The sequence below is a fragment of the Mesorhizobium sp. C416B genome, assembly GCF_030323165.1.
Taxonomy (GTDB): Bacteria; Pseudomonadota; Alphaproteobacteria; order Rhizobiales; family Rhizobiaceae; genus Mesorhizobium.
In genome coordinates this window covers 2,900,058-3,014,286 of sequence record NZ_CP100471.1, presented here as the reverse complement: position 1 = coordinate 3,014,286, position 114,229 = coordinate 2,900,058, and the positions used below count along the sequence as shown (strand labels likewise).

General features: G+C 62.7%; 102 protein-coding genes, 1 tRNA gene, 1 pseudogene and 1 riboswitch (2 of these 105 only partly in view). Of the genes and pseudogenes, 59 read left to right on the top strand and 45 right to left on the bottom strand.

Features of this window, described 5'->3' with window-relative positions:
* The 3 genes from NLY43_RS14715 to NLY43_RS14705 form a co-directional block, all read left to right on the top strand.
* Positions 1–427, top strand: partial view of a leucyl aminopeptidase family protein gene (locus NLY43_RS14715; RefSeq protein ID WP_023711424.1) — the end only. The gene continues 935 nt to the left of window position 1, outside the view; only the last 427 of its 1,362 coding nucleotides appear in the window; its start codon lies beyond the left edge, outside the window; the stop codon is at positions 425–427.
* Positions 428–489: 62 nt separating this feature from the next.
* A complete protein-coding gene (locus NLY43_RS14710; RefSeq protein ID WP_023669596.1) occupies positions 490–840 on the top strand; it encodes a MarR family winged helix-turn-helix transcriptional regulator in 351 nt (116 codons plus the stop codon).
* Positions 841–869: 29 nt separating this feature from the next.
* A complete protein-coding gene (locus NLY43_RS14705; protein ID WP_023711423.1) occupies positions 870–1,730 on the top strand; it encodes a C40 family peptidase in 861 nt (286 codons plus the stop codon).
* 140 nt (positions 1,731–1,870) lie between these two features.
* On the opposite strand, the gene NLY43_RS14700 is transcribed toward NLY43_RS14705, so the two are convergent.
* Positions 1,871–2,029 (bottom strand): hypothetical protein, encoded by a 159-nt coding sequence (locus tag NLY43_RS14700; RefSeq protein WP_286461061.1) that lies wholly within the window; start codon positions 2,027–2,029, stop codon positions 1,871–1,873.
* Between NLY43_RS14700 and NLY43_RS14695 the strand changes: the two genes are divergently transcribed.
* Together NLY43_RS14695 and pdeM are read left to right on the top strand one after the other, a co-directional pair.
* Positions 1,973–4,462: a ligase-associated DNA damage response DEXH box helicase gene (locus tag NLY43_RS14695; protein ID WP_286461037.1), complete on the top strand. Its 2,490-nt coding sequence runs from the start codon at positions 1,973–1,975 to the stop codon at positions 4,460–4,462. The two genes, NLY43_RS14700 and NLY43_RS14695, sit on opposite strands and share 57 nt — an antisense overlap.
* Positions 4,459–5,175, top strand: coding sequence for a ligase-associated DNA damage response endonuclease PdeM (gene pdeM, locus NLY43_RS14690; RefSeq protein WP_023711422.1), 717 nt, complete (start codon positions 4,459–4,461; stop codon positions 5,173–5,175). The genes NLY43_RS14695 and pdeM overlap by 4 nt, the downstream gene beginning before the upstream one ends.
* A 4-nt stretch (positions 5,176–5,179) precedes the next feature.
* Here pdeM and NLY43_RS14685 read toward each other — a convergent pair whose 3' ends face one another.
* Positions 5,180–6,151 (bottom strand): quinone oxidoreductase family protein, encoded by a 972-nt coding sequence (locus NLY43_RS14685; protein ID WP_023688710.1) that lies wholly within the window; start codon positions 6,149–6,151, stop codon positions 5,180–5,182.
* A 95-nt stretch (positions 6,152–6,246) separates the two neighbouring features.
* On the opposite strand from NLY43_RS14685, the gene NLY43_RS14680 reads away from it, so the two are divergent.
* Positions 6,247–7,125, top strand: a complete 879-nt coding sequence (locus NLY43_RS14680) for a LysR substrate-binding domain-containing protein (protein WP_023711421.1) — start codon at positions 6,247–6,249, stop codon at positions 7,123–7,125.
* A gap of 12 nt (positions 7,126–7,137) precedes the next feature.
* Here the strand turns inward: NLY43_RS14680 and NLY43_RS14675 are convergent, their stop codons facing one another.
* Genes NLY43_RS14675 through NLY43_RS14665 form a run of 3 tightly spaced genes read right to left on the bottom strand, consistent with a single transcriptional unit; the run spans position 7,138 to position 11,735 of the window.
* On the bottom strand, positions 7,138–8,076 hold the full coding sequence (locus NLY43_RS14675; RefSeq protein ID WP_023688708.1) for a dimethyl sulfoxide reductase anchor subunit family protein: 939 nt from the start codon (positions 8,074–8,076) through the stop codon (positions 7,138–7,140).
* A gap of 3 nt (positions 8,077–8,079) precedes the next feature.
* The gene (locus NLY43_RS14670) at positions 8,080–8,808 is read right to left on the bottom strand and encodes a 4Fe-4S dicluster domain-containing protein (protein ID WP_023711420.1); all 729 of its coding nucleotides are present in this window, start codon (positions 8,806–8,808) and stop codon (positions 8,080–8,082) included.
* Positions 8,805–11,735 (bottom strand): molybdopterin oxidoreductase family protein, encoded by a 2,931-nt coding sequence (locus NLY43_RS14665; protein WP_023711419.1) that lies wholly within the window; start codon positions 11,733–11,735, stop codon positions 8,805–8,807. The genes NLY43_RS14670 and NLY43_RS14665 overlap by 4 nt, the downstream gene beginning before the upstream one ends.
* A 278-nt stretch (positions 11,736–12,013) precedes the next feature.
* On the opposite strand from NLY43_RS14665, the gene NLY43_RS14660 reads away from it, so the two are divergent.
* Positions 12,014–12,913 (top strand): LysR substrate-binding domain-containing protein, encoded by a 900-nt coding sequence (locus tag NLY43_RS14660; RefSeq protein ID WP_023711418.1) that lies wholly within the window; start codon positions 12,014–12,016, stop codon positions 12,911–12,913.
* Positions 12,914–12,917: 4 nt separating this feature from the next.
* Here the strand turns inward: NLY43_RS14660 and NLY43_RS14655 are convergent, their stop codons facing one another.
* From NLY43_RS14655 to NLY43_RS14640, 4 genes are all read right to left on the bottom strand, one after another.
* Entirely contained in the window at positions 12,918–14,174 is a 1,257-nt protein-coding gene (locus NLY43_RS14655) for an Hsp70 family protein (protein WP_023713464.1), read from the bottom strand.
* A gap of 175 nt (positions 14,175–14,349) precedes the next feature.
* On the bottom strand, positions 14,350–15,141 hold the full coding sequence (locus tag NLY43_RS14650; protein WP_023711417.1) for a TIGR02186 family protein: 792 nt from the start codon (positions 15,139–15,141) through the stop codon (positions 14,350–14,352).
* Positions 15,141–16,064: a sulfite exporter TauE/SafE family protein gene (locus NLY43_RS14645; protein ID WP_023669608.1), complete on the bottom strand. Its 924-nt coding sequence runs from the start codon at positions 16,062–16,064 to the stop codon at positions 15,141–15,143. Before NLY43_RS14645 ends, NLY43_RS14650 begins: the two co-directional genes overlap by 1 nt.
* A gap of 193 nt (positions 16,065–16,257) precedes the next feature.
* Complete coding sequence (locus NLY43_RS14640; protein WP_023711416.1) at positions 16,258–20,247, bottom strand: SEL1-like repeat protein; 3,990 nt, start codon at positions 20,245–20,247, stop codon at positions 16,258–16,260.
* Between the two features lie 479 nt (positions 20,248–20,726).
* Between NLY43_RS14640 and NLY43_RS14635 the strand changes: the two genes are divergently transcribed.
* From NLY43_RS14635 to NLY43_RS14605, 7 genes are all read left to right on the top strand, one after another.
* Positions 20,727–21,185, top strand: coding sequence for a MerR family transcriptional regulator (locus NLY43_RS14635; protein WP_023669610.1), 459 nt, complete (start codon positions 20,727–20,729; stop codon positions 21,183–21,185).
* Positions 21,186–21,456: 271 nt separating this feature from the next.
* Positions 21,457–23,265, top strand: a complete 1,809-nt coding sequence (locus tag NLY43_RS14630; protein ID WP_023681963.1) for an acyl-CoA dehydrogenase — start codon at positions 21,457–21,459, stop codon at positions 23,263–23,265.
* 232 nt (positions 23,266–23,497) lie between these two features.
* Positions 23,498–24,667, top strand: a complete 1,170-nt coding sequence (locus NLY43_RS14625; protein ID WP_023713462.1) for an acyl-CoA dehydrogenase family protein — start codon at positions 23,498–23,500, stop codon at positions 24,665–24,667.
* A gap of 31 nt (positions 24,668–24,698) precedes the next feature.
* Positions 24,699–25,907: an acetyl-CoA C-acetyltransferase gene (locus tag NLY43_RS14620; RefSeq protein WP_023711414.1), complete on the top strand. Its 1,209-nt coding sequence runs from the start codon at positions 24,699–24,701 to the stop codon at positions 25,905–25,907.
* 23 nt (positions 25,908–25,930) lie between these two features.
* Entirely contained in the window at positions 25,931–28,150 is a 2,220-nt protein-coding gene (locus tag NLY43_RS14615) for a 3-hydroxyacyl-CoA dehydrogenase NAD-binding domain-containing protein (RefSeq protein ID WP_023711413.1), read from the top strand.
* A gap of 476 nt (positions 28,151–28,626) precedes the next feature.
* Complete coding sequence (locus NLY43_RS14610; RefSeq protein WP_023681959.1) at positions 28,627–29,277, top strand: S24 family peptidase; 651 nt, start codon at positions 28,627–28,629, stop codon at positions 29,275–29,277.
* An 8-nt stretch (positions 29,278–29,285) separates the two neighbouring features.
* Positions 29,286–30,158: a thermonuclease family protein gene (locus NLY43_RS14605; protein WP_023711411.1), complete on the top strand. Its 873-nt coding sequence runs from the start codon at positions 29,286–29,288 to the stop codon at positions 30,156–30,158.
* Here NLY43_RS14605 and NLY43_RS14600 read toward each other — a convergent pair.
* Positions 30,121–31,770 carry a lysine--tRNA ligase gene (locus tag NLY43_RS14600; RefSeq protein ID WP_023711410.1) on the bottom strand — a complete coding sequence of 550 codons (1,650 nt, stop codon included), beginning with the start codon at positions 31,768–31,770 and terminating at the stop codon, positions 30,121–30,123. The genes NLY43_RS14605 and NLY43_RS14600 overlap by 38 nt on opposite strands.
* Before the next feature lie 156 nt (positions 31,771–31,926).
* Here NLY43_RS14600 and NLY43_RS14595 point away from each other — a divergent pair, with 156 nt between their 5' ends.
* Entirely contained in the window at positions 31,927–32,340 is a 414-nt protein-coding gene (locus NLY43_RS14595) for a tellurite resistance TerB family protein (protein WP_023688697.1), read from the top strand.
* Positions 32,341–32,373: 33 nt separating this feature from the next.
* On the opposite strand, the gene NLY43_RS14590 is transcribed toward NLY43_RS14595, so the two are convergent.
* The gene (locus tag NLY43_RS14590) at positions 32,374–33,183 is read right to left on the bottom strand and encodes an ABC transporter substrate-binding protein (protein ID WP_488505393.1); all 810 of its coding nucleotides are present in this window, start codon (positions 33,181–33,183) and stop codon (positions 32,374–32,376) included.
* A gap of 303 nt (positions 33,184–33,486) precedes the next feature.
* On the opposite strand from NLY43_RS14590, the gene NLY43_RS14585 reads away from it, so the two are divergent.
* Together NLY43_RS14585 and NLY43_RS14580 are read left to right on the top strand one after the other, a co-directional pair.
* Positions 33,487–34,218 carry a helix-turn-helix transcriptional regulator gene (locus NLY43_RS14585; protein WP_023669621.1) on the top strand — a complete coding sequence of 244 codons (732 nt, stop codon included), beginning with the start codon at positions 33,487–33,489 and terminating at the stop codon, positions 34,216–34,218.
* Positions 34,219–34,493: 275 nt separating this feature from the next.
* Positions 34,494–35,132, top strand: coding sequence for an acyl-homoserine-lactone synthase (locus NLY43_RS14580; protein ID WP_023692538.1), 639 nt, complete (start codon positions 34,494–34,496; stop codon positions 35,130–35,132).
* Positions 35,133–35,333: 201 nt separating this feature from the next.
* Here the strand turns inward: NLY43_RS14580 and ppk2 are convergent, their stop codons facing one another.
* Positions 35,334–36,239, bottom strand: coding sequence for a polyphosphate kinase 2 (gene ppk2 / locus NLY43_RS14575; RefSeq protein ID WP_023711408.1), 906 nt, complete (start codon positions 36,237–36,239; stop codon positions 35,334–35,336).
* A 102-nt stretch (positions 36,240–36,341) separates the two neighbouring features.
* Here ppk2 and NLY43_RS14570 point away from each other — a divergent pair, with 102 nt between their 5' ends.
* From NLY43_RS14570 to NLY43_RS14560, 3 genes are all read left to right on the top strand, one after another.
* Positions 36,342–37,607: an ATP-binding protein gene (locus tag NLY43_RS14570; RefSeq protein ID WP_023703441.1), complete on the top strand. Its 1,266-nt coding sequence runs from the start codon at positions 36,342–36,344 to the stop codon at positions 37,605–37,607.
* A 115-nt stretch (positions 37,608–37,722) separates the two neighbouring features.
* The gene (gene phoU, locus NLY43_RS14565) at positions 37,723–38,445 is read left to right on the top strand and encodes a phosphate signaling complex protein PhoU (RefSeq protein ID WP_023681951.1); all 723 of its coding nucleotides are present in this window, start codon (positions 37,723–37,725) and stop codon (positions 38,443–38,445) included.
* 95 nt (positions 38,446–38,540) lie between these two features.
* Entirely contained in the window at positions 38,541–39,548 is a 1,008-nt protein-coding gene (locus NLY43_RS14560; RefSeq protein ID WP_023692534.1) for a magnesium and cobalt transport protein CorA, read from the top strand.
* 160 nt (positions 39,549–39,708) lie between these two features.
* Here the strand turns inward: NLY43_RS14560 and NLY43_RS14555 are convergent, their stop codons facing one another.
* Positions 39,709–40,227 carry a GcrA family cell cycle regulator gene (locus NLY43_RS14555; protein ID WP_023692533.1) on the bottom strand — a complete coding sequence of 173 codons (519 nt, stop codon included), beginning with the start codon at positions 40,225–40,227 and terminating at the stop codon, positions 39,709–39,711.
* Between the two features lie 357 nt (positions 40,228–40,584).
* Here NLY43_RS14555 and NLY43_RS14550 point away from each other — a divergent pair, with 357 nt between their 5' ends.
* The 3 genes from NLY43_RS14550 to NLY43_RS14540 all read left to right on the top strand — a co-directional run bounded on the left by NLY43_RS14550 (position 40,585) and on the right by NLY43_RS14540 (position 43,854).
* A complete protein-coding gene (locus NLY43_RS14550) occupies positions 40,585–41,784 on the top strand; it encodes an aspartate aminotransferase family protein (RefSeq protein WP_023669628.1) in 1,200 nt (399 codons plus the stop codon).
* Between the two features lie 18 nt (positions 41,785–41,802).
* The gene (gene argF / locus NLY43_RS14545) at positions 41,803–42,714 is read left to right on the top strand and encodes an ornithine carbamoyltransferase (protein ID WP_023669629.1); all 912 of its coding nucleotides are present in this window, start codon (positions 41,803–41,805) and stop codon (positions 42,712–42,714) included.
* Between the two features lie 108 nt (positions 42,715–42,822).
* Positions 42,823–43,854, top strand: a complete 1,032-nt coding sequence (locus NLY43_RS14540; RefSeq protein WP_031195623.1) for an Hsp33 family molecular chaperone — start codon at positions 42,823–42,825, stop codon at positions 43,852–43,854.
* Between the two features lie 185 nt (positions 43,855–44,039).
* Here the strand turns inward: NLY43_RS14540 and apaG are convergent, their stop codons facing one another.
* Entirely contained in the window at positions 44,040–44,432 is a 393-nt protein-coding gene (apaG, locus tag NLY43_RS14535) for a Co2+/Mg2+ efflux facilitator ApaG/CorD (protein ID WP_023669631.1), read from the bottom strand.
* Between the two features lie 221 nt (positions 44,433–44,653).
* Here apaG and NLY43_RS14530 point away from each other — a divergent pair, with 221 nt between their 5' ends.
* Entirely contained in the window at positions 44,654–45,805 is a 1,152-nt protein-coding gene (locus NLY43_RS14530) for a ceramide glucosyltransferase (RefSeq protein ID WP_023711406.1), read from the top strand.
* An 11-nt stretch (positions 45,806–45,816) separates the two neighbouring features.
* Here NLY43_RS14530 and NLY43_RS14525 read toward each other — a convergent pair whose 3' ends face one another.
* The gene (locus NLY43_RS14525) at positions 45,817–47,007 is read right to left on the bottom strand and encodes an O-succinylhomoserine sulfhydrylase (RefSeq protein WP_023711405.1); all 1,191 of its coding nucleotides are present in this window, start codon (positions 47,005–47,007) and stop codon (positions 45,817–45,819) included.
* A 57-nt stretch (positions 47,008–47,064) separates the two neighbouring features.
* A riboswitch (SAM riboswitch) is annotated at positions 47,065–47,142 on the bottom strand.
* Positions 47,143–47,282: 140 nt separating this feature from the next.
* Here NLY43_RS14525 and NLY43_RS14520 point away from each other — a divergent pair.
* Together NLY43_RS14520 and NLY43_RS14515 are read left to right on the top strand one after the other, a co-directional pair.
* Positions 47,283–48,377: a 2'-deoxycytidine 5'-triphosphate deaminase gene (locus tag NLY43_RS14520; protein ID WP_023699517.1), complete on the top strand. Its 1,095-nt coding sequence runs from the start codon at positions 47,283–47,285 to the stop codon at positions 48,375–48,377.
* A 101-nt stretch (positions 48,378–48,478) separates the two neighbouring features.
* Positions 48,479–49,249 (top strand): ABC transporter substrate-binding protein, encoded by a 771-nt coding sequence (locus NLY43_RS14515; protein ID WP_023669635.1) that lies wholly within the window; start codon positions 48,479–48,481, stop codon positions 49,247–49,249.
* A gap of 16 nt (positions 49,250–49,265) precedes the next feature.
* Here NLY43_RS14515 and NLY43_RS14510 read toward each other — a convergent pair whose 3' ends face one another.
* The 5 genes from NLY43_RS14510 to chvE all read right to left on the bottom strand — a co-directional run bounded on the left by NLY43_RS14510 (position 49,266) and on the right by chvE (position 54,978).
* Positions 49,266–49,715, bottom strand: a complete 450-nt coding sequence (locus NLY43_RS14510) for a hypothetical protein (RefSeq protein WP_155923575.1) — start codon at positions 49,713–49,715, stop codon at positions 49,266–49,268.
* Between the two features lie 27 nt (positions 49,716–49,742).
* Positions 49,743–50,738 carry an AraD1 family protein gene (araD1, locus tag NLY43_RS14505; RefSeq protein ID WP_023692527.1) on the bottom strand — a complete coding sequence of 332 codons (996 nt, stop codon included), beginning with the start codon at positions 50,736–50,738 and terminating at the stop codon, positions 49,743–49,745.
* Positions 50,739–50,939: 201 nt separating this feature from the next.
* Positions 50,940–52,226, bottom strand: a complete 1,287-nt coding sequence (gene mmsB / locus NLY43_RS14500; protein WP_023669637.1) for a multiple monosaccharide ABC transporter permease — start codon at positions 52,224–52,226, stop codon at positions 50,940–50,942.
* Complete coding sequence (mmsA, locus tag NLY43_RS14495; protein WP_027049369.1) at positions 52,223–53,755, bottom strand: multiple monosaccharide ABC transporter ATP-binding protein; 1,533 nt, start codon at positions 53,753–53,755, stop codon at positions 52,223–52,225. Before mmsA ends, mmsB begins: the two co-directional genes overlap by 4 nt.
* A 152-nt stretch (positions 53,756–53,907) precedes the next feature.
* Entirely contained in the window at positions 53,908–54,978 is a 1,071-nt protein-coding gene (gene chvE, locus NLY43_RS14490) for a multiple monosaccharide ABC transporter substrate-binding protein (protein WP_023681943.1), read from the bottom strand.
* Positions 54,979–55,272: 294 nt separating this feature from the next.
* Between chvE and NLY43_RS14485 the strand changes: the two genes are divergently transcribed.
* Positions 55,273–56,280 carry a LysR family transcriptional regulator gene (locus tag NLY43_RS14485; protein WP_023669640.1) on the top strand — a complete coding sequence of 336 codons (1,008 nt, stop codon included), beginning with the start codon at positions 55,273–55,275 and terminating at the stop codon, positions 56,278–56,280.
* Positions 56,281–56,284: 4 nt separating this feature from the next.
* Here the strand turns inward: NLY43_RS14485 and NLY43_RS14480 are convergent.
* Positions 56,285–56,358 (bottom strand) — tRNA-Gly (locus NLY43_RS14480).
* A 181-nt stretch (positions 56,359–56,539) separates the two neighbouring features.
* Here NLY43_RS14480 and NLY43_RS14475 point away from each other — a divergent pair.
* Complete coding sequence (locus NLY43_RS14475; RefSeq protein ID WP_023681941.1) at positions 56,540–56,803, top strand: DUF6460 domain-containing protein; 264 nt, start codon at positions 56,540–56,542, stop codon at positions 56,801–56,803.
* A 67-nt stretch (positions 56,804–56,870) separates the two neighbouring features.
* On the opposite strand, the gene NLY43_RS14470 is transcribed toward NLY43_RS14475, so the two are convergent.
* Positions 56,871–57,773, bottom strand: a complete 903-nt coding sequence (locus tag NLY43_RS14470) for a histone deacetylase family protein (protein ID WP_023711403.1) — start codon at positions 57,771–57,773, stop codon at positions 56,871–56,873.
* Between the two features lie 217 nt (positions 57,774–57,990).
* On the opposite strand from NLY43_RS14470, the gene NLY43_RS14465 reads away from it, so the two are divergent.
* Positions 57,991–59,328 carry an MATE family efflux transporter gene (locus tag NLY43_RS14465; RefSeq protein ID WP_023696686.1) on the top strand — a complete coding sequence of 446 codons (1,338 nt, stop codon included), beginning with the start codon at positions 57,991–57,993 and terminating at the stop codon, positions 59,326–59,328.
* On the opposite strand, the gene NLY43_RS14460 is transcribed toward NLY43_RS14465, so the two are convergent.
* Together NLY43_RS14460 and NLY43_RS14455 are read right to left on the bottom strand one after the other, a co-directional pair.
* Entirely contained in the window at positions 59,325–60,395 is a 1,071-nt protein-coding gene (locus NLY43_RS14460; protein ID WP_023711402.1) for a quinone-dependent dihydroorotate dehydrogenase, read from the bottom strand. The two genes, NLY43_RS14465 and NLY43_RS14460, sit on opposite strands and share 4 nt — an antisense overlap.
* The gene (locus tag NLY43_RS14455; protein ID WP_023669645.1) at positions 60,392–60,742 is read right to left on the bottom strand and encodes a DUF952 domain-containing protein; all 351 of its coding nucleotides are present in this window, start codon (positions 60,740–60,742) and stop codon (positions 60,392–60,394) included. Before NLY43_RS14455 ends, NLY43_RS14460 begins: the two co-directional genes overlap by 4 nt.
* A 105-nt stretch (positions 60,743–60,847) precedes the next feature.
* On the opposite strand from NLY43_RS14455, the gene NLY43_RS14450 reads away from it, so the two are divergent.
* Both NLY43_RS14450 and NLY43_RS14445 read left to right on the top strand, forming a co-directional pair.
* Positions 60,848–61,282 (top strand): hypothetical protein, encoded by a 435-nt coding sequence (locus NLY43_RS14450; protein WP_023669646.1) that lies wholly within the window; start codon positions 60,848–60,850, stop codon positions 61,280–61,282.
* Positions 61,283–61,398: 116 nt separating this feature from the next.
* Positions 61,399–62,058, top strand: a complete 660-nt coding sequence (locus NLY43_RS14445; RefSeq protein WP_023681935.1) for a response regulator transcription factor — start codon at positions 61,399–61,401, stop codon at positions 62,056–62,058.
* 104 nt (positions 62,059–62,162) lie between these two features.
* On the opposite strand, the gene NLY43_RS14440 is transcribed toward NLY43_RS14445, so the two are convergent.
* Positions 62,163–65,666 carry a PAS domain-containing hybrid sensor histidine kinase/response regulator gene (locus NLY43_RS14440; RefSeq protein ID WP_023711401.1) on the bottom strand — a complete coding sequence of 1,168 codons (3,504 nt, stop codon included), beginning with the start codon at positions 65,664–65,666 and terminating at the stop codon, positions 62,163–62,165.
* A 251-nt stretch (positions 65,667–65,917) separates the two neighbouring features.
* On the opposite strand from NLY43_RS14440, the gene mscL reads away from it, so the two are divergent.
* The gene (gene mscL, locus NLY43_RS14435) at positions 65,918–66,337 is read left to right on the top strand and encodes a large conductance mechanosensitive channel protein MscL (RefSeq protein WP_023681933.1); all 420 of its coding nucleotides are present in this window, start codon (positions 65,918–65,920) and stop codon (positions 66,335–66,337) included.
* A gap of 158 nt (positions 66,338–66,495) precedes the next feature.
* On the top strand, positions 66,496–67,662 hold the full coding sequence (locus tag NLY43_RS14430; RefSeq protein ID WP_023711400.1) for a pyridoxal phosphate-dependent aminotransferase: 1,167 nt from the start codon (positions 66,496–66,498) through the stop codon (positions 67,660–67,662).
* Positions 67,663–67,680: 18 nt separating this feature from the next.
* On the opposite strand, the gene hemA is transcribed toward NLY43_RS14430, so the two are convergent.
* Entirely contained in the window at positions 67,681–68,958 is a 1,278-nt protein-coding gene (gene hemA / locus NLY43_RS14425) for a 5-aminolevulinate synthase (RefSeq protein WP_023711399.1), read from the bottom strand.
* 279 nt (positions 68,959–69,237) lie between these two features.
* Between hemA and galE the strand changes: the two genes are divergently transcribed.
* The 3 genes from galE to NLY43_RS14410 all read left to right on the top strand — a co-directional run bounded on the left by galE (position 69,238) and on the right by NLY43_RS14410 (position 73,412).
* Positions 69,238–70,233, top strand: coding sequence for a UDP-glucose 4-epimerase GalE (gene galE, locus NLY43_RS14420; RefSeq protein WP_023711398.1), 996 nt, complete (start codon positions 69,238–69,240; stop codon positions 70,231–70,233).
* A 98-nt stretch (positions 70,234–70,331) separates the two neighbouring features.
* Complete coding sequence (locus NLY43_RS14415) at positions 70,332–71,582, top strand: D-amino acid dehydrogenase (RefSeq protein WP_023711397.1); 1,251 nt, start codon at positions 70,332–70,334, stop codon at positions 71,580–71,582.
* A gap of 3 nt (positions 71,583–71,585) precedes the next feature.
* Complete coding sequence (locus NLY43_RS14410; protein ID WP_023711396.1) at positions 71,586–73,412, top strand: alanine racemase; 1,827 nt, start codon at positions 71,586–71,588, stop codon at positions 73,410–73,412.
* Here NLY43_RS14410 and NLY43_RS14405 read toward each other — a convergent pair whose 3' ends face one another.
* From NLY43_RS14405 to NLY43_RS14375, 7 genes are all read right to left on the bottom strand, one after another.
* Positions 73,413–74,789: an FGGY-family carbohydrate kinase gene (locus NLY43_RS14405; protein ID WP_023711395.1), complete on the bottom strand. Its 1,377-nt coding sequence runs from the start codon at positions 74,787–74,789 to the stop codon at positions 73,413–73,415. It lies immediately after the preceding gene.
* Positions 74,786–75,103 carry an L-rhamnose mutarotase gene (gene rhaM / locus NLY43_RS14400; protein WP_023681927.1) on the bottom strand — a complete coding sequence of 106 codons (318 nt, stop codon included), beginning with the start codon at positions 75,101–75,103 and terminating at the stop codon, positions 74,786–74,788. Before rhaM ends, NLY43_RS14405 begins: the two co-directional genes overlap by 4 nt.
* Positions 75,103–76,098, bottom strand: coding sequence for an ABC transporter permease (locus NLY43_RS14395; RefSeq protein ID WP_023711394.1), 996 nt, complete (start codon positions 76,096–76,098; stop codon positions 75,103–75,105). The genes rhaM and NLY43_RS14395 overlap by 1 nt, the downstream gene beginning before the upstream one ends.
* Positions 76,095–77,072, bottom strand: coding sequence for an ABC transporter permease (locus NLY43_RS14390; protein ID WP_023711393.1), 978 nt, complete (start codon positions 77,070–77,072; stop codon positions 76,095–76,097). The genes NLY43_RS14395 and NLY43_RS14390 overlap by 4 nt, the downstream gene beginning before the upstream one ends.
* On the bottom strand, positions 77,069–78,610 hold the full coding sequence (locus tag NLY43_RS14385) for a sugar ABC transporter ATP-binding protein (protein WP_023711392.1): 1,542 nt from the start codon (positions 78,608–78,610) through the stop codon (positions 77,069–77,071). Before NLY43_RS14385 ends, NLY43_RS14390 begins: the two co-directional genes overlap by 4 nt.
* An 84-nt stretch (positions 78,611–78,694) precedes the next feature.
* A complete protein-coding gene (gene rhaS, locus NLY43_RS14380; RefSeq protein WP_023711391.1) occupies positions 78,695–79,690 on the bottom strand; it encodes a rhamnose ABC transporter substrate-binding protein in 996 nt (331 codons plus the stop codon).
* A gap of 48 nt (positions 79,691–79,738) precedes the next feature.
* On the bottom strand, positions 79,739–80,542 hold the full coding sequence (locus NLY43_RS14375; RefSeq protein WP_023669662.1) for a DeoR/GlpR family DNA-binding transcription regulator: 804 nt from the start codon (positions 80,540–80,542) through the stop codon (positions 79,739–79,741).
* 183 nt (positions 80,543–80,725) lie between these two features.
* Between NLY43_RS14375 and NLY43_RS14370 the strand changes: the two genes are divergently transcribed.
* The 3 genes from NLY43_RS14370 (at position 80,726) to ggt (ending at position 86,106) form a co-directional block, all read left to right on the top strand.
* The gene (locus tag NLY43_RS14370; RefSeq protein WP_023711390.1) at positions 80,726–82,828 is read left to right on the top strand and encodes a bifunctional rhamnulose-1-phosphate aldolase/short-chain dehydrogenase; all 2,103 of its coding nucleotides are present in this window, start codon (positions 80,726–80,728) and stop codon (positions 82,826–82,828) included.
* 107 nt (positions 82,829–82,935) lie between these two features.
* On the top strand, positions 82,936–84,228 hold the full coding sequence (rhaI, locus tag NLY43_RS14365) for an L-rhamnose catabolism isomerase (protein ID WP_023669664.1): 1,293 nt from the start codon (positions 82,936–82,938) through the stop codon (positions 84,226–84,228).
* 138 nt (positions 84,229–84,366) lie between these two features.
* Positions 84,367–86,106, top strand: a complete 1,740-nt coding sequence (ggt, locus tag NLY43_RS14360; RefSeq protein WP_023711389.1) for a gamma-glutamyltransferase — start codon at positions 84,367–84,369, stop codon at positions 86,104–86,106.
* 17 nt (positions 86,107–86,123) lie between these two features.
* On the opposite strand, the gene NLY43_RS14355 is transcribed toward ggt, so the two are convergent.
* The 3 genes from NLY43_RS14355 to NLY43_RS14345 all read right to left on the bottom strand — a co-directional run bounded on the left by NLY43_RS14355 (position 86,124) and on the right by NLY43_RS14345 (position 89,861).
* Positions 86,124–86,471 (bottom strand): hypothetical protein, encoded by a 348-nt coding sequence (locus tag NLY43_RS14355; RefSeq protein ID WP_032885862.1) that lies wholly within the window; start codon positions 86,469–86,471, stop codon positions 86,124–86,126.
* Between the two features lie 184 nt (positions 86,472–86,655).
* Positions 86,656–88,005 (bottom strand): sigma-54-dependent transcriptional regulator, encoded by a 1,350-nt coding sequence (locus NLY43_RS14350; protein WP_023711388.1) that lies wholly within the window; start codon positions 88,003–88,005, stop codon positions 86,656–86,658.
* Positions 88,002–89,861, bottom strand: a complete 1,860-nt coding sequence (locus tag NLY43_RS14345) for a sensor histidine kinase (protein WP_023711387.1) — start codon at positions 89,859–89,861, stop codon at positions 88,002–88,004. Before NLY43_RS14345 ends, NLY43_RS14350 begins: the two co-directional genes overlap by 4 nt.
* 232 nt (positions 89,862–90,093) lie before the next feature.
* Here NLY43_RS14345 and NLY43_RS14340 point away from each other — a divergent pair, with 232 nt between their 5' ends.
* Together NLY43_RS14340 and NLY43_RS14335 are read left to right on the top strand one after the other, a co-directional pair.
* Positions 90,094–91,428, top strand: coding sequence for a dicarboxylate/amino acid:cation symporter (locus NLY43_RS14340; protein ID WP_023711386.1), 1,335 nt, complete (start codon positions 90,094–90,096; stop codon positions 91,426–91,428).
* Between the two features lie 135 nt (positions 91,429–91,563).
* Positions 91,564–92,145 (top strand): histidine phosphatase family protein, encoded by a 582-nt coding sequence (locus NLY43_RS14335; RefSeq protein WP_023711385.1) that lies wholly within the window; start codon positions 91,564–91,566, stop codon positions 92,143–92,145.
* A 22-nt stretch (positions 92,146–92,167) separates the two neighbouring features.
* On the opposite strand, the gene NLY43_RS14330 is transcribed toward NLY43_RS14335, so the two are convergent.
* A complete protein-coding gene (locus NLY43_RS14330) occupies positions 92,168–92,920 on the bottom strand; it encodes a pseudouridine synthase (RefSeq protein WP_023711384.1) in 753 nt (250 codons plus the stop codon).
* A 148-nt stretch (positions 92,921–93,068) separates the two neighbouring features.
* On the opposite strand from NLY43_RS14330, the gene NLY43_RS14325 reads away from it, so the two are divergent.
* Together NLY43_RS14325 and NLY43_RS14320 are read left to right on the top strand one after the other, a co-directional pair.
* Positions 93,069–93,230: a hypothetical protein gene (locus tag NLY43_RS14325; RefSeq protein WP_023669672.1), complete on the top strand. Its 162-nt coding sequence runs from the start codon at positions 93,069–93,071 to the stop codon at positions 93,228–93,230.
* A 28-nt stretch (positions 93,231–93,258) separates the two neighbouring features.
* A complete protein-coding gene (locus tag NLY43_RS14320; protein ID WP_023711383.1) occupies positions 93,259–93,468 on the top strand; it encodes a DUF768 domain-containing protein in 210 nt (69 codons plus the stop codon).
* A gap of 91 nt (positions 93,469–93,559) precedes the next feature.
* Here NLY43_RS14320 and NLY43_RS14315 read toward each other — a convergent pair whose 3' ends face one another.
* A complete protein-coding gene (locus NLY43_RS14315) occupies positions 93,560–94,018 on the bottom strand; it encodes a hypothetical protein (RefSeq protein WP_023696662.1) in 459 nt (152 codons plus the stop codon).
* A 498-nt stretch (positions 94,019–94,516) separates the two neighbouring features.
* Between NLY43_RS14315 and NLY43_RS14310 the strand changes: the two genes are divergently transcribed.
* The 12 genes and pseudogenes from NLY43_RS14310 (at position 94,517) to NLY43_RS14250 (ending at position 105,104) form a co-directional block, all read left to right on the top strand.
* Complete coding sequence (locus tag NLY43_RS14310; protein WP_023711382.1) at positions 94,517–94,780, top strand: DUF982 domain-containing protein; 264 nt, start codon at positions 94,517–94,519, stop codon at positions 94,778–94,780.
* A gap of 68 nt (positions 94,781–94,848) precedes the next feature.
* Complete coding sequence (locus tag NLY43_RS14305) at positions 94,849–95,448, top strand: SOS response-associated peptidase (RefSeq protein WP_023696660.1); 600 nt, start codon at positions 94,849–94,851, stop codon at positions 95,446–95,448.
* A 167-nt stretch (positions 95,449–95,615) separates the two neighbouring features.
* Complete coding sequence (locus NLY43_RS14300) at positions 95,616–96,803, top strand: helix-turn-helix domain-containing protein (RefSeq protein ID WP_502882170.1); 1,188 nt, start codon at positions 95,616–95,618, stop codon at positions 96,801–96,803.
* 474 nt (positions 96,804–97,277) lie between these two features.
* Complete coding sequence (locus NLY43_RS14295) at positions 97,278–98,042, top strand: hypothetical protein (protein WP_156933220.1); 765 nt, start codon at positions 97,278–97,280, stop codon at positions 98,040–98,042.
* Positions 98,043–98,502: 460 nt separating this feature from the next.
* Positions 98,503–99,120, top strand: coding sequence for a hypothetical protein (locus NLY43_RS14290; protein ID WP_156935613.1), 618 nt, complete (start codon positions 98,503–98,505; stop codon positions 99,118–99,120).
* Positions 99,121–99,344: 224 nt separating this feature from the next.
* Positions 99,345–100,239, top strand: a pseudogene (locus NLY43_RS32590) (DNA cytosine methyltransferase).
* On the top strand, positions 100,139–100,393 hold the full coding sequence (locus NLY43_RS14280; RefSeq protein ID WP_245260267.1) for a DNA cytosine methyltransferase: 255 nt from the start codon (positions 100,139–100,141) through the stop codon (positions 100,391–100,393). The pseudogene NLY43_RS32590 and the gene NLY43_RS14280 overlap by 101 nt, the downstream one beginning before the upstream one ends.
* A 266-nt stretch (positions 100,394–100,659) precedes the next feature.
* Entirely contained in the window at positions 100,660–101,211 is a 552-nt protein-coding gene (locus NLY43_RS14275; RefSeq protein WP_023713140.1) for a hypothetical protein, read from the top strand.
* Between the two features lie 275 nt (positions 101,212–101,486).
* On the top strand, positions 101,487–102,095 hold the full coding sequence (locus tag NLY43_RS14270; RefSeq protein WP_023699342.1) for a hypothetical protein: 609 nt from the start codon (positions 101,487–101,489) through the stop codon (positions 102,093–102,095).
* Positions 102,096–102,407: 312 nt separating this feature from the next.
* Positions 102,408–102,545, top strand: coding sequence for a DUF3768 domain-containing protein (locus NLY43_RS14265; RefSeq protein ID WP_023713139.1), 138 nt, complete (start codon positions 102,408–102,410; stop codon positions 102,543–102,545).
* A gap of 1 nt (position 102,546) precedes the next feature.
* Positions 102,547–103,032 carry a hypothetical protein gene (locus tag NLY43_RS14260; RefSeq protein WP_023713138.1) on the top strand — a complete coding sequence of 162 codons (486 nt, stop codon included), beginning with the start codon at positions 102,547–102,549 and terminating at the stop codon, positions 103,030–103,032.
* A 1,325-nt stretch (positions 103,033–104,357) separates the two neighbouring features.
* Entirely contained in the window at positions 104,358–105,104 is a 747-nt protein-coding gene (locus NLY43_RS14250) for a Crp/Fnr family transcriptional regulator (RefSeq protein WP_023699338.1), read from the top strand.
* Between the two features lie 139 nt (positions 105,105–105,243).
* On the opposite strand, the gene NLY43_RS14245 is transcribed toward NLY43_RS14250, so the two are convergent.
* From NLY43_RS14245 to NLY43_RS14235, 3 genes are all read right to left on the bottom strand, one after another.
* Positions 105,244–106,440: an IS256 family transposase gene (locus tag NLY43_RS14245; protein WP_286456782.1), complete on the bottom strand. Its 1,197-nt coding sequence runs from the start codon at positions 106,438–106,440 to the stop codon at positions 105,244–105,246.
* 427 nt (positions 106,441–106,867) lie between these two features.
* Entirely contained in the window at positions 106,868–107,152 is a 285-nt protein-coding gene (locus tag NLY43_RS14240) for a PilZ domain-containing protein (protein WP_023737203.1), read from the bottom strand.
* 168 nt (positions 107,153–107,320) lie between these two features.
* Positions 107,321–107,563, bottom strand: coding sequence for a DUF982 domain-containing protein (locus tag NLY43_RS14235; RefSeq protein WP_023711235.1), 243 nt, complete (start codon positions 107,561–107,563; stop codon positions 107,321–107,323).
* 352 nt (positions 107,564–107,915) lie between these two features.
* Here NLY43_RS14235 and NLY43_RS14230 point away from each other — a divergent pair, with 352 nt between their 5' ends.
* Positions 107,916–108,272 (top strand): VOC family protein, encoded by a 357-nt coding sequence (locus tag NLY43_RS14230; protein WP_023699336.1) that lies wholly within the window; start codon positions 107,916–107,918, stop codon positions 108,270–108,272.
* Positions 108,273–108,445: 173 nt separating this feature from the next.
* On the opposite strand, the gene NLY43_RS14225 is transcribed toward NLY43_RS14230, so the two are convergent.
* Positions 108,446–109,363: an NADP-dependent oxidoreductase gene (locus tag NLY43_RS14225; RefSeq protein WP_023711237.1), complete on the bottom strand. Its 918-nt coding sequence runs from the start codon at positions 109,361–109,363 to the stop codon at positions 108,446–108,448.
* A gap of 230 nt (positions 109,364–109,593) precedes the next feature.
* Between NLY43_RS14225 and NLY43_RS14220 the strand changes: the two genes are divergently transcribed.
* Complete coding sequence (locus NLY43_RS14220) at positions 109,594–109,815, top strand: DUF3072 domain-containing protein (RefSeq protein WP_023713780.1); 222 nt, start codon at positions 109,594–109,596, stop codon at positions 109,813–109,815.
* Positions 109,816–109,882: 67 nt separating this feature from the next.
* Here the strand turns inward: NLY43_RS14220 and NLY43_RS14215 are convergent, their stop codons facing one another.
* Positions 109,883–110,245, bottom strand: a complete 363-nt coding sequence (locus tag NLY43_RS14215; protein WP_031199251.1) for a nuclear transport factor 2 family protein — start codon at positions 110,243–110,245, stop codon at positions 109,883–109,885.
* 503 nt (positions 110,246–110,748) lie between these two features.
* Complete coding sequence (locus NLY43_RS14210; RefSeq protein WP_156935533.1) at positions 110,749–111,186, bottom strand: hypothetical protein; 438 nt, start codon at positions 111,184–111,186, stop codon at positions 110,749–110,751.
* A 930-nt stretch (positions 111,187–112,116) separates the two neighbouring features.
* Here NLY43_RS14210 and NLY43_RS14205 point away from each other — a divergent pair.
* Complete coding sequence (locus NLY43_RS14205) at positions 112,117–112,362, top strand: hypothetical protein (RefSeq protein ID WP_023711241.1); 246 nt, start codon at positions 112,117–112,119, stop codon at positions 112,360–112,362.
* Between the two features lie 468 nt (positions 112,363–112,830).
* Positions 112,831–113,340 (top strand): M20/M25/M40 family metallo-hydrolase, encoded by a 510-nt coding sequence (locus NLY43_RS14200; RefSeq protein ID WP_023699176.1) that lies wholly within the window; start codon positions 112,831–112,833, stop codon positions 113,338–113,340.
* Positions 113,341–113,642: 302 nt separating this feature from the next.
* On the opposite strand, the gene NLY43_RS14195 is transcribed toward NLY43_RS14200, so the two are convergent.
* A protein-coding gene (locus tag NLY43_RS14195) for an OmpA family protein (RefSeq protein ID WP_023699174.1) crosses the window boundary here: on the bottom strand, positions 113,643–114,229 show its 3' portion. Its footprint extends 190 nt past the window's final position; 587 of the gene's 777 nt are visible here — the last part of the coding sequence; the start codon falls outside the window, past its right edge; its stop codon occupies positions 113,643–113,645.

Sequence of the window (114,229 nt, the reverse complement as noted above, 5' to 3'; positions counted from 1 at the left end):
TGCGCTGGCGCTGGCCGATGACGAGGAGCCGGAACTGCTGATCGACATGGCGACGCTGACCGGGGCAGCGCGTGTCGCGCTCGGTCCCGATCTGCCGCCTTTCTACACTGGCGACGAAGCGCTGGCGTCCGAACTGGCTGCGGCCTCGGTGGCCGTCGAGGATCCGTTGTGGCGCATGCCGTTGTGGCGGCCCTATGACGCCAGGCTGGCGTCGAAGATCGCCGACATCAACAACGTCACCACCGACGGCTTCGCCGGTTCGGTCACCGCGGCGCTTTTCCTCAAGCGCTTTGTCGAACGGACAACGGGCTGGGCGCACTTCGACATCTTCGCCTGGAACCCGTCCGATCGCCCCTACGGACCCGCCGGCGGAGAGGCGCAAGGCATCCGTGCACTGGAGCGGGTCATTTCGAGGCGCTATGCCTGACGCCCTGAGACGGCCACCAAAACTGAAACGGAACCGAAACAATTTGCCGTCATGCTCGGGCGATGTCGATTTCGATGCGTCCGAGCCAGGCGATGCGGCTGTGGCAGCAGGTGATGCTGTCGCAGGTGCGCGCCGGCGCGCCAGATCTCACCATGCGCCAGACGGCGATCCTGTTCACCATCTATCTCGACCCGCCGCCGCACACGGTGCGCGGTCTAGCCGCCCGCCTCAATGTCACCAAGCCGGTTATCACCCGCGCGCTCGACACGATGGGTGCGCTGAAACTGGTGTCACGCCATCGCGACGAGCTCGACAAGCGCAATGTGCTGATCCGGCGCACGGTCGAAGGCGCGCTCTTTGTCGAGCGCTTCGGGGATGGTATCGTTGCCAGGGCTCATGAACTGCCCATCTGATCAATCCATGAATTAGAACGAGTACCGATTTGACTGCCAGGGATGCCCGCCTCCACGCCTTCCGTTCCGACCTCGCCGATGCAAGGCTGAAAGGGAAGGTTTCGGCCGATCGCTTCGTCACCGGCCGTCCGGCTCGGATCACAGCCTCCGTGGCTGACGTGCGCAAGGCACCGCGCCCGGATGCCGGCGTCAACACGCAGGTACTGTTCGGCGACGATGTGCTTGTCTTCGAGGAAGCCGAGGGATGGGCCTGGGTCCAGGCCGAACGCGACGGCTATGTCGGCTACGTCGGCGCCACCATGCTGGGCGGACGCGAGCATGCGCCAACCCACATCGTCACGGCGCCGCGCACCTTCCTCTATCCTGGCCCGGATCTGCGCTTCCCGATCAGCGGCCAATTGTCGATGGGCTCGACGGTGACGGTAACCGGTGCCGCCGAAACGCGCGGCACGCACTATGCGCTGTTGCCCTCCAGCGAGGCGCTGATCGCCGGCCATATTTGCCCGGTCAGTGACATCGCCGCCGACTATGTCTCGGTCGCCGAGATGTTTCTCGGCACGCCCTATCTCTGGGGCGGCACCTCCGGCTTCGGCATCGACTGTTCGGGCCTTGTGCAACTGGCCATGCGCATGGCCGGCCGCAATGTGCTGCGTGATTCCGACATGCAAGCGGCAGGCCTCGGCGAGCCGCTCGATCCGGGATTCGATTATGCCGGACTGAAACGCGGCGACCTGGTGTTCTGGAAGGGCCATGTCGCGATCATGACCGACGCCGAGACAATGATCCACGCCAACGGCCACACCATGCTGGTCTCGCGCGAAGGGCTGAAGGATGCGGTTGATCGGATTGGGTATCTGTATGGCGGGCCGACTGGGTTTCGGCGGCCCTAGCGCCTCTTCCTCGCCCGTTCACGGGGAAAGGTGCCCGAAGACGGATGAGGGGCGACGCCAGCGACTGAAAGGTCGCGCTGCGCCTCACCTGCCTGCCGGCATCCTCTCCCCGTAAACGCGGCGAGGGATAGCTCACCCGATCACCTTTTGTTCCGATTTTCCTTGGCGATCGCGCGCCATCGCGCTACCTCTTTCGCGTGACCGAGCAGCCGCGCCTTGCCAAACAGAATGCCGCCGTCCTTCTGCCCGAACCATTCATCAGATGGTTCGGCGAAAAAGGCTGGTCGCCGCGCGCTCATCAGATCGAGCTGCTGGCGAAGGCTCAAGCGGGGCAATCGATGCTCTTGATCGCGCCGACCGGCGCCGGCAAGACGTTGGCCGGCTTCCTGCCGTCGCTGACCGAACTGGCCAACCGTCCCAGGCGTAAACCCGGTCAGGCGCGGCGCGGCATCCATACGCTCTACATTTCGCCGCTGAAGGCGCTGGCCGTCGACATCGAGCGCAATCTCGGCAAACCGGTCGCGGAGATCGGCCTGCCCGTTACCATCGAGACGCGCACCGGCGACACGCCTTCCCACAAGCGGCAGCGCCAGAAGCTGGCGCCGCCCGATATCCTGCTCACCACGCCCGAGCAATTGGCGCTGCTGATTGCGGCCGGCGATGCCGGGCGCTTCTTCGAGGATTTGCGCTATGTCGTGCTCGACGAGTTGCATTCGCTGGTGACATCGAAACGCGGCCATCTGCTGGCGCTCGGGCTGGCGCGGCTGCGCAGCATCGTGCCCGGCCTGCAGACGATCGGTCTGTCGGCAACGGTGGCCGAGCCCGACGAATTGCGGCGCTGGCTGGTCAGCCAGAATCCACCGGGAGACATGGCTGAACTCATCGTCGTAACCGGCGGCGCGAAGCCCGAAATCTCGATCCTCGATTCGGAAGAGCGCGTGCCATGGGCCGGCCATTCGGCGCGCTATGCGACGCCGGAAATCTATCGCGAGATCAAGCGCCACAAGACCACCCTGCTGTTCGTCAACACTCGCAGCCAGGCCGAGCTGCTGTTTCAGGAATTGTGGCGGGTCAACGAGGATACCTTGCCGATCGCGCTGCATCACGGCTCGCTCGATGTCGCCCAGCGCCGACGCGTCGAGAAGGCGATGGGGGAAAACGCGCTCCGTGCCATCGTCGCCACCTCGACGCTCGACCTTGGCATCGATTGGGGCGATGTCGATCTGGTCGTCCATGTCGGCGCGCCCAAGGGCGCCAGCCGGCTGGCGCAGCGCATCGGCCGCGCCAATCACCGCATGGACGAGCCGTCGAAGGCGATCCTGATCCCGGCCAATCGTTTCGAGGTGCTGGAGTGCCGGGCAGCGCTGGACGCCAACTACCTCGGCGCCCAGGATACGCCGCCGCTGGTCGATGGCGGGCTCGACGTGCTGGCGCAGCATGTGCTGGGCTGCGCCTGCGGGGCGCCGTTTCGCGCCGACGATCTCTACGAGGAAGTGCTGACAGCAGCGCCCTATGCCAGCCTCGACCGGCCGACATTCGACCGCGTCATTGATTTCGTCGCCACCGGCGGCTACGCACTGAAGAACTACGAGCGCTACGCCCGCATCCGCCTCAACAAGGACGGCATGTGGCGGGTCTCCAATCCCCGCGTCGCGCAGCAATATCGGCTGAACGTCGGCACCATCATCGAGGTGCCGGCGCTCAATGTGCGTTACGTCAAGGCCGGCAGCAAAGGTTCGGCTTCGCACGGCGGCCGGGTTCTGGGCAAGATCGAGGAGGCCTTCCTCGAAACGCTGACGCATGGCGACACCTTCATGTTTGCCGGCAAAGTCCTGCGCTTCGAAGGCATCCGCGAGAACGAATGCTTCGTCTCGAATGCGCCGGGAAACGACGCCAAGGTGCCTTATTATGGCGGCGGCAAATTTCCGCTTTCGACTTACCTCGCCGAGCAGGTGCGCGCCATGCTGGACGACCCGCAGCGCTGGAAGAAGCTGCCCGAGCAGGTGTCGGATTGGCTGCGTTACCAGGCCGACAAATCGGTATTGCCCAAACGCGACGACCTCTTGATCGAGACCTTTCCGCGCGGCAACCGTCACTATCTCGTCGCTTATCCTTTCGAGGGCAGGCTGGCGCACCAGACGCTCGGCATGCTGCTCACCCGCCGGCTGGACAGGGCCGGCGCCAGGCCGCTTGGCTTCGTCGCCACCGACTACGCATTGGCCATCTGGTCGCTGGGCGATATGGGCGCGATGTTCAAATCGCGGAAACCTTCGCTTGGCGCTCTGTTCGACCAGGACATGCTGGGCGACGACCTCGAGGCTTGGCTGGCCGACAGCTGGCTGCTCAAGCGCACCTTCCGCAACTGCGCGCTGATTTCAGGCCTGATCGAGAAGCGCCACCCGGGACAGGAGAAAAGCGGCCGCCAGGTCACCGTCTCGACCGATCTGATCTATGACGTGCTGCGCAGCCATGAGCCCGACCACATCCTGCTGCAGGCGACGCGCGCCGACGCGGCGACCGGTCTGCTCGATGTCAGCAGACTTGCCGACATGCTCTCGCGTATCCAGGGTCGAATCGTGCATAAGGCACTCGAACAGATATCGCCGCTGGCCGTGCCGATCATGCTCGAAATCGGCAAGATGCCGGTGAACGGCGAGGCCGACGAAACGCTGCTGATGGATGCCGCGACTTTGGTCGAGGAAGCCATGGGTCCTGGGATGGTTGAGGAATGAATTTTTCGCTGGCGCGGGCATCGCTGATCGCCGAGGCCGACTTTGTCGGCATCGGGGGCGAGCGCGCGATCTGTGATTCGCGCGGCGTGCTCTATTTCCCCGATCTGAGGCTGCTCGCGGTCTCCGACCTGCATCTGGAAAAGGGCTCGTCCTTCGCCAGGCGCGGCGCACTGATCCCGCCCTACGATACCGGCGCCACTCTGCTCCGGCTGCAGGCGGTAATCGCGGACTACCAGCCGGCCATCGTCATCAGCCTGGGCGACTCCTTCCACGACGGCGGCGGCGCCGAGCGCATGCATCAAACCTTCCGCGATCGGCTGGAAGCATTGATGGCCGGCCGCGACTGGTTCTGGGTCGCCGGCAACCATGACCCGGAAGCGCCGGCGGATTTGCCCGGCGAGACGGTGCGCGAACTCGCCATCGGCTCGCTGCTGTTCCGCCACGAGCCGTCGAAGATAAGAACCGAGGGCGAAGTTGCCGGCCATCTTCACCCTTGCGCCCGCATCGTCCAGCAGGGCCGCTCGGTGCGGCGGCGCTGCTTTGCCGGCGATGGCGGCCGCATGATCATGCCGGCCTTCGGCGCTTATACCGGCTCGCTCAACGTGCTCGACCGCGCCTATGCCGGCCTGTTCCGCCGCGAGACGTTGATGGCCTATATGATGGGCGCCGCGCGCATCTTCGCCATTTCCGGTTCGATGCTGCGGCCGGGCTAAGTTTCTACGGTATAAGCACGGTTGCGCCTGTCGTCTGCCGTGCCTCGAGCCGGCGATGCGCCTCCGCCACTTCGGCAAGCGGCATGCTTGTGTGCACCGGGATTTTCACTGCGCCGCTGAGGACGACGCTGAACAGATCCTCGCTCATGGCGACGACGTCCTCACGCCTGGCGAGATGATGGAACAGCAACTGCCAGGTGGCGAACAGCGAACCCTTTTGCATCAAAAGCATGATGTCGAATGGCGGGATCGACCCCGACGCCGTGCCGTAGCTGACGAAGGTGCCGAACGGCCGCAGGCAGTCGAGTGAGGCGGGGAAGGTCGCGTTGCCGACGCCGTCATAGACGACGTGGCAGCCTTCGCCGTTGGTGACCTCTTTCACCCGTGCGGCGAAATTCTCTTTGCTGTAGTCGATGACATGGTCGCAGCCATTGGCGCGCGCAAGTTCGGCCTTTTCGGGTGAACCGACCGTGCCGATGACGGTCGCGCCGAGATGTTTGGCCCATTGCGTCAGGATGAGGCCGACGCCGCCCGCCGCGGCATGCACCAGGATGGTATGGCCCGCCTCGACGCGAAACGTGCGGCGCAGCAGATATTGCGCCGTCAGCCCTTTCAGCATCATCGCCGCACCTGTCTCGAAATCGATGGCGTCGGGCAGATGCACGACGAAATGCGCGGGCACGATGCGTTCTTCGGCATAGGCGCCGAGCGTCTCGACATAGGCGACTCGGTCGCCAGGCGCGAAGCCGCTGACGCCTTCACCGACGGCGACGATTTCGCCGGCGCCTTCATTGCCGGGAATGAATGGCAGAGCGGGCGGCGCGTATTCGCCGGTGCGAAAATAGATGTCGACGAAGTTGAGGCCGACCGCCCGGTTGCGCACGCGCACGTCGCCCGGTCCGGGCTGGCCGATGTCGACATCTTCGTAGGCGAGCATATCTGGCCCGCCATGGCGGTGAACACGGATCGCTTTCATGGTTTTCTTCCCTGCGCTGTTTCTCTTGAGTGTGAGATAGCGCGTGGCGAGATATCATTGTAGACTGATACCTATGACATCAGAGTTCAAACAAAATGATATCTGAGCAGATCGGCCTCGACCTTCTCCGCACCTATGTCGCGGTCTGCCGGCAAGGTAGCCTGAGCAGGGTCGCCGCGCAGACCGGCAAGACCCAATCGGCGATGAGCATGCAGATGCGCCGGCTGGAGGGCCTGCTCCAACGGCACTTGTTCCAGCGCACCGGCCGCGGTGTCGTACCGACTGCGGCGGGAGAGCTCTTTCTGGGATACGCGACCCGCATCCTCGCTCTCGGCGACGAAGCGGTGGCGCGTCTGCAGCAGGCTAGCATTGGCGGCGGCGTGCGTATTGGTCTTGCCGAAGAGGTCACCACGGCCGCGCTTTCGGCCGCGCTTGGGCGGCTGCATCGCACCTATCCCGACATCAGCCTCGACGCGATGGTCGAGCACAGCGTCGCGCTGGGACGGCTGTGGAGCGAGGACGCGTTGGATGTCATGATCGCGCCGACATCCGTCGTCGCGGCCGATGCCGTGACGACATGGAACGTCGAACTGCAGTGGGTCTGCGCCCAGGACTATGTGCTGGACCATGACCGGCCACTCGATCTCGCTGCCTTCGGCGCAACCTGCCCTTGGCGCAGGCGGATGATCGAGGCGCTGGTCGCCGCCGGCCGGGAGCACCGGATCGTCCTGTCGTGCCAGAGCGTCACCGGCCTTCAGGCCGCCATCGAGAACGGACTGGGCGTTGGACTGCTTCCGCCCGAATCCGTGCGCACCGCTTCGATGCGGGTGCTGAAGACGTCAGCCGGCCTGCCCGAGCCGCTCATGGTCCAATACGGCCTTTACGCGCACGACCGCAGGACAGCTGTAATCGATGCCGCGATCGAAATCCTGCTTAAGGATTTGCCGGCGGCGCCACGAGCACGGGCCGCCTGACGGCGGGACGCTCTACCGGCCGTAATAGAGGGTGACGGTGTGCTTGGCCTCGGCGAAGAACAGCCAGCGCTCGACCAGCATGCCGGCGAACTGGACGGTTGCCGCAAGCACCGACAGCACCGCTGCGAATGGCCAGGGCAAAGCGAATAAGACAGAAAGCAGCAGCAGGGCAGGCAAGGCGAAAGCCAGCAACTGCGTGATCAGCCGCAGCTTTGCACCGTGCTTGCGGGCGATGCGAAAGCCCATTTCCTTGAGCAGGTAGTTCTCCTCGGTGTGCGGCCATTCCAGCGAGCGCACCGTCCCTCCGGCGAGGCCTGTCGCCGTGTTAGCGGTGGTCGCGATCTCCAGCGCGTCATTGTATCGCCACGTCGCCAGCTTCCAGCCCCAGCCGAGCAAGGTCAGCAGCAGGGCGGCTACCGCAACGGCGGTCGGGCTGATGGCGAAAGCCTGCAGCAGCGCGTTCAACAGCACGCTGCCGGTCATCGCCGAAAAGATGAGATAGCCCGGCAGCGTATACGGGCTATGCCACTGCGCGATCGGCTTCAGCGAGGCATAGATCATGCCGGTGGTGCAGACGGTGACGATTGCGCCGATAGTTGCGAGAAACCCGGCGATGGCCATCCAGCCTCCGGTGCGGCCAAAAAACACCCAGCCGATGCCGAACAGCCCGGCGGGAATGAAGGTCGCGACCGAGGCCACGCCTTCGCGCGACAGCCAGGAACTGCGCCATTGCGAGAAGGCGCGCCATGCACGTTCGGGGCGGCCGAGATGGCCGGTCGAGGACAATAGGCCGGCGGCGATCAGGCCGAGCGACAGCCCCATGCCGATAAGGCCGAGCCAGAAATGGGCCGGGATAAAACCCAGTCCGCCAAGCACGCCAAGCAGCGCCAGCAGCCCGTAGCCCGCTCCTGTAGCAGTGGTGAAGAAAACGACGGAAAAGGCTGGATGCATTGGTCAGTTCGAAAGCATGCGGTCGATCCAGCCAAGAAAACCGCCTTCGACCGTGACTGGCTCGAGCCTTGGCACCGGCACCGATGCGGCGCGCTGGGCGCGCGGCGGCAGATATTTGTTGGTCGGCTTGTAACCCATCTCCGGCATCAGGTCGACGCCGCCACGCTCCGCCACCAGTTGCGAGACAGCCGACGAGGGATCGCCGAGATCGCCGAAATGCCGGGCGCTGGTCGGGCAGGCGGCAACGCAGGCCGGCACGCGGTCTTCCTCGGCCAGATTGTCATTGTAGATGCGATCGACGCAAAGCGTGCATTTCTTCATCACGCCGACATCGGTGTCGAATTCGCGCGCGCCATAGGGGCACGCCCAGCTGCACAGTTTGCAGCCGATGCATTTGCTTTCGTCGATCAGCACGATGCCGTCCGACGCCCGCTTGTAGGACGCGCCGGTCGGGCAGACAGTGACGCAGGCAGGCGTCTCGCAATGCAGGCAGGAGCGCGGAAAGTTGACCGTGCGCCCGCCCGCCTCGGTCGTGTGCTCGTAGCTGTGCACGCGGTTGAACCAGACGCCGTCGACATGGCCGCCATAGGGGTCGATGTCGGTCAGTGGCGCCATGTGGCCGCCGGTGTTCCACTCCTTGCAGGCGGTGACGCAGGCCTGGCAGCCGACGCAGGTGTCGAGGTCGATGACCAGGCCAAGCTTCTTGTCTGTATGGGCGGGAAGGCAGGTCATTCCACGGCTTCCCTATTGACGCGGAACTCGGCGCCGAAGCGAAGGATGTCGGGCGAAGGCTCGACATTTGGCGGCTGGCTGAAACGCTCGAATTGCGGTTCGGTGAAGCCGGCTTCCTCATCAGAGCATTTGACGATGCGTACTCTGAGGTCGAACCACGCCGCCTGGCCGGTCACCGGATCGGAATTCGAATAGCGTTTGCTTTTCGCGTCAGCCGATGTCTGGTCGCCGATAATGTGGTTGAGCAGGAAGCCGCGATTGCTCTCGGCGGCGTTGTCCTTAAGCCCCCAGCTGCCGCGCCTTTTGCCGATGGCGTTCCATGTCCAGACCGTATCCGCATTGACGCCGTCGACCAGCTTGATCTGCCCCTTAACCCTACCGTTGATGCTCTCGATCCACACCCAGTCGTCGTCGACAAGACTGAGATCTGCCGCGGTCTTGTGGTGCACGAACAGGCGGTTCTGACTGGTGATTTGCCGCAGCCACGCATTCTGCGAGCCCCAGGAATGATACATGTGCATAGGCCGCTGCGTCAGCGCATGCAGCGGGTATTTATGCGGATCGACGGCGGCCTCTTCGAACGGGGTAAACCAGAACGGCAGCGGATCCATATAGGTCTCGATGCGCCGGCGTTCGCTCTCGGGCGGCTGGACGCGACCATGACCGCGCGCGGCGAGGCGAAAGCGCTGCATCGGTTCGCAATAGAGCTGGAACACGATCGGCTCGGCCTTGGGGATGAACCCCATCTGCTCTGCGAAGTCGAGATAGGAGCGGTTGGCCATCTTGTAATAGCGCTGGTCCTCAGCAAAATCCTGGTGCCAGAAGCCGCCATTGCCGATGTAGCGCTGCAACTGGTCGGGATTGACTTCGCCCTTGCCGACGGAAGTGCCGTCCTTGCCGCGCCAGCCGGCCAGCGGGCCGATGCCCGGCGTGCGTTCGTGATTGACGATGTAGTCGGCATAGTCGGCATATCTGGCCGAGCCATCGTCCTCGACGAAGCCGGGCAGGCCAAGCCGAGCGCCAAGTTCGATCAGCACCGATTGGAACGGCCTGACATCTCGGTCCGGTTCGACCACCGGATGGCGGATCGCGTCGCCCGGCCCGTCGGCATGGCTGATCGGCCGGTCGAGCAGGCTGATGCAGTCGTGACGTTCGAGATAGGTGGTGTCGGGCAGCACCAGGTCGGCGAACGGCACCGTCTCGGAATAATAGGCGTCGGAATAGATGATGAAGGGGATCTTGTAGTTACCCGCTTCGTCATGGTCGGTGAGCATGGCAATGGTCTCGACGGTGTTCATCGAGGAATTCCACGCCATGTTCGACATGTACATCATCAGCGTGTCGATTGGGTACGGGTCACCGGCCCACGCATTGCGGATGACCGTATGCATCAGCCCATGCGCGGCGAGCGGCGCATCCCAGGAATAAGCCTTGTCGATGCGCAAAGGCGTGCCGGCCTCGTCGACCAGGAGATCGTCCGGCCCGCAGACGAAGCCGAGCGGCATGCCGTCGAGCGGCGTCATCGGCCTGACCACCTTGCCGGCCGGCTTCGGTCCCGGCGGCGCCGAGCGCGGGTAGGGGGGCTTGAAACGGAAGCCGCCGGGCACGTCCACCGTGCCGAGCAGCACCTGCAGCAGGTGGATGGCACGGCAGGAGTGAAAGCCGTTGGAGTGGGCCGAGATGCCGCGCATGGCATGCATCGACACCGGCCGTCCCTTGATCGTCTCGTGCCGCCGTCCGGCCCAGTCGGTCCACGCAACCGGCAGTTCGATCGTCTGTTCGAAGGCGACGTGGGCGAGTTCGGCGGCGATCCGGCGGATGGTGTCGGCCGGAATGCCGCATCGTGCCGCGACCGCATCTGGTGCGTAGCTGTCGTCCATGTAGCGGTCGGCGATAAGCCGAAACACCGACACGCAGCGGCGACCGGCGAACGTGAAGCTGCCCGTCAGCGCCGGCTTCGCATCCGCATCGGCTGCGTTGACGGTTGTCTTCGCCACTCTGTCCCACGCGAGAAGATTGTTGTCGCTGTCGCGCAGGAACAGCCCGTCATCGGCCGCGCCCGGCTCCTGGATGACCAGCACATGGGCGTTGGTGTAGCGGAGCAGATAATCGAGATCGATGCGGCCTGCCTTGAGCAGTTCGTGGATGAGGGCGAAGACGAAGAGGCCGTCGGTGCCGGGCCGGATCCCGATCCAGTCGTCGGCAATCGCGTTGTAGCCCGTGCGGCACGGGTTGATCGACACCACCTTGGCGCCGCGCGCCTTGAGTTTACCCAAGCCGATCTTGATCGGGTTGGAATCATGGTCCTCGGCGACGCCGAACAGCATGAAGTATTTCGTATTGTCCCAGTCCGGCTCGCCGAACTCCCAGAACGAGCCGCCGATCGTGTAGAGCCCGCCGGCCGCCATGTTGACCGAGCAGAAGCCGCCATGGGCGGCGAAGTTCGGCGTGCCGAACTGGCTCGCCCACCAGCCGGTCAGCGACTGCGACTGGTCGCGCCCGGTGAAGAAGGCGAGCTTTTTCGGATCGGTTCGGCGGATATTCGATAGCCGCCCGGTCGCAATCGAAAGGGCTTCCTCCCATTCGATCTCACGGAATTCGCCCGAGCCGCGCGGGCCGCTGCGCAACAGCGGCTTCTTCAGCCGCGCCGGGCTGTAGTGCTGCACGATGCCGGAGCTGCCCTTGCCGCAGATTACGCCGCGGTTGACCGGATGGTCCTTGTTGCCGTTGATGTAGCGCACCTTGCCGTTCTTGATATGGACGTCGATGCCGCAGCGGCAGGCGCACATATAGCAGGTGGTCTTGGCGATGCTGTCGGAGACATCGGGCGAGGTGTCGACGCCGTCGCCTTCATCCGGCGCGCGCGTGTCGGCAAGCGGCCGTTGCGACGGTGCGGAATTGGCCCCGCGCGGCGCAGCTGGGTTCATGATGCCGGCGTGCTTTTGCTACCTGCGAATTTGGCCCGCGTCTTCGGTCCGGGGCCACGCATATAGTGTTCTTCAGGATGATAGCGGTCGCCGGCCAGCCGCCGCCTGAGGCCACGGGTCCAATGCGCAAACAGGGATCTGAACCGCCCGATCATTTTGTTGGCTGCGATTTGGTGGCGAATTTTTTCTAACTTTGGCAGAAAAAGTAGAATAAACCTATCGATCCGTCTAATTAGTTGTTCTTGTAAATTCGATCGGAATTGGTTCTTAATGCACACATGACGCTGGACCAGTTGCGCATTTTCGTTGCCGTTGCCGAACGCGGCCATATGACCAAGGCGGCGGAGCTTTTGGGCATCTCCCAGTCGGCGGCGTCGGCGGCCATCCGCGCGCTCGAAGAGCAGCATGGCGTTCATCTGTTCAACCGTGTCGGCCGCAACATCGAGCTGGCTCAGACCGGCCACCGTTTCCTGCCCGAGGCCAAGGCGGTGCTGGAACGCGCCGCCGCCGCCCGAAATGTGCTGGAGCATGTCTCGCAGACGGTCGCCGGCAGCCTGTCGATCGCCGCCAGCCTGACCATCGCCAGCTACTGGCTGCCGCGCAGGCTGGCCTCTTTCCACGAGGCCTACCCGGCGGTGCGCTTAAGCGTCAGCATCGGCAACACCAGGCAGGTCGAGGCCAATGTGCTCGACGGCACCGCCGATCTCGGTCTGGTCGAGGGGCGCACCGAGTCAGACATCCTCCGCCGCACCAAGGTCGACGTCGACAGGTTGATGCTGGTCGTCGCCGCCTCGCATCCCGAAATCGCCGAGATCGCGCCGGGCCGCCCGGATATCAGAGGGCTGCGCTGGATCATCCGTGAGGGTGGTTCGGGCACGCGCGAGGTGCTGGAGGACCTGGCCCGCCGCGAGGGGATATCGCTTGGCGACCTGCAGATATTTCTGGTGCTGCCGAGCAACGAGGCGGTTCGCCAGGCGGTCGAGGCCGGCGCCGGTGCCACCATCATCTCGGACCTCGTCGTCGGACGCGCCGTCGCCGAGGGCAGTCTCCGGTCGGTGCCGCTCGAACTGCCGAAGCGCGACTTCGCCATGATCACCCATCGTGACCGCCAGGCAAGCCTGGCCCAGATGGCGCTCAAGGCGCATCTCGGCGCTGGAGCCGTCAGCAATCCGGCGTAAGCGATCAGGCGAACTTCCGCTGCGCATCCAGCGCCAGGCCAAGGCCGACCGAGCCGAACATGTCACCCTCGATAACGGCGGCTTGCGGCACCAGCGACAGGATTTCACGCCGTGCCAGCGGGATCGCGGTCGAACCGCCGGTGAGGAATACGGCGGTGATCGCAGAGGCCGTTATGCCGGCATCGGCAATCGTCTGCCGCACCGTAGCGGACACCCGCTCGATGTCGGCTGCAATCGTTTTCTCCAGGCCAGTGCGCGTGATCTCGGCTGCAAAACGCGCGCCGGGCAGCGCCACCGTCACATCAGCCGAAGCCTGATCCGTCAGCGCGATCTTGGCTCGTTCGACGAGGCCGGCCAGCGCATGGCCGTAACGGTGCTCGACAATATGGATGAAGCGGTCGACTAGGTCGGCGCGGACGGCCTCGAAGCGGACTTGCCTCAGATGCGTCATCGCCTTGGCGGTGTAAACGAGGTTGATGCGTTGCCACGTCGCGAGATCAATGAAATAGCTCGCCGGCAGGTTGCGCTTGCCGTCTTTTGTCGACGTCAGATAGCCGAGCTTGGGCATGACATGGGCAATGCTGAGCAGCCGGTCGAAATCGGTGCCGCCGATATGGATGCCGCGGTTGGCCAGGATATCGTCCTTGCGGTCGCGTGAGCGGGCGCGTTGCGGCGAAACGCGCACGATCGAGAAGTCGGACGTGCCGCCGCCCATGTCGACGATCAACGCCAGTTCCTCGCGCTTCACGTCCTGCTCATAGTCGAGCGCTGCCGCGATCGGTTCGAACTGGAAGGCGATGTGCTTGAAGCCTTGCGCGCGCGCCGCTTTTTCAAGCTCGCTTTGCGCCTTGGCATCGGCTTCCACATCGTCGTCGACGAACTGCACCGGCCGGCCGAGCACAACGTTCTCCACCGGAGCGCCGGCGTCTTCCTCAAGCCGCTTCTTCAAATGGCCGACGAACATGCCGACAATGTCGATGAAACCGATCTGCCGGGCCTTGATCCGCGTCTTCTCATGCGCCAGCGAACTGCCGAGCACGCTCTTCAGTGACCGCATCAGCCTGCCCTCGATGGCGTCGGTATAGTCGGCAATGGCGCGGCGGCCGAAATAGGTGTGACCGTCCTCGAAGTTGAAGAACACCGCACTTGGCAATGTCGGCTGTCCGCCTTCCAGCGCCACCAGCCGTGCCTGGCCGTTGCGGATCACGCCCACCGTGGAATTGGACGTGCCGAAATCGATGCCGCCAAATGCCTGGTGCATTGCAGCCTCCTGTCATTGGGCCGTCGCTGTGGCAGGCGTCGCAAGACGCGCGCCGTCCAGAGGCCGGACCGTTCTGCCGAATGATTGTGCGTGTAACCCGAGGGTTGGGAGGCGGCGGTCTATCGCAAGACTGAGAAAAGGGGAACCCCCTTTCCCCGGAAATGGGTCGTGCGCGTCAATCCCTGCGGAAGATCAGCCTGCCCAGCCAGCCGGTGATCATGGCCAGCGACACGGAGAAGACGCCGTAGAGGAAGGAGTAATCATGCGCGACGCGGAAGATCGACTGTTCGAAACCCGATTTGCGGATTTCGAGCTGGGCCGAGCTTTCCTTGAGGAACAGGCCGCTCTTGAACAGGAACGCGCGGGCTTTATGGGTTCCAACCGGGACGTTGGGCGCCAGCCGCACCGTGGCGCGAAACAGGTTCTGCGACAAGAACTGCACGCCGCCGACATTCTCGCTATAGAGGCCGGTCGCCGCCTTGCGCTCGCGCAGCGCCACGGTGAATTCCTCGATCGTCGCCGGACTGTCGGTTAGCTCGGCCGGCTGCATGTAAAGGTTGGAGGCGCCGAGCGACAGCTGCTTGTAGCTGTTGGGTTCGGTGATGTCCTGCAGCGGCCGCGTCGTGGCGACGGAGTAGGAGACCGGCACGTTCTCGAAGGTCTCGGATTCCAGGTTGACCCAGACGCCGAGCACCCGGTCCTTGCGGCGCACCACAACCGGCCGCGGCGGGCCTTCGAGCACGACGATGACGTCGTAGCGCCCCTGCCGCGCGACCAGCGGGTCGGGGTTTTCCAGCGAACCGAAAATGGTCAGGTCGGCGCCGGAAAAGCCGGCGGTGATCGACACCGCGTCGGTGGAGAGACCGATCTGGATGCCTTCCGGCAAGGGGTTCGGCGATTGCGCTGCCGCCGGCAGAGCGAGGGCGAGAAGCAAAACGGCGGCCGAAAAAATCCCCCACCGCGGCATCAGTTCAGGCCCGCGGCGGTCAGCGAATAGAGGTTTGGCGGCGTGACGAAGAGATCGATGGCAAGCCGGATCGCGACCGCCAGCACCAGCAGCGCCAGCAGTGCCCTGAGCTGTTCGCCGCGCAGCTTCTGTCCTGCCTTGGCGCCATATTGCGCGCCGGCAACGCCGCCCGCCATCAGCAGGAAGGCAAGCATGACGTCGACCGTCTGGTTGGTGGTGGCGTGGACAAGCGTGGTGTAGGCCGAGGTGAAAATGATCTGGAACAGCGAGGTGCCGATGACGACGTTGGTCGGCACCTTCAAGAGATAGATCAGCGCCGGCACCATGATGAAGCCGCCGCCGACACCCATGATCGACGACAGGAAGCCGATGCCGGCGCCGAGCCCCAGCACCGGAATGACGCTGACGAACAGCTTCGAGGCCCTGAAGCGCATCTTCAGCGGCAGCCGGTGGATCCAGTTGTGCTGGCCGGATTTCTTCAAGACCGGCGCCGCACCGCTGCGCGTCGCGCGCAGCGCATTGACGCTCTCGACCAGCATCAGCCCGCCGACGGTGCCAAGCAGCACGACGTAGAGCAGCGAAATGAACAAATCGAGCTGGCCGAGCCGGCGCAGGAAGGCAAAGACAAAGATACCGCCGGTCGAGCCGACGATGCCGCCGGCCAGCAGCACCCCGCCGAGCTTGAAGTCGAGCGTGCCGCGCTTCATGTGCGACAGCGCGCCGGAGAAGGAGGAGGCGATAACCTGGTTGGCGCCAGTGGCAACGGCGATTGCCGGCGGGATGTTGTAGAAGATCAAGAGCGGCGTGATCAGAAAGCCGCCACCGACCCCGAACATGCCCGACAGGAAACCCACCGCCGCGCCCATTGCCAGCAGCACGAAGACGTTGACGGAAATTTCCGCGATCGGGAGATAGATGCCCACCCGTCAGTCTCGATCAGTTTGCCTGTCGGCGATTGCAACCATTCCAGGGCATTGTCGCACCGAAAAGCCAATTCTTTCTTGCACCGCCGGGGCAGTGGGATCAAACCCCGCCGCCCTACCGAAACAAAAAACATCTCAAGCAGTTAACAGGCAAATGTATGGCAAGGGCGTCGCGTTAGCGACGCATCTGCCGTTATTTGTGCGCCAGCAGCGCCTTCACCAGCTTTTCGTCGATTTCGCCGGTCGCCTGCATCTTGTTGTCGGTCTGGAAAGCCATGATTGCGGTCTTGGTCTTGCCGCCCATCACGCCATCGGCGCCGCCGGCATCGTAGCCGTTCTTGTTGAGGATGAGCTGGATGTTCTTGACCGCCTTCTTCATGTCGACGCTGGCGGTGGTCTGCGGCGTGCCTTCCTGCCAGGATTCAGGAATATCGGCCGAGTTGGACGCCGGGTCGAGCGGCTTCGGCTTCCACAGTTCCGTGGCGGCGCGGGCCCGCTCCAGCTGTTCGGGGCGCAGCGCAGTGGCGACTTCGTCGCGCTTGGCAGCCGCATCCTTGTCGCCGGTCTTGGCGACGAGCGCGAACCATTTATAGGATTCCTCCAGGCTCTGCTTCATGCCGACGCCCTTTGCCGCCAGGATGCCGAGATTGAACTGGCTGTCCTTGACGCCGACATCGGCCGCCGCCTGAAACCAGTGCGCGGCCGATTCATTGTCGGTCACGCCGTCGGCGGCCATGGCAAACAGAACGGCCAGGTTGTGCATGGCGCTGGCATTACCCTGCGCGGCGGCGAGCTGGTAGAAGGTCTTTGCCTTCTTGACGTCGCGCGTGACGCCGATGCCCTTCTCGTAGAAATTGCCGATGCGGTATTCCGCCGGTGCGAAGCCGAGCTCGGCCGACTTTTCGTACCATTTGGCCGCTGCCGCCATGTCTTCCTTGACGCCGCGCGATTCAGCATAGCGCGAACCGAGCTCGAACAGCGCCTTGGCGTCACCGCCGGCAGCCGCGTCGCGCAAGGCTTGCGGGCCGGCATCGGCCGGAACGTCTATCTTGGCCACGACAGCTGGTACCGCGGCATCAGCCGGCGGAACGGCGCCGGTAGTATCCGAGGCCGTCGTATCCGAGGCCGAGGGCGCCATGACGGCGGCCGCAGGCTGCGCGTCGGCAGCCGCCGGTCCCGCAGTGGCGGTGGTCGGCAGCATTGCATTTGGCGCGGGGGCCGGATCGGCCAGAGCCATCGGCGCTGGCGCGGGCTCCACCGCCGGCACTTCGGGCCCGGCGACCGAGGCCGCATTCATTGGCGCATCGTTGCCGCCTGCTGGCTCTGAGGGCTCCGCCTGCCTGACGATCCGGGCCGGCGCGTCCTGCATGGTCACCTGCGCATCTGCCTTGGGTTGGCTGGCAGCGTTGACCGAGGCAGTCTCGACCGGCTGCGAGGCGACGATCGGCGCTGTATCGTTGCTTGCGACCTCGACCGGGTCGGCGAAGAAGGCCTTGCCCAACTGGAGGCCGGCAAGCGCCAGCATGATCGCGACCGCTCCCATCAGGATCGGCTTGCGCCGCGCCTTGAGCAGGTCGCCGATACGAAGCGCCTTGACCGGGCCCTTCATGGTAGACTGGCGTTTCAACGCGTCGGCCTCGGCGGCCGCGGCCTGCGCCGCGCGCCTGGCCGCGGCAATGAAGTCGGATTTCGACGCATCGCCGGAGTTTTGGCGCACCGGCGGGCCGCGCTCGTCGCGCACGCGCTTCATGATGGCGTTGAGGTCGGGCGCGCCGGAGCCCGGCTCCAACGGTCGGTTGGCGAGCTTCGGATCGAGCGGCTCGTCGAGATCGACGCTCGGCATGTCGACATTAGGCCCCGAGCCGGCAAGCGGCGGCATGTCAGCCGGCTTCTTGCCCCTGAAGGCGCGCGCCAATCCACCGAACAGCGACTTCTTGGCCGTGCCTTCGCCTTTCTCGGCAATCCTGTCGGAACCGAGCGCTGCCTGGGCAGCGGCCGCGGCAGCCTCGGCTGGCGAGCGCCGCACTGGTTCGCTGCCCATGACCGGGTCGCTACGCGTACCCGGGTCGCTGCGCATATCCGGCTCGCTGCGCATGATGGCGGCGGCGCGGCCGTCCAGGTCGGCCATGTCTCCGGTCAGCGGCAGCGGCTGGTCGATATCCATCGACGGCGCGTCCTGCACCGAAATCTTGGAGGCGCGTGCAGCGCGGGCCCGCCGCGCCGGCTCGGCTTGGGCATCCAGAAGCTCGCTCACCGCCTCGGCCGGTTCGCTGGTCTCCAGCGAGCCCAGACGATCGACGATCTTGAGCAACGTGTCGTGGATAGCCTCGAATGTCCGTGAATTGCGCTCGTCCGAACGGCGCGTCAGCGCTTCCAGCGTCTTCAGATCCTGGGCAAGGCCGGTAACGGCCGCGGTGTTGGCGTTGGAATCTGCCAGCGAGCGCACGGCGCTCTCGGCCGCTTCCCGTGCCGCGCCCATGATGGATTCGCGGGTTCCAGCCAGCGACTTCTCGATTTCGTTGAGGCGCGGGCTGATGTCCTCGAATTCCGGCAGCGGCGTGCCGGGCTTCGACAGATGCGCCGATAGGCTGGAGACCTGCGCCTCAAGGCTGCGGATCAGTGCCGGATCGATGCCGGCGACCTGCGCGGCCGACGATTCCAGCCGGCTTGAAATGTCTTCGAGCCGGCTTTCCAGGCCGCGGATCGCCGCCTCGTTGGCAGGATCGGGAATGCGCGTCTCCATGCGTTGGGCGAGCGCGGTGAAGCGTGCATCGATGGCGTCCATGATGCCGGCGCTGTCAGCCTGCGGCTGGCGCTGGTCCAGCCGGTCGGCAACCTCGTCCAGCCGCCGCTCGAGATCGCGAAACAGCATGTTGCCCTGTTCGATGGCATCGCCCTGCCGACGTTCCATCATGCCCGACAGCACGTCGAAGCGCTGTTCCAGACCCTGGAAGATATAGTCGGCGTCGGGCATGGCCGGGGCGCGGTCGATCTTGTCGGCGATCATCGCGATCTGCTTGCCGAGGCGCTCCATCGCCTGTTCCGGCAGATTGGCGCGGCCGGCAAGCTCGTCGACCCTGTTCGACAGCGTGCTGAGACGGTCGAGAACCTCGCCGCTCGGACGAACCTGCACGACTTCCTCGATCTGCTGCGCCAGCGAGGCGATCCGCTTCTCGATGCGCTCGAACGGTTCGGGGTCGAAGGAATTGGCCTGTGCGGCGACGGTCGAGGCGACGATGGCGCGCGAAATCTCGTCGAGCCGTTCATCGATCAGGCCAAGCGTGTCGCCGCCGCGGTTGCTCTGCTGGCTGACGAAATGATCGACGGCGCCGGCAAGCGTGCGGACCTTTTCTTCCATCGAGCGCAGCGACAGCGATTCCGGCAGATTGTGGACCGCATTGCTGATCTGTTCGAGCCGGTCGGTCAGGGTCGAAAATCCGGGGCCGTCGGCGCGGTTGCGCTGGTCGGCGTCGACACGGTCCTCGAACGCGCTCCAGCGGCGGTCGAAATCGTCCCAGCGGCGGTCGACCTTGAGCACGCTTTCCTCGCGCGCCAATGTGTCGAGCGCCGTCTTTACCTGCTCGAGCTCGAGCCGCAGCATGTTGACGCTTCGGTCGTCGCTCTTCTCGGCCAGCGTCTGGATGGCGCCGGACAGCCGCTCGAATTCGACGCCGAGTTCGGCGCTGCCCTTGCCGGGCAAGCCGCCTGCCTGACCACCCGATTGGTTGCTCGCCTGGAAGGCCCGTTCGATGTCCTTGCGCAACGCGGCGAATTCGCGCTGCAGGCCGGCCGTCATCTGATGGCGCAGTTCCTCGCGCAGGCCACGCAATTCGCCGGCGATCTTGCCGACCACGGCGACGCTGTCTTCCTGGCCGCGCACGCGGTCGATGTCGCGCGCGATCGCCTGATAGTTCTGGTCGAAGCCGGCCGGCCCGGCGCCTTTCGGCCGCGGCGTGGGCTGCGGGTCCTCGTACCAGCGCGGCGGGGCGTAGGGCTGGGCGCTTGCGTAGCGCGGCTCTGCCGGCGGCCGGCGCGGATCGAAGCGCTCGGCGGCGTCCTCGCGCTTGCGCTCCAGCCGCTGCTCCAGCGTTTCCAGCGAGCGGTTCAATTCATCAAGTGTGGTGTTCGGCCTGCGCGGCCTGCCGGCGTTGAGTGTATCGAGATAGGACCGCTTGCTGTTCATCGATGCGTCCGTTTTTCAGAATGGCTGGCTTGCTGCCAGTTTCCCAAGTCCTTGTCGGGAACGAAGGCGGCCGCGCGGCACTGCTGCGGCGGAAGACGAGCTTCCCGGGCCAGGCCCGCTCTCCGAAAAACCGTGAAAAATTCGCTACAGGATAAACACGGGTGACCGACATCCGCACATTTCACCCATCGTGGTAAACAAGGTGTTAACCAAGCTTAAGAAGTTACGGCATTGCTGAAATACAGGCGGTGCCCGTTCGGACCCGGCGCCGGGGGTGCGGCATAAGGTTTCGCAATCCCAGAACGCCCTTGCGTCATGCGGCGGCTATCGATATAGAATTGACGTAAACGTAAGAGGGGCGCCGTTCGTGCCTTTTGCGATGAATTAGTTGAAACCACGACTGGAAGCATGCCCCCGCTTCCACTCAGGCGTTGCAAGGTCCGAGACCGCGATGCCACGACAGGGGAAAGCCAGTGACTATGAAACTTGTTTCGCCCGGCGAAGCCGCGGCCAACACCAACAATATGTCTGCCGAAGCCAGTGAGGAGCTCGTGCGCATCGGCGAGATGGCCAAGAAATACGGCGTGACGCTGCGCACGCTGCGTTTCTATGAAGACAAGGGCCTGCTCAATCCAAAGCGCGATGGGGCGACGCGGCTATACACGCGTCGCGACAAGGCGCGGCTGAAGCTGATCCTGCTCGGCCGCAAGGTCGGGTTCTCGCTACGCGACGTCAAGCAGATGATGGATCTCTACGATCCGACGGGATCCAACACCAAGCAGCTGCGGCTGGCTCTCGACAAGTCGGAGAAGCAGCTTGCCCGCCTGCAGAAGCAGCGCGCGCTGATCGACGACGCCATCAACGAGTTGAGCGGCTCGATGTCGGCCGTGCGCCAGATGCTGTCCGAGCGTTCGGCCCCGGCCAGCGCCGCCAGCTGATTTTGCTCCGCAGCTCCCGGCGAAAGCTTTGAACGGAAGAGCCGCGCGGCCGCCCGCGCGGCTCTTTTTGTTTGACCCCCCTTGCTTTGCGCAAAGCCATGCACCGCTCGTGCGACAGGCTGGCATAAGTAAATTTTGTCGCGGCGACTAAATTGACGTTTACGCAAACGTCAATTTTTGCTATCCCGCTTTCGACATTGGCCGGCGTGCCGCCCCAACCTCATGTTCGGGGCCCGATCTCGCGGCCAAGACCCGCATGGTGGAGGAACACATGCCGATCTACAGGGCGCCGGTCCAGGACACGCTGTTCGTGCTCAACGAGGTGCTGGGTTATCAGCGATATTCCAACCTTCCCGGGTTTGCCGACGCGACGCCCGACGTTGTCGAGGCGATCCTCGCCGAAGGCGCCAAGCTCGCCGAAAACGTTATGCATCCTCTGAACCGCGTCGGTGACATGGAAGGCTGCGTGCGCCATGAGGACGGCTCGGTGACGACGCCGAAGGGCTTCAAGGAAGCCTACGACCAGTATCGCGAAGGCGGCTGGATGGGACTGGCGGCGCCCGTCGAGTTCGGCGGCCAGGGGCTGCCTTATGCCGTGCACACCGCGGTTGCCGAATACATGGTTTCGGCCAACATGGCGCTGATGATGTATCCCGGCCTGACGCAAGGCGCGATCGCTGCGATCATCACACACGGCACCGACGAGCAGAAGGCGACATGGCTGCCAAAGCTGGTCGAGGGGTCCTGGACCGGTACCATGAACCTGACCGAGCCGCATTGCGGCACCGATCTTGGCCTGCTGCGCACCAAGGCGGTGCCGAACGGCAACGGCACCTACAAGATCTCAGGCCAGAAGATCTTCATCTCGGCCGGCGAGCACGACATGTCGGAAAACATCGTCCATCTCGTGTTGGCCCGCATCGAAGGCGCGCCGGCGGGCGTGAAGGGCATCTCGCTATTCATCGTGCCAAAGCTGAAGCTCGATGCCTCGGGCAATCCGGGCGAGAAGAACACGCTCTCCTGCGGGTCGATCGAGGAGAAGATGGGCATACACGGCAATTCGACTTGCGTCATGAATTATGACGAGGCCGAAGGCACGCTGCTCGGTGAGGCCAATGGCGGCCTGAAGGCGATGTTCACGATGATGAACGAAGCCCGGCTCGGCGTCGGCCTGCAGGGCCTGTCGCTGTCCGAGATCGCCTACCAGAACGCGGTCTCCTACGCCAAGGACCGGCTGCAGGGCCGCTCGCTGTCTGGCGCCAAGGCGCCGGACAGACAAGCCGATCCGATCATCGTCCATCCCGACATCCGCCGCTCGCTGATGACCATGAAGGCCTTCAACGAGGCCGGCCGCGCGCTGGCGCTGTGGACGGCGATCAAGTCCGACATCGCCCACCGCTCCGCCGACGACAAGGATCGCCAGGCGGCCGACGACTATACCGGCCTGCTGACGCCGGTGATCAAGGGCGTGCTCACCGACAAGGGTTTTGACCATGCCGTCATGGCGCAGCAGGTGTTCGGCGGCCACGGCTACATCGAAGAGCACGGCATGAGCCAGTTCGTGCGCGATGCCCGCATCGCCATGATCTATGAAGGCGCCAACGGCATCCAGGCGCTCGACCTCGTCGGCCGCAAGCTTGGCCTGAATGGCGGCCGCGCCGTGCAGGCCTTCTTCAAGGACGTCGGCGAGTTCTGCGAGGAGAACCGCGCCGACGAGAAGCTGGCGCCTTTCACGAAGGCGCTGAAGAAGGGCCTCAACGATCTGCAGGCGGCGACCATGTGGCTGGTGCAGAACGGCATGGCCAAGCCCGACAATGCCGGCGCCGCGTCGACCGATTACATGCATCTCTTCGGCCTGGTGGCGCTGGGCTACATGTGGGCGCAGATGGCCAAGGCCGCGCTCGGCAAGACCGGCGCCAATGGCTCCCAATCTGTCCACGAAAATGGGGCTTTTTACGATAACAAGGTGGTGACGGCGCGCTTCTTCATGGAGCGGATCATGCCCGAGACATCGGCACATCTCGCCCGCATTTCCAGTGGTGCGGACACGCTAATGGCGCTGCCTGCGGAAGCGTTCTAGAAATGGCTGGCGTCCCCCTCCCCCTTGAGGGGAGGGTGGCCCGAAGGGCCGGGAGGGGTCCTTGCGTGCAGTGCGCCGGCTGGTTGGCGCTTTGGTAGGAGATGATCGCAATGCCCCAAACCCGCGTCAATTCCGAAGATAAGGTCGAGCACGTCATCGGCGACCCCATCCGACCGCTTCGCGGCCACCCTCCCCTCGAGGGGGAGGGGGACGTTGGCGCGGGAGAAACGGCATGACAAATCCAGCCGAAGTGCTCTCCTTGCCGAAGCCCGCCTGGGCGGCGGACGAGGTCGGCAAGCTCTACGACATGGCGCACCGCTTCATGTCGGAAGAGATCGCGCCGCGCTACGACGAGTTCGAGAAGAACGAGATGGTCGACCGCGAGAGCTGGCGCAAGGCGGGTGCCGCCGGCCTGCTCTGCGCCTCTATGCCGGAGGAATATGGCGGCTCCGGCGGCACCTTCGCGCATGAGAGCGCCATCATCGAGGCGATCGGCCATGTCGGCGTCGACGGTTTCGGCATCGGTCTCCACAACGCGATCGTTGCTCCTTACATCCTTCACTACGGCTCGGAAGAGCAGAAGAAGAAATGGCTGCCGAAACTGGCGACCGGCGAACTGATCGGCGCCATCGCCATGACCGAGCCGGGCGCCGGCTCCGACCTGCAAGGCGTCAAGACGCGCGCCGAGAAGGACGGCAACCAGTACAAGATCAACGGTTCGAAAACCTTCATCACCAATGGCCAACTGGCCAATTTCATCATCGTCGTCACCAAGACCGATCCGGCCAAAGGCGCCAAGGGCACCTCGCTGATCGTCGTCGAGGCCGACGAGGCCGAAGGCTTCGAACGCGGACGCAACCTCGACAAGATCGGCCTGAAGGCCAACGACACGTCGGAGCTGTTCTTCAATGATCTGCGCGTGCCGACCTCGAACCTGCTTGGCCACGAAGAGGGACAGGGCTTCATACAGCTGATGCAGCAATTGCCGCAGGAGCGCCTGCAGATCGGCACCGGCGCCATCGCCATGATCGAACGCGCGCTGGCGCTGACCATCGACTACGTCAAGGGTCGCAAGGCCTTCGGCAAGGCGATCATCGAGTTCCAGAACACCCAGTTCAAGCTCGCCGAACTGAAGACCGAGGCCACCATCGGCCGGGTCTTCTACAATGATTGCGTCACCCGCCACATCAATGGCGGCCTCGATCCGGTGACGGCGTCGATGGCGAAATACTGGCTCTCGGACCTGCAGGGAAAAGTCGTCGACGAATGCCTTCAATTGCATGGCGGCTATGGCTACATGAATGAATATCCGATCGCCCGCATGTTCCGCGACGCCCGCGTCCAGCGCATCTACGGCGGCACCAACGAGATCATGAAATTGCTGATCGGCCGCTCTCTCTGAGAGCGACGTCGGCAAAGCAAGGAGCAAGCAAATGGCCGAAGCTTATGTCTATGACGCCGTGCGCACACCGCGCGGCAAGGGCAAGAAGGATGGCTCGCTGCACGAGGTGCCGGCGGTGCGGCTTGCGGCCAGGACGCTTGAAGCGTTGCGCGACCGCAACGGCCTCGACACTGCAAACGTCGACGACATCATCTTCGGCTGCGTCGATCCGGTCGGCGAAGCCGGCTCCGTCATTCCGCGTGCCGCCGCCTTCGAGGCCGGCTACGACAACAAGGCGCCGGGCATGCAGATCTCGCGCTTCTGCGCCTCAGGCCTCGACGCCATCAATTTCGGCGCCGCCAAGATCGCTCAAGGCGCCGACGAGATCGTCATTGCAGGCGGCGTGGAATCGATGTCGCGCGTCGGCATGGGCGCCTCGGGCGGCGCCTGGTTCATGGACCCGTCCGTCGGCCTGCCCGGCTGGTTCGTGCCGCAAGGCATATCGGCCGATTTGATCGCCACCAAATATGGTTTTTCGCGCGACGACGTCGATGCCTATGCGGTCGAGAGCCAGAAGCGCGCCGGCAAGGCCTGGGCCGATGGCCGTTTCAAGAACTCCGTCATACCGATCAAGGACCAGAACGGCCTCACCATCCTCGATCATGACGAGCATATGCGGCCGTCGACCGACATGCAGTCGCTGGCCTCGCTCAACCCGTCCTTCGTCATGCCTGGCGAAATGGGCGGCTTCGACGCGGTCGCCGTGCAGAAGCACCCTGAGGTGGAAGAGGTCAACCACGTCCACCATGCCGGCAACTCGTCCGGCATCGTCGATGGTGCGGCCGCCGTACTGCTCGGCTCGAAGAAGGCCGGCAAGACGATGGGCCTGAAGCCACGCGCCCGCATCCGCGCCTTTTCCAACATCGGCTCCGAGCCGGTGCTGATGCTTACCGGTCCGGTCGACGTCACCGAGAAGCTTCTGAAGCGCGCCAAGATGAAGCTGTCGGATATCGACCTGTTCGAGCTCAACGAGGCCTTCGCCTCAGTGGTGCTGCGCTACATGCAGGCATTCGAAATCCCGCACGACAAGATCAACGTCAATGGCGGCGCTATCGCCATGGGCCATCCGCTCGGCGCCACCGGCGCGATGATCCTGGGCACGGTGCTGGACGAGCTCGAGCGCCGCGATTTGAACACCGCTCTGGTGACGCTCTGCATCGGCGCCGGCATGGGCACCGCAACGATTATCGAACGCGTCTGATTTTCGGCCGGAAGGAGAGAGACATGACTTATACAAACTTCACGGTCGACACCGACGCAGACGGCATCGCGCTGGTCACCTGGAACATGCCGGACCGCTCGATGAACGTCTTCACCGAAGAGGTGATGAACGAGCTCGAGAAGATCATCGACCAGGTGGTGGCCGACGCCGCCATCAAGGGCGCGGTGATCACCTCGGGAAAGGACAGCTTCTCCGGCGGCGCCGACCTGACCATGCTGCAGAAGATGCTGGCCGTATTTGCCAAGGAGAAGACCAAGGACCCGGAGAAGGCGGCACAGCTTTTGTTCGACAATGCCGGCCGCATGGGTGGCTTGTGGCGCAAGCTCGAAACGTCGGGCAAGCCTTGGGTCTCGGCGATCAACGGCACCTGCATGGGTGGCGCGTTCGAGCTGTCGCTGGCCTGTCATGGCCGCGTTGCCGCTGACTCCGAAAAGGTCAAGATGGCCTTGCCGGAAGTCAAGGTCGGCATCTTCCCCGGCGCCGGTGGCACTCAACGCGTGCCGCGCCTGACCGACCAGCAGCAGGCGTTGCAGATGCTGACCACCGGCCAGACGCTGTCGCCGCAGAAAGCCAAGGCGATGGGGCTGATCCACGAGATCGCCGAACCCGGCAAGCTGATCGAGACCGCCAAGGCGATGATCAGGAACGGCCTGAAAGCCGTCCAGCCCTGGGACGAGAAGGGCTTCAAGCTGCCTGGCGGCCAAATCTATACGCCGGCCGGCTTCAATCTGTGGCCGCCGGCCATCGCCATCCTGCGCCGCGAGACCTACGGCAATTATCCGGCCGCCGCGGCGATCCTGAAATGCGTCTATGAAGGCCTGCTGGTGCCGTTCGACACCGGTCTGCGGATCGAACAGCGCTATTTCACCGAAATCATGCAGTCCAAGGAAGCAGCAGCGATGATCCGCTCGCTGTTCGTCTCGCTGCAGGAGCTCAACAAGGGCGCCCGCCGTCCGGCCGGCGTGCCGGAGACCAAGTTCAAGAAGATCGGTATTCTCGGCGCCGGCTTCATGGGTGCCGGCATCGCCTTTGTCACCGCCAAGGCCGGCATCCCGGTCGTCCTGCTCGACCGCGACATGGCGTCGGCCGAAAAGGGCAAGGCGCATTCCGACAGCCTGATCTCCGATCAGGTCAAGAAGGGCCGCGCCAAGCCCGAGGAGAAGGACAGACTTCTGTCGCTGATCACGCCGACGGCCGACTATGCCGATCTCGCCGGCTGCGATCTGGTGGTCGAGGCGGTGTTCGAGGATTCGGCCGTCAAGAAGACTGCCACCGAGCAGGCCGAAGCCGTGCTGAAATCGTCAGCGGTCTTCGCCTCCAACACCTCGACCATCCCGATCACTGCACTGGCCAAGAATTCGGCGCGGCCGAAGAATTTCGTCGGCATCCACTTCTTCTCGCCGGTCGACAAGATGATGCTGGTCGAGATCATCCTGGGCAAGAAGACCGGCGACAAGGCGCTGGCCACCGCGATCGATTTCGTGCGCGCCATCAAGAAGACGCCGATCGTCGTCAACGACACGCGCGGCTTCTACGTCAACCGCTGCGTGCTGCGCTACATGTCGGAAGCCTACAAGATGCTGATCGAAGGCGTTCCGGCGCCGATGATCGAGAACGCCGCCAAGGCCGCCGGCATGCCGGTCGGCCCGCTGGCGCTGACCGACGAGACGGCGATCGACCTTGCCCAGAAGATCATGAAGCAGACCATCAGGGACCTCGGAGACAAGTCTGTCGACCCCAGGCAGATGGCGCTGATCAACACGCTGGTCGACACCCATGGCCGCTTCGGCCGCAAGAACGGCAAGGGTTTTTACGACTATCCGGCCAAGCCTGCCAAGAAGAAGCTGTGGCCGGGCCTGAAGGATCTCTATCCGCAGCTGGAGGCCGAGGAGGTCGACTATGAGGAACTGCAGCAGCGCCTGCTGGTAACCATTGCGCTGGAAGCGGCCCGGGTGATGGAAGAGGGCATCGTCACCGATCCGCGCGAGGCCGATGTCGGCTCGATCCTCGCCTTCGGTTTCGCGCCATTCACCGGCGGCGCGCTGTCCTATATCGACGGCATCGGCGCCGGGGAGTTCGTCAGAATAGCCAAGGGCCTGCAGAAGAAATACGGCGCCGAGTTCAAGGCGCCCAAGCTGCTACTCGACCTGGCGGAGAAGGGCGAGACCTTCTACCAGCGCTTCGATCCCTATGCGAAAGGCGAAGTGCAGAAGGCCGCTTGAGCTAGCGCCCCATGTACGTCTGAGGGCGCCTTGCGCGCATGGCCACGGCAAGGCGCGCCGTGACCCTTACGCGGTCGGCAGCGAAAGTCGGCTGGCTTTTCGCTGCCTGCCGACATCGACTTCAACCTCCATCTCAACAACGCCCGCTACATGATGCTCGCCGACCTCGCGCATGACCCCGAAAATCGGAATCGATTTTCGGAAAGGATCATGCGCCAAATCAAAATGCTACAGCGTCCTTGGCGCGTCCAACAGTACGCTTGCCCGCTCCGTTCAACCGCGACCGCCGACCGAGGCCGAGCGGGTTTGCATGACCTCCCACCAGGGATTGCGCAGCCTGCCCAAGGCAGTTTGAGGCATCCATGACGACTTCGCCGCACGCAGCTTTTTGAGAGATCGGGCCGCGCGCCGGTGGACAATCGGATAACCGAGCGTTAGAAGGAAAAGGTATTTTTTCCTGTTTTGAGGAGAGCGAATTGCTCTCGCATGACCGAGTTTGGGCAGCCATCGACGCTCTCGCCGAGCGCTATTCGTTGTCGGCCTCCGGCCTGGCCCGGCGAGCCGGTCTGGACTCCACCGCTTTCAACAAGTCGAAGCGGCTGTCCTCGGATGGGCGGCCGCGCTGGCCGTCGACCGAATCGCTGGCCAAGATCATCGAGGCGACCGGCGCCTCGCTCGACGAATTCACCGGGCTGGTCGAAGGCCGTGCCAAGGCCGCTTCGGGCTCGGTAGCCGCGCAGCGTTCGGCGGTGCCTTTGCTCGGCTTTGCCCAGGCCGGCGCCGGCGGCTTCTTCGATGATGCCGGCTATCCCTCCGGCCAGGGCTGGGACCTTGTCGAGCTTCCGGCACGGGCGACCGAAACCTCCTATGCGTTGAAGGTGCAGGGCGATTCCATGCTGCCGCTCTACCGCAATGGCGATGTGCTGATCGTCGAGCCGGGCGCCGCTACCCGCAAGGGCGACCGCGTCGTCGTCAAGACCAATGCCGGCGAAGTCATGGCCAAGGTGCTCGACCGCCAGACGACGAAATCGATCGTGCTGATTTCGCTCAACCCCGACCATCCGGACCGCGACATCGCGATGCGCGATGTCGAATGGGTGGCGCGGATCGTCTGGGCAAGCCAGTAGGTCTCGCGGTGCGTCTGCTTCAAATCCTCATAGCCCTCCTGGCGATCCCGGTGATGGTCGCCATTGTCGTCGCCGGCGGTCGCGCGCTGCATCGCGACGGCCCCGCCATTACTGTCGACCAGATCGACCCGGACACCGAGGCCGTGCCCGAGGAGCCGGCGACGTCGGCGATCCCCGAGGTCCAGCCCGTCAAGCCTCCGATGCACTCGCCTCAGGTGCATTCGAGGGCGATCGATCCCGAGGCCATCGCTCCGCCGCCGCTGCTGGTAGAAGAACTTGAACGGGTTGAGCCACGCGCGCCGCTGAGCGACCTGGCGCTGGCCGGGCCGCCCAAGCCGCGTGGGCGCAGAGCGGTCGACGACTGGGGAGGAACAAAACTGTTCCAGCCGGTCGCGGCCGCCGCCGGCCTGATCGAAGCCAATGGTTATTCCGTGACGGTCTCCGGCATCGACATCGTCAGGCAAGACGAGACCTGCACCGAGGGCGGCAAGTCCTGGGCTTGCGGTATCAGGGCGCGTACCGCGTTCCGGTCTTTCCTGCGCGGCCGGGCCGTTGCCTGCAAGGTGCCGCCGGAGGCCGACCGTGCGCTGATCGCCGCCGAATGCCGCATCGGCAAGCTGGATGTCGGCCAGTGGCTGGTCGAAAACGGCTGGGCGCGCGCCACGGCAGGCGGCCCCTATGTCGAAGCGGGCGACAAGGCGCGCGCCGCCAAGAAGGGCGTCTTCGGCGCCGCGCCCGATCTTGGCGGCCTGCCACCGGCGCCAACGCCTGTTGCGGCACCCACGGCGTCGCAACCGATCCTCGATGCCCCGGCGATAGACACGCCGCCGGCCGGGACGGAAATTACGCCGCCAGCTGACCAGCCAGCGCCCGCTCAATGAGCGCGCGGGTTTCGGGGATGCCGTAGAGGGCTGCGAACGAACCGAAGCGCGGTCCGCGTTCCTGGCCGATCAGCACCTGGTAGATCATCTGGAAGAAAGCGCCCGAGACACCAGGGCCGCCGTCCGGGCTCTTCTTCGAATGGTCCTGATAGCGTTCGATCTTGCGCGCCACGTTGAGCGAAGCGTTCTGGATCGCTTCGCCGTCGGCGCCGGCCGGCAGGCCAGCAAGCGCGTTGCCAAGCGCTTCCAGCGCCACGCGTTCGACATCGTCGGCCGGCCGGAAGGTCTTCGTCGGCTTCACGAAATCGTCGAAGTAGCGGATGGCGAAACCGACCAGCTGGTCGAGTTCGGGATGCGTCGCCGGCGTCACGCCAGATGCATGGCGCGAGATGAAGCCCCACAGCACATCCTTGTTTTGCGCGTTGGAGGCGCTGACCAGGTTGAGCAGCAGCGAGAACGGCACCGGCATGTCGATGGAAGGCGGCTTGCCGTCATGCATGTGCCAGACCGGATTGCCCAGCCGCTCCTTCCAGTCCTGGCGCGGATAGGCGTTGAGGAAGGTGTAGTACTCGTCGACGGCGCGTGGGATGACGTCGAAATAGAGCTTTTTCGCCTGCCTTGGCCGCTGATACATATAGAGGCCGAGGCTTTCGGTCGGCGCGTAGCGCAGCCATTCGTCGATGGTCAGCCCGTTGCCCTTCGACTTCGAGATCTTCTGGCCGTTCTCGTCCAGGAACAGTTCGTAGACGAAATGCTCGGGCGCGCGCCCGCCGAGAATGTTGCAGATGCGGTCGTAGATCACCGCGTTCGTCTGGTGGTCCTTGCCGAACATTTCGAAATCGACGCCGAGCGCTGCCCAGCGCATGCCGAAATCCGGCTTCCACTGCAGCTTGACCTTCCCGCCGGTCACCGAAAGCGTGGTCTCGGTGCCCTCATCGTCGAAGGTGATGTTGCCGGCCTTGGCGTCGACATGCTTCATCGGCACGTAGAGCACGCGCCCGCTCTTCGGCGAGATCGGCAGGAACGGGCTGTAGGTTGCCTGCCGCTCCGGCCCCAGCGTCGGCAGCATCACCGCCATGATCTGCTCATAGCGCTCGGCGGCGCGCACCAGCATCGCATCGAAGCGGCCGGCCTTGTAGTACTGCGTGGCGCTGGCGAATTCGTAGTCGAAGCCGAACGTGTCGAGGAAGCGGCACAGCATCGCGTTGTTGTGGTCGCCAAAGCTCGGATAGTCGCCGCCGAACGGATTGGGCACCGCCGACAGCGGCATATGCAGATAGGGCTCGAGCGCTGCGCGATCCGGCACATTGTCGGGGATTTTGCGCATGCCGTCCATATCGTCGGAGAAGCAGAGCAGCTTGGTCTTGACCTTGTTCCCGGTCAGCACGTGAAAGGCATGGCGCACCATCGAGGTGCGCGCGACCTCGCCGAACGTGCCGATATGCGGCAGGCCCGACGGGCCGTAGCCGGTCTCGAACAGGACGATCTCCGGGAAGTCGCCGCCCTTGTAGCGCTCGATGATCTTTTTGGCTTCCTCGAACGGCCAGGCCTTGCTTTCGGCGGCTGCCGCAAGCATTTCGGGGTTGAGATCGGCGATGTTTGATCCCGTCATGTCAAAGTTCCAGTCATGGCCGGCTTTCGCGGCTGGTAAGATTTTTCAACCGGGTCTCTAGGCGCGACAGGGCGGAGCGTCAACGATATCAGGCGTTTTCGTTGCGACGGCGCCGTAGCGTCCCTACCTTCGACCCTCACTATCAAGGAGTCTTGAATGCCGTTGCCGTCCACCCATGAAGCCCTGATCTACCTGATGGTCATCACCTCGGCTTCCGATCGCGACATGACCGATATCGAACTGGCGCGCATCGGCGACGTCGTCCGCAGCTGGCCGGTGTTCGAGGATTTCAAGCAGGACAGGCTGATCGCCATTGCGCAGGACTGCCAGAAGATGCTGCATGAAAAGGATGGGTTGGAAGGCGTGCTCGAGCGTGTCGCCGAGACTTTGCCCGAACGGCTGCACGACACCGCCTATGCCGCGGCCTTCGAGGTTGCCGCCGTCGATCTAGAAATGCGCATGGAGGAATTGCGGGTGCTGCAGTTGATCCGGCGTGAGCTCGATCTCGACACGCTGACCGCCGCAGCCATCGCGCGCGGGGCGAAGGCCCGCCTGCGCACGCTGACCTGATCCAGCCCCTAGAGGAAGCTGACCGGGACCGGATCAGAAGAAACTGACCGGGAAATAGCGCAGGTAGAATTCGGCGAAGGTGCCTTTCACCGATATCTCCTGCAGCGCGTAGTCCATGGCTGCGGCCAGCGCTGGGTCGCTGGCCCGGGTGGCAATGGTCATGCCGGAGCCCAGATATTCCGGCGCCAGGTAGGGTCCACCGGCGAAGCGGCAGCAACCGGCGGCGTCCGTGCCGCCCAGCCAGAAGGAAAAGCGCATGCCGTCGCCGAAGGCGGCATCGATCTTGGCGCTCTTCAAGTCGCTGTAGAGGTCTTCCGGCCGTTGAAAGCGGATGATCTGCACGGTGCCGAAATAATCGCGCAGCATCTTTTCATGCGCCGAGCCGGCCAGCACGCCGACCCGCTTCGAGCGCAATTTGTCGAGGATCGGCTCCGCGAAGGCCTTGGTCTTCGGCATGATGAAGCGCGCCGGAAACTGTAGATAGGAGCGCGAAAAGCTGTACTTCGCCCGCGTCTCCGGCGTAGCGGCGATGCCGGCGATGATCGCCTCGCCTTCGCCCTTCTGCAACGCGTCGTCGAGTTCGGCCCAGGGCAGCGCCTGGATCTGGCATTTGTCGGCGATGTCGAGTTCGGCGCAAATCGCCCGCGCCAGGTCGATGTGGAAGCCGGACAATCGGCCCGTGCCGTCGAGAAAGTTGAAGGGCGGGAAATCGGTTGTGGTGAGGAACCTGAGCCTCGGCAGCGCCGCAAGGTCCGGTTTCGGCAGCCGCTCCTTGGCATCCCAAAGCACCGGCACCTGCGGTTCCGCTGCCCGCGCAGCGCCGGCAAACGGCTGCACTCCCATCAGCATCGACAGCAAGGCGATGGCTATCCAGCGAGGTGTCACGAAAAAACTCCGCCCGTCTTGACCGTTGGCTTGTGATACGAAAACGGCGCAGGCACAATTGTTTTTGATTTCAACGGGCAAATTTCGGGTTATGCTTTGGCGAGGTTGCAAATAGCCGCACAGAGTCGGCCCGGGGTTGGCGGTCGCTGGCGTTAGAGAAGCTAAGGATGTGGCTTTGCAATCCGGGGTTGATGGCGAAGTGCGGGGCAGGCACGTAGCATCGGTCTCAAGAGCGGTAGGCAACATGGGGTAGATGTTGCGATGGGTTATTTTGACCGGACACTTGAATATATTGACCGGGTGCAGCGTGCCGACACGTCGGCTGCGGTGTGCGAGCAGCTACTTAGTGTCACCTCGAATTTCGGATTGACGGCCCTGATAGCCGCAACGGTGCCGCAGCCCGGTACACCAAGCAGCCAGACGAAGGACCATGTGCTGCTCTGCGATTGGCCTAGCGAATGGCTGGAGCGTTACTTATCGCGCAACTACGTCGACCACGATCCGGTCGTCAGCCATTTGAAGCAGTTTCGGGCGCCATTCCAATGGCGCGATGCCGTTCAAAGCATGCCCGCCGACAAGAGCAGCGCCGAGGTGATGCGCGACGCCCGCCAGTTCAAGCTGCGTGACGGCCTCGCCTTCCCGCTGATCACGCTCGAAGGCCAGATCGCGCTGGTCTCGCTGGGCGGTGAGGCGGTCGAACTGTCCGAAGCCGAATTCGCAATGGTCTCGCTGGCCTCCACCTATGCCATCGGCCGCGCCATGCAGCTTCAAACGACGGCCGGCAAATCTATCGATCACATTGAATTGACGCCGCGCGAGCGCGAATGCCTGCAATGGGCGGCGGTCGGAAAATCCGAGTGGGAAATTTCGCAGATCCTCGGCATCTCGGAGCATACCTCTGAGAAACACCTTCTCAACGCCAAGAGCAAACTAGGCGCCGCCAACCGTGTGCAGGCAGTCGCCGAAGCAGTCAGGCACGGCTATATCAGCTAGGCCGGTTCTGGCGGCCCGAAATTTATGGCCGCATTGTTGGCGTCATATCTTCAGAAAAGACCGGCCCCTGTCGTCCTCTTGAGAGGGCTAATGCTTTCTTAACGCCAAAAGCAGACTCGGCGTCGCCAACAGGGTGCACGCCATCGCGGAGGCGTTTAGACGCAGCTATATTAGCCATGTCGGCTGTGGCAGCCTGGAAATCCTTGCCAACACCTTCGCGCAATTTTTTCGGGAAAGCCCGGCCGTATCTTCCTCTTAAGCCCAGGAGACGGCTAATGCTATTTTCCCTTACCACTCAACAACTGATGGAACGTCCCGACCTATGGGAGGCCGTCCATCGCCTGCGTTACAAGGTCTTCGTCGATGAGATGCGGTGGACCGATCTCGATCGCCCGGACGGCCTCGAAATCGATCAATTCGACCATGATGAGGCCGAACACCACCTGGTCATCCGCAATGGCGAGCTTGCAGGCTATCATCGGATGCTGCCGACCACACGGCCGCATCTCCTTAGCGATGTGATGCCGGAACTCTGCGAGGGAAAGCGCCCTTCGGGACCGAATGTCTGGGAGCTAACCCGTTACGCGGTGGCGCCAGGCTTTCGCGATGGCAAGCGCGGCGTGTCTACGGTCGGCACCGAACTGATCGCCGGCTTCGTCGAATGGGGCCTTGCTCGCAATGTCGATCAGGTCATTATCGAGGTCGAGCCGGTGTGGGTGCTGCGGACGCTGCAGTTGCACTTCCTGGCGACGCCGCTCGGTTACCAGCGCACCTATGGCAACCAGCAGGTCGTCGCCACACTGCTGACCTTCAACGAGCATACGCTGGATGTCGTGCGTTCGCGCCGCAACCATCACGCCCCGGTGTTGGTCAGGGGCACCCCCCACATGCTCGGCATGCGGCAGGCGTCGTGAGACTGTCTTCACCCGACGCGCTTTAATGCATGTCGCTCAAAGTGGCCCCGGTTTTGAGAGAACGACATGCATGAAACAAAGACCTAAAGCGCGTCGCGTGAATCCGTTCAAATGCGATGCGCTTTAGACAATGGCCACAGAGCCCACCTCCGTGTGGGGGTGGGCTCTGTAATTTCAGCCTCTGCCTATCGAGGCCAGTCTCTACTTCTCGAGAAACGACGGCCCTTCGCCGACGATCTTTTTGTCTTCCTTGCCGATGGCGTCGAGATCGCGCCCATCATAGGGCAGTGACAACAGGATGCGCCGCATGACGGCCAGCCGCGAGCGTCGCTTGTCATTGGCCCGCACGATGATCCAGGGCGCGAACTGCTTGTGCGTACGCTCGACCATCTGGTCGCGCGCCTTGGTGTAGTCGTCCCATTTGGTGATGCCGGCAATATCGATCGGCGAGAACTTCCAGTTCTTCAGCGGAGACCAGCGGCGGTCGTGAAACCGTTCGAGCTGGGTTTCGCGGCCGATGTTGAGCCAGAATTTGAAGAAATAGATGCCGTCGTTGGAGATCATCCGCTCGAAATGCGGCGTCTCGTCGAGGAATTTTGCATGCTGTTCCGGTGTGCAGAAGCCCATCACCGGCTCGACGCCGCCGCGGTTGTACCAGGACCGGTCGAAGGTGACGAATTCGCCCGATGTCGGGAAATGGGCGACGTAGCGCTGGTAGTACCATTGCCCGACTTCGGTTGGGGTCGGCTTGGTCAGCGCCACATTGCGCGCGGTTCGAGGATTGAGATACTGGCGCAGCACCGAGATGGTGCCGCCCTTGCCGGCGGCATCGCGCCCCTCGAACAGCGACATCAGTCTGCTGCCGGTCGCCTGCAGCCAGGCCTGCGCCTTGACCAGTTCGATCTGCAGCCGCTCCAGCGTCTCGTCATACTCCTCGGTCTTCATTTTCTTGTCGTAGGGGTAGTCGCCTGCGGTCAGTTTGTGGTCCTCGATCCAGCTGGGAAGCTCGGGGTTTTCGATGTCGAACTCCCGCTCCTTGCCGTCCACCTTGATCTTCAGCGGCCCCTCTGCCGGCTCTGCGGCGGGACTTTCCTTGGCTTTTTTCATCGAGACGAACCTTTCCAGCTTGCGGACTCATGCTATGGGGGGCCTCAAACCCGGTCCAGCGGAAGTTTCGGCGGGACCGGCGCAGAAGCACGGAAAGCACGAATGGCTGACACCGGCGCAGAGCGGACAACCACGGGGCAGGCCGTCGCCGGCCGGCTGTGGAACAGCCGATGGCTGCTTGCCGCCGGTGCGATCGCCATCATGGCCGTTTATGGGTTTGCCGGTATCTCCGCCTATGTCATCCTGGCTGCGTTGACGGTGCTGCTGGCCGCCGCGCTTCTGCCAACCGGTGGCGCCAGCCGGTCTGCTGAGACCATTGCCACGGTCGAGGCGAGCGGGCTACAGCGGCTTTCCGGCGAATATCTTGCGGCTGCCGTTGCCGATCCGCTGATCATCTTCGACCGCACCGCCACCATCGTCCACGCCAATGCCGCCGCCTATGCCGCCTTTGGCGGCATCGCGCCCGGCCTGTCGCTGTCGCTGAAATTCCGCGCCCCGGAAATGCAGGCATTGCTGGACGGCGTACTGTCGGGAGCCGTCGCCTCCGATGCCGTCGACTACACCGAGAAGCTGCCGGTGGAACGCGCCTACCGGGTCAGCGCGTCCTCGGTCGGCCACGCCACCGATCTCTATGTGCTGGTATTCAAGGACCAGAGTGAGACGCGCCGCATCGACCGCATGCGCGCTGACTTCATAGCCAATGCCAGCCACGAGTTGCGCACCCCGCTTGCTTCGATCTCGGGCTTCATCGAGACGTTGCGCGGCCCGGCCCGCAACGATCCGGCGGCGCGCGAGCAGTTCCTGCAGATCATGCAGAACCAGACCGGCCGCATGGCGCGCCTCATCGACGATCTCCTGTCGCTGTCGAGGCTTGAAATGAAGCCTTACCTGAGGCCGGGAACCGAGGTCGATCTGCGCCAGACCATCGACAGCGTCATCGATTCACTGGGCCCGCTCGCCAGCGAGAACGGCGTCGTCATCGAACGCGACTACGCCGAGGGGCCGCTCGACGTGCCCGGAGACCGCGACGAGCTGTTCCAGGTGTTCGAGAATCTCTTGGAAAACGCCTGCAAATACGGCCAGCCTGGCGGACGCGTCACGGTGTCGATCGCGCGGGGCGAGGCCGGCCCGGAACCGGGCATCGATGTCACCATCAGGGACTATGGCCCGGGCATCCCGGAAGAGCACATACCGCGCATTACCGAGCGCTTCTATCGCGTCGACGTGGAGAGCAGCCGCACGCAGAAAGGCACCGGTCTTGGCCTGTCCATCGTCAAGCATATTCTGACGCGCCACAACGCCCGGCTTTCGATCAAGTCGGAAGTTGGCAAGGGCGCGGCGTTCACGGTCCATTTGCCGGCAGGCTGAGGCGGTACTATCTGCTAACTGCCTGTTTCTTCTTTCTGTCATCCGGCTAGCGTATCAGCACAGGGTCGAGGAAAACGACTCAACAGGCCAAAGATTTAAGGAAGGCATTTCGCCCATGCAGTCCGTACACATTGTCAGCGCCTATGACGAAGAGCTGAAATACCTGGCGAAGCGCATCGCTGCGATGGGCGGCCATGCCGAGCGCATGGTCGAGCAGGCGATCCAGGCGCTGGTCAATGCCGATCCCGGCCTCGCCCAGAAGGTCATTCGTGACGACATCGTGCTTGACGATGGCCAGCGCGAAATCGACGACAAAGCCATCGTCATCATCGCCAAGCGCCAGCCCATGGCGACGGATCTGCGCGAGATCGTCGGCGCCATCCGCATTTCGGCCGACCTCGAACGGGTCGGTGACCTCGCCAAGAACGTCGCCAAGCGTGTGGTCAGCGTCATTGACGGCCGCCAGCCGACCAGCCTGTTTCGCGGCCTCGAGGCGCTTGCCGAACTCGCTTTGACCCAGCTCAAGGAAGTGCTCGACGTCTATGCCTCGCGCTCGGTCGAGAAAATAGGCTTCGTTCGCGACCGCGACGACCAGATCGACGCCATGTACACCTCGCTGTTTCGCGAGCTTTTGACCTACATGATGGAAGATCCGCGCAACATCACGCCGTGCACGCATCTGCTGTTTTGCGCCAAGAACATCGAGCGCATCGGCGACCACGCCACCAACATTGCCGAGACGATCTACTACATCGTCACCGGCGAGCAGTTGCCGGCCGAGCGTCCAAAGGGCGACAAGACCGACAAGATTGCCCTTCCGGCGCTGCCGGTGAAGTGATCGCGCACCCCTCGAACGCTTAATCATATTGCGCTAAACTACCCGGATGTTAGCGTCTCGGTTCCTGGCCAAGGCCAGGCGCTCAGGAGGCTGCGATGGAATATGTCCGAGAGTTCAAGCCGGCGCCGGCATCGTCCGGCATCATCGCGTCGAGCGTCTACACCGCCGGCAAGCGCATCGCCGACATTCCGATCGAGGAAGCCGGTGAATGGGCCAAGAAGTCGGGCCATGTCGTCTGGATCGGGCTGCTCGAACCCGACCGCGAGCTTCTGCTGCGCGTCAAGGCGCAATTCCATTTGCATGAGCTGGCGATTGAAGACGCCGAACATCCGCACCAGCGGCCGAAGATCGAGCAATATGGCGATGCGCTGTTCATCGTTGCCCGCACTGCACAGCTGATCGACGGACGCGTCACCTTCGGCGAGACGCATCTGTTCGTCGGCTCGGGCTATATCGTCAGCGTCAGGCATGGTCCCTCGACCTCATACGCCGCCGTGCGCCAGCACTGGGAAAGCTGTCCGCACTCACTGGCCAAGGGCGAGGATTTCGTCCTCTACGCCATCCTCGACTTCATCGTCGACAACTACATGCCGGTGCTAGAGCAGATCGAGGACGAGGTCGAGGCGATCGAGGACAGGGTGCTGCTGAAGCCGATGACCGGTCCCGACATCGAGCGGCTCTATATGCTGCGCCGCGATCTGTTGCGCCTGCGCAATGCGGCGCTGCCGCTGGTCGAGGTCTGCCGCCGGCTGACCAGCGCCGAACTGCCGCAGATCCATACCGCAATGCATCCGCTGTTTCGCGATGTCACCGACCATATCCGCACCGTGCAGGAAAAGATCGACAGCCTGCGCGAGGTTCTGGCGTTCGCTTTCGAAGCCAGCCTGCTGGTCGGCCAGAGCCAGGAAACCGCGAACACCAAGAAGCTGGCCTCATGGGCGGCGATCCTGGCGGTGCCGACGGCGCTCGCCGGCATTTACGGCATGAATTTCGACGACATGCCGGAACTGAAGATGCAATACGGCTATCCCGTCGTATTGGTCTCGATCGCGCTGATCTGCTCGTTTTTGTATTGGCGATTTCGGAAGAGTGGGTGGCTGTGATGGTAGGCAGTAGGCAGTAGGCAGTAAGCAGTAAGCAGTAAGCAGTAAGCAGTAAGCAGTAAGCAGTAAGCAGTAAGCAGTAAGCAGTAGGCAGAATAAGGTAGCGCCTCACGAGCGCTACCCCATTCCCTACTGCCCAGTCCCCAATCCCTATTCCTAACTACCGGCTCCTGCGCCGCTCTGAAGCCGGCTGGAACGCCACCCTTGCGTGGTACTTGCAGTAAGGTCCGGTTTCAGCCGCCTCGTTGCCGCAGAAGTTGAAGTCTTCCGACAGCGGATCGCCATTCGGCCATTTGCAGGTGCGCTCGGTGAGATCGGTGAGCTGCAGATGCCGCGAGATCGGCACGACGACGTTTTCGACCGGGCGGATGTAGTGGCGCGCCACTGGCTCGGCGTCGAACTGCGCCTGCAGCGCGTTCGCCCCGATCGAAGTCGTGACATGGCGCTGCGCGGTTGCGGCGCGCGGCACCGATTTCTGGATCGAAGATCCCTGCGTTGTCTTCTTCTGACGCGCCGGCGTCGCGGTCGAGCGTCCGCGGCCCGACAGCTTCAGCCGGTGCACCTTGCCGATGACCGCGTTGCGGCTGACCCCGCCGAGTTGGGCGGCGATCTGGCTTGCGCTCAAGCCCTCCGACCACAGTTTCCTGAGAAGTTCGACCCGCTCGTCAGTCCAGTTCATGAGACCGCGCTCCTGCTAAGTGTGCGGCAGCCGGAATCCGTTCCCGACCCGGCAATCTTTGCCGGGGCAGACACCACATATATTAGGTGATTAGGTCCGCCGCACGAAATCTAGTTATTTCCCGACTACAATTACCTCATGTGTTGACTCGGTGACAAGAGTCCCAGGTGCAACACGAATCGGTTTTTTAGGTTTTCCCCAACTTGCCCGGTCGCTTATGAGCCAGCGTCTCGTCGGAGCTTGCCGCGCGCCTCTGCACGACGTTTTCGTTGACTTCATGGCCGAAAAACACGATAAGCCGCAAAGGCCGCCGCTTTGGCGGCTTTTTTGATTTTTCCGGTACCGGAGACGCATATAATGAGCGGTTCGGCGCTTTACGAGACCTTTGCCCGCGCCCCTTTGGCCTTCGATCATGGCGAAGGCACCTGGCTGGTTACCGACAAGGGCGAGCGATATCTCGATTTCGCTGGCGGCATCGCGGTCAATTCGTTGGGCCACAGCCATCCGCATCTGGTCTCGGCCCTGACCGAACAGGCGGCCAAGCTCTGGCACGTCTCCAATCTCTACGAGATCCCGGGGCAGACCCGGCTCGGCGAGCGGCTGGCTGACGCCACCTTCGCCGACAAGGTGTTCTTCACCAATTCCGGCGCCGAGGCGCTCGAATGCGCGATCAAGACGGCGCGGCGCTACCAGTTCGTCAAGGGCCATCCCGAGCGCTTCCGGGTCGTCACCTTCGAAGGCGCCTTCCACGGCCGCACGCTGGCGACCATCGCCGCCGGCGGCCAGTACAAATATCTCGAAGGTTTTGGGCCCAAGGTCGAAGGCTTCGACCAGGTCGGCTTCGACGACATCGACGCCGCCGAGAAGGCGATCACACCAGAGACCGCCGCGATCCTGATCGAACCGGTGCAAGGCGAGGGCGGCATCCGCCCGGTGCCGACGCAATCCTTGAAACGGCTGCGGCAGCTCTGCGACCAGCACGGCCTGCTGCTGATCTTCGATGAGGTCCAGTGCGGTATCGGTCGCACCGGAAAGCTGTTCGCGCATGAATGGACCGGCGTGACGCCCGACATCATGGCGATTGCCAAGGGCATTGGCGGCGGCTTCCCGATGGGCGCGTGCCTCGCCACCGACGACGCTGTCGTCGGCATGACGGCAGGCGTGCATGGCACCACTTTCGGCGGCAATCCGCTGGCCATGGCGGTCGGCAACGCTGTGCTCGACGTCGTGCTGGAAGACGGCTTCCTCGAAGACGTCCAGCGCAAGGCATTGCTGATGAAGCAGGGCCTGGCGGCGGTCGCCGACGAATTTCCTGATGTCATCGAAGGCATCAGGGGCAGCGGCCTGATGCTTGGCCTGAAATGCGCCATGCCCAACACCAAGGTCAACATGGCGCTGCGCGACCAGCATCTGCTGGCGGTGCCGGCCGGCGACAACGTCATTCGTCTGCTGCCGCCGCTGACCGTCACCGACGCCGAGATCGGCGAAGCGCTCGATCGCATCCGCGCCGGCGCCAAGGGCCTGACCGACGCCATCGCCGCGGCCGCCGCGAAGTAATCCCGAGAACCATTCCCGATGAGCCTTCGCCATTTCACCGATCTTTCCGCCGTTTCCGAAGGCGATCTGCGCCTGATGCTGGACGATGCGGTGGTGCGCAAGGCGCGCCTCAAGGCCGGCGAACGGACCAAACCGCTCGAAGGCAAGGTGCTGGCCATGATCTTCGACAAGCCGTCGACGCGCACGCGCGTGTCCTTCGACGTCGGCATGCGACAGCTCGGCGGCGAGACCATCATGCTGACCGGCACCGAAATGCAGCTCGGCCGTTCCGAGACCATTGCCGACACCGCCAAGGTGCTGTCGCGCTATGTCGACGCCATCATGATCCGCACCACGTCGCATGAGCGGCTGCTCGAGCTGACCGAGAATGCCACGATTCCGGTCATCAACGGGCTGACCGACGACACCCATCCCTGTCAGCTGATGGCCGACATCATGACCTTCGAGGAGCATCGCGGTCCGGTTGCCGGCAAGACCATCGCCTGGACCGGCGACGGCAACAACGTGCTGCATTCGCTGCTCGAAGCTTCGGCGCGGTTCCGCTTCAACCTGAACGTCGCAGTGCCGGAAGGCAGCGAGCCGGCGCAAAAGCATATCGACTGGTCGAAGAGCAATGGCGGCAAGCTGCACTTCACCCGCTCGCCCGAGGAAGCCGTCGACCAAGCCGACTGCATCGTCACCGACTGCTGGGTGTCGATGGGCCAGGAACACCGCGCCCGCGGCCATAATGTCTTCTCGCCCTATCAGGTCAATGCGGCGCTGATGGCCAGGGCCAAGCCCGACGCCCTGTTCATGCACTGCCTGCCGGCGCATCGCGGCGAGGAAGTCACCGACGAGGTCATCGACGGTCCGCATTCGGTTGTCTTCGACGAAGCCGAGAACCGGCTCCACGCCCAGAAGGCGGTTTTGGCCTGGTGTCTGGGCGCTTGATCTCCAGGCGCTTGATCTCCAAGCGCTTGATCCGGGGCGGCGCGATGCCTATTTGCGCCCCATCACGCAAATCAAGCGCGTTTGGACGCATGCACCCCTCCGGGCCGCATGGCCGCGCCCTGGAGCTTTGTCATGTTGGAAACGCATCAAGTGACTGAACATCACCCCAAACTCGGCGAGTTCGGCTATGCCGGCGACGATCATGTCGTACCCTTCGAGGTCGGCCCGCTCGACGTGCGCGGCCGCACCGTGCAACTCGGGCCGATGCTCGACGCCATCCTCAACCGTCACGACTATCCCGAGCCGGTCGCCCGCCTGCTGGCGGAAGCCTGTGTGCTGACGGTGCTGCTCGGCACCTCGCTCAAATTCGAAGGCAAGTTCATCCTGCAGACCCGCACCGACGGCCCGGTCGACATGCTGGTCGCGGATTTCTCCACGCCTTCGGCATTGCGCGCCTATGCGCGTTTCGACGCCGACCGGCTGGAGGCCCTGGTGGCCGCAGGCCAGACCTCGCAGCAGACGCTGCTGGGCAGCGGCGTTTTGGCGCTGACCATCGACCAGGGCGCGCACACGCAGCGCTATCAGGGCATCGTCCAGCTCGACGGCGAGACGCTGGAGGACGCCGCGCGCACCTATTTCCGCCAGTCGGAGCAGATCCCGACCGACCTCAGGCTGTCGGTGGCCAAGCTTCTGACGCCAGGTCCCGGCGGCGCTCGTGAGCAGTGGCGCGCCGGCGGCATCCTGGCGCAGTTCCTGCCGCAGTCACCCGAGCGCATGCGCGTGCCCGACATTTCGGGCGGCGACGGCGATCCGCGTGACGTGACGCAGGAGCCGGCCGACAATTCGTGGCGCGAGCTGGTGGCGCTGCTCGGCACCATCGAGCCGACCGAGCTGATCGACCCGACCATCGGCGCCGAGCGGCTGCTCTACAGGCTGTTCCACGAACATGGCGTGCGCGTCTTCGGCGGCGTGCCGGTCGCCGACCAATGTTCCTGCTCAAGGGACAAGATACGCGGCATCCTCGAGGGGTTTTCCGCGCAGGAGATCAAGGACAGCACCGAAGATGGCGGCATCCACGTCGCCTGCGAGTTCTGCTCGAAGCAGTACGACTTCGACCCGGCGGAGTTTGCAACTCAGTAGCATCTCTTCCTTCTCCCCGTTCACGGGGAGAAGGTGCCCGAAGGGCGGATGAGGGCAGCGCGAACTTTGGTGAATGGCCGCGCATAGCCTAGGTCATGTGCGTGGAAGATAACCTCATGACTCTGGCGCTGCCCCTCATTGCCCTGCCGGGCATTTCTCCCCGTATAGTGACGGGGAGAAAACCCCTAATTTACCGTCCGTCGGGTCCCCGGCAGATCCAGCGAAAACGCGGGAATAGCGACGTCGAACGTCTCGCCCTTTTTGTTGCGCATGGTGTAGTGGCCGACCATGAAGCCGGAGGGCGTCGAGAGCGGGCAGCCTGACGTGTATTGATAGCTGTCGCCGGGATTGAGCTCAGGCTGGTCGCCGACCACGCCGGCGCCGCGCACTTCCTCGACCCGGCCGCTGCCGTCGGTGATGTGCCAGTAACGCGCCATAAGCTGCACGAAATCGTCCGACTGGTTGTCGATCGTCACCTGGTAGCCCCAGACATAACGGTTCTCCGCCGGGTCCGAGCGGTCCTCCAGGTAGAACGGTCTGACCTGCACTTCGATGTTGCGCGTGACGGCGCGGTACATGGGCTGCTCCGGTTGCGCAGCAGGGAACATTTGTCGCGCCATGCGGTTTGATACGCGCAGAGCGGCATGTCCTGCCAGCCTCAAAGCGCAGTGCCGACAAACAATGTCATTTAAGTGACACATGACAATGTTGGTGTGCGCAAACCTTGCCGGCGACTCAAGGCCCATCTGTCGACTGACAAAGCAGCCGCGAGCGGCCTTTCCGGAGTGACCAGATCTCGATGGAACCAGCTCTCACAGCCGCCTTCGCTTCCTCCGCTTTGCTTCTTTCCAATCTCGCCAGCATCCTGCTTGCTTCGTCGAAACTGCAAGCGCGTCGCCTTATCCCTCCGCCGTCCGGCGAGCAGCCACCGGTCTCGATCGTCGTGCCGTCGCGCGGCGTGGAGCCGTTCACACAAGAGACGCTGCAGCGAGCCTTCTCGCTCGACTGGCCGCGCTACGAACTGATCTTCTGCGTCGCTCACGCCGACGATCCCGTCGTCAAACTGATAAACAGGGCGATCGTCCTGTTTCCCAACGTGCCGGCCCGGCTGCTGATCGGCGACGACCGCGTCAGCAGCAACCCGAAGCTCAACAACTGCGTCAAGGGCTGGGAAGCGGCGCGCTATCATTGGGTTATTCTGGCGGATTCCAACGTGCTGATGCCAAGGGATTACGTCCAGCACCTGATGGCGGCCTGGCGGACCAATACCGGGCTTATCTGCTCGACGCCGATCGGCTCGCGGCCGGATGGCTTCTGGGCCGAGGTCGAATGCGCGTTCCTCAACACGCTGCAGGCGCGCTGGCAATATGCCGGCGAGGCGCTTGGCCTCGGCTTTGCCCAGGGCAAGAGCATGCTGTGGAACAAGCCGATGCTCGATACCAATGGCGGTATCCGCGCGCTGGCCGCCGAGATCGCCGAGGATGCTGCTGCAACCAAGCTGGTCAACGGACTGGGCCTGCACGTCAATCTCGTTGCCTCGCCTTTCGAGCAACCACTGGGGCAGCGCCGACTTGCCGACATCTGGTCGCGCCAGGCGCGCTGGGCGCGGTTGCGCCGCGTCACCTTCCCGCTGTTTTTCGCACCCGAGATCCTGACCGGCGTCGCCGTGCCGTTGGCGTTGGCGCTGGTGGCGGCCGCAAGTGCCGGCATCAGCCTGCCGGCCACGGTGTTGGCCGTGCTGACGGCGGCCTACATTCCCGAATGCGCGCTGGCCGCGGCCAAGGGCTGGCACCTGTCGCTGCGCATGGTCCCGGCGATGATGGTGCGCGACATGATGCTTCCCGCCATCTGGGCGCGCGGCTGGCTGAGCGGCGCCGTCGACTGGCGCGGCAACATCATGACCATCGGCACCAAGACGGCCGAACTGGAAGAGGTTTCGTCGGGAGCGTGACGCCTCGCGGCCTATCCGGCTGCCTTCAGCGCCTGCGCAACGTCCTCCAGCAGATCGTCCGTGTCCTCAAGGCCGACCGACAGCCTGAGCGTTCCCGGCCCGATGCCGAGCTCGGCGCGCGCTTCATCGCTGAGGTTCTTGTGCGTGGTGGTCGCCGGATGGGTGATCAGGCTCTTGGCGTCGCCGAGATTGTTGGAGATCAGCACGATGTCGAGCGCGTTCTGCAAGGCGAAGGCCGCCTGCTTGCCGCCCTTCACGTCGAGGCAGATCAGCGTCGATCCGCCCGTCATCTGCTTCTTGACGATGTCGGCCTGCGGGTGGTCGGCGCGGCCGGGATAGATGACGCGGGCGATTTCCGGCCGTCCTGCCAGGAAATCCGCGATCTTGGCCGCGCTTTCAGTCTGCTGGCGCACCCGAACCGGCAGCGTCTCCAGGCCCTTGAGCAGCGTCCAGGCGTTGAACGGCGACAGGCTCGGGCCGGTGTGGCGGAAATAGTCGTGCAAATTCTCGTCGATCCATTTCTTGTCCGACAGGATGATGCCGCCGAGACAGCGTCCCTGGCCGTCAATGTGCTTGGTCGCGGAGTAGACGACGATATGGGCGCCGAGCTGCAAGGGCTTCTGCTGCAAGGGCGTGGCAAAGACATTGTCGACGATCAGCCTGGCGCCGATCGAGGTGGCGAGCGCCGCCACCGCTGCGATGTCGACCACTTCCAGCGTCGGATTGGTCGGGCTTTCCAGGAAGAACAGTTTCGTGTTCGGCCGCACCGCCTTTTCCCAGTTGACGATGTCGGTGCCGTCGACCAGCGTTGCCTCGATGCCGTATTTCGGCGCCAGCGTCTCGACCACCCAGCGGCAGGAGCCGAACAGCGCGCGCGCCGCAACGATATGGTCGCCGGCCTTGGCGCTGCACAGCAGCGCTGCCGTCACCGCCGCCATGCCCGACGCCGTGGCGCGGGCATCTTCGGCACCCTCCAGCGCGCACATGCGCTTTTCGAACATGTCGACCGTAGGGTTGGCGTAGCGCGAATAGATGAAGCCCGGCTCCTCGCCCTTGAAACGGGCTTCCGCGGCCTGCGCCGTTTCATAGACATAGCCTTGAGTGAGATACATCGCTTCCGACGTCTCGCCGAACTGGGAACGCAGTGTTCCCCCGTGCACGAGTGCGGTCTGAGGCTTCCAGTTACGCTTCTTGGTGCTCATCGCTTTTGTTCCAGACACAAAAAAACCGGCCGCGAAAGTCGCAACCGGTCCATATGGCCTGGCGGCCCGACGGTCCTTTAGCGACTTGTTTAACGTGGCTGCAAGCCGACCGGCCAAATCACCACGGGATAACGACCCTTTAGACCTCACCTGCGCTTGCGTCAATTGCCGGCTTCATTAAGAGGTTTGTACCAGGCAGGTTCCGCAATAATATCCAGCGGTTTTGCGGCAAGAACCTGCCACAAAGAGACCGACCTTGGAGCGGAGCCAGCCTTTTGCGGCAGACAGGCATTCTTCCCGATCAGGACATTTCCGCGCTGTTTCAGTCCGGCGCGCTGAAGTCGCCGCGCGCGCTCGATGTCGACCAGGTGCAGCCGGCGAGCCTCGATCTCAGGCTCGGCGACAAGGCTTTTCGCGTGCGCGCCTCCTTCCTGCCGGGTCCCGATCATCTGGTGGCCGACAAGCTTCACCGGCTGAAATTGCACGAATTCAGTCTCGCCGAGGGCGCGGTGCTGGAAACCGGCTGCGTCTACATCGTGCCGCTGCTCGAAAGCCTGGCGCTGCCCGCAAACGTGTCGGCCTCGGCCAACCCGAAGAGCTCGACCGGCCGGCTCGACATCTTCACCCGGGTGATGACCGATCGCGGCCATGAGTTCGACAAGATCGCCCCCGGCTATCACGGGCCGCTTTATCTCGAAGTCAGTCCACGCACCTTCCCGATCGTCGTACGCGCCGGATCGAGGCTGTCGCAGATCCGCTTTCGCACTGGCAACGCGCTGTTGTCGGAGGCAGAACTGAACGAATTGCACCGCGCCGAGATGCTGGTGGCGACCGAGCCGCCCAACATTTCCGGCGGCGGCATTGCGCTGTCGATCGATCTTGACGGCGACCAGAACGGCCTGGTCGGCTATCGCGGCAAGCATCACACCGGCTTGGTCGATGTCGACAAGCGCGCCGCCCAGGATGCCGTCGATTTCTGGGAGCCGCTCTATAAGAGCGGCGCCGGCGAACTGGTGCTCGACCCGGACGAGTTCTACATCCTGGTCAGCCGCGAAGCCGTGCACGTGCCGCCGCTCTACGCCGCCGAGATGACGCCCTTCGATCCGCTGGTTGGCGAATTCCGTGTTCACTATGCCGGCTTCTTCGATCCGGGCTTCGGCCATTCGGCCTCAGGCGGCACCGGCAGCCGGGCGGTGCTCGAAGTGCGCAGCCACGAAGTGCCGTTCATCCTCGACCACGGCCAGATTGTCGGCCGGCTGGTCTACGAACACATGCTGAAGCGGCCGCAGGCGCTTTACGGCACCGATCTCGGCTCGAATTACCAGGCGCAAGGCCTCAAGCTCTCCAAGCATTTCCGCCCCGCCGGCTGAACCTTCGATCACCGTCAGGCAAAATACTTGCCTGCGCTGCCTCACCATGCTTGGCTGCCTTTCGGTGGCCGGCAAGAGAACGGCGCGCAAGGGGAACCAAAATGCAGATTTCAAGATGGATCATATCGGCAGCGGGCGCTGCCATGCTGGTGATATCGGCCGGCTCGCTGGCTGAGGCGCAGGAGAAATTGAAGATCGGCACCGAGGGCGCCTATCCGCCCTTCAACACCATCACCGCGGACGGCAAGATCGAGGGCTTCGACATCGACATTGCCAATGCGCTGTGTGCGCAGATGAAGGTCGAGTGCGAGATCGTCACCCAGGACTGGGACGGCATCATCCCGGCGCTGCAGGCGAAAAAGTTCGACGCCATCATCGCCTCGATGAGCATCACCGAGGAGCGCAAGAAACAGGTCGCCTTCACCAACAAATACTACACGACGCCGCTGGCGCTGGTGGCGCCGAAGGACAGCGACCTCACTTCCACCGAACCGGCAGCCCTTGCCGGCAAGACGGTGGGCGCGCAGGCCTCGACCACCCAGGCCGACTATGCGCAGGACGCCTATGGCAAGGCCGGCGCCGAGGCGAAACTCTACCCCACCCAGGAAGAGGCGATCACCGACCTGCAGAACGGCCGTCTCGACGCCGTCATCTCCGACAAATTCGTGCTGATGGACTGGCTGAAGAAGGCGAGCGAAGGCTGCTGCAAGCTTGTCGGCGACGTCAAGGGCACCGAGACGCAAGCCGGCATCGCTGTCCGCCTGGAGGACACGGCGCTGCGCGACAAGCTGAATGCGGCGATAGACGCCATCGTCGCCGACGGCACTTACAAGAAGATCCAGGCCAAGTATTTCGATTTCGATATTTATTGAGTCCCGTCCGCCGGCGTCAGCCGCGAAAGAGATACTCTTTCGCGGCGCCAAGGCAGGCATGAAAATGGCCGATAAACAGCAGTTCGCGTGCGGCCAAACGTTTCCTGCCCCAAAAGCCTTCGGTCAGTTTGACCTCGTCGAGCGAAGCGTTTGAGCCGCGCTTCAACGGGAACAACTGCTTGTCGAGGCAACCGAGGACATGGGCCTTGGCGGAGTCGATGCCGCAGACCTTGCCATTGTTGTTCAGCCTGTCGCTGCGAAGCGCTGATGTCATGTGATCCGTGTTGCGCATCAGAAAGCTCACCTGGGCTTTCGAATAGCCGGTTGCCAGAAGACGGCTCGTCATCGCCAAACGGGCTTCACGATAGGACTTCGGGCTGCACTGGCCGGCGCTAAAGGCCACCGACGGTTGGGTCAGGAACAGGGCCACGCCCGTGAACACAATGACAAGCCGCATTCCGTTCATTTCCGGCTCCCAAATTGTGATGCTGCCTCAAAGCGCCTTCACCGCCACCTTAACCGGCTGCTCAATCTCCAGCGGGTTGCGCAGCGGCAGGCCGAAATCCGCGGCCTCGATCTCGAACACGTCGCCGGCCTGAGTCTTGATGCCGTCGGCAAAGGACAGCGTCGCCGTGCCGAACATGTGCACATGCACGTCGCCCGGCTGGCGGAAGGCCGAATATTTGAAGTGATGATGTTCGAGATTGGCGATTGTGTGCGACATGTTCGCTTCGCCCGACAGGAACGGCTTTTCCCACAGCAAATTGCTGTCGCGATAGATTCGCGATGAGCCCCTGACGTCGGCCGGCAGGTCGCCGATCAGGATTTCCGGCCCGAACGAGGCGTTGCGCAGTTTGGAATGTGCCAGGAACAGATAGTTCACCCGCTCGGTAACATGATCGGAAAACTCGTTCGACAGCGTGAAGCCGACGCGGAACGGCGCGCCGTCGTCGCCGATGACATAGATGCCGGCGATTTCCGGCTCCTCGCCGGCGTCCTGCGCGAAGGCCGGCGACATCAATGCGGCGCCCGGCGCCACCGCCATGGTGCCGTTGCCCTTGTAGAACCATTCCGGCTGCACGCCGGTCTGGCCCTTGGCCGGCTTGCCGCCTTCGAGCCCCATGCGGAACATCTTCATGGAATCGGTGAGCTGCTCCTCGCCGCCATCGCTGAGCTTCTTGTGCATGGAATCGCGTGTCGCCGCCGAGCCGAGATGGGTCAGGCCGGTGCCGGTCAGATGCAGATGCGCAGGATCGGGATGGTTGATCGGCGACACCAGCCGGCCCTTCTTGTAGACGGCGTCGAGGTCTATCGCTTCACCGAACCCCTTGCGCTCGATCAGCGCGGCGAGGCCCGTTCCGGTGCGCGCGGCTTCCATGGCCAGCGAATAGACGCTGCGGGCGCCGTTGATGATCCTGGTCTTGCCGCCGCCATTGCGGGCGACGACGCGGATGGTCTCGGCGTCGTCGAGGATCTGGGAGATCAGCATGATGAAATCCTCTCTCATGTGCCTTGGCCGGGTTGCCCCTTGGCAAACCTTGACCTGCGCGGCTCGGACCTCGCCGCGCCACGGGTTGAACTCTTCGTCCGGATTGCGCTCGCGAGCTCCATCCCTCGGGGGACTTCTTATGCCGACAACTTGCCGGCTGCGCCGCGACCGTATGCCTCCTGCTTGCCTCGCTGAAGCTTGTCAGGCCTTGTTCTTGTTGTAGACGTCGAAGATCACGGCGCCGAGCAGCACCAGGCCTTTGACCACCTGCTGCCAGTCGACATTGACGCCCATGATCGACATGCCGTTGTTCATCACGCCCATGATGAAGCCGCCGACGACCGCCCCGATAACCTGGCCGACGCCGCCCATCGCCGAGGCGCCGCCGATGAACACTGCGGCGATGACATCGAGCTCCGAGCCGAGACCCGCCGCCGGCACCGCCTGGCCGAGACGAGCCGCGATGATCAGGCCGCCAAGCGCCGACAGCACGCCCATATTGATGAACACCATCAGCGTCAGCCGCTCGGTGTTGATGCCCGACAGCTGCGCCGCCTTGGGATTGCCGCCCATGGCGTAGATGCGCCTCCCGATGGTCATGCGCTTGGTGACGAAGACGAACAGCGTGATCAGCACGCCCATGACCAGCAGCACCACGGGCAGGCCGCGGTAGCTGGCAAACTCATAGACCAGGAACAGCGCCAGCGCGCTGGCGACCAGCGTCTTGACGACGAACAGGGTGAAGGGCTCGGCCTCATAACCATGGCGTTCTCGTTTGCGCCGGGTGCGGACCCCGAAATAGGCATAGGCGAGCACGGCGATCAGCCCCAGCACGACCGTCGTCATGTGCAGGGTCACGCCGCTGCCCATGATGGTCTTGCCGGCTGCGTTCACGACCGGCGGGACGAGCGTCAGTGGGCCGATCACATCCGGGATGAAGCCGGAGCTGAGCATCTTGAAGTCGTCGGGAAGCGGACCCACCGACGAGCCGCCGCCAAGCAACGCCTGGCAAATGCCGCGGAAGATCAGCATGCCGGCCAGCGTGACAATGAAGCTCGGTATCCGGTGATAGGCGATCCAATACCCTTGCGCGGCGCCGATCAGGCCACCCGCGACCAGGCAGACGATCGAAACCACCAGCGGATTGCTCAGCGGTCCGAGCTGCCAGATAACCATCATGTTTGCCGCCAGCGCGCCGATGAAACCGGCGACCGATCCGACGCTGAGGTCGATATAGCCCGATACGATCACCAGCAGCATGCCGAGCGCCATCACGATGATGAAGGAGTTCTGCTGCACCAGATTACTGAGATTGACCGGCTTGAACAACGTCCCCGACGTGGTGAACTGGAAGAACAGCATGATGACGATCAGGGCTATGATCAGTCCGTATTCGCGTAAATTCGTCGCCAGCGCCGAGACGGCGATGCGCGGGCGCTGTTCGTCGGCGACGTTGCCCTGCGGGGCGGGGGCGCTTTCGGTGCTCATGCTGCTTTTCCTTCTCCCCGGACGATGGCGCGCATTATCTTTTCCTGGCTTGCTTCCGCCGCCGGCATTTCGCCCACCATGCGCCCTTCGTTCATGACGTAGATGCGGTCGGTAATCCCCAGCAATTCCGGCATTTCCGACGAGATGACCACGATCGCCTTACCCTCCGAGGCAAGGCGCGCGATGATCGTGTAGATTTCATATTTGGCGCCGACATCGATGCCGCGTGTCGGCTCGTCGAGGATCAGCACGTCAGGGTCGGCAAACAACCATTTCGACAGCACCACCTTCTGCTGGTTGCCGCCGGAAAGATTGCCGGTCATCTGATAGACGCTTGACGCACGGATATTGGTCTTCTTGCGATAGTCGTTGGCGACCGCAAGCTCGCGCATGTCGTCGATCACGCTGTGGCGCGACACGCCGTCGAGATTGGCCAGCGTAATGTTATGCTTGATATGGTCGATAAGGTTGAGGCCGTAGGTTTTGCGGTCCTCGGTGACATAGGCGATGCCGTGTTGGACCGCCTTGCTTACCGAGGAGACATCGACCGGCTTGCCCTTGAGCAGCACTTCGCCGGTGATGCGGCGGCCATAGGAGCGGCCGAACAGGCTCATGGCGAATTCGGTGCGGCCGGCGCCCATCAGCCCGGCGATGCCGACCACCTCGCCCTTGCGCACATTGATGTCGATGCCCTTGATCACCTGTCGCTCGGCATGGAGCGGGTGATAGACCGACCAGTTCTTCACCTCGAACACGACTTCGCCGATCTTGGGCTCGCGCGGCGGATAGCGGTCGTCTAGCGAACGGCCGACCATCGAGGTGATGATGCGGTCTTCGGAGATATCCTTCTTGGCCAGCGTCTCGATGGTGCGCCCGTCACGGATGACGGTTACCTTGTCGGCGACCCGGTTGATCTCGTTGAGCTTGTGCGAGATCAGGATCGAGGTCATGCCTTGGCGCTTGAATTCGAGCAGAAGATCGAGCAGCGCCTGGCTGTCTTTCTCGCTGAGCGACGCGGTCGGCTCGTCGAGGATCAAAAGCTTGACGTCCTTGCTCAGCGCCTTGGCGATCTCGACCAGCTGCTGCTTGCCGACGCCGATATTGGTGATCAGTGTCTTGGGGTCCTCCTTGAGGCCCACCTTCTTCAACAGGGCAGCGGTGCGCGCCTCGTTGGCATCCCAGTCGATGACGCCGTATCGGGCGTTTTCGTTGCCGAGGAAGATATTTTCGGTGATCGACAGCATCGGCACCAGCGCTAGCTCCTGGTGGATGATGACGATGCCCTTGTGTTCGCTGTCATGGATACCTTTGAACTGGCATTCCTGACCCTGAAAAATGATCTGGCCGTCATAGGTGCCGGCGGGATAGACGCCCGACAGGACCTTCATCAGCGTCGACTTGCCGGCGCCGTTCTCGCCAACCACGGCGTGGATCTCGCCTTCTTCGACGCTGAGGTTGACGTTCGACAGCGCCTTCACGCCGGGGAACGTCTTGGTGATGTCGCGCATCTCCAAAATCGTCGTCATCAGGGCAAGCTCCTCCTGTTGCATGTCGCTCCAAAGTGCTTGCGGTTTGAGACAACGACATGCACGCAAACTAAGTCCGGTAGAAACAATACCGGGGTCGCTTGTGAACGGACAGGGGTCCTGCGTCGGGCAGGACCCCTGTCTTTATAAACGGATTACTTCAGTTCGTCGGCCTTGATGTAGCCGGAGTCGACGACCAGTGCCTGATAGTTCGACTTGTCGACCTCATGCGGCGTCAAAAGGATCGAGGGGACGACCTTGACGTCGTTGTTGTAGGTCTTTTCATCGAGGCCGTCCGGCTTGCCGCCCGAGAGCACCTTGTCGACGAGTTCGACGGTGGCCTTTGCCAGTTCGCGGGTGTCCTTGAACACGGTCGAGTATTGCTCGCCCGTGATGATCAGCTTGACCGAAGCAGTCTCGGCGTCCTGGCCGGTCACGATCGGCCACGGCTGGGCGTCGGTGCCGTAACCCACGGCGCGCAGCGAAGCGGTGATGCCGCGCGACAGGCCGTCATAGGGCGAAAGAACGCCATCGACGCGGCTGCCGTCCGAGTAGTTGGCCGACAGCAGGTTGTCCATGCGCGCCTGGGCGGTGGCGGCGAGCCAGCGCAGCGTGCCGACCTTGTCCATGCCGGTCTGGCCGGACTTGATCTTGATCGAGCCGTCATCGATCAGCGGCTGCAGCACCGAGATTGCGCCGTTGTAGAAGAAGAAGGCGTTGTTGTCGTCCGGCGAGCCGCCGAACAGTTCGACGTTCCACGGCTTGGTGTTCGGGAAGCGCTCCTTGAGGCCCTTGACCAGCGAGTTCGCCTGGATCACGCCGACGCCGAAATTGTCGAAGGTGGTGTAGTAATCGACATTGGCGGTCTTCTTGATCAGGCGGTCATAGGCGACGACGACGACGCCGGCGTCAGCGGCCTTCTGCAGCGCGTCCGACAGGGTCGTGCCGTCGATCGAAGCGATGATCAGCGCCTTCGGGCCCTTGGTGATTTCGTTTTCCAGCTGGCTGAGCTGGTTGGGGATGTCGTCCTGCGCGTACTGCAGGTCGACCGTGTAGCCGAGAGCTTCGAGCTGGGACTTGACGGCATCGCCGTCATTGATCCAGCGCTGCGAGGTCTTGGTCGGCATCAGCACGCCGACAAGACCCTTGTCGGCTGCGTGCGCCGAGTAGGTCATGGCAGCGATGCCAAGGGCCGCGACGGCGGCCAGTGTCTTGATGATTTTCACGTAAAACTCTCCCTGGTTGATGGACGCGACACCTCGGGGCTTCGCGGGCCGCGCAGTCGGGCGGATGCGCCAAAGCGCCGCCGCCGTCATAATCGATCTCCGGTATCCTCCCAATCGGCCCTCAGTCTTGATTTAAATCGATACGATTTTGCTCGTCATCGACCGTCAAGTCTTGAGGACGCGCGAAAGTGTGACCCTTTGCCATAACTGTCAAATGCGATCTTCGGTGGTTGCTATACCAAAACCGGTATATGACTAACCCGGGCTGGAACAGTGGCGGAAGCGGGAAAAGGCATGGCGGCTTTACGAGGTCCTCAGGGAATTTCAAGCGGTTACGATGAATTGCCGGGCGATGGCGAGACACTTCTGCGTAGCGGCTTGAGCCTGCGTCACATGCGCATGATCGCAGCACTCGACGATCACGGTCGGGTGAGTGCTGCCGCCCAGGTGATGAACATCTCGCAGCCGGCGGCCTCGCGCATGATTTCCGAGATGGAAGCGGTGCTCGAGGTGAAGCTCTGCGAAAGGCTGCCGCGCGGCATCACACTCACCCCTTACGGCAAGGCGCTGGCCCGGCGCGCGCGCTCGATCCTGCTCGAAATGCGCGAGGCCGACCGCGAAATATCGGAGCTCAAGGCCGGCAAGGGCGGCTCGGTGTTCCTTGGCGCGGTGACGGCGCCGGCGATCGAACTGGCGGTCCCGGCGATCCGCGAGATACGCCGCCTCTATCCGCGCATCGAAATTACCATGCAGGTCGAGACGTCGAATGTGCTGGCGCGCGAACTGATCGCCACGCGCCATGATTTCATCATAGCCCGTGTTCCCGAAGACCTCAATCCGCGGCTGTTCGAATCCCGTGTCATCGGCGTCGAGAAGGCCTGCCTGATCGTGCGTCGCGGCCACCCGCTGAGCAATGGCCATCCTCTTAACAATGGGAGGGCGGTGCGGCTGGAGGACACCGCCGCCTTCGACTGGGTGTTCCAGTCGGGCGGGTCGCCGCTGCGCCAGGCGATGGAGAGCAATTTCCTGAACCGCAACATCGCCCTGCCGGACCGCATCCTAAACACCTCGTCCCTGCTGCTCACACTGGTCATGGTGGCGCAGTCCGACGCCATCGCCCCGGTGTCGATCCAGGTGGCAAAATTCATCCAGAACCCCGACGGTCTCGCCGGCGCCATCGATGTCGTCCAGACCGAGTTTGACATCGAGGTCCGCCCCTACAGCCTGATCACGGTGAAGAACCGCGTCCTGTCGCCGGCAGCCAAGATGCTGCACGATTTTATCTTGCGGGAGGTGGGATAGGAACTGGAGCGGGTAGAGGGAATCGAACCCTCGCGTTCAGCTTGGGAAGCTGACAAGCTACCATTACATCATACCCGCATTGGCCTCTCGATATCATGACGGGCGTGCTTCGGGCAATCGCCCTTGGACAGCTCTTCGTAAACGGCTGTTGGAAACCCCGACCGATTGCGCCAGTCCGCCTGCCTTGATGTGGGCGCAGCAAGTGCGTATTCGTGGTTTGTACCCCGAATCCGGGCACACCAATCTGGAGGCAGGCCCCTTGTCCACAGTGACGCGCTTTCTCGGTGACTCGCCCGTCAGGGTGATCGTCAAGCTGCTGGTCGTGTCGTTCCTCGTCGGCCTGGTCATGAATGCGTTCGGCTGGACGCCGATGGACGTCTTCTACCGCATCCAGGGCTTCTTCATCGATCTGTGGAATCTTGGCTTCAACGCGGTCTATCGCTTCTTGGGCTATATCCTGCTCGGCGCCGCGATCGTCGTGCCGGTGTTCATCCTGCTCAGGGTCGCGAACTACCGCAAGTGAAGCGGAGCATGATCCCGAAAAGTGGCAACCGGTTTTCGGAAAAGATCATGCTCAAACCAAAGGCCACTCAGGCAAAGTACGACGCCACCTCGAACAGGATGGCGTGGCGCGCGGCGAGCGCTGCGACATCGGTCGAATAGCCGCCGCCGATGACACCGCAGACCGGGATGCCCAGCGCGCGGAAATGACCGATCACCATGGCGTCGCGGGCACGCACGCCGTCATCGCTGAGCGATAGCCGGCCGAGCCGGTCCTCGGCATGCACGTCGACGCCGGCATTGTAGAAGACGATGTCCCAGTGCGCCTTGGCCGAGAGCTCCGGCAGGAGGACACCCAGCCGTTCGAGATAGGCGCCATCGCCGGTGCCGTCCGGCAGGGCAACGTCGAGATCGGAGGCAATCTTGCGCACCGGATAATTGCGCTCGCCATGCATGGAAAAGGTGAACGCGCGTGGCTCGTCTCTCAGTATATCCGCCGTGCCGTCGCCCTGATGCACATCGAGATCGATGATCAGGATGTTTTGCACCGCGCCTTCGGCCAGCAGCACCAGCGAAGCGACGGCAACATCGTTGAAGGTGCAGAAGCCCGCGCCCTGCGCACGCCGCGCATGATGGCTGCCGCCGGCGCTGTTGCAGGCAATGCCGTTGATAAGCGCCAGCCGTGCTGCCAGCACCGTACCGCCGGCGGCGAGTTGCGCCCTGAGCGAAACGCGCGGAACCACGGGAAAGCCGATCTCGCGCTCGATCTTCTCAGGCACCGAACAAGCGATGACCTGGTCGACATAATCAGCCGCATGGGCAAGCTTCAGCCAGGAGGCCGGCGCCGGCTCGGGCATCGCCAGCGCCTCGGCGCGGATCAGGCCCCTGATATGCAAGGCCTGCATCAGCAGCGGATACTTGCTCATCGGAAAGCGATGATTGACCGCGAAGCCGGCATCGTAGTCGGGGTGATGGACGATCTGCAAAGGCATGGCTAAAGCAATTCCAGGAAAAGTGGGCAGCGGTTTTCCCGGGAGAAGCGCGTAGCGCTTCCCCTTGGGAATTGCTTAAAACCAGTACTCGGATCCGGCGGGCTCGCGCCAGAAGAACATTTCGGTTGGCCGTCACGGCAAGAGTGATTGCGCGGTGGCCGGAAAATGGGGCACATCGGCTGTTCGATCAAGCCGCAATCAGCAAGGCAGCAGTCCCCTGGACACGGGTGCAATCCCAGCCGACGCGAGACCCTTCGCCGTCACCAACCGTTCGGTGCTCGCCATCGCCGTGCCGATGACGCTCGCCTATCTGACGACGCCGCTGCTCGGCATCGTCGACACGGCTGTGGTCGGGCAGTTCGGCGATGCCGCCCTGCTCGGCGGCCTGGCGGCCGGGGCGCTGGTCTTCGACGTCGTCTTCAGCACCTTCAATTTCCTGCGCTCCGGCACCACCGGCCTCGTCGCCCAGGCGTTTGGGCGCGGCGACGAACTGGAGGAGCAGGCGGTGTTCTGGCGCGCCGTGCTGATCGCGGTCGCCGCCGGCATCGTGCTTGTCGTCCTTGCGCCGCTGATTGCCATCGCCGGCCAGAAATTCATCGGCGGCGAAGCGCGCGTCGGCGAGGCGATGGGCGTCTATATCCACATCAGAATGCTCGCCGCCCCCTTCACGCTGATCAACTACGCCATCCTCGGCTATGTCCTTGGACGCGGCGAGGGCGGGCTTGGGCTGATGCTGCAGGCGGTGCTCAACGGCATCAACATCGTGCTTTGCATCCTGCTCGGCCTGAAGCTTGGCTGGGGCGTCGCCGGCGTGGCCTGGGCGACCGTCACCGGCGAATGTCTGGCCATGCTGCTGGGTCTCGCCATCGTTGTCTGGCGCTTCCGGGCCGCACCCCGCCTGCCGCGGCATCGCCTGCTCGACATGCCCGCTTTCCTGCGCATGCTGTCGCTCAACCGCGATATCATGATCCGCTCGTTCTCGCTGCTCGCCGCTTTCGCGCTGTTCACCCGCCAGGGCGCGCAGTTCGGCACGCTGACGCTGGCCGCCAATGCCGTGCTGATGAACTTCTTCCTCGTCGCCGGCTATTTTCTCGACGGTTTCGCCACCGCGGCCGAACAGTTGGCGGGACGCGCGATCGGCGCACGTGCCGAGACGGCGTTCCGCCGGGCGGTACGTCTGACCTTATTCTGGGGGTTCGGCCTCGCCGGAACCGCCACGCTGATCTTCTGGCTCGGCGGCGCCGGCCTGATTTCGTTGATCACCACGTCGCCGGATGTTCGTGCTGTTGCCGACATCTATCTGCCGTGGGCGGCACTGACACCGCTGAGCGGCGTGCTGGCCTTCCAGATGGACGGCGTCTTCATCGGCGCTACCTGGTCGCGCGACATGCGCAACATGATGCTGGTGTCGTTCCTGGCCTTCAGCGCCGCATTGTTCAGCTTGGCGCCGTCTCTCGGCAATCACGGCCTGTGGGCGGCGCTGCACGTTTTCCTGCTGGTGCGCGGCTTCAGCCTGCTGGCCATCCTGCGGCTCCGGTTGCGCACGGCGTTTTAGAGCGGCCTGGCAGCCCACTGATCGAGCCGGCTGTCGCGCAGTTCGCGCAATGATTTCAGCCGCTCCTTGTCGGCAAATCGCACCATCCCGGCAAGGATGCGCCCCGGCAGCGCCGGCCCGGCATAGATCATGCCAGTGTAGAGCTGGACGAGATCGGCGCCGGCGCGGATTTTCTCCAGCGCGTTCTCGGCCGAATCGACGCCGCCGACGCCGATAATGGCGCGCTCCGGCCCGAGCAATTTGCGCATCTTGGCCAGCACGATGGTCGAACGCTCGAACAGCGGTTTGCCGGAGAGCCCGCCGGTCTCGCTGGTGGCGCTACGCAATCCGGTTCGCGCCAGCGTCGTGTTGGAGACGATGACGCCGTCAATCTGCTTCTCGCTGACTTCGGCGGCGATGTCTTCAAGCTCGGCCTCGACCAGATCGGGCGCGATCTTGAGGAAGAGGGGCGGCTGCGCCGAAGCTGCTGCACGCACCGACATGACCCGAGACAACAGTTCGCCGAGCTGTTCGCGCGCCTGCATGGTGCGCAGGCCGGGCGTGTTGGGCGACGAGATGTTGACGGTGAGATAGCTGGCGTATTTCGCAAAACGGGAAACGCCCAACTCATAGTCACGGACACGATCGGCGCTGTCCTTGTTGGCGCCGATGTTGACGCCGACAATGCCGCCGCGTCCCTGGCGCGCGGCAAGGCGTTTTTCCGCCGCCTCGTGGCCCTCATTGTTGAAGCCCAGGCGGTTGATCACCGCATCATCCTCAGTCAGCCGGAAAATGCGCGGCTTCGGATTGCCGGCCTGCGGCAGCGGCGTCACGGTGCCGACTTCGGCAAAGCCGAAGCCGAGGCCAAGCAGCGCGTCGGGCACCTCGGCGTTCTTGTCGTAGCCTGCGGCCATGCCGAGCGGATTGGGGAAGGCGATGCCACAGAGGCTGAGCTTCAACCTGTCGTCGCGCACCGTCCGCGCGCCGACCGGCAGACCGCATCGCAGCGCCGCGATCGACATGCCATGCGCCGTTTCCGGATCGAAGGTGAACAGCAGTTTCTGGCCGATGCGATCGAACACGATCATTCGGCCTCCAGCGCCGGGAATTGATGGGCGCCGTCGGCCCCGAGCGGCAGTGGCCGCACCCACAGCACGGCGCTCATATCGAGCACGCCATAGAGATGCGGGAACAGCGCGCCGCCCCGTGAGACCTCGTATTTCAGCGCGTCACCGAGCAGCGCCCCGTCGATGGCGATCAGCAGCAAATCCATCTGGCCGGCGAAATGCTTCGCCGCCGTCTCCCTGACCTGATCAGCGGTGGAGAAATGGATGAAGCCGTCGGCGATATCGATCGGAGCGCCGGTGAAACGGCCGTTTTTCTCGGCCTCGCGCCAAAGCGCTTCGGGCGCGATCTTGTAGATAATCTGAGACATGGTTGCGCTATAATCCGAACCGATCATGCGGGGAAGGGCAACTCGTCCGCATTTACGGCGCAAAGCTGTGATAGGTTGCGCATACTGGCTCGTGGAGGATGGAACATGCGTCTGCAGCACATACTGATCCCCGCCGCACTGGTCTCGCTGGTTGCGGCATCGGCCTGGTCCGAAGAGACCGACCGCTACCGGCTGGAAAAATCGGCCAACGGCTATGTCCGCATGGACACCCGGACCGGCGCCATGTCGATCTGCGAGGAGCGCTCCGGCCAGCTCGTCTGCAAGATCGCGGCCGACGAACGCGCTGCCTTCCAGGACGAGGTCGATCGTTTGCAGTCCTCGATGAAGGCCATGGACGAACGCGTCACCAGGTTGGAGAATTCGCTGTCGGCCCGTCTCGAATCGAAATTGCCGAGCGAAGAGGATTTCGACAAGACGATGAGCTATATGGAGCGCATGCTGCGCGGCTTCATGGGCATCGTCAAGGAGATGGACAAGGATAATGGCGACGGCGCCAAACTCAACTCGCAAAAGACCTGAACTGCCCGGCGGGGAAATGCCCCGTCCGGCCATTGCCGCTTGAAACAAAGCGCTTCGCCGCATAATCGTCCGGTCCCGTAAAAGCCGATAATCGATAAGGGATTTGGGAGGAAGATTTGCCGTCGGGTTACACCTTCGTCATTGCCGACGACCATCCGCTGTTCCGCGGCGCCTTGAAAGAGGCGCTTGCCGGCGTCGGCGATGTCGCCGCCATTCACGAGGCCGGCGATTTCGAAAGCGCCAAGGCCCTGGTCGTGGCCAATGAGGATGTCGACCTGGTGCTGCTCGACCTGTCGATGCCGGGCGCCAGCGGCCTGTCCGGTCTGATCGCGTTGCGCGGCATCCACCCGGCGGTGCCGCTGGTGGTGGTATCGGCCCACGACGACCCGGTGACCATCCGGCGCGCGCTCGATCTCGGCGCATCCGGCTTCATCTCCAAATCGGCCAGCATGGAGGAAATCCGCAGCGCTGTGCAATCGGTGCTGGTAGGCGATATCGCAGCCCCCGTCGGCATCGACCTCGGCGTCGAGCGCGACCCGGAAATATCCGACCTGATCAAGCGGCTGCAGGCGCTGACACCGCAGCAGACGCGTGTCCTCGGCATGCTGGCCGAAGGCCTGCTCAACAAGCAGATCGCCTACGAGCTCAGCGTCTCCGAAGCGACGGTAAAGGCGCATGTTTCGGCCATCCTGCAGAAGCTCGGCGTCGACAGCCGCACCCAGGCGGTGATCCAGCTGTCCAAGATCGGCAGCGATCCGTTGCAGCCAGCAGGCTAAAGCGCATCGCGCTGAACGGATTCATGCGACCCGCTTTAGCTCTTGTTCGATGCATGTCGTGGTCCCAGAACCGGGGCACACTTCTGGGCGACATGCATTGAACCCTACTCGGCCGCCGATGCCAGCGGCCTGACCCTTGCCATCATGGAACGCAGCACGGCCGGCTTCAGCGGCTTGTTGATCACCGGCACGTCCAGGGCGGCGGCAGCGGCACGGACCTCGGTGGAGCGGTCGGCGGTGACCAGCACGGCCGGCAGGTCCGAACCATGGATGTCACGCAGGCGGGCGATGATGTCGAGGCCGCTTCTGCCATCGAGATGATAGTCGGCAAGCACGATGTCGGGACGATCGGCCCTGCCAAAATCCTCCGAACCCGAAAACGTGCCGATGCTGCAGCCCCAGCCCTCGAGCAGAAGCCGCATGCCGTCGAGGATGCGAGCGTCGTTGTCGATGCACATGACGCGCAGGCCGGCCAGCGAATTCGCGGTGCGGGCAGGCGCCTTCGGCTCGACCTCGCGCCGCGGCGCCTCAACCGCCGCAACCGGCAGGATAACGGAAAAGCGCGTACCCTTGCCCGGGTTGGAAAAGATCTGGATCTCGAGCCGCAGCACCCGCGCGATGCGGTCGACGATGGACAGGCCAAGGCCGAGACCTTCGGCCTCGCGCACGCCTTCGTCCAGCCGGGTGAACTCGTTGAAGACCGTGTTCAGCTTGTCGCCGGCAATGCCGATGCCAGTGTCGATCACCTGGATTTCGGCGAGTTCGCCGCGCCGTCGCACGCCGACCAGGATGCTGCCATGGGGGGTGTATTTGATGGCGTTGGAGACCAGATTCTGGATCAGCCGGCGCAGCAGGTTGCGGTCCGTCAACACGCTGAGCGACGAGGCTATGATCGTCAGATCGAGTTTCTTTTCGGCGGCGAGCGGCTGAAAATCATTGCCGATCTGGCGCAGCAGCCCGTCCAGGCGGAAGGCGCTGTCGTCCGGCTTCATTGCGCCGGCGTCGAGGCGCGAAATGTCGAGCACGGCGCCCAGGATCGTCTCGACCGATTCGAGCGAGGATTCGATGTTGACGGCAGCCTTGCCCGCCGGCCCCTTGCCGGCTTTTTCGATCAGCGACGAGCAGTAGAGACGGGCGGCGTTCAAAGGCTGCAGGATGTCGTGGCCGGCGGCGGCGAGGAAGCGCGTCTTGCCCAGATTAGCCTCCTCGGCCAGCATCTGCGCCTGCGCCAGCTCCTCATTGACCCGGGTCAACTCCTCGTTGACTCTAGTCAGTTCGATGGTGCGCGTCTTGACCCGCTGCTCCAACGATTCATTGGCCCGCTTCAGCGCCAAATCCTGTTCGACGCGTCCTGATATGTCGGCATAGGTGGCGACGATTCCGCCGTCCGGCATCGGGTTTGAGCGCAGTTCGAGGATGCGGCCGCTGGTCTTCAACTCCATCTGCCACGGGCTGACGAAACTGGTCAGCCGGTTGAGCATCGCCACGCGCTGGTCGGCCGGAATATCGCCGCGCTCGGCGAGGTGGCGCAGGATGCGGTCGAGCGAGACGCCGACCTGGCCCATCTCGTCGGGCAGGTCGAACAGCGCGCGATATTGTCTGTTCCAGCAGATCAGACGAAAATCGCGGTCGAATACGGTGATGCCCTGCTCCATCTGGTCGAGCGCGATCTGCAGCAGGTCGCGATTGTGCTGCAGCGCTTCGGTGGCGTCGTCGAGCAGGCGAAAGGCGTCCTTGGACTCGCGGTCGTTGCGGCGAAACAGCAGCGACAGGATCAGCCGCGCCGAAGACGAGCCGACCGCGCTCGCCAGCAGCTGCTCGGAAAAGCGGATGACATCCATGCTGGCCTGCTCATTGCCGTGCAGCGAGACGCCATTGCTTTTCTCGAAGGATTGGAAGGAGCGCTCGGTGCGCTCGACGCCGAGGTAGCGCGAGATGGTGTCTTTCAGCACGTTGACGGTGATGGCGGTGCGGAAGCGGCGCAGGCTGGGCATCGGGCCGGATTCGCGCGGCACGAAGATCGACGCCTGGATCCGCTCCAGCGGCACTGACGCGCGCGACAGCGAGCCGAGCACGAAGAACAGCGTGTTGACCGACAGGCTCCAGAGCACGCCGTGGTTCAACGGTTCGGCGACGGTGCCGAACAGAGCCTGCGGCCGCAGCGCCTCGAAACCGAACAACCCCTGCACGACGATGTCCGCGTCGGCTGCCGAGAGCGACGGCAAAAGCAGCGTATAGCCCCAGACGAGGATGCCGGCGACCATGCCAAGGGCCGCGCCGCGGCCATTGGCGCCGCGCCAGATCAGCCCGCCGATCAGCGCCGGCGCGAATTGGGCGATTGCCGCGAACGACATCAGGCCGATCGACGACAGCCGCGCCGAGTTGGTGCTTTCGCGGTAGTAGAGGAAGGCGATGAACAATAGGATGAAGATGGCGCCGCGCCGCACGTTGAGGATCAGCGTCGACCAATCCTCATTCTCAGAGGTCGTGGTCTTGAGCAGGCGGCGCACGAACAGCGGGATGACGAGGTCGTTGGAGATCATGATCGACAGCGCCACGCTTTCGACGATCACCATGGCGGTCGCCGCCGACAGCCCACCGATGAAGGCGGCCATGGCGAGGAAGTCATGGCCGCCGAACAAGGGCAGCGCCAGCACATAGAGGTCACTGGTGGTTTTGGCGCCGACCAGCGCCAGGCCGGCGAAGGCGATCGGCAGCACGAACAGGTTTATCGCCACGAGATAGAGCGGAAACACCCAGGTCGCGGTGCGCAGTTCGGCCTCGCCGCGGTTCTCGACGATGGTGACGTAGAACTGGCGCGGCAGCATGATGATGGCAAAGCCGCTCAGGCAAGTCAGCACCAGCCAGGTGGCGAGCGAGGTGTTGTAGCCCATGGCTTGCCGCACCTGGCTGTTTTCGGCCAGCTTGTCGATCATGTCGCCCGGGCCACCGAAGATCAGGAAGGTGACCATCAGGCCGATCGCCAGGAAGGCGGCGAGCTTGACCACGGTTTCGACCGCCACCGCCAGCACCAGCCCGTCCTGGTGCTCGGTGGCGTCGGCATGGCGGGTGCCGAACAGCACCGCAAACAGCGCCAAGAGCATGGCCACCACCAGCGAGATGTCGCTGACGAAGGGATCGAAGGAGGGCGGCGATCCCGTATAATGCTCGACCATCAGGCCGACCGAACCGGAGATCGCCTTCAATTGCAGTGCGATATAGGGCACCGCGCCGATGGTGGCGATCAGCGTGGCGATCGCCGAGACGGCAAAGCTCTTGCCGTAGCGCGCGCCGAGGAAGTCGGCGATCGAGGTGATCTTCTCGCTCTTGGCCAGCCGCACGATGCGATTGAGCAGCGGAAAGCCGAACACGAACACCAGCACCGGCCCGGTGTAGATGCCCAAAAATTCGAGGCCGCGCTCGGACGACAGGCCGACCGAGCCGAAGAAGGTCCAGGAGGTGCAGTAGATGGCGAGGCTGAGCGCATAGATGAAGGGCCGGGCGCGGCCGGGTCCCAACGCCGTTGAACGCCGGTCGCCGAGGCTGGCGATGACGAACAGCAGCGTTACATAGGCGACCGCAATGATGACGATGAACCAGCCCTGCACGGCCCGAAAATCCTCCTCGGCCAGCTTTCACCCCGGCCTGCCCAGAGGCAATCACAGCTCTAAGGTCAAGTCCATCGCGGCTTTCGGCGCATGGCCGCGACGCCGCCCTGTCGAACCGTGACCTAAGGTAAGGAGAAAGCGGTGTTTTCCAGCTTTTGCTTCTGTTGCAACCGCAGGTTTTTGTTATGGTGCGCACGGGCCGACGCCGGAGGGACGGCGGCAGCGCGGTCCGTCATGACAAGGAGGGTCGAATGCTGAAAGAATTCCAGGAATTCATTTCCAAAGGAAATGTGATGGACCTTGCGGTCGGCGTCATCATCGGCGCGGCCTTCAGCAAGATCGTCGATTCTCTTGTCAATGACATCATCATGCCTTTCATCGGCGCACTTGGTGGCGTCGACTTTTCCAACTACTTCATAGGCCTCTCATCAACAGTGCATTCGACCAATCTTGCCGACGCGCGTAAGGAAGGCGCGGTGTTCGCCTACGGCAATTTTATCACCGTGGCGCTGAATTTCGTCATCCTGGCTTTCATCATCTTCCTGATGGTCAAGGCCGTGAACAACATGCGCAAGCGGCTCGAGCGGGAGAAGCCGGCCGCACCTGCGGCTCCGCCACCGGCCGACGTCGCTTTGCTCACCGAAATTCGCGATCTCCTCGCCAGGAAATAGACAAGGCCAGATTTCTGGACCAAAACCCCGGTCGTTCGCGGCCGGGGTTTTCTGTTGCCGCATCTGCTAAGAGCATCCGCCAATGCATGTCGCCCATAAGTGCGCAGCGGTTCTGGATAATGACATGCATCAAAGCAGACATCAAAACGGACCTGTTCATGACCCTGATCGATAGCTTGCGCGCCGAAGCGGTGGCCGCCCCCGAAAGCGGCATTGTCGCCGTCGTCAATTACGGCCGTACGCGCGAGGGCATGATCCCGCTCTGGGCCGGTGAAGGCGATTTGCCGACGCCTGCCTTCATTTCGGAAGCCGCCGCCAAGGGGCTCGCCAATGGCGAGACCTTCTACACCTGGCAGAAAGGCATTCCGGAGCTGAGGCAAGCGCTTTCCCGCTACTATGCCAGGCATTTCGGCAAGAGCTTCGCCGAAGAGGAATTCATCGCCACCGGTTCCGGCATGCATGCCATTCAGTTGGCATTAGCCGCGGTCGCCGGCAGCGGCGACGAGGTGGTCTATCTCTCCCCGGCCTGGCCGAATTTCGCCGCCGCCGCCGGTATTTCCGGCGCTACCCCGGTTGCGGTCACGCTCGACCAGTCGGGCAATGGCTGGTCCTGCGATGTCGACAAGATTGCGGCTGCGGTGACGCCGCGCACCAAGGCGCTGTTCGTCAACACGCCATCGAACCCCACCGGCTGGACGGCCGATAAGGAAACGCTGCAGGCGATCCTGAATCTCGCCCGCCAAAAGGGCCTGTGGATCATCGCCGACGAGATCTATTCGCTGTTCCACTACGGCCACGGCCGTGCGCCGTCCTTCCTCGACATTTCGACCGCGGAAGACCGCATCCTGTTCGTCAACTCCTTTTCCAAGAACTGGGCGATGACCGGCTGGCGCGTCGGCTGGATCAAGACCCATCCCGAGCTGCAGCAGGTGTTCGAGAACCTGATCCAGTATTCGACCTCAGGCGTCGCCCAGTTCATACAGCGCGGCGCCGTCGCGGCGCTGGACCACGGTGATACCTTCATCCTCGAGCAGGTGGAGCGCGCCAGGAAAGCGCGCGACCTGGTCTGCGATATTCTCGGCGCAACCGGCAAAGCGCGCTTCACCGTGCCGCAAGGCGCGTTCTATTTGTTTTTCACGGTCGACGGCATCACCGATCCGCGCCGGGCTGCTTTCGACATCGTCGACAAGGCCAATGTCGGCCTGGCGCCGGGCACCGCCTTCGGCCCTGGCGGAGAGGCGTTTTTGCGCCTGTGCTTCCACCGCCGCCTCGACCAACTCGAGGAAGCGGCACACCGGCTGGCGGGATGGATGAGGACGGTTTGAGGTGAATGGCCGGCGGCTTCAGCCGCCCGACTTCGGCACAAGCAGCGGCACAATCCGGTCGCTCTTGGCGACAGTGGGCCGTCCGGCGGAGCCGTAGGGAATGCCCAGCGCATCCCATGTCTCGACCAGCGCGTCCTGCAGTCCCGCAATCAGCGCATCGGTATGGAACGGCGTCGGCGTGATGCGCAGCCGCTCGGTGCCGCGCGGCACGGTCGGATAGTTGATCGGCTGGATGTAGATGCCGTGCACGCCGAGCAGACGGTCGCTGGCCATCTTGCAGAGTTCGGGGTCACCGACCAGCACCGGCACGATGTGTGTCGGCGATTCCATCACCGGCAGGCCAGCTGCAGACAGAACCTCCTTGGTCCGCGACGCCTGGCGCTGTTGCGCATCGCGCTCGGCTTGCGACCGCTTGAGGTGGCGGATGGACGTGGTGGCGGCGGCGGCGATGGCCGGCGGCAGCGCCGTGGTGAAGATGAAGCCCGGAGCATAGGAGCGCACCGCGTCGATGACGGCGCTGTTGCCGGCGATATAGCCGCCCAGCGTGCCGAACGCCTTGGCCAGCGTGCCTTCGATGATGTCGATGCGGTCGGCCAGCCCCTCGCGCTCGGTGATGCCGCCGCCGCGCGGTCCGTACATGCCGACGGCATGGACCTCGTCAATATAGGTCATGGCGTTGTAGCGTTCGGCCAGTTCGACGATCTGCTTGATCGGCGCGATGTCGCCATCCATCGAATAGACGCTCTCGAACACGATCAGCTTGGCGCGTTCGCGGCCCGCCACCTGCAACAGGCTTTCGAGATGCGCGACGTCGTTGTGGCGGAAAATCTTCTTTTCGGCGCCCGAGCGCCGTACGCCTTCGATCATCGAGGCATGGTTGAGCTCGTCCGAAATGATCAGGCAATTGGGCAAAAGCCGCGCAATGGTCGAGATCGAGGCCTCGTTGGAGACGAAGCCGGAGGTGAAGACGAGCGCGGCTTCCTTGTCGTGCAGGTCGGCCAGTTCCAGCTCGAGCTCGACGAGCGGGTTCGAGGTGCCGGAAATGTTGCGGGTGCCGCCGGCGCCCGAACCCATCTTGCCGGCTGCATTCTGGAACGCGGCAATGACATCGGGGTTCTGGCCCATGCCGAGATAGTCGTTGGAGCACCAGACGGTGATTTCCTCGGCGCGGCCGTTTGAACGCCAGATGGCGCGCGGAAACTTGCCGACAATGCGCTCGAGATCGGCGAAAACCCGGTAGCGCCGCTCGGCGTGGAGCTGGTCGATCGCTTCCTCGAAGAACCGCTGATAGTTCATGTCGCCTTCCCAGTTTTGCGCGGGATCATAATCGTTGGGCCATTCGTCGTCCACCGGGCCGTTTTGGTCAAAATGCCACGCCCCAAGCCTGTTCCTAACGATGCCAGATCGTGGCCTATTCCCTTGATGTGGATCAATTTTGTTTCCGTACGATGCCACAGGCCGGTGAGACTGTTACGGATTTAACATTCAGGCGTTTCTAATGGCCTTGCCGCAGGCTTTCCAGTAAGGCGGTGATTGAGACAGTTTCCGATAAATCATGGGTAAAAGAGGACGCGGATGACGGTTTTGGTAACGGGCGGCGCCGGCTATATCGGCAGCCACATGGTCTGGGAACTGCTGGATGCCGGCGAGAGCGTCGTCGTTCTCGACCGCCTTTCCACCGGCTTCGAATGGGCGGTAGCGCCGGAAGCCAAGCTTGTCGTCGGCGATGTCGCCGATAAGGAATTGGTCGGCCAGATCATCCGGGATAACGAGGTCGACGCGATCATCCACTTCGCCGGTTCCATCGTGGTGCCGGAGTCGGTTGCCGACCCGCTCGCCTATTACGAGAATAACACCTCCAAGACCCGCACGCTGATCGAAACCGCGGTGCGCGAGGGCGTGCCGCATTTCATCTTCTCCTCGACCGCCGCCGTCTATGGCGGCGCCGGCCTGGAGCCGGTGCGCGAGGATGCCCGCCTGGCGCCGGAATCGCCCTACGGCCTGTCCAAGCTGATGAGCGAATGGATGCTGCGCGACGCAGCGCTTGCGCATCCCTTGCGCTACACGGCCCTGCGCTACTTCAACGTCGCCGGCGCCGATCCCAGGGGCCGGGCGGGTCAGTCGACGCCTGGCGCCACGCATCTGATCAAGGTCGCCTGCGAGACCGCGCTCGGCAAACGCCCCTTCATGCAGGTGTTCGGCACCGATTATCCGACGCCGGACGGCACCTGCATGCGCGATTATATCCATGTCAGCGACCTGGCCGCGGCCCACCGGCTGGCGCTGCAGCGCCTGCGCGCCGGCGGCGGCAGCCTCGTCGCCAATTGCGGCTACAGCCACGGCTATTCGGTGCTCGAGGTCATCGACAGCGTGCGGCGCGCCTTCGGCCGGGATTTCGAGGTCAAGATGGGCGACCGGCGCCCCGGCGACGCCGCCGCCGTGGTTGCCAATTCGGACCTTGCACGCGCCGAACTCGGCTGGACCCCGCAACGCGACGACCTTGACCAGATCGTCGCCGATGCGCTCGCCTGGGAGCGCATCCTCACCGGCAAGAACTCCGCGCGAGGCTGAGCCGGGCACTTCCGAGGGCTCGCAAGGCGCGCGGCGAAGCGCTATTGAAGGCATTGGCGATGCGGCGTGGAGGCGCTGCGCCGCGAAGAGGGGGTGGCATGAAGATAACGGTGCTTGGAGCCGGTGTTGTCGGTACCGCGGCCGCGTATTATCTGGCCGCCGACGGCCATGAGGTCACCGTTATCGAGCGCCATCCGGCGCCGGCGCGCGGCACCAGCCAGTCCAATGCCGGTCTGGTGTCGCCGGGCGACGCCACCGCCTGGGCCTCCCCGGCGGCGCTGAAGACCTTCCTGCGTGCGCTCTGGAACCATGATCTCGGCATCAAGGTCAGGCTGCGCTTCGATCCCTATTTCCTCGCCTGGAGCCTGCGCTTCCTGCGCCAGTGCACGGTGGCGCGCCTGCGCGCCAACAGCCAGGTCAAACTGCGCCTGGCGCTCTATTCGCGCGACTGCATCAACGCGCTCTCCGACGCCACCGGCATCCACTATGACGAGCGCAAGAAGGGCATTCTTTATTTCTTCCGCTCGCAGCACAGTCTCGACACCGGCACCGACAACTACCAGTTTCTGGCGAAGCATGGCCTGCCGATCGAGATCGTCGGCCGCGACCGGCTGGTCGAACTTGAGCCCGGGCTCGCCGGAGTGAAGGAAAAGATCGCCGGCGGCGTTTATTCGCCAATCGACCAGACCGGCGATTCCAGGATATTCGTCGATGGGCTGGCCGCCTATGCCGCCGAAAAGCTCGGCGTCAGATTCCTGTTCGACACCACGGTCGAGGGGCTCGACATAGAAGGCGATCGGGTGCGTGCGGTCATGACATCGGCCGGCCCGGTGACGGGCGACGCCGTCGTCATCGCCATGGGCCCCGAGAGCGGCCTGATCGGCCGCCGCTACGGTATCGACCTGCCCGTCTATCCGGTTAAAGGCTATAGCGCGACCATCCCGCTGGAGGACGAGAGCAAGGGACCGACCATGGGCGGCGCCGACGAGGACCGGCTGGTTGGTTACTCCAGGCTCGGAAACCGCCTGCGCATGTCCTCGACAGCCGAGTTCACCGGCTTCGACCGCAGCTTCAAGCTCAGCGACTTCAAGTCCATGCTGAGCACCGGCAAAGACCTTTTCCCCGGCGCTTTCGACGAGAAGAAGGCGCTGTTGTGGGCAGGTCTGCGACCGATGATGCCCAACTCGGTGCCGGTCATCGGCAAGGCGAAATACAAGAACCTTTACCTCGACACCGGCCACGGCCATGTCGGCTGGACCATGGCCTGCGGCTCGGGCAAGTTCCTGGCCGACCTCGTCGCCGGCCGCAAGCCGGAGATCGACCCCCAGGGGCTGGTCTACGGGAGCTGAGCGATGTCGGGACCGCAAGTCGCTATCGACCTTGGCCGCATCGAGCGCAACGCCCGCACCATCGTCGAACGCTGCGCATTGTCTGATATCAAGGTATTCGGTGTCACCAAGGGCACATGCGGCATGCCGCAGGTGGCGCGGGCCATGCTGCGCGGCGGTGTTGCCGGCATCGCGGAATCGCGTTTTGAGAACATTCGGCGGCTGCGCGACAGCGGCATCAATGCGCCGGTCATGCTGCTGCGCAGCCCGCCCATGGCGCGCGTCGAGGAGGTCGTGCGCACCGTCGACATCAGCCTGCAGTCGGAACTGACCACCATCCGCGAGATATCGCGCATTGCCGAGCGCATGGGCCGCGTCCACGACATCATGCTGATGATCGATCTCGGCGATCTCCGCGAAGGCATCTGGCCAAGCGACCTGATCCCCACCGTCGAGCAGATCCTGGAATTCAAGGGCGTGCGCATCGCCGGCATCGGCACCAATCTCGGCTGCTTCGGCGCCATAATGCCGACCCCGGAGAACCTTGGCCAACTCGTCGCCCATGCCTACAAGACTGAGCGCCTGTCCGGCAAAAGCCTCGACTTCATTTCCGGCGGCGCCTCGTCATCGCTGACGCTGCTGCTCGAAGGCAAGCTGCCGCCCGGCATCAACAATCTGCGCGTGGGCGAGGCGATCCTGCAAGGCGGTGTCGAAACCTTTCGCGACGTGCCGTGGCCCGAACTCGAACCCGATGCCTGCCGGCTGACCAGCGACATCATCGAGGTCAAACTCAAGCCTTCGCGGCCGATCGGCACATCCGGCTACGACGCCTTCGGCAACCAGCCGGTCTTTGCCGACGAGGGCGACCGGCTGCGCGCCATCGCCAATATAGGCCGCGAGGACGTGCTGGTGGAAGGGCTGACGCCGATCGCCAAAGGGGTGAGGGTGCTCGGCGCTTCCAGCGACCATCTGCTGCTCGATGTGCAGGATGCCGATCCGCGACCCACCGTCGGCGACCGCGTCGCCTTCCGCATGAATTATGGCGCCATGCTTCTGGCGATGACCTCGGAATATGTCGAGAAGGCGCCGATGCACGACGTCGCGGATTTCTCCGGCCGCAAGATGGTGTCGATCTCGGCCGAACCGGAAGCCGGCGGGATTATCGCCCGCGAGGGAACCGGCGCGCGGCTGGAGGCAATGAATTTCGACGTGGTCGAACTCGCCGACGTCGAGCGGCCGCCCTCGGGCCTCGTCCGTCTCGCCGCCGGCGCAGATCGCCGTATCGCCCACAAGGCGCTGACCGCAACGGCGCGGGCGACGCATTCCTTTGGCCTGATCTGGATCGATTCCCTCGCCGCCCTGATGCCCGAGGACGAGGAGGCCGAAGACATGCCTGAAGTCTCGGTGCTGGCCCGCGCGCTCGGTCTCGATCACAAGCCCGGCGCGCTGCAGCCGCAGCTGTCGCCGGAAAATGTCGTCATCGTGGGCCTGCGCCATGCCGATCCGGCGGAGGCAAGGGTGCTCAAGGATTCGCGTGTCTCGGCCTTCACCATGACCGACATCGACGCCATGGGCATGCGCGACCTCATGCATGAGGCGATCCGCATCGCGACGTCGGGCACGCAGGGCTTTCACGTCAGCTATTCGCCGACGGCGACCGAATTTACCGGCTGGGCTGCGGGCTCGGGCGGGCTGACGGTGCGCGAGACGCATCAGGCAATGGAGGCGATCTCGCTGTCCGGCGGTCTGCTGTCGATGGATGTTTCCGGGCTGACCGCCGGTCTGGAGCCGCGGATCGGCGCCGACGCCGTCAACTTCGTCATGTCGGCCTTTGGGAAGCGGATTTTGTGATCAGCCTTGCGCGTCGACTGCCGCGCGCCACGCGGTGACATAGGCCGCCCAGACCGGGTCGGTCTGCGGCTCAATTCTTTCGCCCTTGCCGTGCGTCACTGGCTGATCGGATGCGAGCAGTGCCGCGCCGATGCTGGTGCCGGTGGCCGCCTCGGAGGCGATGACGATGCGCGCGGTCGCTGCCGCCAGCATGCCGACAAAGAGCCGGTTGCGAGCAAACGGTCCTTCCACGGTGGTCGGGCCGTCGGCGCCGATCAGCTCGAGGCAGGTCGCCGTCATCAGTGCCAGATAGAAGGAAATGGCGGCGAACCGCTCGCCTTTGCTGATGCCGTCGGCATCAAGCCATTCCGCGGCATGGTGCGGGAACGGTCCCGATCCCTGCTGCGTAGAAGGTAAAAGCAGCATTTTTCCGGTCAGAACGGCCAGCACCTCGCTGCCGCTGCAGTCCTGCGGCTTGTCCTTGGTCAGCTGGGAAAACTCGCGGCCACCCATGAACCGCGCCGAGGGCACGGGAGCGCCAAGCGCGCTGACATTGACCAGCGTGTCGCGCGCAGCATCGAGCGCAATCTCTCTGCCGCCGACCGCCATCGATACCACCCAGGTGCCGGTCGAGACGACCGAGAAGGGCGGCTCGTCGGACAGAAGATGCGGCAATAGGGAGGCGTTGGAATCGTGCAGGCCACAGAATACCGGGGTCTGCGGATCGAGCCCGGTGCGCGCGGCAAGCGCCGGCAGGATCGGGCCGAGCTGGTCCCTGGCCGGCCGCACCGGCGCCATCAGCCTGCGCCAATCCAGCCTGTCGACCATCGAGGAAAAGTCCGCCTCCCAAGGGCTCCACAGATCGGTGTGGCAGCCGAGCGAGGTCACCTCGTTGGCGGCAACGCCGGTCAGGCGCAGCGCCCAGTATTGCGGATACATCAGCATCGCGGCGGCCTTGGCGAATTCGGTGGGGAAACGCTTCTCAAGCCAGAAGAATTGCGCGCCGAGATTGAGACCGACCGGCAGGCGCGGTGTACCGGTTTCGGCGAAGGGCGGACGAACAGCATCATACTCCGCCGCCAACCTGTCGGGGCCATCGAACTCATAGTCTAGGACAGGCAGCACCAGCTCGCCCGAGGCGTCGACCAGCACGCCGGTCGCACCATGCGTGGTGATCGAAATCGCGTCGATACGCTGTTCGCGGTCGAGGCTGGCAAGGCTGTTGAGGATAAACGTCCACAGCGCCTCGACATCGTGATGCGGATAGGGCGCTTGTCGCAGCGGCGCGTTCGCCATGCGGCGCAACCCCACCTCGCTCAGCGTGACGAGATCGACCAGCGCCACCTTGGCGTTGGTCTTGCCGATGTCGATGACGGCGATGTGGCGCAGCGCACTCATGCCATATGGAACATTGTTTCCAGGGGGATGGCCACCGGTTGGTTGTCCGGCCTGGTCTCCATGATGTCGGCCATGTGCGCCCACCAGCGCTGCATCACCGGATGCTTCGGCAGGTCGGCCATGCCATGGTCGTCGCGCCGCCACAGCACGCCGAACAGGATGTTGGTGTCTTCATCGAGATGGATCGAATAATCGGCGACGCCGGCCTCTCTCAGCAGCGCCACCAGCGACGGCCAGATCTCATCGTGGCGCTTTTTGTACTCGGCTTTCATGCCGGGTTTGAGCTGCATCTTGAAGGCGTATTTCTCAGGCATCAGCTGTTACCACGCAGCTGTCGCCAGACGATCGGCAGCGCGATGACGAAGATCAAGAGCAGGCCGATGAAGATCGACATGACGATGCCGGGCACGTTGAGCAGGCCGAGGCCGAAGGTCACCAGCCCCATGATAAAGGCGGCGAGCACGACGCCTAAAATGCTGCCGGAGCCACCCAGAATGCTGACGCCGCCCAGCACCACCATGGTGATGACCTCAAGCTCGTAACCCTGCGCGATGGACGGTCGCGTCGAGCCGAGCCGCGAGGTGATCAGCACCGAGGCGATGCCGGCCATCAGCCCTGTCAGGCAAAACAGGATGAATTTGATGCGGCCGACGCGAACGCCGGAAAACTGTGCCGCGACCGGATTGTTGCCGGTGGCAAAGACACGGCGGCCGAAGCTGGTGCGATGCAGCAGGAACCAGTAGGCGACGGCCGCGATGAGGAAGAGCACCAGTTCGAACGACACCACCCACCAGACATAGCCCTGGCCGAAGAAAGCAAAACTCTCGGGATAGCCCTTGTAGGCCTGGTCACCGAGGATGATGAAGGCAATGCCGCGAAACAGGCTCATCGTGCCGATGGTAACGACGATGGACGGCAGGCCGAGCCTCGTCACCAACAGGCCGTTGAAGGCGCCGCAACCGAGCCCGACGACGATGCCGATAGCCACCAGCACCGGCGTGTCGGCGCCGGCCTGTACCGCCATGCCCATCATGGTCGAGGCGAGCGCGATGATGGCGGCGACCGACAGGTCGATCTCGCCCGAAATGATCAGCAGCGCCATGGCGAAGGCGATCAGGCCTTTCTCGGTGAAATTGAAGGTCAGGTCCGACAGCGAATAGGCATCGAGGAAATAGGGCGATGCGAAGCTGTTGATGGCGAAGATGGCGACCGCCACGACGACCAGCAGCGCTTCCCAGGAAAAGATCGCCGAGGAGAGCGGCTTGTCGAGCCGGTCGGGAATGTGGCGCGGGGCGGGGGTGTCGGTCATGCCGCCTCCGCCTTCCTCAGAATGATCCGCCCCTGCTGACGTTCGCCACGCGCGTTGAGCACGACGGCCAGGATGATGGCGCTGCCTGAAATCGCCATCTGCCAGAAGGGCGAGATGTTGATGACGGGCAGCGCGTTGGAAATGATGCCGAGGAACAGCGCCCCTAACACAGCGCCCCCGACCGAGCCGATGCCGCCGGCAATCGAAATGCCGCCGATGACGCAGGCGGCGATGATGTTGAGTTCATAGCCGTTGGCGACCTCGACCGAGGCGATGACATAACGAGAAATCCAGAGATAACCGGCGAGCCCGCCGATCATGCCGGAAATGCAGAAGACGATGAATTTGGTTCGGCCGACATCGATGCCGGCATAGACCGACGCCGTCGGGTTGACGCCGATGGCATAGATCGAACGGCCAAGCGCGGTTCGCGTCATCACCACGAAGAACAGCGCGATGACCAGTATGGCGATCCAGGACAGAACCGGAATGCCCAGGAAAGCTGCGCGCTGGAAGCCGATGAACTCAGGACTCATCTTGTCGGCATTGACCCATGCGCCGCCGGACAGGACGAAGGTGGCGCCGCGATAGATGGTGAGCGTGCCCAATGTCACCACGATCGAAGGGATGTTCAGCCGCCACACCAGCAGGCCGTTGATGGCGCCGAGCACCAGTCCGACGGCCAGCGCAATGACGATCAGCAGCGGGATCGGGATCGCCGGATGCGCGGCGTTCAGCATCGCCACCACCATGCCGGTGAAGCACAGGTTGGAGGCCATCGACAGGTCGATCGAGCGGGTCAGGATGACGACCATCTGTCCCAGCGCCAGGATCATCAGGATCGAGGTGTCGTTGAACACCTGGGCGAGATTGCCGGGGTCGGCAAAGGCCGGGAAGCGCGTCGAGATCAGAGCAATCAAAACGACGATCGCCGCTGCCAGCCAGATCTCGCGGAATTTCAGGAGAGCCTTCATGCCGCGATCCCCGCTGCCGTCCGGACCAGCGTTTCGGCGTCCAGCCCCTTACTATCGTAGACCGCCGCAACCAGCCCTTCGCGCATGACGACGACGCGGTCGGACATGCCCAGAATCTCCGGCAGTTCCGACGACACCATGATCACCGACAGGCCCTGCGCGACGAGCTCCGCCATGAAGCCGTGCACGGCGGCCTTGGAGCCGATGTCGATGCCCTTGGTCGGCTCGTCCAGGATGATCACCTTGGGCGCTGTCGCCAGCCATTTGGCGATGACGATCTTCTGCTGGTTGCCGCCCGACAGCGTGCCGACATCCTGGCTCAGCGACGAGGCGCGCAGGTCTAGCCGCTCGGTGTAGGAGCGGGCGAGCGCGAATTCGTCCGACAATCGCAGCAGGCCGGATTTGGAGGTGCGCTTGAGCGAGGGAAGCGAGACGTTTTGGAAGATCGGCAGGCCGATCACCACGCCCTGCTTGCCGCGTTCCTCCGGCACGTAGACGATGCCGGCTTCGATGGAATCCGCCGCCGATTTCGGCGTGATCGTCTTGCCTTCCAGCGTGATCGTTCCACCCGATATGCGGGTGATGCCCGATATCGCCTGCATCACCTCTGACCGCCCGGCGCCGACAAGGCCGTAGAAACCGAGGATCTCGCCCTTGTGCAGTTCGAAGCCGATGTCGTTGAATTCGGTCGGGTGCGAAAGGCCAGCGACCGACAGCACCGGCGCGCCGATCTCGGCCTTGCGTTGCGGAAAGATGTGATCGACCGAGCGGCCGACCATCATGCGCACGATCTGGCTCTGGCCGGTATCCTTGATAAGGCCCTCGCCAACCATCTCGCCGTCGCGGAACACGGTGTAGCGATCGGCGATCCGATAGATCTCGTCGAACTTGTGGCTGATGAACAGGATCGCCTTGCCTTCCTCCTTGAGGAATTCGATCAGCAGGAAAAGCTCCTCGATCTCCTTCATCGAAAGGGCTGCGGTCGGCTCATCCATGATGACGATCTGCGCATCGATCGACATCGCGCGAGCAACCGCTACCAGATGCTTGTTGGCGATGCCGAGGTCTTTCAGCCGCGCATCGGCGTTGATATGGCCGGCATGCATGGTGTCGAGCACTTCGCGCGCGTGTTTTCGCATGGTGCGCCAGTCGATGGTGCCTAGCCGCGTGCGCGGCGCATGGCCGAGAAAAATGTTTTCGGCGACGCTCAGATCGTCGAACAGCACGGTTTCCTGATGAATGGCGGTGACGCCGTGGCCGAAGGCGGCATGCGCGCTGGGCAGGGTGACGGCCTGGCCGTCAATGCTGATCGTGCCGGCGTCGGGCTGGTAGATGCCGGTCATGATCTTGACCAGCGTCGACTTGCCGGCACCGTTTTCACCGATCAGCGCCGTAACCTGGCCGGGGTAAAGCGACAGGCTGACATTGTGCAGCGCGCGCACGCCGGGAAAGCTTTTGGAGACGCCGGACAGCGTCAGGCGCGGGGCAGGACCCGTGGGCTCCTCCTTCGCAATGCCGTGCTGGGCTGTCGTGTCCATATCCGTATCAAGCCCTGAAACAAGGTCCGTTTAAAGTCGCGGCGGGATTTTGGTCCCGCCGCGCTTGGTCCGAGACGTCCGAGATCAATAGATCTTGGAGAACTTTTCGATGTTGGACTTGTCGAACTGGAAGGGCGGAGCCATCGCAGCCGAGTTGCTGTCATCGAGCGTGACCTTGCCGACGCGGCCGATCGACAGCGTTGCGCCCGGCTTTGCCTCTTCCTTCTTCACCGCCAGATCATGAGCGAGGTAGACGGCGGAGTAGCCGAGGTCGATCGGATTCCAGAGGGCAACCGCCTGGCTGGAACCGTTGTCGATGAACCTCTTGAACTCCGACGGCAGCGCGAGACCGGTGACATTGACCTTGCCGATCAGGTTCGCGTCGGTGACGACCTGGGCAGCGGCAACGACGCCGACGGTGGTCGGCGCGATGATCGCCTTGAGGTTCGGATAGGATTTCAGCAGGCCCTTGGCTTCGTCGGTGCTCTTGGCCGAATCGTCATCGCCGTAGACGGTGGCGACGAGTTTGATCTTGGGGAATTTTTCCGGCAGGATTTTCTTGGCCGCGTCGATCCAGGCGTTCTGGTTGGTCGCGGTCGACGAAGCCGACAGAATGGCGACTTCGCCGCCTTCCGGCAGATAGTCGGCGGCAAGCTTGATGATGGTCTCGCCGATCAGGCCGGTGTCGGACGGGTTGAGGTGCAGCTGGCGGCCTTCCTTGGCGACGCCCGAATCCCACGAGATGACGGTGATGCCGCGCTCCATCGCCTTCTTCAGCACCGGCACCAGCGCGTCGGCGTCATTGGCCGAAATCGCAATGGCGTTGACCTTCTGCGCGATCAGCGAATTGACCACTTCGATCTGCGCTTCGGCTGTCGCCTTGGTCGGGCCGGTGTAGATGATGTCGACATCGCCGAGTTCCTTGGCCGCCTCTTCGGCACCCTTGTTGGCGGCGTCGAAGAAGCCGTTGCCGAGCGACTTCACCACCAGCGCGATCTTGACGTTCTCGGCATAGGCGGCATTCACGAACATGGCGGCCGAGAACGCGGCCGTCACCATCAATTTCTTCAGAAAGCTCATCGTATTTCCTCCCTTGAGCGTTGCATTCCATCGTCGCTGCGGTTGGCCTCAGGCCTGCAGCGAGGATTCTTCCTTTGCCGACTTGCGGGCGACGATCAGCGTCACACCCGCGGCCTCCAGCATGTTGGCTTCGCGATCCTCGATGCCGTCATCGGTGATGACGGTGGCGATGCGCTTGAGCCCGCACAGGATCAGGCTCGAGCGCTGGCGGAATTTCGATGAGTCGACCAGCACCACCAGTTCGTCGGCCTGGTCGATCAGTTTCTGCTCCGCCTGGATCAGCAGCGGGTCGCCTTCCATCAGGCCAAGCGGCCCGAGCCCTTGAGCGCCCATGAACATGCGGCGCGCGTAGAAATTACGCGTCACGTCATTGTCGAAGGGCGAGAGGATGATGTTCTGCTCGCGGTAGATGGTGCCGCCCGACAGCATGACGGTGTTCTTCGAATGCTTGAGCAGATGCTCGGCGATGGGGAACGAATTGGTGAAGATCGGCATGCGGCGTCCGGTCAGGAAATGCACCATCTGGAAGGTGGTGGTGCCGCCATTGATGATGATCGGCTCGCCGTCCTTGCACAGCTCCACCGCTTCGCGCGCAATCGCGCGCTTCTGCGAAGCATTAAGCGTTTCGTTGACGGAAAAGGGCCGGCCGGCGAGGCCGATGAACTGCGGTGGCGAGATCGCTTCGGCGCCGCCGCGCACGCGGCGCAGGCGCTTTTGCACATGAAGAGCCGCGATATCGCGCCGGATCGTCGCCTCGGAGGAGTCCGTCAGGTCGACCATCTCCTGCACCGTCACCACAGGCTTTTCCTGGACGGCGGACAGAATGATCCTGTGGCGCTCTTTTTCGTGCATGGTTCCTCCCTGCCTGGTCATGAGGCACTAGAAAACAAGCAGTGTCAATCATTTCCGATCATATAATTTCATTGTGCAGTGCAATATGATCGATCTTGATCGTTTATGATTGACAACCGAGATGCTTGCGTAGACATTTCCGGCAAAATGGACCGCGCCTTTTGCGTCCCAGGGAGGATAATCATGCTCGACAAGCGCTCCGGCTCGCGCCTTGCCAACCTTTGGGACGATGCGAAAGCCAAGGGGCTGAGCGAGCCTGAGCTTCTGGTCTATCGCTCCAACACGCTCGGCTCCGACAAGCGTGTCACCAATTATGGCGGCGGCAACACCTCGTCCAAGATCCGGCAGAAGGACCCGCTCTCCGGCGCCGAAGTCGAAGTGCTATGGGTCAAGGGCTCGGGCGGCGACAGCGCCTCGATCAAGCTGGACGGTTTCGCCACGCTCTACATGGACAAACTGCAGGCGCTGAAAGGCCTCTATCGTGGCGTCGCGCATGAGGACGAGATGGTGGGCTATCTTCCCCACTGCACCTTCAACCTCAACCCGCGCGCGGCCTCGATCGACACGCCGCTGCACGCCTATGTGCCGAAGCCGTTCGTCGATCACATGCATCCCGATGCCATTATCGCGATTGCCGCGGCCAAGGATTCCAAGGCGTTGACCAAGGAGATATTCGGTGACGCCATCGGCTGGCTGCCGTGGAAGCGGCCGGGCTTCGAACTTGGCCTCTGGCTGGAGAAATTCTGCGTCGAACACCCCGAGGCCAAGGGCGTCATCCTCGAAAGCCACGGCTTGTTCACCTGGGGCGACATACCCAAGGAGTGCTACGAGACGACGATCTCGGTCATCAACCAGGCGATCGAATGGTTCGAGCGCCGCTCCGAGGGTCTCGCCATCTTCGGCGGCGAAGTCGTCAAATCGCTAGACGCCGCTGAGCGCCGCGCCATCGCGGCGAGACTGATGCCGAGAATCCGCGGCCTGATTTCGGAGAAGAGCCACAAGCTCGGCCATTTCGACGATTCCGCCGCCGTGCTCGAATTCGTCAACTCCAGGGATTTGCGCCCGCTGGCGGCGCTCGGCACCTCATGCCCGGATCATTTCCTGCGCACAAAAATCCGCCCGCTGGTTATCGAGTTCGACCCAGCGAAGCCCGACGTCGAAGCCGTGATTGCGCGCCTCGCCGACGATATTGCTGAGTACCGTGTCGGCTACCAGGCCTATTACGACAGCTGCAAGCATCCGGACTCGCCCCCGATCCGTGACCCCAACGCCGTGGTCTACCTGATGCCCGGCGTCGGCATGTTCACCTTCGCCGGCGACAAGGCCACCGCCCGCATCTCTGGCGAATTCTACGTCAACGCCATCAATGTCATGCGCGGGGCCTCGACCGTTTCGTCCTATGTCGGCCTGCCGGCGCAGGAGGCCTTCGACATCGAATACTGGCTGCTCGAGGATTTGAAGCTGCAGCGCATGCCGAAGCCGAAGTCGCTCGCCGGCCAAATCGCGCTGGTCACCGGCGGCGCCGGCGGCATCGGCCGCGCCACCGCCAATCGCCTGCTGCGCGAAGGCGCCTGCGTCGTGCTGGCCGATATCGACGAGACCGCACTTGCCAACGCCAACGACGAACTGGCGAAAGCCTATGGCAAGGACTTCGTCCGGCCGGTGCTGATCAACGTCACCGCGGAGGAGCAGGTGATTTCCGGCTTCGCCCAGACAGCCGTCGAGTTCGGCGGCATTGATATTCTCGTCTCCAACGCAGGCCTCGCCTCCTCGGCGCCGATCGAGGAGACGACGCTGGCGCTGTGGAACAAGAACATGGACATATTGTCGACCGGCTATTTCCTGGTCTCGCGCGAAGCCTTCCGGCTGTTCCGGGCCCAGAAGATCGGCGGCAATGTCGTCTTCGTCGCCTCCAAGAACGGTCTTGCCGCGTCACCCAATGCCGCCGCCTATTGCACCGCCAAGGCGGCCGAAATCCATCTCGCCCGCTGCCTGGCGCTGGAAGGCGCGGAAGCCCAGATCCGGGTCAACGTCGTCAATCCGGACGCCGTGCTGCGCGGTTCGAAGATCTGGACCGGCGAGTGGAAGGAACAGCGCGCCGCCGCCTACAAGATGTCGACCGACGATCTGGAAGAACACTACCGCTCGCGCTCGATGCTGAAGCGCTCGGTGTTTCCCGAAGACATCGCCGAAGCGATCTATTTCCTGGCGTCCGACATGTCGGCCAAATCCACCGGCAACATCATCAACGTCGACGCCGGCAACGCGCAGAGCTTTACGCGCTGAGTTAAGGGCGGAGCGCTTCTCTTCTCCCCGTCACTATACGGGGAGAAGGTGGCCCGAAGGGCCGGATGAAGGGCAGCGCTGACTGAACGCATTGGGAGGAATAGCACTTGTCCGAAACCATCATCGCCGCCGATCTCGTCTCCAGCCACAACGCCCAGCGCAAACCCGACCTCGAGCGCGACTACGCGTCGCTCGGCGAACGCCTCGACCGCCGCGGCATCGCCATCGATGCCATCCGCGACAAGGTCGAGAAATTCGCCGTCGCCATTCCGTCCTGGGGCGTCGGAACAGGCGGCACGCGGTTTGCCCGCTTTCCCGGCGCCGGCGAGCCGCGCGACATTTTCGACAAGATCGAGGACTGCGCCGTCATCAGCCAACTGACACAGGCGACGCCGACCGTCTCGCTGCATATACCGTGGGACAAGGCCGATCCGAACCGGCTGAAGCAGGCGGCCTCGCGCTTCGGCCTCGGCTTCGACGCCATGAATTCCAACACCTTCTCGGATGCCAGGGACCAAAAACTGTCCTACAAGTTCGGGTCGCTGTCGCATGCCGATGCCGGCACGCGCCGCCAGGCGGTCGAGCACAATCTGGAATGCATCGAGATCGGCAAGACGCTGGGGTCCAGGGCGCTAACAGTGTGGATCGGCGACGGCTCGAATTTCCCCGGCCAGGTCAATTTCGCCAAAGCCTTCGAGCGCTATCTCGACGCGATGAAGGAGATCTATGCCGGACTGCCCGCCGACTGGAAACTGTTCACCGAACACAAAATGTACGAGCCGGCTTTCTACTCCACGGTCGTGCAGGACTGGGGCACCAACTACCTCATATCCAAGGAGCTGGGCGACAAGGCCTACTGCCTGGTCGACCTCGGCCACCATGCGCCCAACGTCAACATCGAGATGATCGTGTCGCGGCTGATCCAGTTCAAGAAACTCGGCGGCTTCCACTTCAACGATTCCAAATATGGCGACGACGATCTCGATGCCGGCTCGATCGATCCCTATCGGCTGTTCCTGGTCTTCAACGAACTGGTCGATGCCGAGCTGTCCGGCGCCGAGGGTTTCGATCCCGCCCACATGCTCGACCAGAGCCACAACGTCACCGATCCGATCGAAAGCCTGATGCTGTCGGCGGTCGAGGTGCAGCGCGCCTATGCGCAGGCGCTGCTGGTCGACCGCAAGGCGCTCGAGGGTTTCCAAGACGGCAATGATGCGCTGATGGCGACGCAGACGCTGAAAGCTGCCTACCGCACCGATGTTGAGCCGATCCTTGCCATGGCGCGGCTGAACACAGGCGGCGCCATCGATCCAGTCGCCGCATATCGCGCGGCGGGCTACCGGGCGAAGGTCGCGGCGGAACGGCCGGCGGTTGTGGGCGGTTCAGGCGGGATTGTTTGAGATTGGCTAATCTCCACCACAGGGGGGAGATCAGCTTGCCTCTGCCGGCAGGCGAACATCAATATGTGTTCGCTCATATTGATGATGGACTCGGCCGCTCCATGTAGCTCTTCTAGGCACCGCACTTGGAGCACCGCCATGCCCTTGACCCGCCGGACGCTGATTGGCGTCACCCTTTCGCTCGCAATTGCGCTCGCGCCATCCGGCGCGCTCCATGCCGCCTCGCCACAACCGGCGAAGGGCGAGCACGGCATGGTCGTCACCGCCCAGCATCTGGCGTCGGAAGCCGGCGTCGAGGTGCTGAAGAAGGGCGGCAATGCCGTCGATGCGGCGGTCGCCGTCGGCTATGCGCTCGCCGTCGTCTACCCTAATGCCGGCAATATCGGCGGTGGCGGGTTCATGACCATCCGCTTCAAGGACGGCAAATCGACCTTCCTCGATTTCCGCGAGCGCGCGCCGCTGGCGGCAACCAAGACCATGTATCTCGACAAGGACGGCAATCCGGTGAAGGGCGCCAGCCTTGATGGCTACCTTGCGGTCGGCGTACCGGGTTCCGTGGCAGGGTTCGAGATGGCTCGTGAAAAATATGGCACGCTGCCACGCCAGGATTTGATGGCGCCGGCAATTGCCTATGCCAAGGATGGCTTCATCCTCGACCAGGGCGACGCTGCTTCATTCGCGAGCAATGCCGCACGGCTGGCGAAGGACCCTGCCGCCGCCGCCATCTTCCTGAAGCCGGACGGCAAACCCTATGGCGCCGGCGAGCGTCTCCTCCAGCCCGATCTTGCAGCCTCGCTCGCCGCCATCTCCGAAAAAGGCGCCGACGCCTTCTACAAAGGCGCCATCGCCGACGCCATCGTCAAGGCGAGCGGCGCCAAGGGCGGCATTCTGGCCAACTCAGACTTCGAGCAATATAAGGTACGCGAGCTGCAACCGGTGAGCTGCACCTATCGGGGCTATGAGATCACGTCCTCGCCGCCGCCAAGCTCCGGCGGCGTCATCATCTGCGAAATCCTCAACGTGCTGGAGGGCTACCCGCTGTCCTATCTCGGCGCCGGCTCGGCCGAGACGGTGCATGTCATGGTCGAGGCGATGCGTTACGCCTATGTGGACCGCAACTCGGCGCTCGGCGATCCAGATTTCGTCGACAATCCGGTCTCGAAACTGCTCGACAAGGGTTACGCCAAGGAGATCCGCGACAAGATCGACCCGTTCCGCGCCGGCGTCTCGCAGGATTTGATGCCGAAGGGCTTCGGCGAGTCGAAGGAAACGACGCACTATTCGATCATCGACGATGACGGCAATGCGGTCGCGGTCACTTATACGCTGAACGGCTCGTTCGGCGCCGGCGTGGTCGCGGACGGCACCGGCATCCTGCTCAACAACGAGATGGATGATTTCACCCAGAAGCCTGGCGTGCCCAACCTCTACGGTCTCGTGCAGGGAGAGGCCAATGCCATCCAGCCGAAGAAGACCCCGCTGTCATCGATGAGCCCGACTATCGTCGCCAAGGACGGCAAGCCGTTCATGGTTATCGGCAGCCCCGGCGGCTCGCGCATCATCACCATCACGCTGGAAGCCATCGTCAACGTCATCGACCACGGCATGAACATCCAGGAGGCGATCGACGCATCGCGCATCCACCATCAATGGCTGCCCGACACGATCTATGTCGAACCCTTCGGCCTGTCGCCCGACACTGAAAAACTGCTGGCCGGCATGGGCTACCACCTCGATCTCGCGGATTCTACCTGGGGGCAGGCGGCCGGCATTCTTGTCGGCGGCAAGAGCCTGGCGGAAATCGAGAAGGGCGGCGGCGCCCGTTACAACGGCGCCATCGACAGCCGCGCCGCATCCGGCGAGGCGATTGGCTACTGATCAAAACAAGAGATTGATCAGAGGACGAGCGTAAGCGTCGACCCGACGAGCATCAGCGCCGCGATCACAACGAACGCCGCGTAGATGCGGGGACGGTCGAGGAGCAGCGCATTGCCCGATATCCAGGCCGCGGTTGCGCCGCCAAGCGCAAACAGGAAGCCGTTCCGGTGACCAAAGGTCATGGAAGCGGCCATCAGCCCGCCAATGATCAGCGCGCCGAAGACGATGATCACGGCAACGGCGTATTTCTCGAAGTCGTTGCCGCCGCCCATGGCCGGGCCGATCGCGTTCAAATTCGTCAGATCGTCCGGATCGAACGGGTTGGTCGATCCATATTCATCTTGACCGACAGGTTCTCGCATCATTCATTCTCCGCTGACCGGCAACAAATCATCAACATCTGCCGAGCGCAACCGGATCGCGCCGTGCCGAAGGCCGCCGATGCGGTCTTCAACACTTTCTGATGCCGACTTGCCACGGTTTTTTTGCGCCGGTTCACAAAATCTACCCTGCTTTCGGGTCCACACGCCTGAATACCTGGAAAATGAATTACCTGGAAAAATCGCTGCGCACGATGCCGTGCCGCTGCAGCTTGTCGTAGAAGGTCTTGCGCGGAATGCCGAGCGCTTCAATCGTGCGCCGGACATCGCCGTAATTGCGGCCAAGTGCCTCGCGGATGACATCGGCCTCATAGCGTTCCAGCCGTTCCGGCAATGAACTGGCGTCATCCGGCTCCGCCGATGCGGAAGGTGGCGCTTGCGCCGCTTCCTCCAGTCCAAGCACGAAACGCTCGGCGAAATGCGCGAGTTCACGCACATTGCCCGGCCAGTCGTGCTGGCTCAGATGGCGATGCACTGAGGCAGGCACGGCTGGCATTTGCCGGCGGAAGCGGGCGGCTGCACGCTCTGCGAAGTAGAAGAAGAGCAGGGCGACGTCGTCGCGGCGTTCGCGCAGCGGCGGGATCGAGATCGTCACCACATTAAGCCGGTAGTAGAGATCCTCGCGGAAGGCGCCGCGCCGGCTGGCATCGCCGAGATCGACCTTGGCGGCGGCGACGACGCGCAGGTCGACCGGCCGGATTTCATTGGTGCCGAGCGGCGTCACCTCGCGCATTTCCAGCACCCGCAGCATCTGCACCTGGGTCGAGGCCGGCATGCTCTCGATCTCGTCGAGGAACAGCGTGCCGCCGCTCGAATGCTCGATCCGGCCGATGCGCTTCTTCTGTGCGCCGGTGAACGCGCCGGCCTCATGGCCGAACAGCTCGCTTTCGATGACCGTGTCCGGCAGCGTGCCGCAATTCAGCGCCACGAAATTGCCCCTGGCGCGGCGGCTCCAGCGATGCAGCAGGCTCGCCACCACCTCCTTGCCGGAGCCGGTCTCGCCGGTCACCAGAACGTCGACATCGGTATCGGCGATTTGCCGCAGCGTCCGGCGCAATCGTTCCATCGCCGGCGTCTGCCCGATCAGCGGCAGGCCGTCCTGCGCCTGTTCGGCGCTTTCGCGCAAGGCGCGGTTCTCCATCACCAGCCGGCGCTTTTCCGCCGCCCGTGCCACACTTTGCGCCAGCCGGTCGGCGGCGAAAGGCTTGGTGATGAAGTCGTAGGCGCCATCCTTGATCGCCTTGACCGCAACCGCGATGTCGCCATGCCCGGTGACCAGGATTACCGGAATGTCGGCATCGAGCTGCAAGACGCGGTCGAAGAGCTGCAGGCCGTCAATGCCGGGCATGCGGATGTCGGACACCACCACGCCGGGAAAATTGGCGTCGAGCCCGGCCAGCGCCTCGTTCGCCACCGCAAAGGCCGAGACGGAAAAACCAGCGAGTTCCAGCGTCTGCCGCGTGGCCCTCAGCAATTCGCTGTCGTCGTCGATCAATACGACCGGTGCGGTGTCCATCATGCTGCCCTGGCGAGGTGAATGGTAAAGCGCGTGCCGGCCTGGTCGCTCGCCACCTCGATGCGTCCGCCATAATCGGCAACGATGTCCTGCGAGATGACGAGGCCGAGCCCGAGGCCTTTTTCCTTCGAGGTGTTGAACGGCGTGAACAATGACTTGAGGATGGCAGGCGAAATGCCCGGCCCATTGTCGGCGACGGCAAGCGCCACGCCGTCGGCCGTCTCATGGGCCGACACCTGCACCCTGGCGCCGTCGCGACCGTCCAGCGCTTCCAGCGCATTCTGGAACAGGTTGATCAGCACCTGTTCGAGCCGCAGCCGGTTGCCCATCACCTTGAGCGTTACCGGCGGCAGCGTGATATCGAGCGCGTCCAGCCGGCCGGCAAAGCGGCTTCTGAGCAGCACCACGGCGCCCTCGATGACGCCGCGCAGTTCGACCGGTTCGGCTGCCGTGCGCCCCTTGCGGGCAAAGACCTTCAACTCTTCAGTGATGCCGCCGATGCGCTCGGTCAGCGCGGCAATCGCGCCAAGGTTCTCCTCGGCCGAGGCGGTCTGCTTGCGCTCCAGGAACACACGCGCATTGTCGGCATAGGCGCGGATCGTTGCCACCGGCTGGTTGATCTCATGCGCGACCCCGGCGGCAACCTGGCCGAGGGTAGCAAGACGGTTGGCCTGCACCAGTTCCTGCTGCATGACCTGCAGCTTGGCTTCGGTGCTGCGGTGATCGGTGATCTCGGCCTGCAGCCGGTCGCGAGCCAGGCTGAGGTCATGCGTACGCTCGACGACGCGGCGCTCGAGCTCGATGCGCGCTGCCTGTTCGGCGGCGATGCGCATCTGCGCCGACTGACGGCGCCACAGGAGGTAGCCGGCCAGCGCCAGCAACGGCACCACGACGCCCAGCGCCAGCAGCCGCATCTCACGCACCGCAGCCGCGATCGGCGCTTCGACCGGCACGAGATAATCGAGCCGCCATGGCGTCGATTGGACCAGTGTCGAAAGCCTGAGATATTCGGCATCGCTGCCGCCCGGTGTTATCGCATGCACCATCGACACGTCAGGGCTCAATGCCTCGGGGCGTGTGATCGGCAAGGGGATCAGCGGCGCGTTGCCGAATTGCTGGCTGCTCCGGATGGCGGCAGCCACCGGGCCGGTCAGCGGCGCGGTGGTCATGAAGCGCCAGGACGGCACGCTGGTGATCAGCACGACGCCGTGGTCGTCGCTGACATAGGCCGGCCGGTTGGCCTCATGCCAGTCGGCTTCAAGCTGGTCGAATTCCATCTTGACGACGACGACGCCGAGCGGTGCCGCCGCATTGCCGACGCGACGCGAAATATAGAGGCCCGGGCGCTTGCTGATGTTGCCCAGCGCAAAATATTCGGCCGTTCCCGATTGCATGGCGCCGGAGAAATAGGCGCGGAAACCATAGTCGTTGCCGACGAAGCTGGTTGTTTCGCGCCAGTTGCTGGAGGCGATCGCAAACCCGTCGACGCCGGTGACGTAAAGCACCGAAGCCTTGGTGCCGGAGACCAGCCCTTCGAGCTTGCGGTTGAGCACGTCGATCGTGACAGCGCCCTTGTTCTGCAGGGCGTCATGCACCTGCTGGTCCTCGGACAAGAGCAGCGGCAGCGCCCGCGGGCTTTCCAGCACGGCGCGCAGCAACGCAACCTTCAGATTGGCATCGGTGCGGCCTTGCGCCGCCAGTGCCGCGACCTCGGCGCGGCGCGCGTAGAGGCCGGCGCCGGTGAGCGCCGTGGCAACGATCACCAGCGCGATCGCCGCAAACAGCAGCCAGGCGCGACGCGCGCGTTTGCCGAGTTGCTCGGGCGTCGGCGACAGGACCGCGGCAGGGCGTTGCAGCATTCCCTATTTGTGCATGATTTCGCACAAAGCACAATTCAGTCATGCGGATGTCCGCACTTGCGGTTGCGGCGCACCAGCTCGGTCGACAAAGATCTCCAACAAAATCAATGGATACGGTAATGCCGCTCAGTCTGGCACGGCAGTTGCAGTGACCAGTACAGCAGTCGCGAGGCTGCGGAAACAACTTGCCCCGGGAGGTCGAGCTTTCGATCGGGGCGCCATGGAGGACGTCATGCAGCCAGCATTCGCTGCCGCCGAACCGCGCGGCAAGCTACCCTTTTACCGTCATCTCTACGTGCAGGTCCTGACGGCGATCGCCGCCGGCGTGCTGCTCGGTCATTTCTATCCCGAACTCGGTGCTTCGCTGAAGCCGCTCGGCGATGCCTTCATCAAGCTGGTCAAAATGGTGATCGCGCCGGTCATCTTCCTGACGGTGACCACAGGCATTGCCGGCGTCTCCGACCTGAAAAAGGTTGGCCGCGTCGCCGGCAAGGCGATGATCTATTTCCTGGTCTTTTCGACCCTGGCGCTGGTCGTCGGCATGGTCGTCTCCAACGTCGTCCAACCGGGCGCCGGCATGCACATCAATGCGGCGACGCTCGACCCCTCGAAGGTCGCCACCTTCACCGAGAAGGCGCATGACACGACCATCGTCGGCTTCCTGCTCAACATCATCCCCGACACCATCACCGGCGCCTTCGCGCAAGGCGACATCCTGCAGGTGCTGTTCTTCTCGGTGCTGTTCGGCATCTCTCTCGCTCTGGTCGGCGAGCGCGGCCGCCCGGTCGTCGGTTTCCTGCAGGCGCTGACCTCGCCTATCTTCCGCCTGGTCGCCATCCTGATGAAGGCCGCCCCCATCGGCGCCTTCGGCGCCATGGCCTTCACCGTCGGCAAATACGGCATCGGCGCGATTGCCAACCTCGCCTTTCTGATCGGCACCTTCTACCTGACGTCGCTGCTCTTCGTGCTGGTCGTGCTCGGCGCTGTCGCTTGGTACAACGGCTTCTCGATCCTCGCCTTGATCCGCTACATCAAGGAAGAGCTGCTGCTGGTGCTCGGCACCTCGTCCTCGGAAGCCGCTCTTCCCGGCCTGATGGCCAAGATGGAGCGCGCCGGCTGCAACCGCTCGGTGGTCGGCCTGGTCATCCCGACCGGCTATTCCTTCAACCTCGACGGCACCAACATCTACATGACGCTGGCGGCGCTGTTCATCGCCCAGGCGACCGATACGCCGCTCACCTATGGCGACCAGATTCTGCTGCTGCTGGTTGCCATGCTGAGCTCCAAGGGTGCCGCCGGCATCACCGGCGCCGGCTTTATCACGCTGGCCGCCACGCTCTCTGTCGTGCCTACGGTACCCGTTGCCGGCATGGCGCTGATCCTAGGGGTCGACCGCTTCATGTCGGAATGCCGGGCGCTGACCAACTTCGTCGGCAATGCAGTGGCGACGATCGTTGTGGCGCGCTGGGAAGGCGAACTCGACCAGACCAAGTTCGCCGCCGCCATGGCCGGCACATTGTCCGAGGAAGCCGACCTGGCGCTGTCGGGCGATCTGCAGCCCGCTTGACCGCTCCGGGCACTGACGTTTGAGCACAAGGCCGCAGCCGATTCGGTTGCGGCCTTTCCTTTTCCGCCTGCACGTGGCTGGCGCTGGCCGGGCCCTCCCGGGTAGGGTGCGGACGTAAAACCGAAAGGCCGGCGCATGAGCAATCCGTACCCCGAAATCTACCTCGTCCGTCACGGCGAGACGGAGTGGAGCGCTTCGGGAAAACACACCGGCCGCACCGACATACCGTTGACGGCAAAGGGCGAGGCGGCAGCTCGCGGCGTGGCGGACCGGCTCAAGGATCTGTCCTTCCAGGCGGTGTGGTCGAGCCCGTCGCAGCGAGCCTTCAGCACCTGCACGCTTGCCGGCTTCGGCGCTGCTGCCGTCAAGAAGGACGACCTGCAGGAATGGGACTATGGCGCCTATGAGGGCGTTAAGACCAAGGAGATTCTTGTGCAGCGCCCCGGCTGGCAATTGTTCCGTGACGGCTGTCCCGACGGCGAGTCGGTAGCGGATGTCGGCGCCAGGGCCGACAGGATCATCGCCGGGCTGCGGGCAATCGAGGGCAATGTGCTGGTGTTTTCAAGCTCGCATTTCCTGCGCGTGCTGGCCGCGCGCTGGCTCGGTCTGCCACCCGAAGGCGGTGCGCACTTCGTGCTTGATACCGCGAGCCTCAGCATCCTCGGCTATGAGCACGATCTGAGCGAGCCGGTGATACGCAGGTGGAACCAGAAGTAGTGTTTCTCAGCAAGCCTGCCTCTTAACGCGCGAGCACCGCCAATTCCTCCGATGTCAGATGCCGCGCCTTGCCCTTGGCGAGCTCGCCGAGCTGCAAACCGCCGATCGCCACCCGAACCAGCCTCAGCACCTCGATGTCGAATGCCCGGAGCAGGCGGCGGATCTGGCGGTTGCGGCCCTCGTCGAGCACGATTTCCAGCCAGGCAGTGCGGCCGCCGCTGCGCAGCAGTTCGATCGAACTTGCGGTCAGCAGTTCGCCGTCGACGATCGCTCCGTCGCGAAAGCGCGCCAGCATCGCTTCGTCGGGCGCGGTGCCGATCTGGACATGATAGGTCTTGGCGACATGCGAGGCCGGATCGAGCACGCGGTTGGCCCAGCGCGTGTCGTTGGTCATCAGCAACAGGCCTTCGCTGGCCTTGTCGAGGCGGCCGACCGGCGACACGAAAGGCAACTCCAGTTCCACCAGGCAGTCATAGACGGTGCCACGATCCTGCGGGTCATCGCGCGTGGTGACCTGTCCGCGCGGCTTATTGATCATCAGGTAGACTTTTGCCTCGCCGACGATCTGCTCGCCGTCGACAGCGATGCGGTCGCGGCCGAGATCGACACGCAGCGACGGATCGCGCACCACCTTGCCGCCAACCTGCACGCGCCCTTCGGCGATCAGCAGCTCGGCCTGCTTGCGCGAACACAGGCCGAGTTTGGAAAGCGCCCGGTTCAGGCTGACGCCTGCGCTCGGGGCCTGGTGTTGGGCGATGTCTGGTGGCCGTGCCATGTCCTGCTTGCCATCCCAATGATCGGCATCGACAAATGCCACGCCCCGCATTGGCTTCGCAACCTGCCGCGGCACCAACATCACGGGTCGCGGGAGCGGGGCTGTTCTCAAATACGATGTGTCAGGGGGTCGGGCTCAACAGCCCGCCATGGAACGCTGCCCCGCGACGGACGTTGTTGCCGACGAGCGATTTGTCGCGAAAGGCACCGCCATGAAGAAAATCTACCAAAAGCCGACGCTCGTGAAGCGAGGCAGGCTCACCAGCCTGACGGCTCAGATCGTCGCTTCTGGGGTCATTCTGGGGGAATGATCCCCCAGATAACGGAAGGGATAAATCGATGAGCGAGCGCGGCGTTGATTTCCTGCAGGGCTGGATCCACGAGCACCTGCCGGGCGAACTGCCTGCCGACAAGGCAACGGCTCGAACCCTAACCACGCGAGCTGCCCTGGATGCTCGGCATTTAGGCCTTGAGGTCAGCGAGATCGAAGAGGAGTTCGGTTCGTTGGAACGGGTGATTTTCGAGGCACTCGATCAGCCCGATATCTGAGCCCCCGATATGAGCCCATCGCAGGCGAATATCGGCCCATCGCCATCCTGGCGGTGGGCTTTTCGGTGATGGCATCCGAGGGTGCCCAGCGCTAGGCAGCCCGCGCAGCTGACGCTCCCCGTGCCGGCGGCAATTCGAACACAGTGGCGCCGTTCTCCCGGCCGCGTTCGACATAACCGATGACACGGAACCATTTGCCGACGTCGGCCCGCTGCAGCCAGCTGCGCGAGTGGATGGGCAGGTTGCCGGCCAGCGCCTGAATGTGGCGGATGTGGCGCCTGCAGAAGCGGACCGTCGCGGCGCTGAAGAAACCCTCCTGCGCGGCAAACAGCGTGTCGGCGGCGTCGCTGTTTTCGTGCCAGGCGACGATCGCCACCGTCTTGTCGCCGTCGACCAGCGCGTGCGCCCGGCCTTCCTTCAAATTCATCATCAGATTGTCGTAGGCGACCTTGCTGTCCTTGCCGGCGGCCACATACTCGTCCGACATCCGCGTGGACAGATCGCGGAAGACACTTTCGAGATCGCCGATCGTAGCTGCGCGTGCTCGCATTTCTCCTCCTGCAGCCCCGGCAGGCAGTTTGCCCTAGGCAGACGGGATCACCAAGCAAATCAAATCCGCCATTTGGCCGATGCGCGCAAAGTGATTTCATTGGGCGGCAAATGTTGGACGCCGCCATCTCCTATCGCGGCAAGCCTGTCATTCGCGTTGCGCCGGTTTTCGTATTTGGTTGACATTGGGCTGATGGAGGCGCGGGTTGCGCCGGGCGTTTGGGCCTTGGGGCATATTTCAATGAAAAAAAGTATACGAAAAGCCGGTCCTGCACCGGAAGGGCAAACTTGCGGCGCATGTTGCTTCGCCTACGTCAGGTGGCGGCGGAACCATTGACGTTCCGCCATCCACTGACGAGACTTGATATAGAGCTCCACTGAGCGCGAGACTTGCTGATCAACAGAAAGCCCGCTGGCTCAGGCCGGCGGGCTTCTTTCGTTTCTGGAACCATTTCAGTGCATGCCGAATTGACTCGCGATCGCGTTCGGGAGGGGAAGCATGCAAGACCAGCATGTCGATGAGCCGGTTCGCGTGGCGCTCGGCAGGTCCGGAAACACGATCTACAAGGTGGGGCGCGTGGCGCAGGCCGCCGACATCCTGATGAACCGCTGGCCCGCGAAGACGGGCCGCTATCACGTCGCCGCCCGCAAGGCCTGCCTCGGCGTTCTCGAAGGCCTGAAAGAGGCGCACTATGCCCGCGCTGCCTTCGTCAATGCGGCGATCGAGGCCGATATACTGGTCGAGCGCGACCGCGAGGGTTGAACGGCCACGGCTTTCCATCGCCTCTTTGTTTGCGTAACGTAAACTGGCAGACCGGTCGGGAGCCTTCCATGTGCAACGACTATGAGCAGCATATTCTCTGGGCTGAGTATTGCCGGATGCTGGAGTCGCTGGCACTCGAGATCCCGACCCACCAGACGGAACTTGACCTGCCGCAGGTTGATGACATCCACATCAATGATCCGGCCCCGATCATGCGCGCCGCCGGCGACGCCGGCGCTGTCGAACTGACGCCGATGACGTTCGGATTTCCACCGGCCGGACCGAAAGGCGGACCAGTGTTCAACTTCCGCTCCGAAGGCAGGCAATTCGCCGGCAGCAAACGCTGCCTCGTTCCGGCATCCGCCTTCTTCGAGTTCACGGGCACGAAGTATCCGAAGGCAAAGCATCGCTTCACGCTCAACGGCTCGCCGTTCATGGCCATCGCAGGGCTTTGGCGTGAAGCTAGCGGCAACAAGCCGCCAACCTTCACCATGCTGACAACCGAGCCTGGACCGGATATTGCGCCCTATCACAGTCGGCAGGTCGTGGTGCTTCGGCCCGGCGATTGGGCGGCTTGGCTCAGTCTGACGAAGCCGGAAGCCGGACTGCTGCAGCCGCTTCCAGCCGGCTCGCTGCGCGTGGAGACCGTGCGCCCCGAAAGTTCATAACTCGGTTGCGCAGGCTTGCCGGCACAGCCGGCAGGCCGAAATCAGGAATCCGTCGGTGCGGCGCCAGGAAGTCAAGCCCTTGATGTTCAGTGAGCGGCCCGAGAGATGGGTGACAGTTCATTCCGGAGACATGGGTAACACTTTCGGCCCTTTGCAAGGAGGGCAAGGTGCCTTGGAAGGAGTGTAACGTCATGGAAGAGCGGCTGAAGTTCATTGCCCGGCTGCTGGACGGCGAGAAGATACCGGTGCTTTGCCGTGAGTTCGATATCTCGCGCAAGACCGGCTACAAGATCCTCACACGCTACAATGACAGTGGCCTTGAGGGGCTGACGGATCGATCACGCCGACCCTACCGCCACGCCAATCAGCTTCCGTTTCAAATCGAGAAGCTGATTGTGCGCCTCAAGCAAGACAAGCCGACCTGGGGTGCGCCAAAGATACGCGAACGGTTGGCCCGGCTGTATCCTGACGTTCACCGGCCTGCGATCTCGACGGTGCATGCGGTTCTCGACCGCCATGGCCTGGTCGAGCGCCGCAAGCGAAGGCGCAACAGGGCGATGGGAACACCACTTTCAAACGGCTATCGGCCCAACGATCTGTGGTGTGCCGACTACAAAGGCGAGTTCATGCTCGCCGATCGGCGCTATTGCTATCCGCTGACGATCACCGACTTCGCCAGCCGCTATCTCATCGCCTGCGAGGCGTTGTCGACTACCAAGGAAGCCTATGCCTTCACGGTGTTCGAGAGCGTTTTCAAAGAGTTCGGCCTGCCCAGCGCCATCAGGACCGACAATGGCGTTCCCTTTGCCAGCCCAAACGCGCTGTTCAATCTCAGCAAACTGTCGGTCTGGTGGCTGCGCCTGGGCATCGACATCGAGCGCATCCAGCCGGGCTGTCCGCAGCAGAACGGGCGCCATGAGCGCATGCACCTGACTCTCAAGAAGGAAACCACCAAACCGGCTGGCGCCAATTTCCTGCAGCAGCAGGCCAGGTTCGATGACTTCATCAATGAGTTCAACTCAGAACGCCCACATCAGGCGCTCGACATGGCCTGTCCAGCCGAGCGCTACACGCCGTCACCGCGCATCTATGCCGGCCTGCCGGATCTCGATTATCCGTTTCACGACAAGGCCGTCACCGTCACCACCTGCGGCCGCATCTGCTACAATCGCAAGAAGATCAACCTCAGCCTCGTCTTTGCCGGCCAGACCGTCGGCATCAAACAGGTCGAGGACCATATCTGGCTGGCTTCCTTCATGGATTATGATTTGGGCTTCTTCGATGATGAGACATGCAGGCTCGAACCACTCCAAAACCCCTTCGGGCCAAAAGTGTTACCCATGTCTCCGATATAAACCGTAACCTATGTGTCCGGAATGGACCTGAAAATGTTGGTGCCCAGAGGCGGAATGGGCAGATCGCTGAAAAAAGACAACAAAATCAACGACGCGGCTGACCGATTTGCACTCGCTGTGTAACACCGGCGTGTAGAAAAGTCTACTATAAGCCTGCGCCTCGGATGCGTTGCTGCCTCAAGAACGCTCAGTTCCCATCTTGAAAGTTACGTGATTCTGACTTACGAGGAAGGTCGCGGCAGATGCCGCCTCGCTCAACGAGCGTGAGCAGGGCTCCCTTGGCCCAGCTTAGAGACAGCGATCCCTGTTCTGTAGTTGCTCGGTCAGCAGGAACATGGTCAACGGCGTTCACACCGCCTCCGGATGACCGAACGGCCCGTCTCGTCAAGTCCTAACTCAGCATGAGTCGGGCTGGCGAACGGCATTTAGATGCTCGTCGGCGGCTCGACTCCAAGTTCAAAGGAGTCAGCAACAATGGTACCGACTGTACCGAATCAATTACCCAATACGCGAGCCGTCCTCGGACACAATCAACCTCCCGAAAGTTCGGTTGCAAAGCAACTTAACGGCATTGAAAGGGCTATCGGAACCTACGAGGACCTCCGCAATGACGGCCTTCGCCTCTGCATCGTACAGGCCACGTCTGTGGCCCAAGAAATCAGACAAGGGGGGCCGCGTGCGTGGGCGGATTTCATTAACGAGCCGAAGTGGGGCGACAACGCGCCACCATCCAATGGTAAGAAATATCTCTACCATGTTTTTCGTTGGATTTTTGGTCTGGGAGGCGCCGCGGCCAAGAATGCCAGCCTTTATAGTCGCGCGGTGCAGGCGCTGCTCAACGAAGGCGTCGAGGTTGAGGAGCTTGAAGAGCATTTGAAGCGAAGTACACTCAAGAAACTCGCTGCAACTGGTGCCTCGTCGAAGCGAGAAAAAAAGAAGATTGTCGGCCACCGTACGCGACCGAGCAAGCCTAATAGTCCATCTAACAAAGCTACCTGCCAATCCAAACTGGATAGCAAGATTGCAAACAAACCAGAGGCATCAAAAGCCGATACGCCGACGACGACGCGGGCGCACTACGATGGCTCCATCAAGGTGGAGTTCGTTGGCAACACGCAGCCCTTTCTTGGTTTGGAAAGGAACAAGGATTTCATTTTGCGGGCTCGGGTTATCAGCCTTGGGAATCCCTTCAAGATTGCTATCAACGAGGCCTTCCTTGACCCAGACCCTCGCGACTAGGTCATCACGGTCAGCCGAGCCGTTTTTCCGCAGGCAAACTTGTCGACGTCGATCATTTCGGACGGTCCGAAATTGCAGTTAAGACGTTCTTCAAAGGCCGGTCGAGCTAAAGCTCCGCCGGCCTCTTTTTAACCTGCCTCTCGTCGCGATGTCTTGGCAACGCGCCGAGGTCGCCGGTAAAGGCTCATTGCCAGCCACGGCCCAATCCCAATTGTCGAACATCGAACAGTCACGCCACGCGCGGAATCGCCACGCATAGCCAACCTGTTCTTCACCCTTTCGGATGTCGGTTCCACTGGACCCGCCCATGGCTGTGTTTGTCGGTGGGAGGCGATTGGGGCTGCCTGAGGAGGCTACGGCAACACGGTATTGGAGGCAGGCCACCGACCTCCACTACCCACGAAGACACCTCACACGGGAGGACAACCCCATCACAACCAACCAACCCAAGGAGGAGACGATGGCTATAGAGCTGACACCGAAAATGATCGAGGACCTAACGTACGGATACACCTCAATGGTAGAAGAGCGAATGGTGTGCGGCGCGACAGCGACGCTGCTCACCTTCCAGTTCAACCACCTCAGCGGCTCGACATCGACCGTCAACAAGAAGATGCAGGAAACGGTGGAGAAGGTCTATTCGCAAATTCTGACACGCTGTTTTAAGAAGCCTAAGAACATACCGACGATCAAAATGCCGTTTTGGATTTGTACGCCCGACTATCCAGTTTTTAAGCGCCACAAAGACAACTTTCGCACCATCGTGAACAATGACGGGCGGCATATCCACGTCATCGCTGTAATGCCTCCCGACACACGCATGACTCAGACGCTCGACGACCATTTTCATCACGAGCAGTTCCGCTATTCAGGCTATAAACCTCGCCCACTTTGGTGCCTGGATTCGCAGCCAATTACGCACGATCTTTCATTCGTAGTCGACTACGGTCGTAAGGGCATCAAGACCCCTCGTGTGGGGTTCGACGGGCAGTTCATCCTTCCGCGTACTCACTCGGAAATGGAGTCGCTTCGAGCCGACAAGACCGAGCGGGAATTCCTCAAAGACCTCAACTTTTAAAACTTGGCCAGCCCTGGATGCTGCCAGCATCCAGGGCTGGCTTTCACGTCGCACTAGACGCAGGTAGCCGTTCTATCCGGCACCCTTACCCAATGCACTATTCACAACTGGACTTCTCTTCGCGGAGGATGCCGCCGCCCGATCCCTCGGATGATGGCGCGTAAAGGGCTGAAGCGAGGCGGCAACAAGCCCCTCGCGTAACCCAACCTTCCCGGAGAGAACTTATGAAAAAGGATGCTTCAGCGTCCCGGCGGAGCCATGCGCTCGCCGTGCGCCAGCCGATTGCCAAGGGCAGTTCAAACAGGAGAGCAGATAAGGCTGTTCGCCCTGTCGGCCCCTGCAATCCCACTACAATCGAACTGTGTGCAGGAGCTGGCGGGCAAGCCATCGGCGTCGCCCGCGCGGGTTTCGACCATCTGGCGTTGGTGGAATTCGATGCTGCCTGCTGTTCGACGTTGTGGGCAAACCGGCCGCTTTGGGATGTATTTCACTGCGACATCGCCAAGTTCGACGGTCGCCGCTACCTGGACAAGGTCGACTTGCTTGCAGCCGGTCTGCCCTGCCTGCCGTTCACCGTCGCGGGCAAGCAGGAAGGAGAGCTCGACGAGCGCAACATGTTCCCCGACGCCTTGCGCCTGATCGGAGAGATGCGACCCAAAGCCATCATGATCGAGAATGTCGGGGTTCTTGGCGCCTCGCTTCGAAACATATCGCGAGCAATTGCGGAACCAGCTCGGCCTGCTCGGCTACGCGGTCGACTGGCGCCTGTTCAATGCTGCTGACTTCGGGGTGCCGCAGGCCCGGCAGAGAGTGTTCATCGTGGCAATGCTGAGGCGGTATTCATCGGCCTTTGCATGGCCAGAGCCTGCTGCCAAACCTCCAATATGGTTGGGCCGATGCCAAGGCTTGGCGGTCGAACGCTACCGGCCCGGCTCCCACCATCGTCGGTGGCTCAAAGAAGCACGGTGGACCGGACCTTGGCCCTACGCGCACTCGGCAGGCGTGGGAAAAGCTCGGCGTGAACGGCAAGTCCGTTGCCGATGCCGCACCAGAGCGTGGCTTTGTCGGCTTCCCTCGCCTGACCGTCGCCATGGTTGCCCGCCTGCAAGGCTTTCCTGATGGCTGGAAGTTCAGCGGTGGCAAGACTGCCGCCTATCGCCAAGTAGGCAACGCCTTGCCTCCGCAGCTGGCGCAGGCCATGGCGAAGAGCATCCGCACGGCGCTCAGGGCAGCAGATAACGGCCCCTCAACAACCTTCGCTGTTCTCATCTAACGCAATGCAGTCAGCCGCGTCCTGTAGAACCGCCGGCCTTTGACGCGGCTTCGACCTTAGCGTCGCCCGTAGAGGCTTTTTTTCCCAGCGTTTGGTGGTCTTAGCGGGTGCCTCCACCCATCGGATAACCGGTAACGGCAAATCGGGCGCCAACGCTATGTCCCGCATCCAGCGAATACCAATTCTTCTGCGGGTCTATTTTTGCGCCAGCCTTGGAACGCGATGAACGGTCTACAATCCGTCACACCTAAAGAAAGGAACATAGAGTGAAGATAATCACAAAAAGCGCCGAGCTGGTGATGTGGCTCGCGGACGACATTCTGTTGAGAGAGCCGTTGGCAGACGTCCCTGTCGGCATAGTGGAACTCTACAAGGGCCTGATCGCGATGTTCATCGAGTTCGGAGACATGCGAAACGATGACTTTTATGAGGACGCCGTATCGAGGTGGCTTCGCGAGGCGTCAGCCAAGCCGGAGACGATGCGTTGCAATCAGCACACCGTCGAAATGATCTCCTGCCTGATAGTGGCGGTGGCGAGATGCGAGTTCAGCGTCTCGCTTGAGACATTCATTGATCATCTTACCGAGGGGTCCGTTCTGCTGAAGCACTTGAGGTTCAGGAAATCGAAGAGTCAAACCAAGATAGAGAGTTTGCCATCGCTTCATGGGATGGGCATCAAAATCGACGTTACACTAAGAGCGACGCCCGAAGAGGACATGCAAGTGGTTTACAGGTGGATCACTGATCGTCGGGCAAGTGTCCCAGCATTGCGCGTTAAAAGCTCATCAGATCGGGCACAACGCCGATCACTGAACTGAAACTACGCGTATCCACCTTTAGGGTGTCGACGCTAAGATGTTGATTTAATTAACATAATTCTTGACAGTTGCCTATTGGCTCGCTATACTGAGCCGGGTTCGGAAGACCGATTTTGGTACCGAGGCAGCTGAAAAGGTGGGTTTTTGAACACTATCGCCACAGGGCGTCGAGCCCGACAATTACCGCCTCCGGCTTGGCGCCGACACCACTGTTCATCATCTGAAAACACAACCAAGGGCCCCATCTCGGGGCCCTTTTCTTTGGGAGACCCTCAATGACCAACGCAGCTGTTTCTGCCGGTACTGCAACCGCCTCGCCAGCGTTAATCGTCCTAGGACTCGATGACGGCGGCAAAGCCCATGCCTCCTGGTTTGGCGAGGACGAAACCGACGTTGCCGAAAAGGCGGCGGGTATGATGGGCATGGCGGCACTTAGGGCCTCAACCGACGAGTTGCGCGACCTGGCGGGTAAGCTCCCACAGGGCAGGGTGTTTGCCAGCGGTAAGGCTTTCGTGCCCTTTGTGAAGGCTGCGACATTCGACAAAATCGCGACCCACCTGCCAAGTACCTACAAGTGGCCGATCAGAGCCGCCAAGCCTGCTGCTGAGAAACTGAAGCCCGGCAAAAAGGCATCCAGCACCGGAATCCAGGAGAGCGGGCCGAAACGCCCCGAACCATCGCGGCCGACCGATTGGGCGAAGATAGAAGTGGGAAGCTTGGTCTTGGCCACGGAAGGCGCCTACCAAGGGTGGTTCGAGGCACAGGTGGTAAGGATCAGCCCTGACGGCGTCTACAGCCTGCGCTGGCGCGATTGGCTCGACGTTCCAGTGTTCACGCGCAAGCTGATCCATATCGCGCTGTTGCATCCCGAACATACCGACTGACCCAAGCTGGGCGTGTGGCCAAAGGCCGCCGCCCACCGTTCCCAAAACTCACAGCAGAAAAAATGGTCCCGACAAGGGCCATGATGAGAAGGATTCGCACATGAGTTTGCAATGCAGCTTTGGTGAGACGTGCCCGCTTGGAAGTAGGCAGCAACGCATCGCGCAGCTGAATGATTGCCTGCGCACCGCCGCACAAGGCGGACGGATTGTGATGACGGCCGGAATCGCGGCCCTGAGTGCTGCCGACATTACCGACACGGTCGCGACGCCTTCAATGACGACAATGACCCTCACGGCGAGCACGACTGCGCTGTGCTGGAAATCGACGGTAGGACAGTAATCTGGAAGATCGACTACTACGACCAGTCGATGACCTTCGCCTCAGACGACCCAGCCGAGCCAGCTATCACGACCCGCGTACTCACAATCATGCTGGGCGAGGAGTACTGAGATGCTTGTTCGTGGGATTTCCCGGCGAGCTCTGTTAGGCGCCTTGCCGTTTGCATTTGTCGACCATGCGACGCCCTCGGTGGGCGGGGCTGCGGAATATCATGGCTGTGCGGCTGCCCCTCACTGTCAGGACGTATCGCCTGCGCTGGTGAAGGCGATCTGCTCGCACTGCGCCGCCTACTCGGAGCTTCGGCAAATTGCTCGCCAAGCCGATGCTGTCGTGGCGGGTCGCCCCATCACGCGCGATGAATTCGACCGTTTGGATTCGGCGAGCGATGTAGAAAGAGAGTTTCTGCTGGCCCTTTGCGCGTACCCGGCTGCAAACGATGCCGAGCGCCACGACAAGGCGACCTACCTGCTCGGAATATTCGAAGGCGACGAGCCGGAGCCGGAGCTGGTCAAAGCGATCCTCAGGTCGATGAGTCGGCAGGCTGATCGTACGATTGACCCTGCTGCTCAGTCGGCATTACGAGGTCAACATGGCTGACGCCAAGCGCTTTTGCGATCTGGAACAGCATTTGAATAGTGGGGTTACACTTACCGTTCTCGAGCCCACTTACGTACTGCTGATTACAGGCGGCTGATCAAAGGTTGTGCTTTGGCGCTGCAATACACGCCTGCATTGCAAAGGCCAAAAATGGCCGAACTCGACCCCCCGGTTGACGCCTCGATGGGTGTTTTTGAGGCCGCATACGGGCCGCCAGCACGCGCCGACGCGCTGGCGGCCCAATGCCTCGACCAAAGGTGGCCTCGCGCTTTGTAAGTATCAGCAAAAGCCCACCGGTTTAGTCGCCGACACCGCGCGAGCCGCCACCCGTCGCTGCAAAATTCCCAAGCGTTGAGATCCTTCAATCAAGTAGGCTACCCAGTCCCTTGGTTGGTCCGTTAAGCCAGCTTCTGGGAGACTTGCCCGCAAATGATGGCGGATAGCAGAGGCCCCCCTGACTTCCCTATATACACATGGCAGCTATCAACCGCAGCTATTCTGAGGCTGGGAGTTGGTACACTCCCTGTGTATTGAGGAGAGTTGCCAGCCCGGTAATGATCTGCGGCATAACAAACGGCTTGGTGATCATCAGGCTGTTGGGCACTCCAGACGGCCAATCGTCCGCACCATCGCCGCTCATGTATATCACTGGCATAGTAGGATTGGCGCCTCGGAGGTGCCGGCCCACATCCCACCCGGTCGGGCCGTCTCCAAGTCTGATATCTGTCAGCAGAGCCGCAACTCGCTCCGGCTCACGATCAAAAGTCACAATGGCCCTTTAAGACGGCGATCACCTCGAACCCGGCCTGGCGGAGAGAGTTCTCGACGTCTAAGAGGATCATGCTCTCATCCTCCACGATCAAGACGGAACCCGACGGCATTGCAAGCCTGCCCCCCGTGAGTAATTCCTCAGCAATTCAACGGCGAGGCCTCGAATGTTCCTCGCATAATAACATATGTTAATCTGGGGGATAGCAGGCTGTGATCCGGAGTGCGCGGCTTCGAACGCTATGGCCCCTCACAAAAACAGCCACTTAGGTCGGAACTTATATCAAATGTTATAGTTAGGAAGGGGTCTCTGAGCGGTTGGGAAGGATCCTAGGCGGCATGATGTCTGAGCCCGAGCGTCGCCTTGTCCAAAGGCTTATCGACGAGACCAACATAACGGAGGCGCAAGCCTTGGAGTTGATAGCGCTGCTGGGAGGGAATTGGTCCTCTCTGATGCGGGAAGCCAAAGGGATCAAGCACGATCTAACGTCGCCAGCCCAACCGCCATCGAAATTAGCGCCCACAGCAAATTGGTGGGCTACCCGAACGGGTTCTTGATGGCACAGGCTCCTTCTTCAAACATCTTGATCCGCAAGCTCCAGACCATCTCGGAACTCGCACAATCAGATATTGGCATTCTGGGGAACATTTCGATTCAGGAGAAGGAATATCAGCCCAATGAAGACATTTTGCGCGAGGGCGAGAAGCCGAGCCTTTCCTTCGTCGTTCTTGACGGCTTGATAGGGTCGACCAAACTAACCGGGGAGGGCAAGCGTCAGATATCCTCCTTTTTTGTTCCGGGCGACATTCCCGACCTGCATGGTTTGCATTTGTCGGTCATGGATTGCACGTTCACCCCTCTGATGCCCTCTCGAGTGGGCTTCATGCGGCACGACGATCTTCGCGCCATTTGCGACCAGCACTCTTCGATAACGAGAGTGTTTTGGCGCTCCACTGTGATCGATGCGGCGATCTATCGAGAGTGGGTCACCAACGTCGGAAGGCGCGACGCCTACTCTCGTATGGCTCACATTCTTTGCGAACTTATTGTCCGCCTTCGCTCGGTCGGTCGCATTGAAGATCATGTGGCCTATCTCCCCATAACGCAGGCTGCACTTGGCGACGCACTTGGCCTCTCCTCCGTGCACGTGAACCGAGTGCTTCAGGACCTTCGACGCGACGGTCTGATATCTACCCTTGGCTCGCGTTTTCATGCGCCCGACTGGGCAGGGCTCGTTCGCGCCGCAGATTTTGACTCTACCTATCTGCATCATAGGGCTGCGCAGACGGGTGCCGGTTTCTGAGAATGCTGGGTCGCTCATGATGCATTAAGCCAACCCCTCGCGATCCTTGAAACCGAATCTGCTGTAGAACCCGCACTCCTCGGTTGTGTGCGTCAAGTTCTGCAAAATGGGGCAGCCATGATGCTGGCCATGATGCTGGTCATGCGGCTTGGCGCAGAGCGAGCTTCTTGTGCTCGCGCAGGTCGTCCATGTTGATGTATCGGTTGGCCTCCATCCAGTTTTCATTGGTCTCGACGGCCAACGCCCTGACCAGGCGCAGGCAGCTTTCGGTATTGGGGAAGATGCGCACGACATAGGTGCGCCGGCGGATTTCCTCGTTGAGCCGCTCCAGCATGTTGGTGGATTTGAGATGCTTGTGGTGCTGTCTCGGCAGCCTGAAGAAGGTCAGGGTTTGTTCGATGGCATCCTCGGCCCAGCCTGTCAGGCGCGGATAGCGTGCCGACCATTTGGCAAGCCATGCGGCAAGATCAGCCCTGGCCTCTGCGAGATCGCGCCGGTCGTAGAGCCAGCGCAATTCCTGCAGGCAGTCGTCGCCGTGCTTCCTCGGCAGATGATCGAGCGCGTTCCTGAGGAAGTGCACGTAGCAGCGTTGCCAGGCGGCTTCGGGGATCACCTCGCCGATCGCTGCCACCAGGCCGGCGTGATCGTCGGACACAACCAACTCGACGCCCTTGAGGCCGCGCGCCTTGAGGCCGACGAGGAAGTCCCTCCAGGCCGAGCGGCTCTCGCGATTGGCCATCTCCACGGCCAGGATCTGGCGCCTTCCGTCCCAGTCGATACCGACCGCGATCAGCACCGCCTGGCTCATGACAACACCGGCTTCACGCACCTTCTCGTAGCGCGCATCGAGGATGAGGTAAGGAAACGGCTCTTGAAGGGGGCGCCTGGCAAAGGCAGCGAGGCTCTCGTCCAGCCGCTTGTTGATGGCCGAGATCGACGAGGCCGAGAAGGCATGGCCGCACAGTTCTTCCGTGATCGCCTTCACCTTGCGGGTCGACACGCCCTGCACATACATCTCCGCCAGTGTCGCCACCAAGGCCCGCTCGGAACGCTGGTAGCGCTCGAACAGCTCGGTGGAGAAGCGCCCGGCCCGGTCCTGCGGAACCCGCAGCTCGAGCTTGCCGACCCGCGTCACAAGGGTACGGCCGTAATAGCCCGAGCGATAGCCAAGCCGTTCGGGCGTGCGCTCGCTCTTCGAGGCACCCAGCGCCTCGTCCATCTCGGCCTCAAGCACCTCCTGCATCACCGCACGGAGCACTTCGTGCAATCCATCCGGGTTCGAAAGCAAAATGTCTTTGACGGCAGCGCTGGCGGTCTTAACTTCAGTCTTGGTCATGGTGGCGTTCCTTCGCGGGAATCAGGTGACGTGAACAATCACCAGCCTGCCATGACCGCCCCCTCTCAGCGAATTTGCAGAACTCTCAGCACACTACCCACTCCTCCAACAGGAATGTCGAATGTCGATCACTGCTTGAGAACTGGACCGCAGACTTACCTAGCGACGGCATGGCTTCCCAAAGCTACGACTTGAACCCGCCGAAAGCTGGACGTTGTTTGACGTCTTCACTGGGTAATACCCCCGCAGCGCGTGGGCGTCTGGCTAACTATCTGGACGAGGAATATTCCCGGCATCTTCAGCCTTCTGGCCGTGTCGACCTGAGGCGAGGGTTCCCTAGGGTAACCTCTAAAGTACGACTGCCCTGAAACACGTGCGGAGCGCCGGATAGTGTCCAAATTTCGCAAAGCCAATGCACCGGCGCTGCTTAGCCATAGTGGAGACGCGGCTTCGGCAACGTTCCTGTAAATTGAACCCCAATTCGGTCGTTCCTGCGCCACCGCAGGACTGCTTGGTAGGCAACGCCGTCGGTCGGCACGTAAAGCACAAACCGCTCAGGGACACGCGCTTCCACCGGGACTTTGAGCTCAGCTCCGCCACTGTTTTGGTTCCGAATGGTGCAACTGATCTCGGAGTTTGTAATTCCGCTGATGATTGAGGCGCCTTTAAGCACCCGCTGCCTCCGTTCGCGGCGATGCTCTTCATCAACCATGTGACCTCCATCGGTCACCCCCCGGCCCTATGGTAAGCCCACCGGCGAACAACTGTCCATCTGGGGCCTCGCTCGGTAGCCGGACGGCATAGATGCCCGTTGCGCTGGTGAATTCGCCGGCCGCCAACGCGAAAACAGACCCGAGTGGTCCCGTTGCGTATAGCGTTGTTAATCCGGCAGCAGCATCTCCTCTTCATCGGCCGCGGCCTCGAACAGCAGCCGGAAGTCGTTACCCAGCATCTTGCCATCCATCGCAGATAGGCAAGCCTCGGCCGCCAGCCGCCACTTGGGGCCACGATTGGACCATTTTAGGAGCTCCTCAGCGGCGGCATCAACCCGGTTGACACCAAGGCGAAGCCCCGGGCGCTCGGTCTTCACATAAACTGGAGGGTTGAACCAACGGTGGGGCATCACGCTTCTCGAGCGTTGAAGGCGATGAACAGTCCCCAAACGGAGGCTGAATCGACGATCATTTCGACTAACTGGCAGTCAGTTTCGAGAAGATCGCGGCCGGCGCTCGGGCACCGCTGCAATGGTCGCCTTGACGGAAGTATGTTGCCGGGTTGTGAGCCCAACAGGACCTCGCGGACCAGCTCCTTGGCCGTTTGCTGCGTAGGCCGAACAGGTGCTTGAATGTCCATCCCATCCTCCCAGAGAGATAGAACCTCATCAGCTATTCTGTGGGTCACTTTCCGAAAAAGGCAAGAGTCGGAAACGTACAAAGCAGGTTCCCGCAAACACCGCATTTGCTCGAGGCATGTGAATGCAAATCCAAGGATTTTACGCCGTGCTCGCCACAGCAAGGATGGACAAAGCGGAGGAGTTCTATACCCGGCTATTCGAGCGGAGGCCTGATGATCGCCCCATGGACGGGTTGATCCAATGGCGCAACATCGCAGGCGCCAACTTGCAAATCTTCCAGGATAAGGAAAATGCTGGGTCCGGCAGACTGACTATTGTGGTCCCCAAAATGGACAAAGCCCGAAGGTCGCTTGAAGAAAGTGGCGTGACGCTCACAGGTGAATCGGAGGGTGACTACGGGAAGATTGCCCAGATCGCAGACCCTGACGGCAATCGTATCACTCTTGCAGAGCCCCCATCGCGGCCTTACAACACATGAAGGATTTCGACTCCCCTGTTTGGCAAACCAGCTCATCGGGTTACGATGGACGACGCGAATTCCTCGCCTGCCTACAATGGCTACATTCCGCGACAGGCGCTGATTTGCACCTCACCGTGTCAGCTGCCTGACGCGACCTTAAGGAGAGAGGACTCGCCTCCTCTCCCAAGTTCTCACGGACGAACGCGGATAACCGTCTTTCCCGTGCGTCGCTTGGTCGAGTTGAAGGTCGCGACGGCATCGTCCAGGCTCGAGACTTTGCCGATGTTCGTCCGCAGTCGTCCATCCCGGATTCGTTGAACTATCTCAGAAAGCTGGGCTCGATCAGCCTCGACGACAAAGTCAATCGCCAGGCCGTCTGCAGGTCGAATATCCGTTGGTCCGACGGCTGTCACAAGCGTTCCTCCGGCCCGGACCAGCGTTGCGGACCGCTTCTGGATGTCGCCGCCAATGACATCGAACACCAGATCGACACCGCCGACGTCTTCCAGCGTGTCATTTCCGAGGTCGACGAATTCATTTGCACCGAAGTCGAGCGCCTTCTGGCAGTCGGCGGCGCGTCCGGTGCCGATGACATAGGCTCCGGCCTCCCTTGCAAGCTGCGCCACCATCGAACCGACGGCACCGGCAGCGCCATGCGCGAGAACGCTCTGCCCCGCCTGAAGGCGGCCGTGCTGGAACAGCCCCTGCCAGGCGGTCAGGCCGGAGATCGGCAGGCTCGCGCCCACCGTGAAGTCGACGTCGCCGGGCAGTGGCGCGAGATTGCGTGCCTCCATGGCAACATACTCGGCGAGGGTGCCGTCGCGATGCCAGTCGGCGAGGCCGAACACTCGCTGACCGATTGAAAGCCCCGTGGTGCCGTAGCCGAGCGCAGTGACCACACCAGCCAGCTCGTGGCCGAGGATCGAAGAGGTCCTGTCACGGAAGGCTCGGTCGGCCCACGTCGAGGGCCACTCCAGTTCGGTGTTGACGAATCCTGCCGCATGAACCTGTACGACCACGTCGTTAATTGCCGCCTGAGGCTCGGGCAGTTCCACCAACTTCATCCCGGCCGTTCCTGCAGTCCGGTCCGTCGCTACGATTGCTTTCATGGGGATTGTCTCCTCACCGTTGGGGTAAATTGCGGGCGCGGAGGGTCTTTCGACGTCGCGCAGAGTTGGCGTCGGCTCATCGTTGGCGACCGCGAGCGGAAGCTAAGCAATCTCGTCGGATTGTTCCAGCACGGGTAAACTTGCAGTCGTGAACACCTATGCCCTCGCAATCTCACACACTTCAAGCATGTGGAACAAAAGCAGATCAAACACGTTGTGCCGTTCCCAACATGGAGAGCGTCATGCAAACTTCACCCCGAGCCAAAAGCGAAACTATCAGCAAGGATCCTGACGAATGGACGACTGGTGACGAGCCAATGACTCCGTCGCAAGCTTCCTACTTGAAAACATTATGTGAGCAGGCGGGCGACGACAGAAGCTACGCTGAAGATCTAAGCAAAGCCGAGGCCTCGAAGCGAATCGACGCGCTAAGGAGTGAGCTCAAGCTCTAAAGGCGCTGGGAGACCTACGACAGGAGATCGCCAGCTTAGCGGTATTTGGCCTGTGATCTGGACGGTCCTAATGGTGAAGGTGGTAGAGTTTGATAACGATCTTCCATTCTCCTGCGATCTTGAGCAGGGAAAGATAGTCGGTGAACCTTGTGGTTCCAAATTCGTCCTCAACCTTCACAGTGGCTGCATCGCCCGTAATGTCGAGCGATGCGACTGTCCAGTTGGGGCTGGTGTTCGGCGGCAAGCCCGCACCCATCACCTCGCCGACATAGGCATCGACACTCAGCCATTCGACCGCGCCCTGGAAGTTACCGATGATTGATGCGCGTGGGTGGAAGGCTGCCCGCAGCCCTTCTTCGGCACCGGTGGACATGGCCAAAACGTAACCTTCGATGGTAGCGGTAATAAGACTTTCATCGGTCTGTGACATCGAGGCTTCTCCACGCCAGTGTTTGCAGCGGTCAGAGCATGGAGGGACCGATCCTTGCTGACAACAGGCAAACGGTTTTTCGGACCAGTTGGGTCCGTTTCCTTTGTTGCTTTCGCGGTTACTTCGGACGACGCCTCGCGCCAAAGGCCGCCAGAAGATCAGGTCGAGTTGAGGTGTGTCGCAAGTTCCCTACTTCCGAAACGAGTCGCCGCCCAATGGGTAGACGCGACTTCACCATTTCAACCGCTCGTTCTGTTCAACAACGAGGGCCGTGTGTTGCGGCTGCTTTGATCGGAACGCAAGCGTCCGGAGTTTGAAAAACCAACTCTCTTGTCGGTCGAGTAAACAACTTTACCGACACCGTGGGAGAGCGATGCGCGCAAGCCTTCGTGTGGGAAAAGGCCAGCAGTGCTGCAGCTGATGCCTTCCCTTCTGCGATGGAGCGCGCCTGAGAAGCCGCACCAGCGGCGCGCCGGATGTGAACGTGAAGGCAGCCGGCGCGTTCAGCGAGCGCCGTCCCGTTCAGCGAGCGCCGTCCCGTTCACCTGCCTTTCTTTGACGGCCCTGTGTTCAGCTTCCCACGGCAACGCGTGGAAGTCGGGCTTGTGCCCCGCTTCACGGTAGGCAGCCTGAGTGAGGAAACTTGCTTTGTCCCGCTCCACAACGCAAACAAACGGCGGATTCCCCGGGCACCTATAAACGCCTACAGCTTTTTTCATGCAACAGGTGTGCGACGGCTGCTCGAAGATGTCGTCCTTCATTGCGATGACAGAACAAGAGCGAGGATAGCAGCGGTCCGGCATCACTGAAGGTGCGGGAATTCGTAAAAATCGTACAACTCTTTTCATTGCAGAGAGAGTTTCGGCGGGCTTATTAATGTGGCGTTTACCATTGCTTTGAGGGAGGCTGCGATGGTTGCAAAGCTCATAGATATCGCTCAAGCGGCCACTACGGCCACCTTGCTGATGCGCAAGAAGTCCATGGCGGAATCCGCCACATTTAGCCGGGACATGGATCAATCGCGCAGGGCCATCCGAGCCTCACGCGAGCGCCTTCGTCAACGTCATCGCGATGACGTGGCGCGAGGCTGGGAAGATGCCGACCCGTCTACTGTTGCCGTCTCCGCGTTTCAAGCCGACGTTCTCCGCTCTGCATTCCGAGGCCTAGATGTTTAGTCCCAAGGTTTGATGGGTTGGATCGTCAGCAAGTAGCCGCTGCCCGCCAGCGGCCCAGCAGCCGTCTGCGGGGACTTTGCAGCGGGCGCGCTGGGCCTGACCGGTGGGGCGGTGTGGAATCCGCCGGCTGGCGAACATATGCGCCTCCTGCCAACGCCAGCGAAACATCCAAACGAACGAGGTGATCTAACCGCGATCTCGCCATCCAAGGCCGACACATAGGCCGATAGCAAAGGCCTATAATAGCTGAGAGAACGAAAATGGCCGACGCCATGGTTGGGGAACCCAGGTGGGTAGGCGCCGGCCACAAGCGGAACAGGCCCGCCGCGCCACACACATGGCTGATTTGTCATCACGTGGTTATGGTGTGATCGCGTAGAGCTAGACCAGCGGAACCTAGTAAACGAGTAAGCGATCCTCGACGCGATCGTTCATCGCCACGACGACTTGGGAAAGTTGACGGTTGCAGCCCTCTGCCATGTCGAGCTCAAGTCATGAACATCGGCCCTCCGATCATGAGCAGGCATGCGCCCATCCTACCATATCGCGCTCCCGGTTTCGCAAGGCGCAGCAGCAAGGGGGAGGCGACCAGAGCCGATGTGAAGGGGACTAGCCAAGCTAATATTCGCTTGCGCTAATTTAAATGTGCCGTAACGTCATGCTCAGCCTTTTTGGGGAGGAGCAACGGTGGGGAGTATGATGAGAGTAGCTGTGTTTTGCGCGGCGATCGTGATCGCTGGGACTGGTGTCGCTGAGGCCAAGGAGAAGAAGGTGGTGGTGAGTGACGCCACGGACCTTTGCTCTACGAAGCACTCTGCCAAGAAGCAGGTGCTCGAACTGGACTGCAGGCCGACCGGAACCGCCAAATTGCCGGCCGGTGGAATGCCGGAAAAGCCGCGCCTCGGATACGACACCGATCCGTGGCTGGTTAAAGGCCTTTAGACCCTAGGCGACGGCAACACAGCGCGGCTAACGGGAATGTGCGCTGGCGGTGAAGCCTTCTTTGTTCTCTCGTCGGTGGAACATTGTCGCTTGGAAACGCTTCGGACGGTGCACTGCCCCATCAGTGCAACGTTCCCTTCCTTGTTTGCACTGGCCGGCTGCTGAAAGGTGGCCGGCTTTTTTGCATATAACCGCGACCTGATGTTTGAGGCTTGTTGATTGGAGAGCAGCGAGTGGCCGCTGCTGGCTTAGCGTCCAGGATTGGAATTTGTAAAGGCGAGATCACCAAGGCAGGGATGAACCAGGCTAGCAACGGTTTCGTCTGTTAGCCGCGACGCCGGCGATAATTGAATTCAGAAGGGCGTCGGCCCGGCTGCCCAACATCAGGGTGCACAGACAGCCGGGCCAAGGCTGGAAAGAGGTTCCGCTCCCGCCCAGCCGGGATCGATCAACGCCATACCGCAGTCTGTGGTCTTCGCCGTCGATATCAGGCATCCGCGGGTAGAGCGGCTCGATGCCATCGAAGCAGAACTGCGCCAGGTGTGCGCGGCGGAGGCAGAAGCTCAGCATTGCACGGTAACGATCAGTCGGTCGTTCGACATGCCGGGGGAGGCATTCTCTGCCGATATGGTCAAAACCGTCGAGGAGGCCGCCAATACCCTACAGCTGCCGCACAAACAGATGATCTCGGGTGCATTCCATGACGCGCTGTTCCTCGCCCGGGTGGCGCCTGCCGTGATGATCTTTGTGCCGTGCCGTGACGGGCTGAGCCACAACGAGGCGGAATATGTGGAGCCTGCCTACGCGGTTACCGGCGCGCGGGTTCTGCTGCAAGCGGCCACCGTCGCCGCCTCTTGGGGGCGACGGTGGCACAGGCGTGAAGAGGCAACCCGTAGGAGTTCCTGGTGCCCGTCAATCACTTCGCGACGTCGGCGGGCTGCAGCGGGTGGTCAAGGATGCCGAGCGGCGGCGGATTGATCGCGGACGTACGATCGACCCACATTCAACACCTGACCCAGCAGAAAAGCCCACCAGACCCCCGGGGCGTCATTGACGCCGCGGGTGATGCAGGCGGTGACGATCTCGTCGGCTTGTCGACATAGGCGATCTGCTGGGCCGCCTCGGCCACCCGCAGGAAATCCCCACGCCCGACATAGACCTTGCCCGTGCCGATCGCGAGTAACTGGTCGAGGAGGGCCTTCCAGCCGTCCAGCGTCGGGTGTGGTGCGCCGTAGCCCACATCGTTGCGGGTCCGTCGCGGGTCAGCTAATCTGGCAAGCTTACATCAGGGATGCGGTCGCCAGACGATTGCGAACGCCGTTCGGCTTCTGGTCGCCAACGTACTCCACTTTCGTGTCTACCAGACGATCGCTTTCGATCCCGGCTGCGGTTAAGATATCCTCGACCGCCTTCAGGCGCTGCTTGGCCAGTTCCTTGTTTGTCTTTGCAGCGTCGGCGCCGGTGAATTCCGTAGCCGCGAGAGCCGTCAGTTCGACATTGCAACGTGAGTTGCGGATGCTGGCGGCGAACTTCTCGAGGTCGGCCTTGACCCTCGGTGAGATCACATAGGACTGGCTATAGAAAAACAGGTCGACCTGCACAGGGCTGCGCTTCTCATATTGCCGGCAAGATATGCCTTGCTTTGGCAGCGTGTACAGTATCGCGCTCCGCGCCGTATTGGTGTCGGCGGCGCCGTCGTCAACCCAATGCGAAAGCACCAGCACCATTTCGGGCTTGACGCCTTGCGCCTTGAGAAAATCGCCGGTTGCATCGAGCCTGAGACCAGCGATGTCGTAGGCTTTTTTGTAGTTGCCTTCCTTGCTCGCCGTTGCGTAGAGGCGGTAGCCGCAATCGTGCCCAGCATCCT

Excerpts from the sequence above, each read along its gene's own strand:
- NLY43_RS14710 (WP_023669596.1), top strand. The coding sequence starts at position 490 with ATGTCGATTTCGATGCGTCCGAGCCAGGCGATGCGGCTGTGGCAGCAG.
- NLY43_RS14700 (WP_286461061.1), bottom strand. The coding sequence starts at position 2,029 with ATGAGCGCGCGGCGACCAGCCTTTTTCGCCGAACCATCTGATGAATGG.
- pdeM (WP_023711422.1), top strand. The coding sequence starts at position 4,459 with ATGAATTTTTCGCTGGCGCGGGCATCGCTGATCGCCGAGGCCGACTTT.
- NLY43_RS14685 (WP_023688710.1), bottom strand. The coding sequence starts at position 6,151 with ATGAAAGCGATCCGTGTTCACCGCCATGGCGGGCCAGATATGCTCGCC.
- NLY43_RS14680 (WP_023711421.1), top strand. The coding sequence starts at position 6,247 with ATGATATCTGAGCAGATCGGCCTCGACCTTCTCCGCACCTATGTCGCG.
- NLY43_RS14675 (WP_023688708.1), bottom strand. The coding sequence starts at position 8,076 with ATGCATCCAGCCTTTTCCGTCGTTTTCTTCACCACTGCTACAGGAGCG.
- NLY43_RS14670 (WP_023711420.1), bottom strand. The coding sequence starts at position 8,808 with ATGACCTGCCTTCCCGCCCATACAGACAAGAAGCTTGGCCTGGTCATC.
- NLY43_RS14665 (WP_023711419.1), bottom strand. The coding sequence starts at position 11,735 with ATGAACCCAGCTGCGCCGCGCGGGGCCAATTCCGCACCGTCGCAACGG.
- NLY43_RS14660 (WP_023711418.1), top strand. The coding sequence starts at position 12,014 with ATGACGCTGGACCAGTTGCGCATTTTCGTTGCCGTTGCCGAACGCGGC.
- NLY43_RS14655 (WP_023713464.1), bottom strand. The coding sequence starts at position 14,174 with ATGCACCAGGCATTTGGCGGCATCGATTTCGGCACGTCCAATTCCACG.
- NLY43_RS14650 (WP_023711417.1), bottom strand. The coding sequence starts at position 15,141 with ATGCCGCGGTGGGGGATTTTTTCGGCCGCCGTTTTGCTTCTCGCCCTC.
- NLY43_RS14640 (WP_023711416.1), bottom strand. The coding sequence starts at position 20,247 with ATGAACAGCAAGCGGTCCTATCTCGATACACTCAACGCCGGCAGGCCG.
- NLY43_RS14635 (WP_023669610.1), top strand. The coding sequence starts at position 20,727 with ATGAAACTTGTTTCGCCCGGCGAAGCCGCGGCCAACACCAACAATATG.
- NLY43_RS14630 (WP_023681963.1), top strand. The coding sequence starts at position 21,457 with ATGCCGATCTACAGGGCGCCGGTCCAGGACACGCTGTTCGTGCTCAAC.
- NLY43_RS14625 (WP_023713462.1), top strand. The coding sequence starts at position 23,498 with ATGACAAATCCAGCCGAAGTGCTCTCCTTGCCGAAGCCCGCCTGGGCG.
- NLY43_RS14620 (WP_023711414.1), top strand. The coding sequence starts at position 24,699 with ATGGCCGAAGCTTATGTCTATGACGCCGTGCGCACACCGCGCGGCAAG.
- NLY43_RS14615 (WP_023711413.1), top strand. The coding sequence starts at position 25,931 with ATGACTTATACAAACTTCACGGTCGACACCGACGCAGACGGCATCGCG.
- NLY43_RS14600 (WP_023711410.1), bottom strand. The coding sequence starts at position 31,770 with ATGACGGGATCAAACATCGCCGATCTCAACCCCGAAATGCTTGCGGCA.
- NLY43_RS14595 (WP_023688697.1), top strand. The coding sequence starts at position 31,927 with ATGCCGTTGCCGTCCACCCATGAAGCCCTGATCTACCTGATGGTCATC.
- NLY43_RS14590 (WP_488505393.1), bottom strand. The coding sequence starts at position 33,183 with ATGGGAGTGCAGCCGTTTGCCGGCGCTGCGCGGGCAGCGGAACCGCAG.
- NLY43_RS14585 (WP_023669621.1), top strand. The coding sequence starts at position 33,487 with ATGGGTTATTTTGACCGGACACTTGAATATATTGACCGGGTGCAGCGT.
- NLY43_RS14580 (WP_023692538.1), top strand. The coding sequence starts at position 34,494 with ATGCTATTTTCCCTTACCACTCAACAACTGATGGAACGTCCCGACCTA.
- ppk2 (WP_023711408.1), bottom strand. The coding sequence starts at position 36,239 with ATGAAAAAAGCCAAGGAAAGTCCCGCCGCAGAGCCGGCAGAGGGGCCG.
- NLY43_RS14570 (WP_023703441.1), top strand. The coding sequence starts at position 36,342 with ATGGCTGACACCGGCGCAGAGCGGACAACCACGGGGCAGGCCGTCGCC.
- phoU (WP_023681951.1), top strand. The coding sequence starts at position 37,723 with ATGCAGTCCGTACACATTGTCAGCGCCTATGACGAAGAGCTGAAATAC.
- NLY43_RS14560 (WP_023692534.1), top strand. The coding sequence starts at position 38,541 with ATGGAATATGTCCGAGAGTTCAAGCCGGCGCCGGCATCGTCCGGCATC.
- NLY43_RS14555 (WP_023692533.1), bottom strand. The coding sequence starts at position 40,227 with ATGAACTGGACTGACGAGCGGGTCGAACTTCTCAGGAAACTGTGGTCG.
- NLY43_RS14550 (WP_023669628.1), top strand. The coding sequence starts at position 40,585 with ATGAGCGGTTCGGCGCTTTACGAGACCTTTGCCCGCGCCCCTTTGGCC.
- argF (WP_023669629.1), top strand. The coding sequence starts at position 41,803 with ATGAGCCTTCGCCATTTCACCGATCTTTCCGCCGTTTCCGAAGGCGAT.
- NLY43_RS14540 (WP_031195623.1), top strand. The coding sequence starts at position 42,823 with ATGGCCGCGCCCTGGAGCTTTGTCATGTTGGAAACGCATCAAGTGACT.
- apaG (WP_023669631.1), bottom strand. The coding sequence starts at position 44,432 with ATGTACCGCGCCGTCACGCGCAACATCGAAGTGCAGGTCAGACCGTTC.
- NLY43_RS14530 (WP_023711406.1), top strand. The coding sequence starts at position 44,654 with ATGGAACCAGCTCTCACAGCCGCCTTCGCTTCCTCCGCTTTGCTTCTT.
- NLY43_RS14525 (WP_023711405.1), bottom strand. The coding sequence starts at position 47,007 with ATGAGCACCAAGAAGCGTAACTGGAAGCCTCAGACCGCACTCGTGCAC.
- NLY43_RS14515 (WP_023669635.1), top strand. The coding sequence starts at position 48,479 with ATGCAGATTTCAAGATGGATCATATCGGCAGCGGGCGCTGCCATGCTG.
- NLY43_RS14510 (WP_155923575.1), bottom strand. The coding sequence starts at position 49,715 with ATGAACGGAATGCGGCTTGTCATTGTGTTCACGGGCGTGGCCCTGTTC.
- araD1 (WP_023692527.1), bottom strand. The coding sequence starts at position 50,738 with ATGCTGATCTCCCAGATCCTCGACGACGCCGAGACCATCCGCGTCGTC.
- mmsB (WP_023669637.1), bottom strand. The coding sequence starts at position 52,226 with ATGAGCACCGAAAGCGCCCCCGCCCCGCAGGGCAACGTCGCCGACGAA.
- NLY43_RS14485 (WP_023669640.1), top strand. The coding sequence starts at position 55,273 with ATGGCGGCTTTACGAGGTCCTCAGGGAATTTCAAGCGGTTACGATGAA.
- NLY43_RS14470 (WP_023711403.1), bottom strand. The coding sequence starts at position 57,773 with ATGCCTTTGCAGATCGTCCATCACCCCGACTACGATGCCGGCTTCGCG.
- NLY43_RS14460 (WP_023711402.1), bottom strand. The coding sequence starts at position 60,395 with ATGATCGTGTTCGATCGCATCGGCCAGAAACTGCTGTTCACCTTCGAT.
- NLY43_RS14455 (WP_023669645.1), bottom strand. The coding sequence starts at position 60,742 with ATGTCTCAGATTATCTACAAGATCGCGCCCGAAGCGCTTTGGCGCGAG.
- NLY43_RS14450 (WP_023669646.1), top strand. The coding sequence starts at position 60,848 with ATGCGTCTGCAGCACATACTGATCCCCGCCGCACTGGTCTCGCTGGTT.
- mscL (WP_023681933.1), top strand. The coding sequence starts at position 65,918 with ATGCTGAAAGAATTCCAGGAATTCATTTCCAAAGGAAATGTGATGGAC.
- NLY43_RS14430 (WP_023711400.1), top strand. The coding sequence starts at position 66,496 with ATGACCCTGATCGATAGCTTGCGCGCCGAAGCGGTGGCCGCCCCCGAA.
- hemA (WP_023711399.1), bottom strand. The coding sequence starts at position 68,958 with ATGAACTATCAGCGGTTCTTCGAGGAAGCGATCGACCAGCTCCACGCC.
- galE (WP_023711398.1), top strand. The coding sequence starts at position 69,238 with ATGACGGTTTTGGTAACGGGCGGCGCCGGCTATATCGGCAGCCACATG.
- NLY43_RS14415 (WP_023711397.1), top strand. The coding sequence starts at position 70,332 with ATGAAGATAACGGTGCTTGGAGCCGGTGTTGTCGGTACCGCGGCCGCG.
- NLY43_RS14410 (WP_023711396.1), top strand. The coding sequence starts at position 71,586 with ATGTCGGGACCGCAAGTCGCTATCGACCTTGGCCGCATCGAGCGCAAC.
- NLY43_RS14405 (WP_023711395.1), bottom strand. The coding sequence starts at position 74,789 with ATGAGTGCGCTGCGCCACATCGCCGTCATCGACATCGGCAAGACCAAC.
- rhaM (WP_023681927.1), bottom strand. The coding sequence starts at position 75,103 with ATGCCTGAGAAATACGCCTTCAAGATGCAGCTCAAACCCGGCATGAAA.
- NLY43_RS14395 (WP_023711394.1), bottom strand. The coding sequence starts at position 76,098 with ATGACCGACACCCCCGCCCCGCGCCACATTCCCGACCGGCTCGACAAG.
- NLY43_RS14390 (WP_023711393.1), bottom strand. The coding sequence starts at position 77,072 with ATGAAGGCTCTCCTGAAATTCCGCGAGATCTGGCTGGCAGCGGCGATC.
- NLY43_RS14385 (WP_023711392.1), bottom strand. The coding sequence starts at position 78,610 with ATGGACACGACAGCCCAGCACGGCATTGCGAAGGAGGAGCCCACGGGT.
- rhaS (WP_023711391.1), bottom strand. The coding sequence starts at position 79,690 with ATGAGCTTTCTGAAGAAATTGATGGTGACGGCCGCGTTCTCGGCCGCC.
- NLY43_RS14375 (WP_023669662.1), bottom strand. The coding sequence starts at position 80,542 with ATGCACGAAAAAGAGCGCCACAGGATCATTCTGTCCGCCGTCCAGGAA.
- NLY43_RS14370 (WP_023711390.1), top strand. The coding sequence starts at position 80,726 with ATGCTCGACAAGCGCTCCGGCTCGCGCCTTGCCAACCTTTGGGACGAT.
- ggt (WP_023711389.1), top strand. The coding sequence starts at position 84,367 with ATGCCCTTGACCCGCCGGACGCTGATTGGCGTCACCCTTTCGCTCGCA.
- NLY43_RS14355 (WP_032885862.1), bottom strand. The coding sequence starts at position 86,471 with ATGATGCGAGAACCTGTCGGTCAAGATGAATATGGATCGACCAACCCG.
- NLY43_RS14350 (WP_023711388.1), bottom strand. The coding sequence starts at position 88,005 with ATGATGGACACCGCACCGGTCGTATTGATCGACGACGACAGCGAATTG.
- NLY43_RS14345 (WP_023711387.1), bottom strand. The coding sequence starts at position 89,861 with ATGCTGCAACGCCCTGCCGCGGTCCTGTCGCCGACGCCCGAGCAACTC.
- NLY43_RS14340 (WP_023711386.1), top strand. The coding sequence starts at position 90,094 with ATGCAGCCAGCATTCGCTGCCGCCGAACCGCGCGGCAAGCTACCCTTT.
- NLY43_RS14335 (WP_023711385.1), top strand. The coding sequence starts at position 91,564 with ATGAGCAATCCGTACCCCGAAATCTACCTCGTCCGTCACGGCGAGACG.
- NLY43_RS14330 (WP_023711384.1), bottom strand. The coding sequence starts at position 92,920 with ATGGCACGGCCACCAGACATCGCCCAACACCAGGCCCCGAGCGCAGGC.
- NLY43_RS14325 (WP_023669672.1), top strand. The coding sequence starts at position 93,069 with ATGGAACGCTGCCCCGCGACGGACGTTGTTGCCGACGAGCGATTTGTC.
- NLY43_RS14320 (WP_023711383.1), top strand. The coding sequence starts at position 93,259 with ATGAGCGAGCGCGGCGTTGATTTCCTGCAGGGCTGGATCCACGAGCAC.
- NLY43_RS14315 (WP_023696662.1), bottom strand. The coding sequence starts at position 94,018 with ATGCGAGCACGCGCAGCTACGATCGGCGATCTCGAAAGTGTCTTCCGC.
- NLY43_RS14310 (WP_023711382.1), top strand. The coding sequence starts at position 94,517 with ATGCAAGACCAGCATGTCGATGAGCCGGTTCGCGTGGCGCTCGGCAGG.
- NLY43_RS14305 (WP_023696660.1), top strand. The coding sequence starts at position 94,849 with ATGTGCAACGACTATGAGCAGCATATTCTCTGGGCTGAGTATTGCCGG.
- NLY43_RS14295 (WP_156933220.1), top strand. The coding sequence starts at position 97,278 with ATGGTACCGACTGTACCGAATCAATTACCCAATACGCGAGCCGTCCTC.
- NLY43_RS14290 (WP_156935613.1), top strand. The coding sequence starts at position 98,503 with ATGGCTATAGAGCTGACACCGAAAATGATCGAGGACCTAACGTACGGA.
- NLY43_RS14270 (WP_023699342.1), top strand. The coding sequence starts at position 101,487 with ATGACCAACGCAGCTGTTTCTGCCGGTACTGCAACCGCCTCGCCAGCG.
- NLY43_RS14260 (WP_023713138.1), top strand. The coding sequence starts at position 102,547 with ATGCTTGTTCGTGGGATTTCCCGGCGAGCTCTGTTAGGCGCCTTGCCG.
- NLY43_RS14250 (WP_023699338.1), top strand. The coding sequence starts at position 104,358 with ATGGCACAGGCTCCTTCTTCAAACATCTTGATCCGCAAGCTCCAGACC.
- NLY43_RS14245 (WP_286456782.1), bottom strand. The coding sequence starts at position 106,440 with ATGACCAAGACTGAAGTTAAGACCGCCAGCGCTGCCGTCAAAGACATT.
- NLY43_RS14240 (WP_023737203.1), bottom strand. The coding sequence starts at position 107,152 with ATGGTTGATGAAGAGCATCGCCGCGAACGGAGGCAGCGGGTGCTTAAA.
- NLY43_RS14235 (WP_023711235.1), bottom strand. The coding sequence starts at position 107,563 with ATGCCCCACCGTTGGTTCAACCCTCCAGTTTATGTGAAGACCGAGCGC.
- NLY43_RS14230 (WP_023699336.1), top strand. The coding sequence starts at position 107,916 with ATGCAAATCCAAGGATTTTACGCCGTGCTCGCCACAGCAAGGATGGAC.
- NLY43_RS14225 (WP_023711237.1), bottom strand. The coding sequence starts at position 109,363 with ATGAAAGCAATCGTAGCGACGGACCGGACTGCAGGAACGGCCGGGATG.
- NLY43_RS14220 (WP_023713780.1), top strand. The coding sequence starts at position 109,594 with ATGGAGAGCGTCATGCAAACTTCACCCCGAGCCAAAAGCGAAACTATC.
- NLY43_RS14215 (WP_031199251.1), bottom strand. The coding sequence starts at position 110,245 with ATGTCACAGACCGATGAAAGTCTTATTACCGCTACCATCGAAGGTTAC.
- NLY43_RS14205 (WP_023711241.1), top strand. The coding sequence starts at position 112,117 with ATGATGAGAGTAGCTGTGTTTTGCGCGGCGATCGTGATCGCTGGGACT.